This is a genomic window from Burkholderia sp. AU6039, from assembly GCF_002223365.1.
Classification (GTDB): domain Bacteria; phylum Pseudomonadota; class Gammaproteobacteria; order Burkholderiales; family Burkholderiaceae; genus Burkholderia.
On the sequence record NZ_NKFK01000007.1, the window covers coordinates 507,876 to 623,218 of the forward strand.

Annotated in this window: 55 protein-coding genes and 1 pseudogene (1 of these 56 only partly in view); 30 read left to right on the forward strand and 26 right to left on the reverse strand. The window is 68.9% G+C overall.

Annotated features, from left to right (window positions below):
• A protein-coding gene (locus tag CFB39_RS34515) for a glutathione S-transferase family protein (protein WP_089476324.1) crosses the window boundary here: on the reverse strand, positions 1-329 show its 5' end (the start). It extends 334 nt beyond the left edge of the window; only the first 329 of its 663 coding nucleotides appear in the window; it begins with the start codon at positions 327-329; its stop codon lies off the left edge, out of view.
• Between the two features lie 123 nt (positions 330-452).
• Here CFB39_RS34515 and CFB39_RS34520 point away from each other — a divergent pair, with 123 nt between their 5' ends.
• A complete protein-coding gene (locus tag CFB39_RS34520; protein ID WP_089476535.1) occupies positions 453-1,433 on the forward strand; it encodes a YafY family protein in 981 nt (326 codons plus the stop codon).
• 329 nt (positions 1,434-1,762) lie between these two features.
• Entirely contained in the window at positions 1,763-2,470 is a 708-nt protein-coding gene (locus CFB39_RS34525) for an Imm50 family immunity protein (protein ID WP_089476325.1), read from the forward strand.
• 17 nt (positions 2,471-2,487) lie between these two features.
• Here CFB39_RS34525 and CFB39_RS34530 read toward each other — a convergent pair whose 3' ends face one another.
• Positions 2,488-3,132 carry an HD domain-containing protein gene (locus tag CFB39_RS34530; RefSeq protein ID WP_089476326.1) on the reverse strand — a complete coding sequence of 215 codons (645 nt, stop codon included), beginning with the start codon at positions 3,130-3,132 and terminating at the stop codon, positions 2,488-2,490.
• Positions 3,133-3,300: 168 nt separating this feature from the next.
• On the opposite strand from CFB39_RS34530, the gene CFB39_RS34535 reads away from it, so the two are divergent.
• Positions 3,301-3,708 (forward strand): DUF3224 domain-containing protein, encoded by a 408-nt coding sequence (locus CFB39_RS34535; protein WP_089476327.1) that lies wholly within the window; start codon positions 3,301-3,303, stop codon positions 3,706-3,708.
• Between the two features lie 205 nt (positions 3,709-3,913).
• Here the strand turns inward: CFB39_RS34535 and CFB39_RS34545 are convergent, their stop codons facing one another.
• Positions 3,914-5,152, reverse strand: a complete 1,239-nt coding sequence (locus tag CFB39_RS34545) for an SfnB family sulfur acquisition oxidoreductase (RefSeq protein WP_089476329.1) — start codon at positions 5,150-5,152, stop codon at positions 3,914-3,916.
• Between the two features lie 292 nt (positions 5,153-5,444).
• Between CFB39_RS34545 and CFB39_RS34550 the strand changes: the two genes are divergently transcribed.
• Together CFB39_RS34550 and CFB39_RS34555 are read left to right on the forward strand one after the other, a co-directional pair.
• Positions 5,445-6,722 carry an acyl-CoA dehydrogenase family protein gene (locus CFB39_RS34550; protein WP_089476330.1) on the forward strand — a complete coding sequence of 426 codons (1,278 nt, stop codon included), beginning with the start codon at positions 5,445-5,447 and terminating at the stop codon, positions 6,720-6,722.
• Positions 6,719-8,113: an LLM class flavin-dependent oxidoreductase gene (locus CFB39_RS34555; protein WP_089476331.1), complete on the forward strand. Its 1,395-nt coding sequence runs from the start codon at positions 6,719-6,721 to the stop codon at positions 8,111-8,113. Before CFB39_RS34550 ends, CFB39_RS34555 begins: the two co-directional genes overlap by 4 nt.
• 262 nt (positions 8,114-8,375) lie before the next feature.
• On the opposite strand, the gene CFB39_RS34560 is transcribed toward CFB39_RS34555, so the two are convergent.
• Positions 8,376-9,803: an MFS transporter gene (locus tag CFB39_RS34560; protein ID WP_089476332.1), complete on the reverse strand. Its 1,428-nt coding sequence runs from the start codon at positions 9,801-9,803 to the stop codon at positions 8,376-8,378.
• A gap of 347 nt (positions 9,804-10,150) precedes the next feature.
• On the opposite strand from CFB39_RS34560, the gene CFB39_RS34565 reads away from it, so the two are divergent.
• From CFB39_RS34565 to CFB39_RS34575, 3 genes are read left to right on the forward strand one after another with little or no spacing between them, the layout of a single operon-like run.
• Complete coding sequence (locus tag CFB39_RS34565) at positions 10,151-11,143, forward strand: aliphatic sulfonate ABC transporter substrate-binding protein (protein WP_089476333.1); 993 nt, start codon at positions 10,151-10,153, stop codon at positions 11,141-11,143.
• Between the two features lie 11 nt (positions 11,144-11,154).
• A complete protein-coding gene (locus CFB39_RS34570; RefSeq protein WP_175238964.1) occupies positions 11,155-12,009 on the forward strand; it encodes an ABC transporter permease in 855 nt (284 codons plus the stop codon).
• Positions 12,006-12,827, forward strand: coding sequence for an ABC transporter ATP-binding protein (locus CFB39_RS34575; RefSeq protein WP_089476334.1), 822 nt, complete (start codon positions 12,006-12,008; stop codon positions 12,825-12,827). The genes CFB39_RS34570 and CFB39_RS34575 overlap by 4 nt, the downstream gene beginning before the upstream one ends.
• Positions 12,828-13,023: 196 nt before the next feature.
• Here CFB39_RS34575 and CFB39_RS34580 read toward each other — a convergent pair whose 3' ends face one another.
• From CFB39_RS34580 to CFB39_RS34590, 3 genes are all read right to left on the reverse strand, one after another.
• Complete coding sequence (locus tag CFB39_RS34580) at positions 13,024-13,554, reverse strand: OsmC family protein (protein WP_089429879.1); 531 nt, start codon at positions 13,552-13,554, stop codon at positions 13,024-13,026.
• A gap of 477 nt (positions 13,555-14,031) precedes the next feature.
• Positions 14,032-15,597: a methyl-accepting chemotaxis protein gene (locus CFB39_RS34585; protein WP_089476335.1), complete on the reverse strand. Its 1,566-nt coding sequence runs from the start codon at positions 15,595-15,597 to the stop codon at positions 14,032-14,034.
• A gap of 273 nt (positions 15,598-15,870) precedes the next feature.
• On the reverse strand, positions 15,871-16,374 hold the full coding sequence (locus CFB39_RS34590; protein WP_256991524.1) for a VOC family protein: 504 nt from the start codon (positions 16,372-16,374) through the stop codon (positions 15,871-15,873).
• Positions 16,375-16,661: 287 nt separating this feature from the next.
• Between CFB39_RS34590 and CFB39_RS34595 the strand changes: the two genes are divergently transcribed.
• The 15 genes from CFB39_RS34595 to CFB39_RS34665 all read left to right on the forward strand — a co-directional run bounded on the left by CFB39_RS34595 (position 16,662) and on the right by CFB39_RS34665 (position 70,777).
• Positions 16,662-17,507, forward strand: coding sequence for a thioesterase II family protein (locus tag CFB39_RS34595; protein WP_256991525.1), 846 nt, complete (start codon positions 16,662-16,664; stop codon positions 17,505-17,507).
• A gap of 155 nt (positions 17,508-17,662) precedes the next feature.
• Positions 17,663-18,613: a UDP-glucuronic acid decarboxylase family protein gene (locus CFB39_RS34600; RefSeq protein ID WP_089476337.1), complete on the forward strand. Its 951-nt coding sequence runs from the start codon at positions 17,663-17,665 to the stop codon at positions 18,611-18,613.
• A 207-nt stretch (positions 18,614-18,820) separates the two neighbouring features.
• Complete coding sequence (locus CFB39_RS34605; protein ID WP_089476338.1) at positions 18,821-20,131, forward strand: diaminobutyrate--2-oxoglutarate transaminase family protein; 1,311 nt, start codon at positions 18,821-18,823, stop codon at positions 20,129-20,131.
• A gap of 76 nt (positions 20,132-20,207) precedes the next feature.
• On the forward strand, positions 20,208-21,194 hold the full coding sequence (locus CFB39_RS34610) for a TauD/TfdA family dioxygenase (protein WP_089476538.1): 987 nt from the start codon (positions 20,208-20,210) through the stop codon (positions 21,192-21,194).
• A 192-nt stretch (positions 21,195-21,386) separates the two neighbouring features.
• Positions 21,387-25,802 carry a beta-ketoacyl synthase N-terminal-like domain-containing protein gene (locus CFB39_RS34615; protein WP_089476339.1) on the forward strand — a complete coding sequence of 1,472 codons (4,416 nt, stop codon included), beginning with the start codon at positions 21,387-21,389 and terminating at the stop codon, positions 25,800-25,802.
• The gene (locus tag CFB39_RS34620) at positions 25,799-29,122 is read left to right on the forward strand and encodes a bifunctional LLM class flavin-dependent oxidoreductase/SDR family oxidoreductase (RefSeq protein WP_089476340.1); all 3,324 of its coding nucleotides are present in this window, start codon (positions 25,799-25,801) and stop codon (positions 29,120-29,122) included. The genes CFB39_RS34615 and CFB39_RS34620 overlap by 4 nt, the downstream gene beginning before the upstream one ends.
• Positions 29,119-42,552, forward strand: coding sequence for a hybrid non-ribosomal peptide synthetase/type I polyketide synthase (locus CFB39_RS34625; protein WP_089476341.1), 13,434 nt, complete (start codon positions 29,119-29,121; stop codon positions 42,550-42,552). Before CFB39_RS34620 ends, CFB39_RS34625 begins: the two co-directional genes overlap by 4 nt.
• A 10-nt stretch (positions 42,553-42,562) precedes the next feature.
• Entirely contained in the window at positions 42,563-44,179 is a 1,617-nt protein-coding gene (locus CFB39_RS34630; protein WP_089476342.1) for an MBL fold metallo-hydrolase, read from the forward strand.
• Positions 44,167-48,087 (forward strand): non-ribosomal peptide synthetase, encoded by a 3,921-nt coding sequence (locus CFB39_RS34635; protein WP_089476343.1) that lies wholly within the window; start codon positions 44,167-44,169, stop codon positions 48,085-48,087. The genes CFB39_RS34630 and CFB39_RS34635 overlap by 13 nt, the downstream gene beginning before the upstream one ends.
• Positions 48,084-57,173, forward strand: coding sequence for a non-ribosomal peptide synthetase (locus CFB39_RS34640; protein WP_089476344.1), 9,090 nt, complete (start codon positions 48,084-48,086; stop codon positions 57,171-57,173). Before CFB39_RS34635 ends, CFB39_RS34640 begins: the two co-directional genes overlap by 4 nt.
• Before the next feature lie 87 nt (positions 57,174-57,260).
• Complete coding sequence (locus CFB39_RS34645) at positions 57,261-66,770, forward strand: non-ribosomal peptide synthetase (RefSeq protein WP_089476345.1); 9,510 nt, start codon at positions 57,261-57,263, stop codon at positions 66,768-66,770.
• On the forward strand, positions 66,767-67,429 hold the full coding sequence (locus tag CFB39_RS34650) for a glycosyltransferase family 25 protein (protein WP_244115297.1): 663 nt from the start codon (positions 66,767-66,769) through the stop codon (positions 67,427-67,429). Before CFB39_RS34645 ends, CFB39_RS34650 begins: the two co-directional genes overlap by 4 nt.
• Positions 67,430-67,483: 54 nt before the next feature.
• Positions 67,484-67,966: a hypothetical protein gene (locus CFB39_RS34655; RefSeq protein ID WP_089476346.1), complete on the forward strand. Its 483-nt coding sequence runs from the start codon at positions 67,484-67,486 to the stop codon at positions 67,964-67,966.
• 16 nt (positions 67,967-67,982) lie between these two features.
• A complete protein-coding gene (locus tag CFB39_RS34660) occupies positions 67,983-69,686 on the forward strand; it encodes a cyclic peptide export ABC transporter (RefSeq protein WP_089476347.1) in 1,704 nt (567 codons plus the stop codon).
• Between the two features lie 200 nt (positions 69,687-69,886).
• Entirely contained in the window at positions 69,887-70,777 is an 891-nt protein-coding gene (locus tag CFB39_RS34665; protein WP_089476348.1) for a LuxR C-terminal-related transcriptional regulator, read from the forward strand.
• Between the two features lie 304 nt (positions 70,778-71,081).
• On the opposite strand, the gene CFB39_RS34670 is transcribed toward CFB39_RS34665, so the two are convergent.
• Positions 71,082-71,903: a helix-turn-helix transcriptional regulator gene (locus CFB39_RS34670; protein ID WP_089476349.1), complete on the reverse strand. Its 822-nt coding sequence runs from the start codon at positions 71,901-71,903 to the stop codon at positions 71,082-71,084.
• Between the two features lie 217 nt (positions 71,904-72,120).
• On the opposite strand from CFB39_RS34670, the gene CFB39_RS39855 reads away from it, so the two are divergent.
• Positions 72,121-72,420 (forward strand): hypothetical protein, encoded by a 300-nt coding sequence (locus CFB39_RS39855; protein WP_144030363.1) that lies wholly within the window; start codon positions 72,121-72,123, stop codon positions 72,418-72,420.
• Between the two features lie 864 nt (positions 72,421-73,284).
• The gene (locus CFB39_RS34675; protein WP_089476350.1) at positions 73,285-75,033 is read left to right on the forward strand and encodes a cholesterol oxidase substrate-binding domain-containing protein; all 1,749 of its coding nucleotides are present in this window, start codon (positions 73,285-73,287) and stop codon (positions 75,031-75,033) included.
• 351 nt (positions 75,034-75,384) lie between these two features.
• Here CFB39_RS34675 and CFB39_RS34680 read toward each other — a convergent pair whose 3' ends face one another.
• The 11 genes from CFB39_RS34680 to CFB39_RS34730 form a co-directional block, all read right to left on the reverse strand.
• Positions 75,385-76,203, reverse strand: coding sequence for an aspartyl/asparaginyl beta-hydroxylase domain-containing protein (locus tag CFB39_RS34680; protein WP_089476351.1), 819 nt, complete (start codon positions 76,201-76,203; stop codon positions 75,385-75,387).
• Positions 76,204-76,295: 92 nt separating this feature from the next.
• Positions 76,296-77,543, reverse strand: a complete 1,248-nt coding sequence (locus CFB39_RS34685) for an MFS transporter (RefSeq protein ID WP_089476352.1) — start codon at positions 77,541-77,543, stop codon at positions 76,296-76,298.
• Positions 77,540-77,983, reverse strand: a complete 444-nt coding sequence (locus tag CFB39_RS34690) for a GNAT family N-acetyltransferase (RefSeq protein WP_089476353.1) — start codon at positions 77,981-77,983, stop codon at positions 77,540-77,542. Before CFB39_RS34690 ends, CFB39_RS34685 begins: the two co-directional genes overlap by 4 nt.
• A 7-nt stretch (positions 77,984-77,990) precedes the next feature.
• The gene (locus CFB39_RS34695) at positions 77,991-79,436 is read right to left on the reverse strand and encodes a serine hydrolase (RefSeq protein WP_089476354.1); all 1,446 of its coding nucleotides are present in this window, start codon (positions 79,434-79,436) and stop codon (positions 77,991-77,993) included.
• A gap of 79 nt (positions 79,437-79,515) precedes the next feature.
• Entirely contained in the window at positions 79,516-81,111 is a 1,596-nt protein-coding gene (locus CFB39_RS34700; RefSeq protein WP_256991527.1) for an MBL fold metallo-hydrolase, read from the reverse strand.
• 1 nt (position 81,112) lies between these two features.
• The gene (locus CFB39_RS34705) at positions 81,113-95,137 is read right to left on the reverse strand and encodes a hybrid non-ribosomal peptide synthetase/type I polyketide synthase (RefSeq protein ID WP_089476356.1); all 14,025 of its coding nucleotides are present in this window, start codon (positions 95,135-95,137) and stop codon (positions 81,113-81,115) included.
• Positions 95,137-98,397 (reverse strand): non-ribosomal peptide synthetase, encoded by a 3,261-nt coding sequence (locus CFB39_RS34710; protein ID WP_089476357.1) that lies wholly within the window; start codon positions 98,395-98,397, stop codon positions 95,137-95,139. The genes CFB39_RS34705 and CFB39_RS34710 overlap by 1 nt, the downstream gene beginning before the upstream one ends.
• Positions 98,398-98,485: 88 nt before the next feature.
• Entirely contained in the window at positions 98,486-99,895 is a 1,410-nt protein-coding gene (locus tag CFB39_RS34715) for a hypothetical protein (RefSeq protein WP_089476358.1), read from the reverse strand.
• 70 nt (positions 99,896-99,965) lie between these two features.
• Positions 99,966-100,856: a cupin-like domain-containing protein gene (locus tag CFB39_RS34720; protein WP_089476359.1), complete on the reverse strand. Its 891-nt coding sequence runs from the start codon at positions 100,854-100,856 to the stop codon at positions 99,966-99,968.
• A 28-nt stretch (positions 100,857-100,884) separates the two neighbouring features.
• Positions 100,885-102,312 carry an MBL fold metallo-hydrolase gene (locus CFB39_RS34725; RefSeq protein ID WP_089476360.1) on the reverse strand — a complete coding sequence of 476 codons (1,428 nt, stop codon included), beginning with the start codon at positions 102,310-102,312 and terminating at the stop codon, positions 100,885-100,887.
• 128 nt (positions 102,313-102,440) lie between these two features.
• A complete protein-coding gene (locus CFB39_RS34730) occupies positions 102,441-102,650 on the reverse strand; it encodes an MbtH family NRPS accessory protein (protein ID WP_089476361.1) in 210 nt (69 codons plus the stop codon).
• A 330-nt stretch (positions 102,651-102,980) separates the two neighbouring features.
• Between CFB39_RS34730 and CFB39_RS34735 the strand changes: the two genes are divergently transcribed.
• On the forward strand, positions 102,981-103,781 hold the full coding sequence (locus tag CFB39_RS34735; RefSeq protein WP_089476362.1) for a thioesterase II family protein: 801 nt from the start codon (positions 102,981-102,983) through the stop codon (positions 103,779-103,781).
• 84 nt (positions 103,782-103,865) lie between these two features.
• Here CFB39_RS34735 and CFB39_RS34740 read toward each other — a convergent pair whose 3' ends face one another.
• Positions 103,866-104,567, reverse strand: a complete 702-nt coding sequence (locus tag CFB39_RS34740; RefSeq protein ID WP_089476363.1) for a TetR/AcrR family transcriptional regulator — start codon at positions 104,565-104,567, stop codon at positions 103,866-103,868.
• Positions 104,568-104,619: 52 nt separating this feature from the next.
• On the opposite strand from CFB39_RS34740, the gene shc reads away from it, so the two are divergent.
• On the forward strand, positions 104,620-106,674 hold the full coding sequence (gene shc, locus CFB39_RS34745; RefSeq protein WP_089476364.1) for a squalene--hopene cyclase: 2,055 nt from the start codon (positions 104,620-104,622) through the stop codon (positions 106,672-106,674).
• Positions 106,675-106,699: 25 nt separating this feature from the next.
• Here shc and CFB39_RS34750 read toward each other — a convergent pair whose 3' ends face one another.
• Positions 106,700-107,362, reverse strand: coding sequence for an ankyrin repeat domain-containing protein (locus tag CFB39_RS34750; RefSeq protein WP_089476365.1), 663 nt, complete (start codon positions 107,360-107,362; stop codon positions 106,700-106,702).
• A 199-nt stretch (positions 107,363-107,561) separates the two neighbouring features.
• On the opposite strand from CFB39_RS34750, the gene CFB39_RS34755 reads away from it, so the two are divergent.
• A complete protein-coding gene (locus tag CFB39_RS34755) occupies positions 107,562-107,933 on the forward strand; it encodes a cupin domain-containing protein (RefSeq protein WP_244115299.1) in 372 nt (123 codons plus the stop codon).
• Positions 107,934-107,960: 27 nt separating this feature from the next.
• On the opposite strand, the gene ampC is transcribed toward CFB39_RS34755, so the two are convergent.
• The 4 genes and pseudogenes from ampC to CFB39_RS34775 all read right to left on the reverse strand — a co-directional run bounded on the left by ampC (position 107,961) and on the right by CFB39_RS34775 (position 110,902).
• Positions 107,961-109,130, reverse strand: coding sequence for a class C beta-lactamase (ampC, locus tag CFB39_RS34760; RefSeq protein WP_089476541.1), 1,170 nt, complete (start codon positions 109,128-109,130; stop codon positions 107,961-107,963).
• A gap of 177 nt (positions 109,131-109,307) precedes the next feature.
• A pseudogene (locus CFB39_RS41030) lies at positions 109,308-109,508 on the reverse strand (RNA-guided endonuclease TnpB family protein); the annotation flags it as partial.
• Between the two features lie 52 nt (positions 109,509-109,560).
• Positions 109,561-110,373 (reverse strand): alpha/beta fold hydrolase, encoded by an 813-nt coding sequence (locus CFB39_RS34770; protein ID WP_089476366.1) that lies wholly within the window; start codon positions 110,371-110,373, stop codon positions 109,561-109,563.
• Between the two features lie 70 nt (positions 110,374-110,443).
• Positions 110,444-110,902, reverse strand: a complete 459-nt coding sequence (locus CFB39_RS34775) for a hypothetical protein (protein ID WP_089476367.1) — start codon at positions 110,900-110,902, stop codon at positions 110,444-110,446.
• A 402-nt stretch (positions 110,903-111,304) separates the two neighbouring features.
• Between CFB39_RS34775 and CFB39_RS41035 the strand changes: the two genes are divergently transcribed.
• Both CFB39_RS41035 and CFB39_RS34785 read left to right on the forward strand, forming a co-directional pair.
• Positions 111,305-111,439, forward strand: a complete 135-nt coding sequence (locus tag CFB39_RS41035) for a hypothetical protein (RefSeq protein WP_006767081.1) — start codon at positions 111,305-111,307, stop codon at positions 111,437-111,439.
• Positions 111,440-111,552: 113 nt separating this feature from the next.
• The gene (locus CFB39_RS34785) at positions 111,553-112,329 is read left to right on the forward strand and encodes a class I SAM-dependent methyltransferase (RefSeq protein WP_089476368.1); all 777 of its coding nucleotides are present in this window, start codon (positions 111,553-111,555) and stop codon (positions 112,327-112,329) included.
• 103 nt (positions 112,330-112,432) lie between these two features.
• Here CFB39_RS34785 and CFB39_RS34790 read toward each other — a convergent pair whose 3' ends face one another.
• Entirely contained in the window at positions 112,433-115,321 is a 2,889-nt protein-coding gene (locus CFB39_RS34790) for a sugar-binding domain-containing protein (RefSeq protein WP_089476369.1), read from the reverse strand.
• Positions 115,322-115,343: the final 22 nt, after the last annotated feature.

The window sequence follows — 115,343 nt, forward strand, 5'->3', positions numbered from 1 at the left end:
ACATGCGGAAAATAGATTTCGTCGCTGCAGTGCTCGAGCTGACGCGCGATCGCGCGCGCCGCCGGATGCGCCGGCCATAGCGCGGGATCGGGCTGCAGATCCTCGAGATACTCGAAGATTTGCGTGGAATCGAAGAGTTCCAGATCGCCGTCGATCAGCACCGGCACCTGCCGCTTCGGGTTGATCCGCAACACGTCCGGATGCCAGGGATCGTAGCCGCGACGCTGGCTGAACGGCACCATCACCAGCTCGAAGTCGATGCCCTTCTCGTGCGCGGCAATCTCGACCTTCGCGCCAAACATGCTCAGCGGCCCGGAAATGATCTTCATTGTTTGATCCCTCGTGATGTCATGCTGCGTCACCCGCGTCGATGAAACGGATCGGGAATGCGCGAAAGCATAAGCCCGATAACATGACACCTCATGTCAGGTATTTGAGGTAACGTGTCGTTCATGAAAGCGAGCCGCCTGTTGTCGATCATGATGATGCTGCAAGCGCGCGGCCGGATGACCGCACCGGCGCTCGCCGAAGCATTGGAAGTATCCGAGCGCACGATCCTGCGCGACATCGACCAGCTCTCCACGGCCGGCGTGCCGATCTGGGGCGATCGCGGCCGCAACGGCGGCTTTCAGTTGAGCGACGGTTGGCGTACCGATCTCACCGGGCTCACCGAGCACGAAGCGCACGCGCTGATTCTGGCGGGCCTGCCCGGGCCGGCGAGAGAACTGGGCCTCGACGGCATGGCGACTTCCGCGCGGCTGAAGATGATCGCGAGCCTGCCGCCCGGCTCGCGCGAGCATGCCGATCGCGTCGCCAGCCGGCTGCACGTCGACACCGTCGACTGGTACCGCGCGCAGGAAACGCCGGCATGCCTGCGTGACGTGGCCGATGCAGTGTGGGGTTCGTATCGTATCGACGTGAAATACCAGAGCTGGCGCGGCGTGTCCCGCCGCGAACTCGAACCGCTCGGCCTGGTGCTCAAGGGCGGCGCGTGGTACCTGGTTGCCAGGGTGGTCGGCAAGCCCGGCGCACTCACGTTCCGGCTCGCGAATATCCTCGAACTCGATGCATCGCGCCGCCGCTTCAAACGGCCCGCGCGATTCGACCTCGCGACGCACTGGCGCGACGCGATGAGCCGGTACGAAGCCGACCTCAATCGGCTGACCGCCCATATCGCCGTGTCGCCGCGCGGCGAAACCTGGCTGGCCAACGCGCGGATCAAGGCCGAGCCTGTCGCGCCGGAACAAGGCAGCACGGAGGTGCCGCCGGGATGGACGGCGTTCCTGATGCCGATCGAATCGATCGAGCACGGCGCGCGGAAATTGCTGGGGTTCGGCGCACACGTGAAGATCCTCGGGCCGCAGGCGCTCAAGGATCAGTTCATCAACGAGTTGGCGCAGGTGCAGGCGCTTTATCAGGTCGGTGACGATTGAAGCATCGCGTTGCGCGCCGACGTGGTCGCCGCGATTCGAAACAATGGAGCCGTTGAGTCTTCGTCAAGTTTGACGTCGGGCTTTTCAAGGTGGTACTGCCGGCCACGCCGGTCGATCATCGCGCTTCCCCTCAACCCCGACCTGTTCCGCCACCGGCCCTCGATGGACGATTGACAGCCGCCGGCAGAGCGCCGACAGTTCCGGCATCGCCGCTCGATCGTGCGGGCCGGCATACCGGGGATCGGCCACCGCGAGCGCAAGCGCACGTGCCGCGCCTGTCGCAAGCAAGGCGCCCATGGACTGCTAGCCAACCATACCGAGAGAACAGCATGCCGCTTCAGTCGAACTACCCCAACACGCTCCACTACGTTCGGCAGAATGCGCGCCGGCTGACCTATGACATCGGCTACTACCTGAGCCCGCACAGCGACGGAGCGATCACCGTCGGCTACGAGATCGTGCAGGCGGCGCACCACGGCCGCATCGGCTGCGCGGCGACCACGCTCGATTTCCGGGGCTCGCTCGAAGAAGCGGAACGGTATCTGGTCAAGCAGCTCGAAGCGATGGTCGAGGACTTGCCCGAGTCGTGGGAATCGGATCAATACAGAAACCGCAAGGAGACGGACGAGAGCGCGGTCGAGCATGCGTGGCTGATACGCAGCGTCTATGGCTACTGGCCGAAATTTCATGACGCCGGGGTACTGGCCATCGCACTGCGCCGGGTCAACGTGAACGGTGGATGGCAAACGGATATGGAACTCACGATCCGTCATGCCGGGCAAGACAATCCGGCATGGAAGGGGCCGCAAACGCCTTGTCGGATTACGTTCCTGTTCGAGGACGTAGAGGGAACCGAGTTCGCGACGGAAAATGTCGCGCTCCCGTCGTGGATTTACGATCTGCGGTTTTCTCATTGCGACGATGGCCGCATCCAGATCGACCTGTATCCGTCGACCGGCTTCGGGATCCTGCTCTACTGTCGTGCCGCGACCGTCATCCGCATCGAGCCCTGCGCTGCAGACGACGTCGGCACCTGAAAGCCACATCGGCACAGTCAGATTTCGTCGGAGAACTCGTCGAGAAAGCGCTGCAATCGATCGCGGCGAACGATCGCCATACGCGTACCGGTGACGGTCTGAAAACCGGTTGAAAGCCTCAGCAGTTTCGTGCGGAAGTGATCGATCGCGAATCGCGTGTCGTCGAGCGCCCGTGCCGATGCGTGCGGATCCGCCGGGTCGTACAACGCGCTGCCCATCCGGCCCGCGACATAAAAGCACCGCGCGACGCCCACCATGCCGATCGCATCGAGCCGGTCGGCGTCCTGCAGCACCTTGGCTTCGATCGTCTTCGGCGCGACACCGGCCGAAAAACTGTGCGCCTCGACCGCGTGTGCAACCGCGTCGATCTTCGCATCCGGCCAGTCCAGCGACTTCAGCACCTGCCGGGCCTTTTCCGCCGACAGCCGCGATGCCTGCGCGCGAAGTGGCGAATCCTTCTCCACCGCCACGCAGTCGTGCAGCAGCGTCGCCGCCAACAGCACCTCCGCGTCGCCACCCTCCTGCGCGTGGATCGCAGCCGCGTTCTTCCACACGCGTTGCAGATGCGACGTGTCGTGCGAGCCGTCGCCATTGGCATCCCGCCAGTGCGCCAGCAACGCGTTGGCCAGATCCTGAAAGGGTGTGAACGCTGGGAAAGTCATCGGGGAAAGCGGTCGAGATCGGGACGCCGATTATCGCCGCAAGCGCCGCGCGGCATACGATCCGCAATCCGATCCGCCCTTGATTCCGGTATATCAAGCGAACTACAACCTCCAGCAGAACCCGGTTGGCTTATAGTGCGGGTTGCCAATTCGACGAGGAGTGCTGCAATGACACTGCTGGCCAATGGTCCGTTTGAAGTGAAGCTGAATCCGGAATCCCTGAGTGCCGTCGCGGAACAGACCGGGCTCGGCCGCATGTCGCTGGACAAGCAGTATCACGGCGACCTGGAAGCCGTCAGCCAGGGAGAGATGCTAGCGTTTCGAAGCAGCATCCCGGGCTCCGCCGGCTATGTGGCAATGGAAACCGTGCAAGGCGCGCTGGGCGGCCGCCACGGCAGTTTCGTCCTGCAGCACAGCTCCACCATGGCTCGCGGGCAGCCGCAGCAGTCGATCATCGTCGTGCCCGATTCCGGCACGGGAGAATTGCTGGGGCTCGCCGGCTCGATGATCATCACCATCGACAACGGCCTGCATTCGTACCGCTTCGACTACACGTTGCCGGAATCGCCTCGGTAAGCCGGCTCATGCAGCCGATACGGCTGCTTCGTGTGGTCGCCGCGCCGGGGCAATGACGCCCTCCATGCAGCATTCATCTGCCCGATACCCGGCAATTGCGCTTCGACGAACGCATTGCCGGTTTCGCACGTGAACACGCGGATGCGTTCGACCGCGATGACGCACTCATCCGTCACCGAGCCATGACACCACGATCGCCACGCGTTCAATTCCACGCATGGCGCGCCGGTCGCACGCCGTTCAGGTAGTAGTTGCCGACGAGGTGATATTTCCAGCGCACCGGATCGTGCAGCGTATGCGTGCGTGCATTGCGCCAGTGCCGGTCGAGGTTGTGCTCGGCCAGCGTCGACTGCGTCCCCGCCAGCTCGAACAGCTTCTCGCCCGCCAGCAGCGCGATTTCCGTCGTCAGCACCTTCGCCTCGCCCACCGCCACCGATGCGCGTGCGACGTCGTCCTCGGTCACGTCGCCGCGCGCCGCGATCTCGTCGAGCGTACGCGCCGCGCGCTCGAGCAGCGCCTCCGCCGCATGCAGCTGGATGTGCAGATGGCCGACCTCGCGAATCGTCAACGGATCGTCGGCCGCCCGCTCGACGCCGCTGTCGACCCACGGCCGCGTGCGCGAGCGCACGAACGCCAGCGTATCGTCGAGCGCGGCCTTTGCGATGCCCGCGTCGATCGCGGCCTGGATGATCTGCGACAGCGGGCCGTTCAGCGTCGGCAGATCCGACACGCGCTGCGCCGGCAGCACGTGCGACGCCGGCACGCGCACGTTGTCGAGCACGACGGTGCCGCTCGCGGTGGTCCGTTGCCCGAACCCCGACCAGTCGTCGATCACGGTCAGCCCCGGCGCGGGCTGGCGAATGTATGCGAGCCACGCGTGGCCCGTGTCGTCGAGGCCGAGCACCGGCACGTAATGCGCGAACAGCGCGCCGGTCGAATAGAACTTGGTGCCGTCGACGACGTAATCGTCGCCGTCCCGCCGCACGCGCGTCTTCAGGTCGAGCACGTGCTTCGTGCCTTTCTCCGAAAAGCCGTTGCCGAACCGCTTGCCGCTCAGCACTTCCGAGAACAGGTGGCGCTTCTGCGCGTCGGTGCCGGTCAGCGCGATCACGTCGACCAGCCCGAAATGATTCTGCGGCAACTGCCCGAGCGACGGATCGGCCGCCGCGACGATCTTCACCACCTCGGTCAGCGTCACGTGCGACACGCCCGCGCCGCCGTACGCCTTCGGCACGGTGATGGCCCACAGCCCCGACTGCGAGAACCATTCGATCTCGTCACGCGGCAGCCGGCGCTCCCGGTCGCGCTCGGCCGCGCCTTCCGCGAGCCGCTGCGCAAGCGCGTGCGCGGCCGCGATGGCCTGCGCGTCGTCGGCGATCACGCGGGCCGCTTGCGGTTGCGGATCGGCCGGCCGTTCCTGGATCGTGGCGCTCGTCTCTGACATCGGGCTCTCCTGCTGATTGACGGAAACATTCAATCTAGCAGCACGCCGTACGCCGGCAAACCGAGCGATTCGCACAACGATATTCCTTCGCATGACAAACGATGCAGCGCGCGGCCCGCAATGAACCGCGCGTCAGCGACGATATCGACGCCCCGGCATCGACGCCACGCCGCCTCGCCCGCGTAATGCCCGGTGACGATAACGATGTACGAATCCGTTATTGGATCGTCAGCAGCGTGCTTCCTATACTGGCCTGCCGGCATCGACGGCCCCGCCTTTCAAGGACCTCCGCATGACTTCTTCTCCCGCAGCAACCGAACTTTCCACCGGCACTGACTATGACGCGCTTGCCAGCCGCTTCAGGCCGATCTTCGAACGCATCGCGGCCGGCACCGCGGAACGCGAACGGCGCCGCGAGCTGCCGCACGAGGCGATCGGCTGGCTGAAGGCCGCAGGCTTCGGCGCCGTGCGGCTGCCGGTGCGCGATGGCGGTGCCGGCGCGTCGCTGCCGCAGCTGTTCCGGCTGCTGACCGAGCTCGCTACCGCCGATTCCAATCTGCCGCAGGCATTGCGCGGGCACTTCGCGTTCGTCGAGGACTGGCTGAACGCGCCGCCCGGCGCCGATCGCCAGACCTGGTTCGACCGCTTCGCGAGCGGCCAGCTCGTCGGCAATGCATGGACGGAAACCGGCGACGTGGCGCTCGGCCAGACCATCACGAAGGTATCCGAAAAGAATGGCCGGCTCGTGCTGAACGGCCGGAAGTTCTACAGCACCGGCAGCCTGTTCGCCGACTGGATCGACGTGTTCGCGCAGCGCGCGGACGACGGCCGTGACGTGATCGTCGCCGTCTCGACCGCGCAACCCGGCGTGATTCGCGAAGACGACTGGGACGGCTTCGGCCAGACGACGACCGGCAGCGGCACCACGCGCTTCGAGGACGCGACGGTCGACGCGCGGGACGTGATCGACTTCGCGCGCCGCTTCAAGTACCAGACGGCGTTCTACCAGCTCTTCCACGTCGCGACGCTGGCCGGCATCGGCCACGCGATCGTGCGCGACGCGGGCGACCTGGTGCGCCGCCGCACCCGTGTGTACAGCCACGGCAACGCCCCGCGCGCGGCCGACGACGCGCAGCTGCAGCAGGTGATCGGCGAGATCGCGTCGTGGGCCTATGCGGCCGACGCGCTCGCGCTGCGCGCCGCGCAGCCGCTGCAACGGGCCTACGAGGCGCACTTCGGCGGCGACGAGGCGGCCGAGCACGATGCGAACGTCGCGGCCGAGATCGAATCCGCGCAAAGTCAGCTCGTCGTGTCGGACCTCGTGCTGCGCGCGGCGACGCGCCTGTTCGACGCGCTCGGCGCGTCGGCGACCCGCAGCACGACGGCGCTCGATCGTCACTGGCGCAACGCGCGCACCGTGTCGTCGCACAATCCGCTCGTCTACAAGGCGCGGATCGTCGGCGACTGGGTCATCAACGGGCGCACGCCGCCGTTCGTCTGGCAGATCGGCAACGGCCCGGGTGCGAGTTCAAACACGAGCACGCACGCAGAAACAGGAGCCGCCCAATGAGCAAGACCATCCGCTTCAATGCCTTCGAGATGAACTGCGTCGGCCATCAGTCGCCCGGGCTGTGGGCCCATCCGCGCGACCGGTCGTGGCAATACAAGGATCTCGACTACTGGACCGACCTCGCGCGCGTGCTCGAACGCGGGATTTTCGATGCGATCTTCATCGCGGACGTGATCGGCTACTACGACGTCTACAAGGGCAGCAATTACCACGCGCTGCACCAGGCCGCGCAGATCCCCGTCAACGATCCGCTGCAGCTCGCCGCGCCGATCGCGATGGCGACCGAGCATCTCGGCATCGGCATCACCGCATCGACGACGTTCGAGCACCCGTACACGTTCGCACGCCGGCTGTCGACGGCGGACCATCACACGAAGGGCCGGCTCGCGTGGAACATCGTCACGTCCTACCTCGAAAGCGGCGCGAAGAACGTCGGCGATCACGGCCTGCGCACGCACGACGACCGCTATGCGGTCGCGGCCGAATACGTCGAGGTGCTGTACAAGCTGTTCGAGGGCAGCTGGGAAGACGGCGCGGTCGTGCGCGATCGCGACGGCCGCGTGTTCACGCATCCGGAGAAGGTGCACGAGATCGGCCACAAGGGCCGTTTCTTCGACGTGCCCGGCTACCACCTGTGCGAGCCGTCGCCGCAGCGCACGCCTGTGCTGTTCCAGGCCGGCGCGTCCGGTCCCGGCAAGGCGTTCGCCGCGCAGCACGCGGAATGCGTGTTCGTCGCCGCGCCGACCCGCCCGCAGCTCGCGCGCTACGTGGCCGACGTGCGCGCGCAGGCCACGGCCGCCGGGCGCGACGCGAGCAAGGTCCTGATCTACAACCTCGTCACCGTGATCGTCGACGAAACCGACGAGAAGGCGCAGGCCAAGTTCGACGAGTATCGCAAGTACGTGTCGTATGACGGCTCGCTGGTGTTCATGTCCGGCTGGACCGGCATCGACTTCGGCCAGTACGCGCCGAACGATCCCGTCCGGCGCGTCGAAACGAATGCGATCGTGTCGGCGGTCGAGCACCTGGCGGGCGGTGACACCGCGTGGACGATCGAGGAGCTGGCGGCCTGGGGCGGCATCGGCGGCCTGGGGCCGGTGTTCGTCGGGTCGGCGGAAACCGTCGCGGACATTCTGCAGGAATGGGTCGCCGCCACCGACGTGGACGGCTTCAACCTCGCGTATGCGGTGGCGCACGAAACCTTCGAGGACGTCGTGCGTTATCTCGTGCCCGAATTGCAGCGGCGTGGCGTGTATCCGACCGGCTATGCGCCGGGCACGCTGCGCGAGAAACTGTTCGGCGGGTCGGCGCGGTTGCCGGACGAGCATCCGGCCGCGCAGTATCGCGACATCGAGCAGGTCAAGCGCGATGCCGAGCGGGTGGCCGCCTGAGCGTGACGACCATTCGGCGGCTGGTCGACCTGCTGTGTGCGGGCCGGCCGGCTTCACGATGAGCAACAACTGGTGCGTCGGGCCACCACGCGCCCGGCACGCCATCACCTGATCACCCCTCTCCCCTCATTCGACACCCGATGCGGGCTGTGCTTCCGCGCTCGTCCATCGAGCGGGCGAAACGTGCGGCTGCGGCAACCCACGACGACGCGCGCACCCACCGTGCGCGCGTTTCCCTGAGGAAGACTAACCTCGACCGCGTTCAAACACCGCCGTCATCATCGATATCACGCGCCGTCGGCTCATAACGCACGATCAACAGGAACACGATCGGCGTGGCGGCGCTGATCGCGACGACCCAGAACATGTCCGTGCCGAGCCGCGCCTGCAGGATCGGCAGCACGAACAGCGCGAGCGCCTGGCCGTTGCCGCACAGCGAACGCCCGAAGCCGACGCCGGTGCCGCGGATCGCCGCCGGATACGACAGCGTCGGATAGATCATCATCTGCGCGCCGGGCCCGAACCCTTCCGCGAACAGCCAGGTGCCGAGCATCAACAGCACGAAGCCGATCGCGAGCGCGCCATGCGGATGCCCTGCCAGCGCGAGCGCCACGAGCGCGACGAACTGCAGCGCGAAGCCCGCGATCGCGACATGCCGCGACGCATGGCGATGGGCAAGGCGCATGCCCAGCAAGCCGCCGGTGAATGCAAACAGCACGTTCAGCGCCAGCGAAGCCGCGATCGTTTCGAACACGCCCGCGCCGAGAAACTGCGACAGGATCGACGGCAGGAAGAACGCGATCGCCGTGTATTCGAACGGGATGCACAGGTTCATCACGCTGGCGACGATCGTGCGCCCCAGGTATGGGCGCTGGAACAGCACGCGAATACGCACGGGCGGCTGGCTCGGCGCGCGTCGGGCGTCCTCTGCTTCGTGCGCATGAATCCCATACGACTCGCGCAGAATCCGCGCGGCGTTGGCCAGGTCACCCTGGTTCGCAGCCCACAGCGGCGACTCGTTCATGAACCGGTTCCGGAACAGAATGATGACGAGCGCCGGCACCGCACCGAAGATCAGCGATGCACGCCACAGCCATCCCGCATGCTCGGCGGGCAACAGGAAATACAGCCCGAAGATCAGCAGGAAGCAGGCCGACGACGCCACGTACCACATCGGGCACCACGCCGCGAGCCGCGACGCCTTGTTGCCGCGGCCGTTGAACTTCGAGAATTCCGCGAGAAACGCCATCGCGACCGGCAGGTCGATGCCGACCCCGAGCCCCATCACGAAGCGCGCGCCGATCAGCACCCAGACGTTCGGCGCCAGCCCGGCCGCGATTGCCGCGACCACGAAAAACAGCATGTCGGCCATGAACACCTGGTAGCGGCCGATCTTGTCGGTCAGCCATCCGCCGATCAGGCTGCCGAAGATCGTGCCGATCATGATCGCCGACCCGACCAGCCCGGTCAGCGCGGGTGTCAGGCCGAACTCGCGCGCCACGTCGTCGATCCCGTAGGACAGCGTCGTCAGGTCGTACGCATCGAGAAACACGCCGCCCAGCGCCAGCAGCACGATCATCCGGGCATGGCTGACCGAGCTGTCCACCGTGTTGATCAGGCGCGCGACGTCGCTTGCCGAGCGAATGGGCGAGGAAACCGGTGTAACGGCGTTCAGATCGATCGAACTCATCGCATTCCTTAGTTTTTCGCCGAATGATCGGCGATGTCCGCATGGAGCCGGAAGTCGGGCATATTCATTCGCGATCGACAGCGACCATGCGCGGCCAGACGCCGCTCGACACGCGACGCCATCACGTTCCGGCAGCACGCATTCTGTTCTCCCGGTTCCGTTATCCCAAGCGATATAAATCGATAAATTAATCGGCCCGCGTCATAAAGTTGCTCGTCATCCACGCTTAGCAGCAGCGTGCATGTTCAATCGCGAATTGCTTCGTTCACGGCGCGCCGATGCTTCGTTACATTGTCCGGTCACCCTGCCTGTTCGCGGCATCTTGCCGCCCTTCCGGAGAATCCCCGATGAAGCTGTCCTGGTCCCGCGCGTGGCAATCCGCGGCCCTCGTCGTTGCCGCGTTCGCCAGCCTCGTTTCGGTGCATGCACGCGCCGCGACGCCCGCGGAGATCCGCGTCGACTACGCGTACTACTCACCGGAGAGCCTGGTGATCCGCCACTTCGGCTGGCTCGAAGACGAATTCAAGGCCGACCGCACGTCGATTCGCTGGGTGCTGAGCCTCGGCAGCAATCGTGCGCTCGAATACCTGAACAGCGGTGCGGTCGATTTCGGGTCCGCCGCGGGCCTCGCGTCGGTGCTCGCGCGCGCGAACGGCAACCCGATTCATACGGTCTACGTGTTCTCCCGACCCGAGTGGACCGCGCTGGTGGTCCGCAAGGATTCGCCGATCCGCTCGCTCGCCGACCTGAAGGGCAAGAAAATCGCTGCGACGCGCGGCACCGATCCGTTCCTGTTCACGCTACGCGCGCTGCACACGGTCGGCCTGACCCGAGACGACGTCGAAATCGTCAACCTGCAGCATCCGGACGGGCGCACCGCGCTCGCGAACGGCCAGGTCGATGCGTGGGCCGGCCTCGATCCGCACATGGCCGCGGCACAGCTCGACGACGGCGCGCGCCTGCTCTATCGCAATGTCACGTTCAACACCTATGGTTTCCTGAACGTCCGCGACGCGTTCGCCAGCCAGTACCCGCAGGCGGTCACGCGCGTGCTGAAGGTCTACGATCGCGCGCGCCAGTGGATCGTCGCGCATCCGGCCGACACCGCGCAGATCGTCGCCGACGAATCGAAGGTGTCGCTGCCGGTGGCGAAACTGCAGCTGCAGCGCAACGACTTCAGCGATCCCGTTCCGGGCGACACCCAGCGCGCGGCGCTGAAGGCCGCCGCCCCCGTATTGACGGCCGAACAGCTGACCAAGCCCGGCGTCGATCCCGCGAAGATCGTCGATACGCTGATCGATCCGTCGTTCGCACGGCCGGTCGTCGACGCATCGCGCTGAGGCTGCCGCCCATGACCGACACCGCCGCCCGCGACGACACGCTCGCGCCCCGCCGCCCCGCTTCGCCAGCCGCCGGCGGGCGCGATCCGCTTCGCCGATGGCGGATCGCGGGCCTCGCGCTGCCGTTCGCGGCGCTCGCGTTGCTGGAGGTCGTCGTGCGGCAGGGCTGGCTGCCGAATCATCTCGTCCCGGCGCCGAGCGAGATTCTCGACACGCTCGCCCGCCTCGGCGTCACGCGCGTGGCGCGTCATGTCGGCGCGAGTACGCTGCGGGTCGCGGCGGGGTTTGCGGCGGGCGCCGGACTCGCGCTCGTCGTTGGCGCGGCGATGGGCCTGAGCCGCCGGATCGACGCGCTGTTCGAACCGACATTCCAGGCGCTGCGCGCGATTCCGTCGCTCGCATGGGTGCCGGTGTTGCTGCTGTGGCTCGGCATCGACGAAGCACCGAAGATCACGCTGATCGCCATCGGCGCGTTCTTCCCGGTCCACCTCGCGGTGGTCGCCGGCATACGCGACGTCGACCGCAAGCTCGTCGAACTCGGCGCGGTGTACCGGCTCGGCCCGTTCGCGCTGTTCCGCCGCATCCTGCTGCCGGCCGCGCTGCCGCAGATCGTCACCGGCTTGCGCACCGGCCTCAGCCTCGCGTGGATGTTCATGGTCGCCGCGGAACTGATCGCGGCCACGCGCGGGCTCGGCTTCCTGTTGAGCGACGGCCGCGAAACCGGGCGCCCCGATCTCGTGTTCGGGGCGATCCTGCTGCTGGCGTTGCTCGGCAAGCTGACCGACGGCGCGATGGCGCGCATCGAGTCGCGCTGGCTCGGCTGGCGCGATGCATTCGACCCCACGCCCCGTAAGAGGTCGCAATGAGCACACGTTCTTCGGCACACACGGCGGCGCGCACCGCGACACCGCTGCTCGACGTGCGCATCACCCGCAAGCTTTACGGCGATCGCACGATCCTCGCCGATGTCCCGCTGCAGGTCGCGCGCGGCGAGATCGTCTGCGTGGTCGGCCCGAGCGGTTGCGGCAAGAGCACGCTGCTGCGGATCGTCGCCGGCCTCGACACCGATTACCGCGGCAGCGTGAAGCTGGGCGGCGTCGCGCTCGACGGCCCGTCCCCGCGCGCCGGCGTGATCTTCCAGGAGCCGCGGCTGCTGCCGTGGCTATCGATCGCGGACAACGTCGGCTTTGCGGCCGGCCCGCGCGGCGGGCGCGAGCCGGCCGTCGCACGGCTGCTCGACGAAGTCGGCCTGGCCGGGGTCGCGCGGCAACTGCCGGCCACGTTGTCGGGGGGAATGGCGCAGCGTGCGGCGATCGCGCGCGGGCTGTTCGGCGAGCCCGACCTGCTGCTGCTCGACGAACCGTTCAGCGCGGTCGATGCGATCACCCGGATGCGGTTGCAGACGCTGCTGCTCGATGTCGTCGCGCGGCACCGGACGGCCGCGATCGTCGTCACGCACGATCTGGACGAAGCGCTGTATCTCGGCGATCGCGTGCTGATGCTCGCGCCCAACCCGGGCCGCATCGACGACGAGATCCACGTCGGGGTCGCCCGGCCGCGCGATCGACGCGACCCGACGCAGGCCGTGCTGCGCGCGCGGCTGCTGGACGCATTCCAGCAGCTCCAGGATCGTGCCGACGAGACGACGCGCCGAACGCGCGACCTTCAGGCCTCCGAAGCCTGACTTCGCGCCGGCCGGTTCACGACCGGCGTCGCCCGGCCACGATTCGGCACGCGTTCAGCGCCGGGGCGACGCATCCGTCATCGAATACCGGTGCTGCAGGAATCGCAGCCGTATCGGAGCGCCGCCACGGTGCGCGAGGTGTCGCGCGCCTGCTCACCGCTCAGCGAGGTGACATGCTGCAACCCACCGGCGCACTTCAACCGTGCGTATGCCGCAACTCGCCGTCGATCGTCTGCGGCAGTCTCAGCAGGTTGAAGATCGGGCAGATGGCCTCGACCGCCTGATGCAGTGCCCGGATCGTCTCCGGCGGTTCGGGCGACACGATATCGAGCGTGTAGCGGAGGTTGTGCGGGAACACCGGCACATGCTCGAACCCCGGTTGCTGCGCGAGCGGATGCTGGTCGCCGGTCACCTCGACCTCGATCGAGTCGATTTTCAGGCCGCGCTCCGCGGCCTGGATCAGCGTGATGTGCGTCAGGCAACTGCCGAGCACGCCGAGCTGCAGCTCCGGCGATGCCGGCCCGAGGTTGTAGCCCGCGAAATCGGGTGGGCTGTCGCTGATCACCTGGAAGTCGCGAATGCGGATCTCCCGCACGCCGCTGCGGCCCAGCGCGCGCACGGTCGCTTTCAGCGGGGTCGCCTTGAGTTCGGGATTGCTGCGGGCGGCTTCTTTTTTCGCGAGCCACGCGTCGCGCTTTTGTTCGAGATAGTCGTTCAGTGTCGTCATGTCGGGCCGATACGGTCGCAATGACTGGCCGCGCATACGGCGGTCAATCGAGAGGGAGCTTCATGCTATTCCCTTCGCTGACCGCCACGAAACGATCATTCCAGCAAAGCAATTCGCAGGATGTGATGTCGCATTGCGACACGCGCGCTCGGAAATTTTCGGCTGTCGTTCATCTCCTCGAGTTATCCACAATTTCCGTGCATAACCCTGTGGAGAACGTTGGAGAAATTGTCCGTCCGCCTTGACCGGCAAGGATCGCGGCGACGCCGTGCTGCCTCGCGGCCCCTGAACGCAGACCGCGTCGCATCGCGTTCGGCGATCGGCCGATCGTCGTGCTTCATCGCGCCGGTGCAGGGATCGCGTCGACATCGGCATGTCAGGAAGTCCGCACCAGAAATGTGCCGCTTCGACGCCGGCGCACCGCGTTGGCGGCAAGCCGGCCCGTCGATCCCGCTCCCGGTCGCCCGTCTCGGTGCATCAGGCGAGCGCCTCGTCACGCAGACGGAACTGCGCAACCGCCGCACTCAGTCGCGAGCCCTGTTCGTCGAGCGACAGCGCCGCGGCCGCGGCCTCCTCGACCAGCGCGGCATTGCGCTGCATCGTCTGCTCCATCTGGATGACCGCGGCGTTCACCTGCTCGATGCCCGACGCTTGCTCCTCGAACGCCTGGCCGGTTTCGCTCATGATCATATTGACGCGCTCGACCGCCGCGACGAGCTCGGCCATCGCCGAACCGGCCAGTGCGACGAGGCCGCTGCCGTCCTCGACACGCTGCGCGGAATGGCCGATCAGTTCGCGGATCTCCTTCGCCGCCGACGCGCAGCGCTGCGCGAGCCCGCGCACCTCGGTCGCGACGACGGCGAAGCCACGCCCCTGCTCGCCTGCACGCGCGGCTTCGACGGCAGCGTTCAATGCAAGGATGTTGGTCTGGAATGCGATGCTTTCGATCACGCCGACGATCCCGGAGATCCGCGTGGAACTGAGCGAAATCGCCGACATCGTCTCGACCACGCGCTGCATCGCCTCGCCGCCGCGCGACGCGATGCCGGCCGCGCCTTCGACATAGGTGCGCGCATCGCGCGCGTTGTCCGCGTTCTGGCGCACGGCCGCCGTCAGCTGCTCGACGCTCGCCGCCGCCTGTTGCAGCGAGACGGCCTGCTGCTCGGTGCGCGCCGACAGGTCGACGTTGCCGCTCGCGATCGTGCGGACGTCGCCGACGATCGTCTCCGTGCTCGTGCGCACCTGGTTCACGGTGTCGACGAGGCCGTCCTGCATCCGCTTCAGCGCATGCAGCAGATAGGCCATCTCGTTCTCGCCGGGCACGACGACCGTTCCGGTCAGGTCGCCTGTCGAGATCTTCTCGAACTGGTCGACCGCGAGCTTGATCGGCTCGATGATCGCCTTCGCGAGCACGCGCTGCGCAAGGAAGCCGACGACGAGTGCGAAGGCCGCGACCGCCGCCATCCCCCACACGATCCGGTGGAACTGCACGCCGGCCGCCTCGTAGCGCGCCTTTTCGCGCGCGACCTGGAACGCCTCGAGCGCATCGATCGCCTCCTGGTAGGCGGCGAACAGCTCGGGCGGTGCGGTACGTTGCGTGTCGAGGAAGCCGAAACCGTCGTCGCCGTCGAGTTGCGAGAGCGCCTTCAGGAACACGCGGTCGAGCAACGACCGACGGCGATTCTGCAGCGTGTCGAACAGCGCCTGCTCGTCGGCGTTGCGCGCGTGCAGCCCCGCATAGGCATCCAGTTCGTCGTTGCTCTGCTTGAGGAGCGTGCGGAGTTTCGCGATCTCTTCCTTGCCCGAGCGGCCGGCGCTGATGATCTGCGCGACGTCGCTCATGCGCTCGCGCAGCACGAGCATCCGCTCGGAACTGGTCTTCAGGTGCAGCAGCGACGCGGTGTCGTCGCGGTACATCGCCTCGAGCGAACCGTTGCCCATATAGAGGGCCGCGATGCTCGCGCCGACCACCAGCACGAGCAGCACGGTATAGCCGGCGATGGTCGCGACGAGGCCACCACGGATAGTGAGTTGTTTTCGCATGACGTTCCCTTGCGCGGGCCGGGCGCGGCCAGCGGCGGATGTGGATTCCGGATCACGAAAGACGCGCGCCGTGTCGCAACACGGGGCGCATGGGCTGCGAACGGGTTAACGGCGGCGGGAACGGGGAGGTTTTACCGATACGCGACGTGAATCTTGACGATTGCGACAGGGGCAGGGGTAAAGCGGTACGTGACGAGTGCGCGAAGCCGTGCCGACGATCATCTGGGAGTGAAGAAAGGCATCCTGATCACTTCGACGCACCCGGACGGGTATCTAGCCGCCGTTCGTCAGCCTCGAACGAATCTCGTCCACCGACAGGTCGCGCTGATGCGTCGCGATCTGCCATCGATTCCCCCACGGATCCTGCACCATCGCCCGCCTGTCGCCGTATGGCATGTCGGCGGGGGCTTCGAGCGTGGTCGCACCCGCTGCAAGCGCCCGCCGGTAGGTCAGGTCGGCATCCTCGACATACACGTACAGGAATGCCGGCATCGGCTCACGCAGGCCATCTTCCCCGCTGATCATCAAGACGGAATCACCGATCCTGATTTCCGCGGGCAACCCCGGGCGGTACTCGCCCTGTGCGTGAAATACCGTTCGGATGAATTCGATCAGATTGTGCGGATCCGGCACGACGATCCGGGGCGTGACGGTGTGCCATCCATCGGGCTGGAACCTGGCCATGTCGGGCAGCCTCCGAAGAGATTTCCGACGGGTATTGTGCGCCGGGCGGCCTCTGTCGGCAAAGGGGGCGACGCTGCACTCCGCGGTGTCCACGCCGCCCTCCATTCAGATAGGGACGGATTCGACATGTCCGACGACGCGCGTCCCCTCTTCCTACGACATACATCCGCGCGGCCTCATGTTTAACTCATGCCCAACCGGATCGGGCGCACGCCGAATCCGGGCGGCGCACGCACCTTGAAGGTTCATGAAGCCCGTCAATGCTTCGATGAATTCCGATGTGCTTGACGCACTGCTTGTACACAGCGACGACGAATCGGCTATCGACGCGTAAACCAACACGTCCGTCGCTGCCGCACCCGTTGCGCTCCAAGCGAGGCTTGCCGACGCATCGCCATGCCAACAACGACTGGAACCTGAATGGTGACAAACGCCGAACACGTGAATTTCCACAGCGCGATCGCCTGTGCGCCAGCAGCCAATGCACCACTCGAGTACCCGCCCGCATGCGTCTGATCTGTTTTCCGTATGCGGGCGGCTCGGCCGCCGTCTACCGCGCGCTGCAAACCTTGTTGCCCGGCATCGACGTGCGCCGTCATGAACTTGCCGGCCGAGGCGGCCGCCTGTCCGAGCCTGCCATCCGAGACATGTCGACGCTGGTCGACACGTTGCTGCGCGACCTGGACGACTGCTTCGATCGTCCCTTCGCGCTGCTCGGGCACAGCATGGGCGCGGCGATTGCGGCCGAACTGGCCCTGCGGCTTCCCGCCCACGCACGACCGAACCTGCGGCATCTGTTCGTGAGCGCGCGTGCCGCACCGGGCCAGGAGCGCCACGATCGGCGCATGCAGGCGCTGGACGATCGCGCCTTCATCGATGCGCTGCGCGAGATGGGCGGCACACCGAAAGCGGTGCTGGACAACAGCGAACTGATGGCGCTGCTGATGCCGGCGCTGCGTGCGGATTTCACGCTGATCGAAAACCACCGGCCCGTGCCCGGGCCCCGGCTGGCAGTGGATATCACCGCATTCGCGGGCCGGGGGGACAACGAGGTCCCCGTCGATGCCGTTGCCGGCTGGGGCGCCGCGACGACCGGGCGCTTCGATTTTCACGTCATCGAAGGAGATCATTTCTTTCTGAGAGACGAAATGCGGACGATGGCCGGCATCATCGCGGCCCGCATGCGGCGCGCGGAACACGCCGCGTCGAGCGCACTGCAGGCATGACGGGCCGATCCTCGCGATCGGCGTGCCGGCCGGTGCCGTGATCGTCGAATGAAAAGGCCCGCGCGCCTGATCCGCTCCCCTGCCGGAGCCGCGGGCCGGTCAAGCAAGCCGGGAGGCCGCGTCGCGTCCCGGCGCGCGATACTTGGAGTGCCATTGTGCAACGTAATCGAAAGCGAATCCTCGTAACAGGTGGCGCGGGTTTCCTCGGTTCGCATCTTTGCGAGCGCCTGGTCGAACTCGGTCACGACGTCTTGTGCGTCGACAACTATTTCACCGGCACGAAGCAGAACGTCGCGGCGCTGCTCGGCAACCCGAGCTTCGAGGCGCTGCGCCACGACGTCACCTTTCCGTTGTACGTGGAGGTGGACGAGATCTACAACCTCGCCTGCCCGGCTTCGCCGATCCACTATCAATTCGATCCCGTGCAGACCACCAAGACCAGCGTGATGGGCGCGATCAACATGCTGGGGCTCGCCAAGCGCACGCATGCGCGCGTTCTGCAAACCTCGACGAGCGAGGTATACGGCGACCCCGATGTGCATCCGCAACCGGAAAGTTACCGGGGCAACGTCAACCCGCTCGGGCCGCGCGCCTGCTACGACGAAGGCAAACGTTGCGCGGAGACGCTGTTCTTCGACTATCACCGCCAGCAGAACGTGCGAATCAAGGTGGTACGCATCTTCAACACGTACGGGCCGCGCATGCATCCCAACGACGGCCGCGTGGTGTCCAACTTCATCGTGCAGGCGCTGCGCGGCGACGACATCACGCTGTATGGCGACGGCAGCCAGACCCGGGCATTCTGCTATGTCGACGACATGGTAGACGGTTTGATCCGGATGATGGCCACGCCCGCAGAGCTCACCGGCCCGATCAACCTTGGCAATCCGCACGAGATCGCGGTCAGCGAACTGGCGCAGATCATCTTGCGCCTGACCGGCTCGAAGTCGCGGCTCGTGTTCCGTCCGCTGCCGAAGGACGATCCGACCCAACGTTGCCCCGACATCAGCCTCGCACGCGCCCACCTCGACTGGGAGCCGACGATCGGGCTCGAAACGGGGCTGCGGCGGACCATCGATTATTTCTGCTCGACCCTCGCTGCCTGACGTCGCACCTGGAAGCCCCGCTTCGACGATCGGAAGGCAATGGCATGACGGGGTGACGTCGCCTGGCCGATGTCCCATTTTTACGTGACAGACGGGACACGGCGACCATGCTCCAATCCGGTCGTACCGTTAACACCATTGGCCGGGATGAAGCGATTCTCGTGCGCCAGTGTCCATCAATCCGCCTCGCAAGCCGGATCTTCGCGCATGGAAAAACTCGAGTATCTTAAGCAGGTCGAATCGAACGCGCGAACCTACGCAACCTCTTTCCCGCGGCTGTTTACCCATGCCAAGGGCATGCGCGTACGCGACGCCGACGGGCAGGAATACATCGACTGCCTGTCGAATGCGGGCACGCTCGCGCTCGGACACAATCACCCGGAAGTCAATGAAGCCGTGATGCGGTTTCTGTCGTCCGATCAGATGCAACAGGCACTCGACCTGGCGACGCCGGCCAAGCATGCGTTCGTCGAGCAGCTTTTCTCGCTCCTGCCCGGGAAGATCGCCGAATCCGGCAAGATCCAGTTTTGTAGCCCGAGTGGGGCAGACGGCGTCGAAGCGGCGATCAAGCTGACCCGGCACTATACGGGCCGCCCGACGATCATGGCGTTCCACGGCGCCTACCACGGCATGACGGCCGGCGCACTCGCCGTGTCGGGAAACCTCACACCGAAATCGGCCGGCGGCAACGGACGCGACGTTCATTTCCTGCCCTATCCCTATGCCTTTCGCTGCCCGTTCGGCACCGACGGCTCGGCGACCGATCAACTCAGCATCAACTACATCCGGACCGTCCTGTCCGATCCCGAGAGCGGGATCACCAAACCGGCGGCCATCATCGTCGAAGTCGTGCAAGGCGAAGGGGGCTGCATCCCCGCCCCCGACACCTGGCTGATCGAGTTGCGTGAGCTGACGCTGCGGCATGAAATCCCGTTGATCGTCGATGAAGTGCAGACCGGACTCGGTCGAACCGGCGCGCTGTTCGCTGTCGAACATTCCGGCATCCGGCCGGACGTCCTGGTGCTGTCGAAGGCGTTCGGCGGCGGCTATCCGTTATCGGTGGTGGTCTATGACGAGCGCCTGGACACCTGGCCGCCCGGCGCGCATGCCGGTACCTTTCGAGGCAACCAGATTGCGATGGTGGCCGGCTTGTCGACCATGCGCATCGTCGAACGGGAGAATCTGTCGGCGCACGCGGACAGAGTCGGCAAGCTGCTCGTTGCCGGCCTCGAGGGGCTTGCCGAACGCTTTCCGTGCCTCGGCCAGATTCGCGGCCGCGGCCTGATGATCGGCGCTGAAGTCGTCGTGCCCGGCACCCATGGACGAACCGGCCCGCCCCACACGGAACGGGCAAAAGCCATCAAGCGGAACTGCCTGCAAAACGGGCTCATCGTCGAAACCGGCGGCCGCAACGGCGCGGTGCTCCGGTTCCTGCCGCCGCTGATCGTTTCGGAAGCGGATATCCACGAAATCCTCAATCGCTTCGAGCATGCCGTGGAAACGGCCTGCCGTGCATAGCCGCATCGCGGCGCGACCACGCAGGCCGACCCGTTCGGTTTCGCCGTGATCCACGAACAGGAAAGGACTATTGACGATGCTGGGCATGACGGAACGCAAGCTGCTTGCCGAGGGTAGCTCGCCGTGGCTGCTGGAACCCGTGTCGAACGGGCGTGATCTCGCGCAGGCGGTGAACGACAACCGGGTGGCACTCGAATCCCGGCTGGTGGAACATGGCGCACTGCTGTTTCGCGGCTTCGACGTTTCATCCGTGGGCGGCTTCGAAGCGTTTGCTCACGCGATGTCGGCCCATCAGTCCGACTACGTCTATCGTTCCACGCCGCGCACCTCGATCGGCAACGGCATCTTCACCGCGACCGAGTATCCGCCGAGCGAGACGATCGCCCTTCATTGCGAAAACGCCTATCAACGAAGCTGGCCGCTGAGAGTCGCATTCTGTTGCCTGACGCCGGCCGCGACCGGCGGCGAAACGCCGATTGCCGACATGCGGGAGGTGAGCCGCCGGATCGGGCCGCGCCTCCTGGATCACTTCGAGGCGAAACAGGTCCGCTATGTCAGGCACTACCGGCGGCACGTCGACATTCCGTGGGAAACCGTGTTCCAGACCCGCGACCGCAGCCAGGTTGCCGCCTTCTGCGCGGACAACGGCATCGAGCACGAATGGCTCGACGACGACACGTTGCGCACCGCCCAGGTCAACCAGGGCGTGGCCTACCATCCGGTCACCGGCGACCGCGTGTTCTTCAATCAGGCCCATCTGTTCCATCTGTCGAACCTGGAAGCCTCGCTCGCCCGTTCGATCGTCAGCCTGTTCGGCGAGGATCGCATTCCGCGCAATGCCAGCCATGGCGACGGGAGTCCATTCGATCTCGCCGACCTCGAGCAGATCCGCACCGCGTTCCGCGCATGCGCGATCACGTTCCCATGGCAGCGAGGCGACGTCCTGCTGGTCGACAACATGCGCTTCGCGCATGGCCGCAACCCGTTCGAAGGCGAGCGCAAGGTTGTCGTGTCACTGCTGGACCCGTACGCGCCCGACCTCGCAGGAAGCGCCGATCGTTAGCAAGCGCGAGCGCGCACCTCAATAACAAGCCGTATTGATCCGGTGCGCGAAACGCCGTGTCCTTGGATTACGGGGCAGACGTCGGATTAGAGCGATGCTCTAATTTCAATACCGTCCAACGAAGCACGCTTGGCGGGATCGCCACGACCGGTCCTGAGATATTCAACGTTTAGAAGACAACGAAGGTTGAGCATGCTTCCCGATACAAAATTCAGGACTGTTACAGAAATTCTGTTGTTTCGCGGCAAGGTCGAACCGGAAAAAACCGCATTCATTTTTCTCGAGAACGGCGAAGCGGAACTGACCCGGCTCACGTTCGGCGACCTCGACAAGCGGGCGCGCGGCATCGCCGCCAGGCTGCAGGACATCGCGCAACCGGGTGATCGCGTCCTGCTGGTTTATCCGCCCGGGCTGGAATTCATCTGCGCATGGGTGGGGTGCCTGTACGCCGGCCTGATCGGCGTACCTGCGTATCCACCGCGCAGGCATCGCCCCGCCGATCGTCTCAAGGCGATCGTCGCCGACGCCGGGCCGGTCGTCGCGCTGACCGATGCAGCCACGCTCGACGGCATCGCGCATCACGCGGACGGTTACTCCGACACGCTGGAACTGAAGATCCTCGCGACGGACCAGCGCTTCGACGCGCCGGCCGAACACTGGCGCGCACCGGACATCACGCCTCAGACGCTGGCGCTTCTGCAATACACGTCAGGCTCCACCGGTACGCCGAAAGGCGTGATGATCAGTCATGCGAACATCCTGAGCAACATGGCGGTCATCGCCGAGGCGAGCGATGCCGATGCGTCGACGGTGTTCGTCAGCTGGCTCCCGGTGTTTCACGACATGGGGTTCTTCGGGAAGGTGCTGCTGCCGATCTATCTCGGCGTGCTGTCGGTGCTGATGGCGCCCGCGGCGTTCGTGCAGAAGCCCCTCCGCTGGCTGCAGGCCATCACGAAGTATCGCGGCACGCATTGCGCCGCGCCGGATTTCGCGTATGACCTGTGCGCGCGCAAAGTCTCCGATGACGCGCGCGCGCAGCTCGATCTGAGCAGCTGGCGTGTCGCGTTCAACGGCGCGGAACCGGTGCGCGCGGAGTCGGTGGCGCGTTTTTCGCACGCCTTCGCCGCATGCGGCTTCCACGCGCACACCATGCGCCCGGTCTACGGGATGGCCGAGGCGACCTTGTTCATCTCCGGTCAGCCCGCACGCTCGCTGCCGCGCGTGGCGGACTACGACGCCGACGGCCTCGCGCAAGGCGTGGCGACGAGAAGCGACTCCGGCAAGCGCCACGCGCTGGTCTCATGCGGCCGGCCCTGGGCGGAGCACCGCCTGCGGATCGTGAATCCGGATACCGGTGAGCGCTGCGCGCCCGGCCGGATCGGCGAAATCTGGCTGACCGGCCCGAGCGTCGGCGTCGGCTACTGGAACCGTATCGAGGAAACGGAACGCACCTTTCGCGCGAAGCTGGATGGCGATGACGCACGGTACCTGCGCACGGGCGATCTCGGCTTCGTCGATGGCGAGGACCTGTTCGTCACCGGCCGTTTGAAAGACCTCATCATCGTGGCCGGCCGCAATCACTACCCGCAGGATCTCGAACAAACCGCGGAGGGAAGCCACCCCGCGCTGGCGCCGAATGCATCGGCGGCCTTCTCGATCAACGTCGACAACGTGGAGCGGATCGTCGTCACCTGTGAAGTGCGCCGTGAAGCGCTCAACACGCTGAACGCGGAAGCCGTCGCCGCGGAGATCCGGCGCACGCTCGCCGAAGTGCATGACGTCGACCTGTATGCGGCTGTGCTGTTGAAGCCCGCCACGATCCTGCGCACGTCCAGCGGAAAAATCCAGCGGAGCCGGATCCGGCAGGCATTCATCGATGAACAGGGGCTCGCGATCGCGGGCGAGTGGCGCCGTGCGTTCTCCGCGCCGCCGGCCGCCCCGCAAACGGCCACGCCACGCGACACGCAAGCGCTGGTGCAGTGGTGCGTCGAGCGTGTCTCGCGTCTGTCGGGAATCGACGTCGGCAAGATCGACCCCGACGCACCGTTCAGCATCCACGGGCTCGATTCGAAGGACGCCATCCAGCTCTCGGGCGAGTTGCAGGACTGGCTCGGGCGGCCGGTTTCCCCGACCGTCGTCTACGACTTTCCGAGTATTTCCCTGCTGGCGCGCCATTTGAGCGGCACCGGGCATGCCACGCCGGACCCGGCGCCCGGCTCGGCCGCAGCACGCGCGGATATCGCGATCGTCGGCATGGGATGCCGTTTCCCCGGCGCCGGCAATCCCGACGCATTCTGGCAGCTGCTGCTGGAGGGCCGGGACGCGGTCGGCGCGTCGACGCAGCGCGGCGCCGACCTTCCGCCCGCCGGACTGCTGGAACAGGTCGATCAGTTCGATGCGGCTTTCTTCGGCATCAGCGCCCGCGAAGCCGAATCGATGGATCCGCAACAGCGTCTGCTGCTGGAGGTGGCCTGGGAGACGCTCGAGCATGCGGGGATCGCACCCGGCAGTCTCGCCGGCGGCCGCACCGCGGTCATCGTCGGCATCAGCAATTCGGACTACATCCGGCTGGCGCAGGACGAAGTCGCGGACGTCGGCCCTTACGTCGCGACGGGCAACGCGCTCAGCGTCGCCGCCAACCGCATTTCCTACGCGCTCGATTTGCGTGGCCCGAGCTGGGCGGTCGATACCGCGTGTTCGTCGTCGCTCGTCGCCGTGCATCAGGCGTGCCGCGCACTGCAGCGCGGCGAGTCCGATGCGGCGCTGGCCGGCGGGGTCAACCTGATTCTGGCGCCGCAATTGAGCGCCTCTTTCACGCAAGCTGGCATGCTGTCGCCGGATGGTCGATGCAAGGCGTTCGATGCGGCAGCGAACGGCTATGTGCGCGGCGAAGGCGTGGGCATGGTGCTGCTCAAGCGGCTCGACGATGCGCTCGCGAACGGCGACACCGTGTTCGCCGTGATCCGCGGCTCCGCGGTGAACCAGGATGGACGCAGCCATGGCCTGACCGCGCCCAACGGCCCGGCGCAGCAGGCCGTGATTCACAGTGCGCTGCGCGATGCCGGCGTACGCGCGCAGGACATCGGCTTCGTCGAGGCGCACGGGACGGGCACGCCGCTCGGCGACCCGATCGAATTGAACGCGCTGGCGGCCGTGCTGAACGACTCCCGCCGGCCGGACGAGCACTGCTGGATCGGCTCGGTCAAGACCAACATCGGCCACCTGGAATCGGCGGCAGGCATCGCCAGCCTGATCAAGACCGCCCTTGCGCTACACCATCGCGCCATTCCGCCGAACCTCCATTTCCGGTCGATCAATCCGCAAATCGCGCTCGACGGCACGCCCTTCCGCATGCCGCAGCAGGTCACGCCGTGGCATGCGGAACACGGGCCGCGCGTGGCCGGCGTCAGTTCGTTCGGCTTCGGCGGCACCAACGCGCACCTGATCCTGTCCGAAGCGCCCCGGCCCGCGGAGATCGAAGCCGACCCGGCAGCGCCCGCGGCGCGCGTCGTGACGCTCTCCGCGCGCACGCCGGAAGCGTTGCACGCGCTGGCTGCATCCTATGCGGCCTATCTCGACACCCATCCCGAGGCCAGTGTTCGGGATGTCGCATTCACGACCAATACCGGGCGCACCCACTTCACGCGGCGCGCGGCCATCGTCGCATCGAGTCTCGATTCGTTGCGTTCGCAACTTGACGCCGTTTCGGCCGGCGAGCCTGCGGAAACACCGCCTGCGGTGACATTCCACTTTTGCGCCGACGACGGCGGCAGCGCCGACGCGGTTCGGCAATTGCGCTCGGACTGCCCCGCTTTCGACGCGCTGATGCAGCGGCAATCCGAGACGCCCGGGCTCGCCCTCGCCGAAGCCGGGTTCACGGCATTCCAGCGCGCGCTCGCGCAACTGTGGATGTCGTTCGGCATCACGCCGAATGCCGTCAGCAGCACCGGCGACGGGCATCGCGCCGCAGCCTCGTGGGCGGACGTGCCGCAGACGCCGGACGGCGGTGCGGCGGAAAACCGCGTCGTGATCGACATCGGCACGCACACGGCCGCGTGGGACGCGATCCTGCACACGCTCGCCGCGCTGTACGTACGCGGCGCGTCGATCGACTGGGATGCCGTGGAGCGGGGCGCACCGCACCGCCGGCTCGCGCTGCCGACCTACCCGTTCGAGCGTCGCGGCTTCTGGATCACGCCACGTGCGCCGCGGCATCCGTTGCTCGGCCGCCTCATGGAGCAGCACGCGCATGCGCCGGCCACGTGGATCTGGCAATCGCGTCTCGATGCGCCGGCCACCACCTTTCTCGACGGTCATCGCGTCAAGGGCTCGCCCGTCCTGCCCTATTCCGCGTTCGTGGAAATGGCGCTGTCGGCCACGTCGGAAATCGGCGCTGCCGGCCATACGACGTTGAAGGACCTCGCGCTGCATGCGCCGTTGCCGCTGCATCCGCATGCATCGCGCACCGTGCAGACCGTGCTGAGCCGCCGGTCCTGGGGACCGTTTTCGTTTGCCGTCTATCACCGGATCGACGACACCCGCGCCGCCGCGACGTGGCAGATGTGCGCGAGTGCCGAAATTCACGAATCGGATCGGAGCCACGCATGAAATTCGGCCTGATGTTCTTCGCCAGCAGTGAAGAGGCGCTGTCCGGCAACAAGTACCAGCTCGTGATGGAAAGCGCGCGCTTCGCCGATGCGAACGGGTTTTCCAGCGTCTGGGTGCCGGAGCGCCATTTCACCGAATTCGGCTCGCTGTACCCGAATCCCGCCGTCCTGCACGCCGCGCTCGCGGCGGCCACCCAACGCGTGAAGCTGGTCGCGGGCAGCGTGGTCGCGGCGCTGCACAACCCGATCCGGATCGCGGAAGAATGGTCGATGGTGGACAACCTGTCGAACGGCCGCGTGGGCGTGTCGTTCGCGTCCGGATGGAATCCGGACGACTTCGTGTTCGCCCCGGACAAATATGCGAGCCGGCAGGACGACATGCTGGCGACGATGCGCACGGTCCAGCATCTGTGGCGCGGCGGCCTGCTGGATGCGACGAACGGCGTCGGCAAGCCGATGCAGTTGCGCATCTATCCGACGCCGGTGCAGCCGGAGCTGCCCGTGTGGGTGACCGCCGCGAGCAATCCGCAGACGTTCGTGCGCGCCGGCGAAACCGGCGCCAACCTGCTGACCCACGTGCTCGACCAGGATCGCGACCAGCTCGCGCACAAGATCGCCCTCTACCGCGACGCGCGCGCGAAGCACGGCTTCGATCCGGCGGCCGGCACCGTGTCCGTGATGCTGCACACGTTCGTCGGCGACGATGCGGCGCAGGCGCGCGAACAGGCGCGCGTGCCGTTCTGCAACTACATCCGCGGCAATATCGGGCTGTTGAACGGGCTGGCGCAGAGTCGCGGCCAGTCGGTCGACGTGCGCGCGATGGGCGCGCGCGAACTGGACGAGTTCGTCGAGTTTCTCTATGAACGCTTCGCGCAATCGCGCGGGCTCATCGGCACGCCGGAAACCTGCGTCGACCTGGTGCGGGATCTCGCGTCGATCGGCGTGGATGAGGTGGCCTGCCTGCTCGATTTCGGTCCGCCGGTCGAGCGGATCCTCGGCAATCTTCCGCAGTTGCGCCGACTGCGGGAGATGTGCGCCCCCAGGCCATCCGCCGCGCCGACGCGATTCGATGCCGCCGAGGTGCAGGCGCGCTGCCCGGAAACGACGTCGGGCGCGGACTTCAACGGCGAAATCCGGCAGCACGGCGTGCAGATCGACGGCGTGTTCGACGCGATCCGGCAGATCTGGCGCACGACCGGCGAGGCGCTGGGGAAAATCAGCCTGCCGGCTGACGCGCTGGCGTCGTCGCCCTATCAGATCCATCCCGCCTTTCTCGACGCGTGCAGCCGCGTGCTCGCCGCCGCCATCGACCCGGACGCGCTGGAGGCCGGCGACCTGTACCTGCCCAGCTCGATCGGTGCGGTGCGGATTCATCAGCCGCCGTCGTCGGCCGACGCATGGAGTCACGCCACGCTGCGCAAGCCGGTCGGGCACGGCGCGCTGGAGGGCGACATCCGCGTCCATGACCTCGCCGGGCGACTGCTGATCGAGATCGATGCGCTGCGGTTGCAGCAGGTGCGCGCGGGGCGCGCCGCCGAGCGGCACGACTTCGCCGCGCTGCTTTATCAACGCGTCTGGAGACCGTCGAACGTCGACGCGGCCACCGGCGGTTCGGCGCACGGCGAGTGGCTGATTCTCGCGGACCGTGGCGGCGTGGGCGCGCAACTGTCGGCGCTGCTGGAAAGCGCGGGCGATACGTGCACGCTGCGCTTCGCCGACGCGACGCCGGAACTGCCCGCGCCCGACCGCCCGCTGAAGGGCGTCATCCACCTGTGGAGTCTCGATCTCGCGCCCGCCGACATCGCGGCGAGACGGCGTGCCAGCACGAGCGTGCTGCACTTGGTGAGGGCGCTTGCGTCACGCGCGCCGTCGGCCCGGCAGGCGCGTCTGTGGCTGGTGACGTCGGGCGCGATGAATGTTCTGGAGGGCGAATCGATCGCCGTCGCGCAGGCGCCCCTGTGGGGATTGGGCCGCGCGATCGCGGTCGAGCATGCGGCGCTGTGGGGCGGGCTCGTCGACCTCGATCCCGCGCAGCCGTCGGCGGCGCACATCGTGCAAGCGGTACAGACGGGCGGCCGGGAAGACATGATCGCGTTTCGCCGCGACCAGCGCTACGTCGCGCGCATCGCCCGCGACAATCGCGAATTCGTCAGCCACCGGCCGATCCGGTTCCACGATGACGCAACGTATCTCGTGACCGGCGGGCTCGGCGGGCTCGGCTTGCGGCTCGCGTCCTGGCTCGCCGACCACGGCGCCGGGAAAATCGTGCTGCTGGGGCGCGGCGAGCCTTCCGCCGCGCACGAGAAAATCCTGCGCACGCTCGACGCGCGGTTCATTCGCGCCGACCTGTCGCGTCGCGAGGACGTCGAGCAGGCGCTCGGTGAAATCGCGCAATCGATGCCGCCGCTCAAAGGGGTCTTTCACCTCGCCGGCGCGCTCGACGATGCGCTGCTGACGCGCCAGGACGACGACGCCTTCCATCGCGCCGGCAGCGGCAAGGCCGACGGCGCCTGGTATCTGCACGAGCTGACGGCCGGCTTGCCGCTCGACCATTTCGTGCTGTTCTCGTCGATGGCCGCGCTGATCACCATGCCGGGCCAGGGCAACTACGCGGCGGCGAACAGCTTCCTCGACGCGCTCGCCCAGCATCGGCGCGCGCAGGGGCAACCGGGGCTCAGCGTCAATTGGGGGCCGTGGGCCGAGATCGGCCATGCCGCCACCGACTACGGACGGCGCGCGCACGAACAACTCGGCGCGCTCGGCGTCGGCACGCTGCCGCCCGAACTGGCCATCGCGACGCTGGAACGGCTGATGGCGTCCGGCGTCGCCCAGTCCGGGGTCGCGCAAATCGACTGGCCGACCCTGTTCCGGGTCGATGCGCCGGCTGCCGGGTCCGCGCTGTTTTCCGAGCTGGCGCAACCGGCCGCGCAGCCCGTGCAGCAGGACACGGCGTTGCTGCGCCAGCTGCATGCGTGCGCGCCGCGCGAGCGGGTCGAGCTCGTCACCGACACGCTCGCGGCGATGCTCGCCGAGACCTTGCGTCTGTCCGGCCCCGACGCCATCGCGCCCGAGCAATCGCTGCTCGATCTCGGCCTGGATTCGCTGGTCGCGCTCGAACTGACCGATCGCCTCACCAAGGTGTTCGGCCGGCCGTTTCGCGCGACGCTGTTCTTTTCCTATCCGAACCTGCGGGCGCTCGCCCGGTACGTGCTCAACGAACTGTCGCCGTCGCTCCCCGCGCCGGCCGTCGACGAAGCATCCGACGACCTCGACGAGGACGACCTTTCCGAACTGATCGCCCAGGAGATCGGCGCCCAATGAACGCCAAGGCCACGCATGCACTGAAAGCCGCGCTCGACGAATTGCGCCTGCGGCGCGCGGAAATCGCGGCGCTGCGTTCGGACCGCAACGAGCCGATCGCCGTCATCGGCATGGCTTGCCGCTTCCCCGGCCGCAGCGATACGCCGGACGCGTTCTGGCAACTGCTCGACGGCGCGCGCGATGCCGTCACCGAAGTGCCGGGCGAACGCTGGGACATCGATCGCTACTACGACCCCGATCCGTCCGCGCCCGGCAAGATGGCGACCCGCCACGGCGCCTTTCTCGAACGCGTGGATCAATTCGACGCGGCGTTCTTCGGGATCGCGCCGCGCGAAGCGACCTACCTCGATCCGCAACAACGGCTCCTGCTCGAAGTGGCGTGGGAGGCGCTCGAGAACGCCCATCTCGCGCCCGAGCGCTTCCGGCAGTCCGCCACGGGCGTGTACGTCGGCATCACCTGCTTCGACCACGCGATCCAGGTGTCCAATGCGTCGATGCCGTCGAGCAGCTACGCGGGCACGGGCAGCGCGCTGAACATGGCCGCGGGCCGGCTGTCGTTCGTGCTGGGCCTCACCGGCCCGAGCATGGCGATCGACACCGCCTGCTCGTCGTCGCTGGTGTGCCTGCACCTGGCCTGCGAAAGCCTGCGCTCACGCGAAACCGGCATGGCACTCGCGGGCGGCGTCAACCTGATGCTGTCGCCCGAGGTCATGGTCAGTTTCTCGCAGGCGCGCATGCTGTCGCCGGACGGACGCTGCAAGACCTTCGACGCGGCGGCGGACGGCTACGTGCGCGGCGAAGGGTGCGGCATGGTGGTGCTCAAGCGCCTCGCCGACGCGCTCGCCGACGGCGACCGGGTGCTCGGCATCGTGCGCGGCACGGCGGTCGACCAGGGCGGCGCGGGCGGCGGGCTGACCGTGCCGAGCCGCGATTCGCAGGAACGGGTGATCCGCCGCGCACTGAACCAGGCCGGCCTCGCGCCCGGCGACGTCTCCTATGTCGAGGCCCACGGTACCGGGACGTCCCTCGGCGACCCGATCGAGGTCGAAGCGCTGGCCGGCGTCTACGGCCCCGGGCGCGCGGCGGACGAGCCGCTCGTGATCGGTTCGGTCAAGACCAATATCGGGCATCTGGAGTCGGCTTCCGGCATCGCCGGCCTGATCAAGGTCCTGCTGTCGTTCGAGCACGACCGGATTCCGCCGCACCTGCATTTCACCCGACCCAATCCGCATACGCCGTGGCAGGACATCCCGATCCGCGTCGCCGCCGATCCGGTCGCGTGGCAGCGCGGGGAACGCAAGCGCATCGCCGGGGTGAGCGCGTTCGGATTCAGCGGCACCAATGCCCACGCGATCGTCGAGGAACCGCCCGTCGCGCCGGCGCACGCCGCGCAGCGCGCGCTGCTGCTGCTGTCGGCACGATCCGAAGCGGCGCTGGCGGCGCTCGCGCAGCGCTACGAGCGCGCGATCGCCGGCGCGACGCCGCAGGAGCTGGCCGCCATCTGCCGCGCCGCCGCCACCGGACGAAGTCACTATCCGTTTCGCGCGGCCTATGTAGCGGGTGTGAGGGAAATGTCGGCGGCAGCGGCGCGCACGGGCAAGGCATTGCGCGTGGGCTTCATGTTCGGCGCGCCGGACACCGGCGCCGCGCGCGCGCTCCACGCGTCGGAACCGCTGTTCCGCGATGCGTTCGCGCGTTGCGCGGTGCCGCTGGAAGCAGTCGATACCGACGCGGGCCGCTTCGCGATCCAGTTCGCGTGGGCCGAACTGTGGAAGGAATGGGGCATCCGCCCAGCCGTCGTGTCGGGCCACGGTATCGGCGAATATGTCGCGGCCTGCGTGGCGGGCGTCTTGAGCGCCGCCGACGCGCTGCGCGTCGTGGCCGCCCGTTCGGATGCCGAAGCGTTGCGCGCCGTGCTTCAGGACATCTCGCTCGCACGGCCGTCGGTCCGCCTGATTTCCGGCTGTCTCGGCGCCGAAGTGACCGACGAGGTGACCCACCCGTCGTACTGGTTGCAACTGGCCCGCGCATCGGATCAAGCCGACGCGCCGCACCCGCCGGAAGGGCTCGCCGACGGCTGGCTGCCGCCGCCCTGCGCGGGCGATGCACTGGAACACGCACTCGCGGCGCTGTACGTGCAGGGCGCGCAGTTCGACTGGCGCGCGCTGTTCCCGGCGCCCGCCCAGCCCGCCACGACCCTGCCGAACTACCCGTTCGAGCGGCAGCGCTTCAGCCTGGAGAAGATCCCGTCGCCCGTCGTCGGCATGGATGCGGGCAGCATCGACGCCGCGGTGCGGCACCTCAAGTCGTCCGGCAAGTACCCCGAGGACATGCTGAACGCGCTGCCGGACCTGCTCAGGACGGCATTCGCCTCCGCCGAAACCACCGCGTCGAACGAAAGCCCGCTCTATCACGTGGTGTGGGAGCCGCAGGCCGCGTTGCCGGCGGCACCGGTCGCCGCCGACGCGTCGCCGTGGCTGATCTTCGCGGACGCGAGCGGTGCCGGCGAGCGACTTGCGGCGCTGCTGCGCGCGCGCGGCGCAGCCTGCTCGCTGGTGCGCCCCGGCCTCGACTATGTCGCCGACGTGGAAGCGGGCTGGCAGGTCGCGCCCGAACGGCCGGACGACTTCGTCCGCCTGCTGAACGAGACCGCCGCCCCCGGCCAGCGCATCGTCTTTCTGTGGGCGCTGGACGAGGCCGTCGGCGAGACGCGCATGTCCACGGCGCTGCTGCATCTCGTGCATGCACTGGTCGGCGGCGAGCGCGAGTGGACGCCATCGACCCGGCCCAGGATCTCGGTGGTCACTCGCGACGCGGTGGAAGCCGGCGCAGCGCCGCAGGTATCCGGGCTCGCGCAGGCTGCGCTGTCGGGCCTGGCACGCGGGGCGATGATCGAGCATCCGGAATGGTTCGGCACCGCGATCGATCTCGACCCGGCCGCGCCGGAAGACGAGACGCAGGCGCTGCTCCAGGAACTACTCGGCGAGAGCCGCGAGGAACAGGTGGCATTGCGGCACGGCGCGCGCCATGCCGCGCGCCTGAGCCCGCTCGCGCCAGCCGAAACCGCCGCGCTGCCGGTCGACCCGGACGCGGCCTACCTGATCACCGGCGGGTTCGGCGCGCTCGGGCTGCACACCGCCCGGTGGCTGGCGGCGCGCGGCGCACGCACGCTGATCCTGGTTGGCCGGCAAGGGGCCGCGAGCGACGAGAGCCGGTGGGCAATCGCCGAGCTGCGCGAGCGGAACGTATCGCTGCGCTGCGAGCGCGTCGATATCGCCGACCCCGCGGCGGTCGCCGATTTCTTCGCCGCGCTCCGGCGCGACGGCGTGCCGCTGCGGGGCATCGTGCACGCGGCCGGCATCGTCGGCTACAAGCCGATCATGCAGGTCGGGCGCGAGGAGCTGGACGCGGTGCTGCAACCGAAGGTCGCCGGCGCGTGGCTGCTCCATCAGCACAGCGGGCACTTCCCGCTCGATTTCTTCATCCTGTTTTCGTCGATCGCGTCCGCGTGGGGTTCGCGCGAGCAGGCGCACTACAGCGCCGCGAACCGCTTCCTCGACGCGCTCGCGCATCATCGCCGCGGCCAGGGCCTGCCGGCGCTGAGCGTGAACTGGGGGCCGTGGGCGGATGGCGGCATGACGTTCCCCGAGGCGGAAGCGCTGCTGCGGCGGGTCGGCATCCGGTCGCTGGCGGCGGATCGCGCGCTCGACGTGCTGAATCGCCTCCCCGACGTGCCCCAGGTCGCGGTCGTCGATATCGACCTGGCGCTGTTCCAGGGCTCCTACGAGGCGCGCGGACCCAGGCCGTTCCTCGACCGCGTGCGAGTGGCCAAAAGCGCGCCCGGCGCGACGGCGATGCCGGCGTTGAGCGACGCGTCGCCGCGCGAGCGCAAGCGCCTGCTGGCGGACAGCATCGATCGCGCGGTGGCCCAGGTGCTCGGCTACGACGCGGGGACGCTGGATCGCGATCTCGGCTTCTTCGAGATGGGCATGGATTCGCTGATGGCGCTGGACGTGCGCACGCAGCTCGAAACCGCGCTGGGCATTCCGTTGTCGGTCGCGCTGTTGTTCGATCATCCGACGGTCAACGCCCTCGCGGATTTCCTCGCGGAGCAGGCGTCCGGCACGGCGGCGGACGCGCATGCGGCACCGGCGCAGACGCAGGCCGTGCCGCAGCAGCAGCCGCGACCGATCGCGCCGGCCATCGAGGCCCGCGAGGCCGGCACGCCGGAGCCGATCGCGATCGTCGGCATGAGCTGCCGGTTTCCGGGCGCCGCGCAGAATCTCGACGCCTACTGGAACTTGCTGAACGACGGGGTGGATGCGATCTCCGGAGTGCCGCGCGAGCGCTGGGATGTCGACGCGTACTACGATCCCGATCCGGAAGCGCCGGGGCGCATGTATTGCCGCTTCGGCGGTTTTCTCGACGACGTCGACCAGTTCGATCCGGCGTTTTTCCGCATCACGCCGCGCGAAGCGAACGCGATGGATCCGCAGCAGCGCCTGTTGCTCGAAGTCAGTCACGAAGCGCTGGAACACGCCGGCATTCCGGTCGACAGTCTCAAGGGTAGCCGGACCGGCGTGTTCGTCGGCATCACCACCAACGATTACGCGAACCTGCAGCTTCGCAACGGCGGCGGCGCCGGCATCGACGGCTATTTCTTCACCGGCAATCCGCTGAACACGGCGGCCGGCCGCATCTCCTACGGACTGGGCGTGCAGGGGCCGAGCATGGCGATCGATACCGCGTGCTCGTCGTCGCTCACCGCGATCCATACCGCCAGCCAGAACCTGCGCAGCGGCGAGTGCGATCTCGCCATCGCGGGTGGCGTCAACCTGATCCTGTCGCCGGACAACTCCATCGCCGTCTCGCGCACGCGGGCGCTGGCGCCGGACGGCCGCTGCAAGACCTTCGACGCGTCCGCGGACGGCTTCGTGCGCAGCGAAGGCTGCGGCGCGCTGGTGCTCAAGCGCCTGTCCGACGCGCTCGCCGCCGGCGATCGCGTGCTGGCCGTGCTGCGGGGTTCGGCCGTCAACCACGACGGCGCGTCGAGCGGCTTTACCGCGCCGAACGGACGGGCGCAGGAAGCCGTGATCCGCCAGGCACTGGGCGGGCTGCCCGCCGCGTCCATCGATTACGTGGAAGCGCACGGCACCGGCACCCCGCTCGGCGATCCGGTCGAATTGCAGGCGCTGGCGACGGTATTCGGCGATGGCCGTGATGAAGGTCGGCGGCTGCGCGTCGGCTCGGTGAAAACCAACATCGGCCACACGGAGTCCGCCGCCGGCATCGCGGGCGTCATCAAGGTCGTGCTGTCGCTGAACCACGACCGCCTGCCCGCCCACCTGCATTTCCGCCAGCCGAGCCCGCTGGTGCAGTGGGACGCGCTGCCCCTCGAGATCTGCGCCGAGGCGAGCGCGTGGCCGCGCGGCGAACGGCCGCGGCGAGCCGGCGTCAGCGCGTTCGGCGCGAGCGGCACCAACGCTCACCTGGTGCTCGAAGAAGCGCCCGCGCCGGCGCGGCCGGTGACACCGTCGAGACACAAGGTGCATCCGCTGGTGCTGTCGGCCAAGACCCCTGCGGCGTTGCGCGAGCTTGCCGGGCGCTATCAGCGGCGGCTCGAAGCCGAACCCGGTCTCGACATCGCGGCCGTGGCCTTTTCGGCGGCGACCGGCCGCTCGCATTTCGCGCATCGGCTCGCGTGGCCGGTGACGTCGCTCGACGACGCCCTCGACAAGCTGCGCGCCTTCCACGCGAAGGAACCCGCCGGCACGACGCAGCCCGCGCCCCGCGTGAAGATGGCCTTCCTGTTCACCGGCCAGGGTTCGCAATACGCCGGCATGGGCCGCCGCCTGTACGACGCGTATCCGGTGTTCCGCGACGCCATCGACCGCTGCCGCGCGGTGGCCGATCCACTGCTCGACAAGCCGTTGCTCGACGTGCTGTCGGCCGCGGGCGACGACATCCACCAGACCGGCTACAGCCAGCCGGCCCTGTTCTCGCTGCAGTACGCGCTCACCACGTTGCTGGCGTCGTTCGGCGTGGTGCCCGACGCCGTGATGGGCCACAGCGTCGGCGAGTACGCGGCGGCGTGCACGGCCGGCGTCTTCTCGCCGGAAGACGGCCTGCGGCTGATCGCCGAACGCGGCCGGCTGATGCAGGCGTTGCCCCGCGACGGCGAGATGGCGGCGATTTTCACCGACCTCGCCACCGTCGAGCGCGCGATCGAAGCGTGGCCGCACGAGGTCGCGGTGGCGGCCGTCAACGGCCCGGCGAGCATCGTGATCTCCGGCAAGCGCGAACGCATCGCGACGCTGGTCGACGCGTTCGCCGCGCAGGACATCCGGTCCGTGCCGCTCAATACGTCGCACGCGTTTCACTCGCCGCTGCTCGAGCCGATGCTGGACCGCTTCCAGGCGGCGGCGAAAGCCGTGCCCGTCGCGCGCCCGGCGATCCCGTTCTATTCGAATCTCACGGGCGCCGTGATGGACGACGCGCCCACCGACCTGTACTGGCGCCGGCACTGCCGGGAGCCGGTGCAGTTCGCGCGCAGCGTCGAGCGCCTCGCCGAAGCCGGTTTCAACGTGCTGGTCGAAATCGGCCCCAAGCCGGTGCTCGTCAACCTGGCCCGCGCGTGCTGTGCGCCGGACGCCGGGATCCAGTTCCTTGCCCTGCAGCGGCCGCAAGTCGAGCAGCAAGCGCTGATCGAAACGCTGTCGACCCTGTATGCCCGCGGCGTCGATGTCGACTGGGCCCCGACCGAAACACCCGCACCCGCACGCATCGCATTGCCGTCCTATCCCTTCCAACGCAGCCGTACCTGGTTCCAGAAAGCGGACACGTCCATGACTCAGACAAGCGCATCACCCCTCGCCACCGCACCGACGCACAATCGCAGCGGCGAGGTGCTCGAATGGCTTCGCGGCAAGATCGGCGAATTGATCCAGGCCGACCCCGCCACCATCAACATCGAACTGCCCTTCCTGGAGATGGGCGCCGACTCGATCGTGCTGATCGAGGCCATCCGGCACATCGAGGCGGAGTACGGCGTGAAGCTGGCCATGCGCCGCTTCTTCGAAGACCTGGCGACGGTGCAGGCGCTCGCCGAATATGTCGCGGACAACCTGCCGGCGGCCGCCGCGCCGACCGGGGCCGAGGTCGTGGGCGCTTCCGAGGCTGTGGCGGAACCGTCCACGGCGGCGGTGGCGGTCGCGGTCGCGCCGTCCGCGCAGGCGCTTGCGCCGCTCGCCGCCGCCCCGGTGGAATGGGTGGCGGCCGAAGGCGGCTCCACGGTCGAGCGCGTGCTGCGGGAGCAGAATCAGTTGCTGTCCCACGTGATGAGCCAGCAGATGGAACTGCTGCGCACGTCGCTGACCGGGCAGGCCGGCGTCCGGCCGGCGACGGCCGCCGCGCAAGCCGTCGCGAGCACGGCGAGCGTCGCCCCCAAGGCGGCGATCGCGGCCCCGGCCGCCGCGCCCGCGGCGAAGCCCGCGCCAGCCGCCGCCGCGGCCGCGGCCGACAATGCGCCGCCCAAGCCGATGATGCCGTGGGGCAGCCCGGTCCAGCAGCGGGCGCGCGGCTTGTCCGCCGCGCAGCAGGAGCATCTCGAGGCGCTGATCGTGCGCTACACGACGCGCACCCGGAAATCGAAGGACTCGGTGCAGGCGTCGCGCCCGGTGCTGGCCGACAGCCGCGCCACGGTCGGCTTCCGCTTTTCGACCAAGGAGATGCTGTATCCGATCGTCGGCGATCGCGCGGCCGGTTCGCGGCTGTGGGACATCGACGGCAACGAGTACATCGATTTCACGATGGGCTTCGGCGTGCATCTGTTCGGCCACACGCCGGATTTCATCCAGCAGCAGGTCACCCGCGAATGGCAGCGCCCGCTCGAACTGGGCGCGCGCTCCAGCCTCGTCGGCGAAGTCGCCGCGCGCTTTGCCCGCGTGACCGGCCTCGATCGCGTGGCGTTCTCGAACACCGGCACCGAGGCCGTCATGACCGCGATGCGGCTCGCACGCGCCGTGACCGGGCGCGACAAGATCGTGATGTTCACGCATTCGTATCACGGCCATGCCGACGGCACGCTCGCCGCGGCGAACGCGGACGGCGTGACGGAAACCATCGCCCCCGGCGTGCCGTTCGGCTCGGTCGAGAACATGATCCTGCTCGACTACGGCAGCGACGCCGCGCTCGACGCCATTCGCGGGATGGCGTCGACGCTCGCCGCCGTGATGGTGGAGCCGGTGCAGAGCCGCAACCCGTCGCTGCAGCCCGTCGCCTTCCTGAAGGAACTGCGTCGTATCACCGAAGAGGCCGGCGTCGCCCTGATCTTCGACGAAATGATCACCGGCTTTCGCGTCCATCCGGGCGGCTCGCAAGCGATGTTCGGCGTCAGGGCCGATCTCGCGACGTACGGCAAGATCATCGGCGGCGGCCTGCCGCTGGGCGTGATCGCCGGCACCAGCCGCTTCATGGATGCGATCGACGGCGGCATGTGGACCTACGGCGACCACTCGTTCCCCGCCGCGGACCGCACCGCGTTCGGCGGCACCTTCTGCCAGTATCCGCTCGCGATGGCGGCCGCGCTGGCCGTGCTGGAGAAGATCGAACAGGAAGGCCCGGCGCTGCAGGCCGCGCTCAACGAACGCACCGCGCGGATCGCCGCCACGTTGAATGCGTTCTTCGTGGAGGCCGAGGCGCCGATCAAGGTCACGTGGTTCGGCTCGATGTTCCGCTTCGAATTCACCGAGAACCTCGACCTGTTCTTCTATCACATGCTCGAAAAGGGCATCTATATCTGGGAATGGCGCACCTGCTTCCTGTCCACCGCGCATACGGACGAGGATATCGACCGCTTCATCCGCGCGGTGAAGGACAGCGTCGCCGACCTGCGCCGGGGCGGCTTCATCCGGCCGCACTCGAAACACGGCACGGTGGCCGCGCTGAGCGAAGCGCAACGCCAGCTGTGGGTGCTGTCGGAAATCGATCCCGAAGGGTCGCTCGCGTACAACGTCAACACCACGCTCGAACTGAACGGCCGGCTCGACGAAGCCGCGATGCGCGCGGCCGTCCAGAGCCTGGTCGACCGGCACGAGGCGCTGCGCACCACGGTGATGGCGGACGGGTCGGGCCAGATCGTGCATCCGTCGCTGACACTAGACATTCCGCTGATCGACACGGAGCAGGACGCATGGCGGGAGCAGGAAAGCCGCCAGCCGTTCGATCTGGTGAACGGCCCGCTCTTTCGGGCCGCGCTCGTGCGCGTGGGCAGCGAGCGTCACCTGCTGGTGATGACGGCCCATCACATCATCTGCGACGGCTCGACGTTCGGGGTCCTGCTCGAGGACCTGGCCCGCGCGTATGCCGGTGCGGCGCCGGCCGACGCGCCGCTGCAGTTTCGCGCATACCTGAAGCAGCTCGACGGCCAGCGCCACAGCCCGGAAATGAAGGCGAATCGCGAGTACTGGCTCGCGCAATGCGCGCACCAGGCCGCCCCGCTGAATCTCCCGGTGGACTACCCGCGGCCCGCGGTGAAGACGTTTCACGGCGGGCGCGTGTCGCTGCATCTCGACGCGGCGGCGGCCGCGACGCTGCGCACCGCGGCCCGTCAGAACGGCTGCACGCTCTACATGGTGCTGCTCGCCGGTTTCAACCTGTTCCTGCACCGCGTCGCCGGCCAGCAAGCGATCGTCACCGGCATCCCGGTGACCGGCCGCTCCGTGGCCGGCAGCGACCGCCTCGCCGGCTACTGCACGCATCTGCTGCCGCTGCGCTCGACGCTGCCGGAGCAGGCCACCGTGGCCAGCTTCCTGGCCGGCACCCGGCAGAACCTGCTCGACGCGCTCGAGCACCAGGATTATCCGTTCGCCGAGCTGGTCCGCGAAATCGGCGCGCAGCGCGATCTCAACGCCGCGCCGCTGGTATCGGCGGTCTTCAACCTCGAACCCGTGTCGGCGCTGCCCGAACTGCCGGGCCTGACGGTCGGCCTCGTGGCGCCGCTGATTCGCCATACCGCGTTCGACCTGAACGTCAACGTGCTCGACGCGGGGCAGGCACTCCTGATCGATTGCGACTACAACACCGATCTGTTCGACGCGAGCACGGTGCAGCGTTTCCTCGACATCTACCGGACCCTGCTGACGCATCTCGCGGACGATGCGTCGGCCGCCATCGCCAAGCTGCCGTTGACGAGCGATGCGGAGCGGAACCTGATGACGGTCGAGTGGAACCGCACCGACACGGATTTCGGCGACGCCGCCGCGCAACCGCTGCATCGGCTGTTCGAACAGCAGGTCGAGCGCACGCCGGATGCTGTCGCGGCCGTCTTCGATGACCAGACGCTCACCTACGCCGAACTCAACCTGCGCGCCAACCGCCTCGCTCACCGCCTCATCGACCTCGGCGTCGGCCCCGATGCACTCGTCGGCGTCGCGATGGAGCGCTCCCTCGACATGAGCGTCGCATTGCTCGCGATCCTCAAGGCCGGCGGCGCCTACGTCCCCGTCGACCCCGACTACCCCGCCGAGCGCGTGCGCTACATGATCGACCACGCGCAGTTGCGCTGGCTCCTCACCCAGCAGCATCTGCGCGACGCGCTGCCCGAGACCGACGCACACGTGATCGTCGTCGATAGCGACTCGCTCGACCTCGATGCCGCGGCGACGTCCAACCCCGCGCCCGCGCTCAACGGCGACAACCTCGCCTACATGATCTACACGTCCGGCTCGACCGGCCGGCCCAAGGGCGCGCTCAACACCCATCGCGCGATCACCAACCGCATCCTCTGGATGCAGCACGCCTACGCGCTCGGCGCCGACGATACGGTGCTGCAGAAAACCCCGTTCAGCTTCGACGTCTCGGTCTGGGAACTCTTCTGGCCGCTCGTCACCGGTGCGCGCCTCGTGTTCGCGCGCCCCGGCGGCCAGCGCGAGACCGACTATCTGGTCGAGCTCATCGAGCGCGAACGCATCACCACGCTCCATTTCGTGCCGTCGATGCTGCGTGCGTTCCTCGACCATCCCGACCTCGACGCGCACTGCGCATCGCTGCGCCGCGTCGTGTGCAGCGGCGAGGCGTTGCCCCACGACCTGCAGCAGCGTTGCCTCGAGCGCCTGGACGTCAAGCTGTACAACCTCTACGGCCCGACCGAGGCCGCTGTCGACGTGACCGCGTGGGAATGCCGCCGTGACGATCCGCACCGCATCGTCCCGATCGGCCGGCCGATCGCCAACACCCGCCTCTACATCGTCGATGCGCAGATGCAGCCCACGCCGATCGGTGTGCCCGGAGAACTGCTGATCGGCGGCACGCCGGTCGGGCGCGGCTACCACGGCGAACCTGAACTGAGCGCCGAGAAGTTCGTCGCCGATCCGTTCTCCACCGACCCGCTCGCGCGCCTCTACAGTACCGGCGATCTCGCGCGCTACCGCGCCGACGGCAACATCGAGTTCCTCGGCCGCATCGATCACCAGATCAAGCTGCGCGGCCTGCGCATCGAACCCGGTGAAATCGAGGCCGCGCTGACTTCGCACCCGCTGGTCGACGCCGCCGTCGTGGCGCTGCGCGGCGTGGACGACGGCGCGAGACTGGTCGCATGGCTGTGCTCGTCGCACCCCGAAGCCGAACTGGTCGACGCGGTGCGTGGCCACCTGCGGCAGCGGCTGCCGGATTACATGGTGCCCGCCGCGTTCGTCGTCGTGAGCGCGTTCGAGCAGCTGCCCAACGGCAAGCTCGATCGCGCCAGACTGCCCGAACCCGGCGACGGCCTGGATTATGTGGCGCCCGTCAACGCGCTCGAAGCGCAGTTGACGGCGATCTGGCAGGAAGTGCTCGGCAAGGTTCGGATCAGCACGACCGCCAATTTCTTCGAGCTGGGCGGCAATTCGCTGCTGGCGACGAAGGTCGTCGCGCGCATCCGTCGCGATCTGCATGCAAAGCTGGAAATCCGCAGCCTGTTCGCACTCCCCACCATCTCGAGCCTCGCGAAGCGCATCGCCGATACGCAGCCGATCGATTACGCGCCGGTGACGCCGCTGCCGGCGCAGGCAAGCTACGCGCTCTCCCCGGCCCAGACGCGGCTGTGGGTCCAGGATCGTCTCCATGCGGCGCAAGCCGGCGGGCCGCTGCCCACGTCGCTGCTGTTCGAGGGCGTGCTGGACGTGGACGCGCTCGTGCGAGCGTTCCGCGCGTTGAGCGAGCGTCACGAGATCCTGCGCACGCGTTTCGTGCTGGAAGACAACCAGCCGGTCCAGCAAGTCCTGCCGCCCGGCGAAGCCGCGTTCCCGGTCGAGGTCGTGGATCTGCAGGAGGCCGAGGACCGCGATGCCCAGGCCGCGTCGATCCAGGCAAGCGAACGGCTCGCGCCGATGGATCTCGCCGCCGGCCCGCTGTTCCGCGTCAAGCTGCTCAGGCTTTCCGAAGTCCGTCACGTCTGCATCTGCACGATGCATCACATCGTGAGCGACGGCTGGTCCACGGAGGTCCTGCTCGACGACCTGTCGGCGCTCTATGACGCATTCGTCCAGCGTCGCGACGATCCGCTGCCCGCCCTCCCGATCCAGTACAAGGACTACGCCGGCTGGCTGAACCGCCTGCTCGCCGGGCCGGACGGCGCGCGCATGAAGGACTACTGGCTGACCAAGCTGGGCGGCGGCCTGCGCGCGCTGGACCTGCCGGGCGACGTCGCGCAGCCGGCCGCGCCGAGCTGGAAATCCTGGCGATTCGAGCTGCCCGCCGCCGAGACGACGGCGCTGGAATCGCTCGGCAAGCGCCACGGCGCGACCTTGTTCATCGCGCTGCTGTCCGCGATCAAGGCGCTGTTCTACCGCCGTTCCGGCCAGGAGGACATCGTCGTCGGCACGCCGGTCGCGGGCCGCGAGCTGCCCGAACTCGAGTCGCAGGTCGGCCCCTACCTGAACGTGCTGGCGCTGCGCGATCGCGTCGCGGGCGACGACCGGTTCGACACGCTGCTTGCCCGCGTGCGGGACACCACCCTCGAAGCGTTCTCGCACCCGCTGTATCCGCTGGACCGCCTGCTCGACGAGCTGCACGTCAAACGCGTGGCGGGACGCAATCCGCTCTTCGACATCGGCCTGACGCTGCAGAACCAGCGGCACGGCCCCGTCGATCGCTATGCGGGACAAGTGCATATCGCGGAGCTGCCGGACCACGACCCGCAGGGCGCGGACACCGAAGCCGCGACGGACTTCTGGTTCCTGGCCGAACCGCGCGCCGAGGGCCTCGCGATCCGCGTCGTCTATCACGCGGGGCGGTTCAGCGAAGCGCTGGTGCAAGGCCTCGCCAACGAGCTGACGTCCGTCATCGGCGAAGTGCTGGCCAATCCGGGCGTTCGCATCCGGAACCTGACCCTGGGGCAACGCGCGCTGCACGCCGACGCCCGCCAGCCCACCGTCGAACTCAGCGCATTCTAAGGAGCCTTCGTTGACCATTTCGTCGAGCACGCAGGTCTACCTGCGACACAACATCCAGTTCGAACCGCTGATCAACAGCTGGTACGCGTGGTATCACACGCTGCCGCCGTTGACCGCCGCCCTCAACGTGGCCGAACGGTTCCTGCCGCTGCTGAAGTCCTATGCGGCATCGCCGATGATGCATGCGGCGGCCTGCAAGGATCCCGCGATGCGCGGCGGCCCGTTCCTCGACCTGGGCGGCCAGCGCGTCGACGAAATCCGCGCGCTGATCGAGCAGACCACCCAGCGCGCGACCCGGCAACTGGAACTGGCGAAGGCCTACAAGGCGTTCTCCACGCTGCTGCTGGAACAGGCCACGGGGATGGCGTCGGACCCGCTCTACCCCGAGATTCCGGAGGTGTTGAAGGGCTATGTCGAGATCTACTACGACCTGAACCACAACCCGTCCTTCCGGGTGTTCGAAAGCCTGCTGTACGCGAGTCCGTTCTATGCGCGCGATGCGCAGAGCATCGCGCTGTCGGCGATCGAGGAGCACACGCCGCGGCCGTTCATCCTCAGCACGCCCCGGCTCCGCGACGATCGCACGGTGTTCTGCAACATGGCGTTCGACGACCGCGCGCTCGACACGCTGTTCCGCATGCGCGACACGCCCGGCAGCTACGCGAAGATCGTCGACCTGATGCGCGTGGCGGAGCAGGACGAGCCGCTGTTCCGCACGTTCTTCACCGAGGAGGCGCCGGCGCCGAAACCGGATCGTTCGTTCGACGGCGACGACATCCGCATCCGCTACTACGGCCACGCGTGCGTGCTGATCCAGAGCCGCGGCGTGAGCATCCTGATCGATCCGGTGATCAGCTACGGCTACGACACCGCGCTGCCGCGCTACACGTTCGCCGACCTGCCGGACCAGATCGACTACGTGCTGATCACGCACAGCCATCACGATCACATCGTCCTCGAGACGCTGCTGCAGCTTCGCCACAAAGTCAAGACCGTGGTGGTCGGCCGCAATCTCGACGGCTTTCCGCAAGATCCGTCGATGGAACTGGCGTTGCGCAAGCTCGGCTTCGACGACGTGCTGGAAGTTCGGGATGCCCAGGAAATCAAGCTGCCCGGCGGCGCCATCACCGCCATTCCGTTCCTGGGCGAACACAACGACCTGGCGATCCACAGCAAGCAGAGCTTCATGATCCGCTTCGGCTCGCGCTCGGTGCTGTGCATCGCCGATTCGTGCAACCTGGACCCGCGCCTCTACGAGCATGTCTTCCGCCTTGCCGGCAAGCCGGACACGCTGTTCGTCGGGATGGAAACCGAGGGCGCGCCGCCGTCATGGGTCTACGGCCCGCTGTTTCCGAAGGCGCTGCCGCGCGACATCGACCAGTCGCGCCGGGCGCGCGGCTGCCAGTTCGGCGAAGCCGCCGCGCTGGTGGACGATTTCGCGTTCAACGCGGCGTATGTCTATGCGATGGGTCAGGAGCCGTGGCTGAACCACCTGCTCGACAACACCTTCGACGAAAACTCGCCCAGCCACATCCAGTCCACCCAGTTCGTCGCGCACTGCCGGGCCAAGGGCATCGCGTCCGAAATCCTGTACGCGACGAGGGAGATCGTGCTTTGTCAGAACTGAATCTCAACGCGCTCTCGACGAGCGGGCAATACCAGGAACACGTGGCGTTCTGGACCGACGCGCTCGGCCGCCTCGACGAGGACTTCCGCCTTCAGCAGGCGTGGCAGGCGTATGCGCTGCCGCTCGGCCCCGAGCCGACCCTGACGTTCGCGCTCGACGGCGACGCGGCGCCGGTGCTGGAGAAGCTCGCCGCCGGCAACGCGCTGGGCGCGTTCGTCGTGCTGCTGGCCGCGCTGTTCCGCGTGCTGGGGCGCTACAACGGCGCGGCCGGCCTGTTCGTGGCGTCGCCGCCGCTGATCGCCGGACCCGCGAGCGGCGCCGCCGAGCCCGTCTCGCTGCTCGACGCCGGCGCGCCCGGCCCGACGGTTCGCGCGTACCTGAACCAGTTGCGCGACGCGGTGCAGCGCAGCTATTCGTACCAGGATTTCCCGGTCGCCGCCCTCGCGCACAAGCTGCATGGCGAACGGCGCGCGACCAACGTCGGCGTGCGCTTCGACGGCCTTCACGAAGCCTGGACATCGGCCGACTACGACCTGTCGATCGAGATCCGCCATCGCGAGCGCTACGAGATCGTGCTGACGGGCCGGCCGACGGTGTTCACGCTGCATTATCTGCGGCATCTCGCGCGGCACCTGCGCAACGTCGTGGCCGGCTTCGGCGCACTGGATGCGCCGCTCGACACCGTCTCGCTGCTCGACGACGACGAGCGCGCGCGCCTGCGCTCGCAGGCGGCGCCCGTCGCGGTCGACGGCACCTTCCTGGAACAGTTCGCGCAACGGGTCGCGGCCGCGCCGGACAGCGTCGCGGTGGTGACCGCCGACGCGTCGCTGACCTATGCCGAACTCGACGACCAGGCGTCCCGGCTGGCGAGCTTCCTGCTCGCGGAATACGCGATCGAACGCGGCGACGTGGTGGGCGTGGTGGCCGACCGGTCCGAGCGCTGGATCGTCGGCCTGCTCGGCGCGCTCAAGGCGGGCGCGGTATATCTGCCGCTCGACCCGGAGTTTCCGCGGGAGCGGCTGCGCTTCATGATCGAGGATGCGAAGGTCAAGGCGCTGCTGACGCACTCGGAACACCTGCCGTTGCTCGCCGACTTCTGGGCGATCCCGATGTTCGCCCTCGACTTCCAGCTCGACACGCTGGCACCCGCGTCGGCATCGGCGCCGGTCGAGGTCCGGCCGGACGATGCGGCGTACATCATCTACACGTCCGGCTCCACGGGCGTGCCCAAGGGCGTCGTGCTCGAACACGCAGGGCTCCTGAACATGGCGCAATACCATGTGGACGCGTTCGGTTTCGATGCCGCCGACCGGTTCGTCCAGTTCTACTCCCCGGGCTTCGACGGCTCGATCATGGAGATCTTCGTCACGCTGCTCGCGGGCGCGCGCCTGGTGCTGGCAAAGCCCGCCGTGATCCGGGACGTGCCGCGTTTCGTCGACTACCTCGCGCAGCAGGGCGTCACCACCGTCAACGCGACGCCGGCCTATCTCGCCGCGCTCGACTGGCCCGCGCTCGGCGCCGTGACCCGGGTCATCAGCGCGGGCGACAACGCCCGCGTGGCGGATCTGCGCGAGCTGGCCCGGACCCGCACGTGCCACAACTCGTACGGCCCGACCGAGGCAACCGTGTGCATCACGGACTACGTGGTCGACCCGGCCGTCACCTACGGCGCCCGTCTGCCGGTGGGCCGCCCGATCCGCAATACGCACCTGTACCTGCTCGACGAGCACGGGGCGCCGGCCCCCGAGGGCTGCACGGGCGAGATCTGCGTGTCCGGCATCGCACTGGCGCGCGGCTATGTCGGCCGGGACGACCTGACGGCCGCCGCGTTCGTCGATCACCCGTTCGACGCGGGCGCGCGCCTCTATCGCACCGGCGACCTCGGCGTCTGGCTGCCGGACGGCAACCTGGAAGTCACCGGGCGGCGCGACACGCAAGTGAAAATTCGCGGCTACCGGATCGAAACGGGCGAGATCGAGGCGGCGCTGAGGCAGCACGCCGGCGTCGCCGATGCGATCGTGTTCGTGCGCGAAGACACGCCGCAGCACCGGCAGCTGGTGGCCTGCGTCGCGACGGCTGCGGCCAGCGTCGCCAGCCTGCGGGAACACCTGAAGGAGCGTCTGCCCGAGTTCATGGTGCCGGCGTCGATCGTGACGCTCGAGCGCCTGCCGCTGACGCCGAACGGCAAGCCCGACCGCAACGCGCTCGCCGCGCTGGAACTGGCGCCCGTGCCGAGCGAAGCCGCGTACGTCGCCCCGGCCAATGACGTCGAGGCGCGCCTGGGCAGGATCTGGTCCGACGTGCTGGGCCGCGAGCCGATCGGCGTGCACGACAACTTCTTCGAACTGGGCGGCGACTCGATCCTGATCATCCAGGTGATGTCGCTGGCCCAGCAGGTCGGGCTCAAGTTCACCGCCGACCAGTTCTTCGCGCATCCGACCATCGCCGAGCTCGCCCGGGTAGCGGTGGAAGCGCCGTCGATCCGGATCGCGCAGGAGCCGGTGGTCGGCCCCGCCCCGCTGACGCCGATCCAGCACTGGTTCTTCGCGCAGGACGTAGCCGATCCGCATCACTACAACCAGTCGACGATGATCGAGGTGCCCGCGTCGCTGCGGCCGGACACGATCGAGCGCGCGCTCGCGGCCGTCACGACGCATCACGACGCGCTGCGGCTGAGTTTCGAGCGCGTCGCCGGTGCGTGGCAGCAAGCGCATGCGGCGCCGCCGCTGGCCATTGCGCTCGGCGTCACGTCGCTGGCGGACGCGGCGCCTGCCGCACGGCAGGCCGCGATGCTCGCGACCGCCACCGCCATGCAGGAGAACTTCACGCTGTCGGCGCCGCCGCTGCTGCGCGCGCACCTGTTCCAGTTCGGCCCCGACGCGCCGCAGCGCCTGCTCGTGGTCGCGCATCACCTGGTGATCGACGGCGTCTCGTGGCGCATCCTGTTCGAAGACCTGTACACCGCGTGCCGCCAGCTCGAAGCGGGCCACGCGGTGCAGCTCCCGGCCAGGACGACGGCGTGGCGCGACTGGTCGACGCGCCTGTCCGAACTCGGCGCGACCGCGCTCGACGGTCTGGGGCTCGACTACTGGATCGACGGGAACGCCGGCGAGCCGGCGTGCTTCGACGACATGCCGGTCGGCACCCGCGCCGAAGCCGGCTTGACGCTCGTCGAGTTCGACGCCCAGCAGACGCTCGCGCTGTTGCAGGACGTGCCGCGTGCGTTCAACACGCAGATCAACGAAGTCCTGCTGACGGCCCTGCTGCTCGCATTCGGCGACTGGACCGGCAATGCGTCGCTGGTCGTCGATCTCGAAGGCCACGGCCGCGAGGACCTGTTCGACGGCGTCGATACGTCGCGCACGATCGGCTGGTTCACCACCCACTATCCGGTGTTCCTGAACGCCGGCGACGCCACCGTGGCGGTCGACGCGCTGCGCCACGTCAAGGAGCAACTGCGCGCGGTGCCGATGCGCGGGCTCGGCTACGGCATCGCCCGCTACCTCGGCAGCGACGCCGGCATCACGGCCGCGCTGGAACGGCAGCCGCCGGCGCCGGTGCGCTTCAACTATCTCGGCCAGGTCGATCGCGTGCTGGCCGACGACACGGGCTGGAAGCCGGTGCTCGACTTCCAGAGCCCCGAGCACAGCCCGCGCGCACGTCGCGGCCATCTGTTCGAGATCGACGGGATGGTGTTCGACGGCCGCCTGCGCCTGACCTGGCACTACAACCGCGAGGCCTGCGCACCCGGCGTCATCGAGCAGCTGACGCAGTGTTACCGCAGCCGTCTGCTGTCGATCGTCGCGGCCAGCGGCGACGGCCCGCGCGCGCTGAGCCCGTCGGATTTTCCGGCCGCGCGCATCAGCCAGGCAGCGCTGGACGCCCTCGTCTCAAGGATCAAATCGTGACATCCCCGACCATCGCCGATATCTACGCGCTCTCCCCGATGCAGGAGGGGATGCTCTTTCATGCCGTGCACGAGCCCGGCGCGAGAAGCAGCTTCAACCAGCTCAGTTGCCGGATCACCGGCAGCCTCGACACCGCGCTGTTTCATGCCGCATGGCAGCAGCTCATCGATCGGCATCCGGTGATGCGCACGTCGTTCCATTGGGAGGAATTCGACAAGCCCATGCAGGTCGTGCACGCGCACGCCACGCTGCCGTGGGTGCAGGACGACTGGCGCGACCTGCCGGAACACGAGCAGCGCACGCGGTGGCAAGCGCACCTCGAAAGCGACCTGGCCGAGGGTTTCGCGCTCGATCGCGCGCCGCTCGTGCGCTGTCGCCTGGCGCGCGTCGCCGCCGACGCGTACCTGTTCAGCTGGAGCCACCATCACATCCTGGCCGACGGCTGGTGCCTGTCGCTCGTCATCGAGGAGATCTTCCAGGTGTATGGCGCGCTCGCGCGCGGCGTGCCGCCGGCGCTGCCGCCGGTGCGCCCCTATCGCGACTACATCCAGTGGCTGCAGCAGCACGAGCCGCAAGCCGCGCAGCAATACTGGACGCGCTATCTCGAAGGGTTCCGCTCGCCGACCCCGCTGCCCACGGCCGCGCGCGCAGGCGCTGACGAGCGCTTCGGCCAGGGCCTCGCGCAAGTGCAGGCCGACCTGTCGGCCGACCTGAGCGCGCGCCTGCGGCAATTCGCGGCCCGCCATCACGTCACCCTCAACACCCTCGCGCAAGCGGCCTGGGCGCTCGTGCTGTCGCGTTACAGCGGGGAGACCGACGTGGTGTTCGGCGCGGTCGTGTCCGGGCGGGGCGCCAATCTGCCGGGGATCGAAACCATGCTCGGCCTGTTCATCAACACGGTGCCGGTGCGGGTGCGGGTCGACCCGAGGCAGCCGCTGGTGCCGTGGCTGAAGATGATCCAGGCGCGCGTGGCCGCCCGTGCGCCGTTCGAGCACACCCCGTTGCCCGACATTCAGCGCTGCAGCGAAGTGCCGCCGTCGACGCCGCTGTTCGAAAGCAACATCACGTTCATGAATTACCCGCTCGACGCGTCGCTCACGCATGGCGCGCACGGGCTGGCGGTCGACGAGGTGCAGCTCTACAACCGCGCCGACATTCCGCTCGAATTCGTGGTGACGGCGCGCGACGACTGGAAGATGGAACTGTCGTTCGACCCGCGGCGCTTCGATGAAGACACGATGCAGCGGATGCTGGGCCACGTGGCCGCGACGCTCGACGCGTTCGCGGCCGAGCCGAACCGGCTGCTCGGCCGCGTGCCGATCTTGCCCGAGGCCGAACGCCGGCAGTTGCTGGAGACCTTCAACGACACCGCCGTGCCGTTCGACGCCGCGCTCACCGTGGTGCATCGCCTGGAGCAGGCCGCCGCGGAGCACCCCGAGCGGCCGGCGGTCGAGTACCGCGATGACGTCCTGAGCGCGGGCGAGCTGAATGCGCGCGCCAACCGCATCGCGCACCGCCTGCTGGCCGCCGCCGAGCTGGGGCCGGATGCGCTGGTCGCGATCTGCATGCGCCGGTCGGCGCGCCTGATGGAGGCGATCCTCGCCGTCTGGAAATGCGGCGCGGCCTATATTCCGATCGACCCCGACTATCCGGTGGCGCGCATCCGCACCATCCTCGAGGATTCCGGCGCCGCCCTCGTGATCACCAGCGACGGGCTCCTGCCTGCGGAGCTGGCCGGGATCGCGCCGGTCGTGTCGCTCGACGCCGCCACCGGGATCGACAACGACACCAATCCGGGCCGCCCCGTGTCGCCCGACAGCCTCGCGTACGTGATCTACACGTCCGGCTCCACCGGCAAGCCCAAAGGGGCGATGGTCGAGCACGCCGGCATGCTGAATCACATGCTCGCCGAGATCGACGAGTTCTCGATCTCGGCGCATTCGGTGATCGCGCAAACCGCGCCGCATTGCTTCGATATTTCGGTCTGGCAATTTTTCACGGCGCCGCTCGTCGGCGGCAAGACCGTGATCGTCGACGACGACTGCATTCGCGATCCCGCGCGTTTCGTCGCGTACCTGGACGCCACGCGGATCAGCATCCTCGAACTGGTGCCGTCCTATCTGTCCGCCGTGCTCGACCGTGCATCGGAACAGCCGGCGCTGCTGCGGCACCTGCGGCACCTGCTCGTCACCGGCGAGATGGTCAGCCCGGCCCTGGTGAAACAGTGGTTCGACGTGTTCCCGGACATTCCGCTGGTGAACGCGTACGGCCCGGCCGAAGCGTCCGACGACGTCGCGCAGCACCGCATGACGTGCGCGCCAACCACGCCTTACGTACCGGTCGGCAAGCCGATCCGCAACGTGCGCCTCTACGTCGTCGACCTGCAGATGAACCTGTGCCCGATCGGGATTCCCGGCGAGCTGTGCGTGTCCGGCGTCGCCGTCGGCCGCGGCTATCTGAACGACGAGGCCGCCACGCGGGAGGCGTTCGTCGAAGATCCGTTCCATCCGGCGCGCGGGGTCCGCCTGTACCGCACCCGCGACATCGGCTGCTATCTGCCCGATGGAACGATCGTGCTCCACGGCCGCCAGGACCACCAGCTGAAGATCCGCGGCTACCGCATCGAGCTCGGGGAGATCGACAACGCGCTGGCCGCCATTCCGGAAATCCGCCAGGCGGCCGCGCTCGACTATCGCGACGAGGCCGGCCGCGCCGCGCTGTGCGCGTATGTCGCGTTCCGCGACGGCGCGTCGCTGAGCGACGCCGCGATCGCCGCCGCGTTGTCCGCGACGCTGCCGGACTACATGGTGCCCGGCATCTACGTGGTGCTCGACGCGCTGCCGCTGAGCGGCAACGGCAAGATCGACCGCAAGGCGCTGCCGCCGCTGGACCGCGCGCGACTGGCCGCCACCGCGCACGCGCCGACGCCGCCGCGCACGCCCACCGAGACGCTGCTGTGCCGCATCTGGGGCGAGGCGCTGGGCATTCCGTCGCCCGGCATCCACGACAACCTCTTCGCGCTGGGCGGCGATTCGATCCTGAGCATGCGCATCGTGTCGCTGGCCGCGAAGGCGGGCCTGAAGCTCACCACCCGGCTCATCTTCCAGCATCCGACGGTGGCCGAACTCGCCGCCGTGGCGACGCGCGGCACGGTCGGCGCGGCGGAGTTCGTCGCGTCGTCCGGCCCGCTGCCGCTGACGCCCATCCAGAAGCGTTTCTTCGCGCAGCACCAGGACGACCCGAACCAGTACAACCAAGGGGTCCTGCTCGACGTGCCGGCGGATGTCGATCCGGTCCTGCTACGCCAGGCGCTGCGGCACGCGGCCAAATGGCATGACGCGCTGCGGCTGCGCTTTCGCGCGGGCGAGTCCGGCTGGATCCAGGAAGTCGTCGACGATCCGGAAGTCCCCGTCGTCGTGTCCGACGTGCTGCGCGATCAGCTCGCGCAGCACGTCGCGCAAGCGCATGCGAGCCTGAATCTCGCGGACGGCCCCGTCGTGCGCGCCGACCTGTTCCGTGTCGACACAGGCCGTTCGCTCCGCCTGCTGCTGGTCGCCCATCATCTGGTGGTCGACGGCGTGTCATGGGGCGCGCTGCTCGAAACCGTGTACGACGCCTATACGCGCCTACGCCACGGCAAGGCGCCCGAATTCGCGGGCGGCAGCGCCACCTGGACCGCCTGGACCCGGGCGATCTCGACCTGGGCCGGCTCCGGCGCCGCCGACGCCGACCTCGCCCATTGGCAGGCGCTCGCGCGTGCCGCGCTGCCCGGCCTGCCGCTCGATCGCGATGCGCCTGCCGACGCCAATACCGTGTCGTCCGCCGAAACGATCGTGGTCGAGCTCGGCGAAGCCGCGACGACGGCGTTGCTGGGCGCCGCGCCCCGCGCCTACGACGCGCAGATCAACGACGTGCTGCTGGCCGCGCTCGCGCGGGCCGTCAGCGACTGGAGCGGATGCGCCGACGTCCTGCTGGATCTCGAAGCGCACGGGCGCGAGGAGCTGATCGACGACCTCGACATCTCGCACACGGTGGGCTGGTTCACGTCGGTGTTCCCGGTCGTGCTGACGGTCGATGCCGGTTCGCACGATCCGGCCGGCCTGGTCGCGTCGGTCAAGGCGCGACTGCGCGCGGTGCCGAACGCGGGCATCACCTGCGGCCTGCTGCAAGACCGGCTCGACGGCCCGCTTCCGCAGCCGCGCCTGCAGTTCAACTACCTGGGTCAGACCGACCAGCTGTTCACCGCCGCACGCGACTGGAAACAGGCCGCGGAGCCGAGCGGGGACGGCCGCCACGCGACCCAGCGGCGCGAGCACCTGCTCGACATCAACGCGTACGTGACCGGCAACCGCCTGCACGTGGCGTGGGAATTCAGCCGGGCCTGCCACGACGCGGACACCATCCTGCGCGTCGCGCAAGCCTACATCGCGGCGCTCGAATCCCTGGTCGCCGGCCATGCCGTCCCGTCCGCATCGACCGTGCCCGCGACCGGCTTGCCGCAGGCGCCGGCGTCGGTGCGGCCGGACGAGGTCGCCGACGTCTACCCGCTGACACCGACCCAGCAGGGCATGCTGTTCCACAGCCTGTACGCACCCGCGTCGGATGCGTACTTCAGCAGCCTGAATTTCCGGATCGACGGGGCGCTCGACGTCGAACGGTTCCGCCGCGCGTGGGAGACCGTCGCGCACCGGCACGACATCCTGCGCACCGCGTTTCACTGGGAAGACATCGAAAGCCCCGTGCAGGTCGTGCATCGCCGTATCGACTTGCCGTGGCACGACGAGGATCTGCGCGCGGCGTCCGCCGTGGAGGCCGAACAGCGCTGGGAAGCCTACGTGGCGCAAGACCGGGCGCGCGGCTTCGACTTTACCCGCGCGCCGCTGATGCGGCTCGCGCTGTTCCGCGTGGGCGAGCACGCCTGGCGCTTCCATTGGAGCCATCACCACATCCTGCTCGACGGGTGGAGCTCCGCCCGCCTCCTGAGCGAAGTGGCCGCCGCCTATCAGACGCCGCCGGCCGACGGCGCGCCGCAGCGGGACGCGCCGCCCGCCTTCGCCGATTACGTGCGCTGGCTGGCGCGCCAGGACGCCGCCGCCGCGGAACGTTTCTGGAAAACGAAGCTCGCCGATTTCCCGGCGACGACGCCGCTCGTGCTGGGCCGCCCCGAACTCGACGGCACGGCCGCGCCGGGCGCCTACGTGGAAGAGGCGCTGCTGCTCTCCGAACGCGACACGCAACGGCTCGTCGCGTTCGCGCAAACCCGCCGCCTCACCCTGAACACGCTCGCGCAGGGCGCGTGGGCGCAGCTGCTGAGCCGCTACAGCGGCGAATCGGACGTCGTGTTCGGCACGATCGTGTCCGGTCGCCCCGCGTCGCTGCCGGCGTCGGACGAAATGGTCGGGCTGTTCATCAACACGCTGCCGGTGCGGGTGCGCATCGACGCGCGCCCGACGTCCGCGTGGCTGGCGCAATTGCAGCTGGATCTCGCGCAGCAGGAGGACTATGCGCACTATCCGCTGGCCGACCTCCAGAAATTCGCCGGCCTGCCGCCCGGCGTGCCGCTCTTCGACAGCCTGCTCATCTTCCAGAACTATCCGGTGGAAGAAGCGCTGGCCGATGCGCTGCCCGGCCTGCGGATCGGCGCATTCCAGGTGTCCGATCCGAACAACTACCCGCTGACGCTGGTCGTGACGCCGGGCAAGCGCCTGTCGCTGCAGGTGCTGTACGACGACGGCCGGTTCGATCGCGACACGATCGTCCGCCTGCTGCGCCATGTCGAGACCCTGCTCACCGGCCTGGCCGGCGCGGAAGATCGCCCGAACCGCGATGTTCCGCTTCTCACTGCCGCCGAGCGGGACGCCATCCTGCTCGGCTGGAACGACACGTGCGCGCCGGTTCCGTCCGACCGGACGCTGCCCGAACTGATCGAGGCCGTCGCCGCCGCGCATCCAGAGCGCATCGCGGTGCGCTGCGGCACGGAGGTTCGCACCTATCGGGCGCTCGTCGAAGGCGCGAACCGGATCGCCGCGCAGCTTCTGCACACGGCGCCGCTGCAGCCGGACGACCGGATCGCCGTCTGGATGCCGCGCTCGCCGCTGATGCTGGAAACGATCCTGGCGATCTGGAAGTGCGGCGCGGCGTACGTTCCGGTCGATCCGGCCTATCCGGCCCAGCGGGTCGAGACCCTGCTGACGCTGGCCCGGCCGGCCGTCATCGTCGGCACGGACTGCCAACCGCCGCCGGCGCTGGCGTCGATCCCGCTGGTCGATCCCGCCCGCCTGCCCGCCCATCAGGATGCCGAAGCGCCGACGCCGCGCTGCCGGCCCGCGGACCTCGCCTACGTGATCTTCACGTCGGGTTCGACCGGCCAGCCGAAGGGCGCGATGGTCGAACATCGCGGCATGCTCAATCACGTGCTCGCGATGGCGCGCCGGGTCGGGCTCGACGCGCGGAGCGCGGTCGCCCAGACCGCTTCGCACTGCTCCGATATTTCGGTCTGGCAGTGCTTCGCGGCGCTGGCGTCGGGCGGCACGACGGTGATCTACCCCGATGCCGTGATCCTCGAGCCCGCGCGCCTGATCGACAGCCTGCACCGCGACCGCGTCACGGCGATGCAATTCGTGCCGTCCTATCTCGCGACCTTTCTCGGCGAACTGGAACGGCACGCGGCACCGGCCTTCCCGCACCTCGAAACATTACTGACGATCGGCGAAACGCTGCAGCCCGCCACCGCGCAAGCGTGGTTCCGCCTGAATCCGGCGGTCCGGCTCATCAACGCGTACGGGCCGACCGAAGCGTCGGACTCCGTCGCGCATTACAGCCTGACGCGCGCGCCGGATCGGCCGGCGATTCCGATCGGCCGGCCGATCGAGAACCTGCGCCTCTACGTCGTGGATGCCGACATGAATCCGTGCCCGGCCGGCGTCAAGGGCGAGATCTGCATCGGCGGCGTCGGCGTCGGGCGCGGCTACCTGTTCGACGAAGCCCGCACCCGGGCGGTGTTCCGCGACGATCCGTTCAGTCCGGAACCGGGCGCGCGCCTGTATCGCACCGGCGACGTCGGCTGCTTCGACGCGGACGGCAATCTCCACTTCTTCGGCCGCCGCGACTTCCAGGTCAAGATCCGTGGCTATCGCATCGAGCTCGGGGAAATCGAGGCCGCGCTGACCGGTCTCGCGGGCATCTCCCACGCCGTCGTGGTCGCCCGGGAAACGTCGGATGCCGAAATGACCCTGTGCGCCTACGCGTCGGGAACCGGCTGGACGCCCCCACGCGTGCGCGACGCACTGCGCGACACGCTGCCGGCGCATATGGTGCCCGACACCGTGATGCTGCTGCCGGCGCTGCCCGTCATGCCGAACGGCAAGATCAACCGCGCCGCGCTGCCGCTCCCCGATGCCGCGTCGGTACCCGACGGCGTGCCGGCCGAACCGCGCACGCCGGTCGAAGCGGCGCTGCTGCGCCTCTTCGCCGAGGTGCTCGGCCGCCGGCCGAACGGCGTCGACGCCGATTTCTTCGAGCAGGGCGGCCAAAGCCTCAAGGCGATCCAGCTGGTCAGCCGGATCCGGCGCGAACTGAAGCTGGACGTCACGGTCGCCGACATCTTCCATGCGCCGACGCCGCGCGCGCTCGCGCGCAAGCTGGCTGCCATGCCCGCCGACGGCGCCGCCGCCGACGACGCGTTCATCCCGGCGCTGGCCGCGCAACCGTCCTACGCGGTGTCCCGCGCACAGAAGCGGATCTGGCTCGCCAGCCGCGGCGCGGATCCGTCCACGTACAACATGGCGGGCGCGCTGCAGCTGGACGGCGCCATCGACACGGCGCGCCTCGTCCGTGCGTTCGACCTGCTGGTCGATCGCCACGAGAGCCTGCGCACCGTATTCGCGATGATCGAAGGCGAGTTGCGGCAACGCATCCTCAGCCGCGAAGCCTCCGGCTTCCGGGTCGAGCAGCACGATCTCGCGGACGATGCCGGGCCGCAGGCGATCGACGCGCTGATTCGCGCGGCAAGCGAGCAGCCGTTCGATCTCGCGTCGGGGCCGCTGTTTCGCGTCACGCTGGTGCGGCTCTCGCCGGTGAAGCACCTGCTGCTGCTGAACATGCACCACGTGATCTCGGATGCGTGGTCGATCCGCGTGCTGACCGACGACCTGCATGCGCTGTATGCGGGACACGACCTGCCGCCGCTGCCGATCCAGTATCGCGACTACGCCGCGTGGCACAACGCGAGCCTCGCGGGTCCGCGTGCCGCCGCGCATCGCGCGTACTGGCTCGCGCAACTGGCGGCGCCGCTGCCCCGCCTGCAACTGGCAACCGACTTCCCGCGTCCCGAGCGGCCCGGTCATGCCGGGCAGACGCTCGAAGTCGAATTGCCGGCGCCGCACGCGGCGGAACTCGCGACGCTGGCCCGCGCGCACCATACGTCGCTCTACGCGGTGCTGCTCGCGTCGTTCTGCGTGCTGATGCACCGCTATACCGGGCGTGAGGACATCGTCATCGGCAGCGTGTCGGCCGGGCGCGACAGCGAACAGCTCGAATCGCAGATCGGCGTGTATCTCAACACCGTCGTGCTGCGCGTGCCGGTGCGTGCATCCTCGACCGTCGCCGACGTGATCGACGGCGTGGCGACGGCCTCCACGCAAGCGCTGGAACACGCGTCCTATCCGTTCGACGTGTTGCTGGAAGACCTGAAGATCCGCACCCCGGCGGGCCATTTTCCGATCTTCGACATTCAGGTGAACCACGTGTCGATGCCGGCGCCGCAGCCCGGCCTGCGCATCACGGACCTCTCGCCGGCGGACACGACGGCCAAGTTCGACCTGTCCTTCCAGGTCGTGGAAAGCGAAGGCCGGCACCTGATCCAGTTCATCTACAACACCCACCTGTTCCGCCCGTCGACCATCGCCGCGATGCGCGATCGACTGCTCGCGATCCACGACGTCTTCCGCCGCGATCCGGCCACGCCGGTCGATCGCATCCCGCTCTCCGGCGAGGCCCCCGCCGCCGGCCCACGGGCCCGCGTCGGCCTGCGCCTGAAGCGCGCGCCCGAGGTCACGGCCGACGACGCGCTCGAGGAGAAGACGTGATGCGGATCGTCCGGAGTTCGAGCGGCGCGCGCCGTGCGCGCCGCTTCGGGTTGTTTCAGGTGAACAAAACGTTTCAAGGAGTGTCCTGTGCAAGACAATAACGTGCTGGTCACCGACCATCGCTATGCCTCCACCGCGCGTTTCTGGCGCGAAAGCCTTTCCCGGGTCGCCGGCGTCTACCGGATCGCGGCGTACGCCCCGAATCAGCAACCGGGTCGCCCGCTGTCCCGCACGGTGCGGCTCACGCCCGCGTCGCTCGACCTGTTGCGGCGCATCGGCGACGGCGAGCTTGCCGAGTTCGCCGTCACGGCGGCGGGCATTGCGTTCCTGCTCTGGAAATACTTCCGGATTCCGGTCACGGTGCTCGGCACGCCGGCGCTGGCCGCGCATCCGTCGGCCCGGGCCGCCACCGTGCCGCTGATCATCGAGGTCCGTCCCGACGAGCGCGTCGAGGACTACCTGTCGCGCGTGGCCGCGATCGTGGAAGACAGCTACGCCGAGCCTCACTTCCCGCTTGAAACGCTCGTGCGCAACGAAAAGGACATGGCGCTCGCGCAGCTCACGAAAGTCGCGCTGGCGGACGATCGGGTGCACCACGCACCGACCGGCCGGGACGACGACCTGCAGTTGCATCTGCGGCTCGCGCGCGGCGAAATCGAGCTTCGTTACAGCGCCGCCATCGAGCCTTTCATCATCGACGGTTTCGCCGGCAGCCTCGGCGCGGTGCTGGAGGCATTCGAACACCTCGACAAGGCCGTCGGCGACATCGACTCGGCCCCGCCGGAAGAGGGCCCGCTGCTGGCCGCCTTCAACGAAACCGCGACGACCGGCCCCAGCCACCCGACGGTCGTCGACATGTTCGAAGCGCAGGTCGCCCGCACGCCCACGGCGCCGGCCCTGGTCACCGACAGTTCGCTGATGACCTACGCCGACCTGAACGCCCGGGCCAACAGCCTCGCGCATCACTTGCGCGAACACCACGGCGTCGGGCCGGAATCGCTGGTCGGCATCATGCTCGACCGTTCCGAATGGATGATCGTCGCGATTCTCGGCATCCTGAAGGCGGGGGCGGCGTTCGTTCCGCTGGACCCGGCGTATCCGGCCGAGCGGATCAATCACATCCTCGGCGACACCGGCCTGTCGCTGCTGGTGACCCAATCGAATCAGCTCGCGCAGTGGTATGAATTCTCCGGCGTGACGCTGCTGCTGGACCAGGAACTCCCCGGCTGGACGCCGCGGCCGGACAACCCGCCGTACCGTGCCGAACCGGCGCACCTGGCCTACGTGCTCTACACGTCCGGCTCGACCGGGAAACCCAAGGGCTGCCTGCTCGAACACCGGAACCTGGCCCACTACATCGCATGGGCCGCCGCGTATTACTTTCCGGAAAGCACGACCGGCAGTTTCGGCCTGTACAGCTCGCTCTGCTTCGATTTCACGCTCACCAACCTCTTCTGCCCGCTGGTGCGCGGCAAGACGCTGCGCATCTATCCGCAGTCGGAGAGCATCGACACCATCCTGGCCCGGATGTTCCAGCCCGGCAGCGGCGTCGACACCCTCAAGCTCACGCCCACCCACATTCACCTGCTGGAGTACATGAACCTGGCACGCTCCGGCGTGCGCAAGGTGATCGTCGGCGGCGAGGAACTGACGCCCCAGCACATCGCCACGCTGCGCAAGATCGATCCCGCGATCGAGATCTACAACGAGTACGGTCCCACCGAGGCGACGGTCGGCTGCATCGTCGAGCGCGTCGAGGACGCGCCGTCGACGGTGCTGATCGGCCGGCCCATCGCCGACACCCGCGTGTACATGCTCGACGACGCGCTGCGGCCGGTTCCGCTCGGCGTGCCCGGGGAAATCTGCCTCGCCGGCGCCGGCCTCGCGCGCGGCTACCACCAGCGGCCCGACGTCACCGCCGCGAAATTCGTCGAGCATCCGTTCCCCGGCGAAGCGCGCATCTATCGCACCGGCGACATCGGCCGGTGGCTGCCCGACGGACGTATCCAGTGCTACGGGCGCGTCGACCACCAGGTCAAGATCCGCGGGCACCGTGTCGAACTCGGCGAGATCGAGGCCGCGATCGCCGCGCACGAGGATGTCGTCGGCGCGGCGGTCATGCTGCGCGAATCCGCCCACGGGGTGCGCAAGCTGGCGGCCTACGTCAAGGGCGCGCCGAGCCTGAACGTGCCGGACCTGCGGGCCTATCTGGCCGGGAAGCTGCCGGACTACATGGTCCCGTCCGACATCATCCCGATCGCCGAATTTCCGCTCAACGCCAACGGCAAGCTGGATCGCCCGGCGCTGCTGGCGCTGGAGCCCAACGCCGCGCTCGACGACGCCCGTCTCGATGCCACGCCGCTCGACGCCACGCCGATTCAGCTCGAGCTGGTGCGCATCTGGCGCGACGTGCTCGACAATCCGGCCGTCGATCTCACCGGCCGCTTCTTCGACTACGGCGGCGATTCGCTGCAAGCCATGCAGCTGGTCTCGCGGATCTGGAGCAGCTTCTCCGTCGAGATCGGCATCGACGCGATCTTCGAACTCCAGACCATCAGCGCGGTGTCCGACCTGATCGAAGCGTCGTCGCCGCACGCCGGTTCGACGGCCGGCGCCATCCTGCCCCGCTCGCGCGCGAACGACCTGCCGCTGTCCTTCCCGCAGCAGCGGCTGTGGTTCCTCGCGCAACTGGAAGGCCCGTCGGCCACCTACAACATCTCGAGCGCGCTGCGCTTCGACGGCGAACTCGACATCGCGCGCCTGCAGGCCGCCGTGTCCGAGATCAGCCGGCGTCACGAGATCCTGCGCACGACGTTTCCCGCCGTCGACGGCCGCGGGGTTCAACGCATCGCGCCGCCGGCGCCGGTCGCGCTCGACGTCGTCGACGCAGCCAGCGAATCCGACACGCTCGCGCGGCTCGCGGAGGAAGCCGACCGCCCGTTCGATCTCGCCTCCGGACCGCTCTATCGCGTCGTGCTGTATCGCGTCCATGAGCGCCTGCACGTCTTCGGCATCGTGATGCATCACATCGTCTCCGATGCATGGTCGTCAGGCATCCTGATCGGCGAGCTGGCCGCGCTCTATGCCGGCGAGTCGCTGCCGGAACTGGCTGTCCAGTACGCGGACTACGCGGTGTGGCAGCACGAACGCCTGGCGTCCGCCGACACGCATCGGGAACTGGCGCTCCTGAGCGCCGCGCTGGCGGATGCGCCGGACCTGATCGAACTGCCCACCGACCGCCCGCGGCCCGCCGTCCAGCAGTTCCGCGGCGCGGTGCTGCCGTTCCAGCTGGACGGCGAACGCGCCGACGGCCTGCGTGCGATCGCGCGCGCGTCCGGCACCAGCACGTTCATGGTCGTGCTCGCCGCGTATGCGCTGCTCCTGTCGCGATACAGCAACCAGCAGGACCTCGTCATCGGCTCCCCGATCGCCAACCGGCGTTCGAGCATGACCGAGCCGCTGATCGGCTTCTTCGCGAACATGCTCGCGCTACGCGTGGACCTGTCGGGCAATCCGACCTTCGGCGAACTGCTGGCGCGCGTGAAGCGCGTCGCGCTGGATGGCTACAGCCGCCAGGAGATTCCGTTCGAGCAGGTGGTGGATTCGCTCGCGCTCGAACGCAACCTGAGCCGCACGCCGGTGTTCCAGGTCGTGTTCGCGTACGAGAAAGCGCCGTCCCAGGCGGTGAGCTTCCCCGGTCTCGTGGCCACGCCGGTGTCGGTCGAGACCCACACCGCGAAGTTCGACCTCACGCTGCACGTGCAGGATGACGACGACGGCCTCGCGGGCTCGCTGGAATACAACCTCGACCTGTTCGACGCCACCACGATCGATCGCATGGCGGAGCACTTCCGCACGCTCGTCGATGCCGTGATCGCCGATCCGGATGCGCCGCTCGGCGCACTGCCGCTGACGAGCGATGCCGAGCGGAACCTGCTGACGGTCGAGTGGAACCGCACCGACACGGATTTCGGCGACGCCGCCGCGCAACCGCTGCATCGCCTGTTCGAACAGCAGGTCGAATGCACGCCGGATGCCGTCGCGGTTGTCTTCGACGACGCCGCGCTCACCTACGCCGAACTCAACCTGCGCGCCAACCGCCTCGCCCATCGCCTCATTGACCTCGGCGTCGGCCCCGATGCGCTCGTCGGCGTCGCCATGGAGCGCTCCCTCGACATGAGCGTCGCATTGCTCGCGATCCTCAAGGCCGGCGGCGCCTACGTCCCCGTCGACCCCGACTACCCCGCCGAGCGCGTGCGCTTCATGATCGACCACGCGCAGTTGCGCTGGCTTCTCATCCAGCAGCATCTGCGCGACGCGCTGCCCGACACCGACGCACACGTGATCGTCGTCGATACCGACTCGCTCGACCTCGATGCCGCGGCGACGTCCAACCCCGCGCCCGCGCTGAACGGCGACAACCTCGCCTACATGATCTACACGTCCGGCTCGACCGGCCGGCCCAAGGGCGCGCTCAACACTCATCGCGCGATCACCAACCGCATCCTCTGGATGCAGCACGCCTACGCGCTCGGTGCCGACGATGCCGTGCTGCAGAAGACACCCTTCAGCTTCGACGTCTCGGTCTGGGAACTCTTCTGGCCGCTCGTCACCGGCGCGCGCCTCGTGTTCGCCCGACCCGGCGGCCAGCGCGAGACCGACTACCTGGTCGAGCTCATCGAACGCGAACGCATCACCACGCTCCATTTCGTGCCGTCGATGCTGCGTGCGTTCCTCGACCACCCCGACCTCGACGCGCACTGCGCATCGCTGCGCCGCGTCGTGTGCAGCGGCGAGGCGTTGCCCCACGACCTGCAGCAGCGTTGCCTCGAGCGCCTGGACGTCAGGCTGTACAACCTCTACGGCCCGACCGAGGCCGCTGTCGACGTGACCGCGTGGGAATGCCGGCGCGACGATCCGCACCGCATCGTCCCGATCGGCCGGCCGATCGCCAACACCCGCCTCTACATCGTCGACGCGCAGATGCAGCCCACGCCGATCGGTGTGCCCGGAGAACTGCTGATCGGCGGCACGCCGGTCGGGCGCGGCTACCACGGCGAACCTGAACTGAGCGCCGAGAAGTTCGTCGCCGATCCGTTCTCCGCCGACCCGCTCGCGCGCCTCTACCGCACCGGCGATCTCGCGCGCTACCGCCCCGACGGCAACATCGAGTTCCTCGGCCGCATCGATCACCAGATCAAGCTGCGCGGCCTGCGCATCGAACCCGGTGAAATCGAGGCCGCGCTGCGCACGCATCCGTCGGTCGACGACTGCGTCGTGATCGCGAAAACCGCAGGAGCCCGAACGTTCCTGATCGCCTATGTCGCGACCGCCGCGCCGGACATCGCCGATCTGCGCGGATATCTCGGCGGCAAGCTCGCCGACTACATGGTGCCGGCGCAGTTCGTCGCGCTGGCATCGTTGCCGATGCTGCCCAACGGCAAGATCAACCGCAAGGCGCTGCCCGCCCCAGCCGACGTCGCCGACGCGGCCCAGCCGCACGCGCCCGCCGTCACGCCCCGGGAAATCCTGCTGGCGTCGATCTGGCAAGACGTGCTGCAGCTGCCTGCCGTCGGCATCCACGACAATTTCTTCGAACTCGGCGGCGACTCCATCCTGAGCATCCAGGTAATCGCGCGCGCCAATCAGGCCGGGCTGCGCGTGACGGCGAAGCAGCTGTTCCAGCATCAGACGATCGCGCAGCTGGCCGCCGCGCCCGAGGAGCGGGCAGCCTGCGTGCCGACCCTGAGCCCGCTGGGCGATGCGCCGCTCACGCCGGTGCAGCACTGGTTCTTCGAACAGGAAATCGACGCGCCGTCGCACTTCAATCAAACGGTCCTGATCCAGGTGCCGGCGGATCTCGACGCGTCGCGGCTGGCCGACGCGTTCCGGCAAGTCCACGAACATCACGACGCGTTGCGACTGCGTTTCTCGCACGATGCGGGCCGCTGGACCCAGCATGTCGTCGCCGGCGGCGAGATGCCGGCGCTCTTTGCGAAACAGGTGATCGCCGGCGACGCCGGCGAGCGCCTGGCGGCGATGCGCGCCGCCGCCGCTGACGCGGAGCGCGGCATCGACATCACGCATGGCCCGTTGCTGGCGGCCCGGCTCTTCTGCGTGGCCGGCGAGCCGCTCGCCCGCCTGTTCGTGTCGATCCATCACCTGGCGGTGGACGGCGTGTCGTGGCGCGTGCTCTTCGAGGACCTGCATGCCGCCTACCACGGCCAGCCGTTACCCGCGAAGACGACGTCGTTCCGTGAATGGGCGCTGCATCTGCAGCAATTGGCCCGGTCGCCCGCCATCGGCGACGAAGCGCGACTGTGGCAAGCGCTCCTCGCGCAACCCGTCGAGCCGATCCCGGTCGACTATCCGGCCGCGGGCGCGCCCAACAACGCGGTCGGCGACGCGTCATCCGTTTCATTCGAGCTGGACGAAGCCGACACCACCGCGTTGCTGCGCCAGCTGCCACGGGCCTACGACACCCGCATCAACGACGTGCTGCTCATCGCGCTCGCGCAAGCCTGCAGCATGGTCACCGGCAACGCCCGCACGCGGATCGATCTCGAGAGTCACGGCCGCCACGTGGCGGATGCGCCGCTCGACCTCACCCGGACGGTGGGCTGGTTCACGTCCATCTACCCCGTCGTGCTCGACGCCGACGCGATGCACACGCCGGAGCAAGCGCTGCGCGCCGCGCGGCAGCAGCTGCGCCGGATTCCGGCCGACGGTCTCGGTTATGCGCTGCTGCGCTACCTGAGCCCCGACGCCGCCGTGCGCGACAGTCTCGCCGCGTTGCCGCGGGCCGATATCCTCTTCAACTATCACGGGCAGCTCGATACCGTGTTGCAGCAATCCGACGGCTGGCGCCCGGCGACCGAAGACCTCGGTTCGCTGCGTGCCGGGCGGTCGCAGCGCACGCACGCGTTCGAGATCGTCGCCGCCGTCGTCGACGGCAAGCTTCAGGTGGACTGGCGCTACGGCGAGCGGCTCCACCGGCGGCAGACGGTCGAGAACCTGGCCGCGCACTTCAGGGACCGGTTGCTCGACTTCGCGGCGTCGGTCTCCGACACCGCAGCCGACGACATCGACGACAGCTATCCGCTCTCGTCGCTGCAGCAGGGCATCCTGTTCCATTCGCTGTACGACCTGGATCCTGCCGCCTATTTCCAGCAGTTCAGCTTCGTCGTCAGCGGCCCGCTCCAGGTGCCGGCGCTCCGGCAGGCGTGGGCCCATGCGCTCGCGCGCCATGCCGTGCTGCGCACCGCGTTCGCGTGGGCCGATCGCGAGCAGCCCGTCCAGACCGTGCTGCACACGGTCGACCTGCCGTGGACGTTCCTTGACTGGCGGCACCGCGATGCGTCCCGCCGCGCGCAGGACTTCGATGCATTCCTCGCCGACGACCGGAAGCGCGGCTTCGATCTGCAGCGGGCACCGCTGTTCCGCTGCACGCTGATCCAGGAAACCGACACGCGCCATCGCTTCTGCTGGAGCGCGCACCACATCATCCTCGACGGCTGGAGCACCGCGACCCTGATGAAGGAGGTGTTCGACGACTACCTGTCGCTCGCGCGCGCCGGCACGCCCGCGGTCGCGGCGTCGGCGCCCGGATACCGCGCGTACATCGACTGGCTCGCGCGTCATCCGCGCGCCGCCGACGAAGCCTGGTGGCGCGCCGAGCTGGCCGGCTTCCGTGCCGCCACGCCGATCGCGGCCAGCCCGGCCCGGCAGACGACCGGCGACGCCGCGCGGCAGGACAAGCGCCGGACCCAGCAATTCCTGCTGGACGCGGCGCTGACCGCGCGGCTGCACGCGCTCACGCGTGCGCATCGCGTCACCCTCAACGTGCTGATCCGCGCGGTCTGGGCGTTGGTGCTGCGACGCCACGCCGGAACGGACGACGTCGTCTTCGGCGTCACCGTGTCCGGCCGGCCGCCGCTGCTCGACGGCGTCGAGTCGATCGTGGGGCTGTTCATCAACACGCTGCCGCTGCGCCTGCGTATCGCGCCCGAACGGCCCTTCACCGAATGGCTGGCAGAGGTTCACGCGGCCCAAACGGCGATGGAGCCGCACTCGTACAGCTCGCTGGTCGACATCCAGTCGTGGAGCGAAGTGCCCGCCCGCGACAGCCTGTTCGACAGCCTGCTGGTCTTCGAGAACTTCCCGGTTGCCGCCGCCCCCGAGCTCGGGCCGGACGACATCGAGATCCTCGACACCCGCGCGTTCGCGGAATCGAACTACCCGCTGACCCTGACCGTGCACCCGGACGCGCGCATCGGCTTCCATATTTCGCACGATGCGCACCGCGTCGCGCCGGATGTCGTGCGGCAGATGCTCGACACCCTCCGCACGTTGCTCGAGCGATTCGCCGAGCACCCGGACCAGCCGACCGGCCAGCTCGCCGACCCGCCGGCCGCCGACGGCCAGCCGGGCGCGCCGCGCGATGCGGCCGGGCCGGCAACCGAAGCCGCCGCCGGTGCGGCCACGGCGGCACGCGCCGTCGCGCCTACCACGGACGAACGCACGTTGCTGGAGATCTGGCAGCGGATCTTCAAACGAGACGACATCGCGGTCAGCGACAACTATTTCGACCTCGGCGGCCACTCGATCATCGCGATCCAGTTGATGGCCCATGTCGAGAAGGCGTTCGATCGCCGGCTGCCGATTTCCTGCCTCTTCGAGAATCCGACGATCGAGAAACTGGCGGCGGCGCTCGCCACGAAGGCGCCGTCCGCGCCTGCCGGCGGACTCGTGCCGATTCGCGACGGCGGGCCCGCCGCGCCGCTCTTCCTCCTGCCGGGCGCCGGCGGGAACGTGGTCTACTTCCACCCGCTCGCGCACCACCTGAGCGGCGCCCACGCGATTCACGGGCTGGAAGCGCTCGGCCTCGACGGCGCGTGCGAGCCGCTCACCCGCGTGGAAGACATCGCGGCCCGTCACGTCGAACGCATCTGGCCGCTGGTGGGCGCGGGTCCGTACTACCTCGCGGGCCACTCGTTCGGCGCGCACGTGGCGCTCGAGATGAGCCGGCAACTGGTCGCCAAGGGCGCCGACGTGAAGCTGCTGGCGATCCTCGACGCGTCCGCGCCCATCGACAGCCCGGCCGCCACGTACTGGCAGGACTGGGACGACACCGAATGGCTGGTCGCGATCGCCCACGAAATCGGCACCTTCCTCGGCGCCGACCTCCAGGTGACGCGAGCCGACCTCGTCCCGCTCGATCCCGACGGCCAGGCCGACTTGATCCTCGCGCGGATCGGCGACCGCGGCAGCTGGTTCGCGGACGCCGGGCCCGACCGGCTGCGCGCGTACCTGCGCGTCTATCAGGCCAACTTCAAGTCGCACTACGCGCCGCACGCCACGCCGCTGCCCGTGCCGATCGCGTTGTTCCGCAGCACCGAGCACGATCCCGACGACTACGCGCCGTCGCCCGAGATCGCGCAGCTTCGCCTGGACCCGGCCTGGGGATGGTCCCGCTTCTCGACGCTCCCCGTCGCGGTGACGGACGTCCCCGGCGACCACCTGACCATGCTGCTCGATCCGCATGCCGGCGCCCTCGCCGCCCATGTCAACTCGTTCCTGGAAAAACAACCCTCATGAAACTGAAATCAACGCCGACGATCGACAACACTTTCGCCCGCAAGGTCTGCATCAACCTGGACCGGCGCCCCGACCGCTGGGAAGCGATGCAACGAAAATTCGCAGAGCAGAACATCGTCACGGTGGAACGGCTGTCCGCCGTCGATGCAAAACAGGTGAGCGTGCCGGAATCGTTGAGCCACATGCGTCCGCAGGACTACGGCTGCACGATGAGCCATCTCGCGGCCGTGAAACAGGCGAAGGCCGCCGGTGCGAGCGAAGTCCTGATCTTCGAGGACGACGCGTTCTTCGACGCCGAGTTCGCCGCGCGCTTCCCCGAGTTCATCGCGCAAGTGCCGGACGACTGGCACATGCTGTTCCTGGGCGCGTATCACTTCACGCCGCCCATTCCCGTCGCGCCGAACATCGTCAAGGCCGTGGAGACGCTCACCGCGCACGCGTACGTCGTCAGGGACTCGCTTTACGACGCGTTCATCGCGATCAACGAAAACCCGCCGGCGATCAACGACCGCAACAACCTCGTGCTGCAGCAGACGTTCAATTGCTACTGCTTCGAGCCGAACCTGGTCGGACAGGAGTCCGGCTACTCCGACATCATGGACGAAGTGATGCCGGAGAAGCCGCTGACCTATTCGATGCCCATTCCGGACGGCTGGTAACGCCTGCCGCCCCGTGCTCGCCGCGCCCCCTCACTCGACAGCCCATTGAACCTCATGCAAACCACCACCGTTGACCTCGAAGCGGCGTTCGTACAGGCCGCGCTGGATGCGCTTCACCGGGACTGCAAGCTCGGCGACGCGATTTCACTGGCTTACGGGAAATGCGAATCGACTGCCGGCGTGATCGACCTGATTTTTCCGTTGATCACGAAGAAACTGCGGATCGACTACATCCTCATGTACAGCATCGAAAGCAATCCGCGCACGCTCCTGCATTTTCTTCGGCAGGTCGAATCGCGGCTGGCACGGAACGAAAACTGGACGGCCGCGTCGGTCGAGGCCGCGTTGCGGAGCGTGGCCGATTCGACGGACAGCGTCGGCTGGGCGCGTGCGCAGCGCCTGCTGAAGTGCTGCATCCTGTTTTCCGATTCGCCGCTGGGCATCGTGGAAAGCATCACGTTCCTGGGCCAGCACGAAACCTCGTCGAGGTTGAGATCAGCGGCAAGCAATGTCGAACTCAGCCACCTGATCAACTGAGACCTATTGGCCATTCATGGATTCCGCTCAAAGCAAATCGCCGCCCTGGCATTCCGCCGTCACGCTGATGTGGCGCAGTCATCCCTGGCTGACGCTGGGCACGGTCCTGACGGGCCTCGTCAGCGGCATCGCGTCGATCGTGGGCGTCGGGTTGATCGGCACCGTGCTGCGCGACCCGTCTGATCGACAGACGCTGCTGCTGATGTTCATCGCGGTGAACGTCATCGCGGTGGTCTGCAGGAGCGGCGCGGCCGTGATGCCGTCCTATGCGTGCATGAAGGTCATGACGAGATTGCGCGTCAACCTGTGCAAAAGGATCCTGGCGACCCCGCTCGATGAAATCGACCGACGCGGCGCCCCCCATGTGCTGACCCTGCTGACACAGGACATTCCGCAGCTGAGCCAGACGCTGCTCACCATCCCGACGATCATCGTTCAATCCGTCGTGCTGATCTGCAGCATCGTCTATCTCGCCTATCTCTCGTGGATCGTTTTCGCGTCGACGATGATCCTGACCCTCGTCGGCCTGGTGCTTTACCTGTTCTTCTATCGGAAGGCGGTCAATTTCACCGAGCGGGTTCGCGATGAATTCGTCCAGTTCAACGAATACACGCATGGCCTCGTGTTCGGCATCAAGGAGCTCAAGCTCAACCGGGCGAGGCGTCGGTGGTTCACCCGGGCCGCGATCGAACTGTCATCGAAGCGCGTGGCGGGATTCAACTACATCGAACGCTTCTGGTTCATGAGCGGCGACAGCATCGGCCAGATCACCGTCGCGGTCCTGCTCGGCTTCCTGCTGTTCGGCGTGCCTTCGCTCGGCGTCGTGGATCCATCCGTCCTCACGGCGAGCATCCTGGCCGTGCTCTACATGATGGGGCCCTTGACCATGCTGATCAATATCCTGCCGGTGGTGGCCGAAGGCAAGACCGCGCTCGCCCGGCTGGCGGAATTCGGTTTCCTGATCGATGACACGCAGGACGCACGCAATGAGCCGCCCGTTCCGGGCACCGTGTCATCCCCATCGCCGAAGTCATGGAAGGTCATCGAGTTGAACGAGGTGACGATGAACTACCGCGACAATGAATCGTCGGCCGACTTCGTGCTCGGCCCCATCAACATGACGATTCATGCCGGAGAACTCGTCTATGTGATCGGCGGCAACGGCAGCGGCAAGAGCACGTTGGGCAAGGTCCTCAGCGGCCTCTATGCGCCGACCGGCGGCACCATTTCGCTCGACGGGAAAGTCATCGACGACGATGCCCGGGAACGCTACCGCAACCTGTTTTCCGCCGTCTTCACCGATTTCCATTTGTTCAATCGCATCATCGGGCCGGATCGGGGCAATGACAGCATCGAGCTTGCCCGGAAGTACCTCGACACCCTGAAGCTGGCGGACAAGATCGAGATTTCCGGCCGCACCTACTCGACCACCCGGGCGCTATCGACCGGGCAACGCAAGCGCCTGGCGCTGCTTTGCGCGTACATCGAGGATCGTCCGATTTACATCCTGGACGAATGGGCCGCCGATCAGGATCCGGTCTTCAAGCGATTCTTCTATGAAGTGCTGGTTCCCGACCTGAAATCCCGCGGGAAATGCGTCGTCATCATTACCCACGACGATCAGTACTTCAAGCTGGCGGACCGGGTCATTCGCCTCGATAGCGGCCGTATCTTCTCCGATACGGCCGTGTGCGCCGTCCCGGCCGAAGCCGCCGGATGAGCCGCGATCCTGATGGGGACACGATGCGCGCCGTCCGTCGCCAACGGGCGGAACGCTCGCCGTGCGCCGTACCGGATTCGACGACCGGCGATGCGTCTGTCCCGGCAAACCGTTACAGACGCATTCGCACGCGGGTGTTTAAATCATGTCGGCATCCATGCGCACACGCGCAGCTTCAACGTCTCATCAGGAATCCTTTCATGGAGTTCAGCAGATTGTTCGCACACGTCGGCGAAGCGATCTCGAGCAGCGGGAGCCGACGTTTCCCCCGAATGATGTACAACCTGATCGCCGCGGCGGTCCCCGTCGACGAGATCCGCATTTCGGAGCTGGCGGTCGACGACTCACCTGACGGCCATCCCGCGGTGCGCAGCCTCGGCGCGGTCGGCGCGGCGCTCGCGAAGGCCGGCGTGGCCGCCGCCTGTTGCGGGCCGCAGATGCCGTCGCGCCCGGGGGCGAGCCCTCTGCACGTCGACGACACGCTCGCCGGCCACGGCGCGATTCACGCGCAGCTCGACCGCTTCATCGTCATGCAGGCGGCGGTCGTGTCGCCGCGTTACGCGCAATTCCACCTCGTGACCCGCAAGCGGGGCCACTGTTACGTGATCTCGTTGTATCGCACGTGTACGTTCGACGATTTCTCGCCGCAGGAGCGAACCTTCCTCAAGGAACTCTCGCACGTGCTGTTTCCGATCGTCGAGAGCCATGTCGCGGCGCTCGATGCGACGCCACCGGCCGCCCATGTGACTATCGCCGCGCCGCCGGCGACGCAATCGGGCCGGGAGCGCGTGGCGCGGCGGTTCGCCGAGCGTCTGCGGCAAGCGGGCGTCAAGCTGTCGACGCGCGAGATCGAGGCGTGCACGGCGCTGCTGGCCGGCGACACGGTGCCCGCCATCGCCATGCGTTTCGCGCTGCGCGAAAGCACCGTCGAGACCTACCTGAAGCGGGCCGCCGTCAAGCTGGGCTTCAGCGGGCGTCATGGCCTGACGCGCTGGATGCTCGACGAGACGGCCGGGGCCGCGACGGAAGCGGGCGGGGACGGCATGCGAAGCGTGCGGCGCGACTACGCGTCGCCGCGCATCGGAACCTGAGGGCCCGCGGCCCGAACGGGCCCATACGGCGGCACGGCGTGCGTCCGGTGCGGCCCGCCAGGCACTTCAGCGCGCGCGACGCCGACGCAGGCGACGCGCGAAACACCATGGGACGACTGCCGCCGGTTTCCATCTCGCGTCGCACGTCGGCAATCTAGCCGGCACCGCAACCCGCGCTGCTGCACCCGGTGACACCGTCGTCATCGCCCGCAACGACGCGCGTCGGCGCGGGCGCGTGCGCGTGCGGCAGCCATCCAGGCTAGTCGGCCGGCAGCATGCGTCGCACGTCGGCGGCGTGTCGGCGTCACGCCGCCGACGCGCACGGTACGGAATCGTCGATCATCCATTTCGTGAGCCCGTGCCGGCCGCTGATGCCGAGCTTCACCGCGGCGCGCTTGATGTACGTCTCGATCGTGCTCTCCTTCACACCGAGCTCGCCGGCCATTTCGCGCAGCATCTTGCCCGCGAGCAGGCCGAGGCACACTTCGTTTTCACGCGCCGACAGCACGACCCGCGCGCGCGCGAGCCGCGATTCGAACTCGTGGCGCAGCGCGTCGACGCCGGGCAAGCCTGCCGTCGCACCGGGCGCCGTCGCGCATTCGAGCGTGCCGTGCCGACGCGTCGACGCATGCCACTCGACGAGCGGCAACAGCGTATCGGCGAAATTCTTCAGGAACGACATCTCCTGCAACGAGAAGTCGCGATGCGATGCCGTGCGATGCAGCGAGATCACGTAGCGCCGATTCGCCTTGCCCGACACGAGATGGCACTGGAATCCGCCGCCCGGCCCGCGCGGCGGCGCGACTTCGCCGCCATTGCCACGCCGCAACAGCGGATTGATGTGAATGAGCTGCCGGTCGCAGGCCGCCAGGATCCGGTTCAATGGCGGATGCGCGGCCGGTTCCCGCTCGCCGTGCGCGGCCGGCGCACCGCGCCCGTCGCCGCCCGGCGCGCCGAACGCGCCGAGCGATTGCACGCGGACGACTTCGCCCGCCGGCTCGTCGAGCGTCCATTCAGTCATCCGGGTGATCGCGAGCGGAATCGATTCGACCAGCAATGCATGCATGTCGGATGCGAACCGCTCACTGCCGGCGCTCGAAATCACCTTCCCGAGCTTCGCGAACATCTGACTCTCCTTGTTGTGCGTGCTTGAGGACCTGGCGCAACGCCGGCGCGCGCGAGCCGGCACGGTTGGCGCGGCGCGCGTCGGGTCGCGCTGTGTCGCACGCGTTCTCAGGCGGGCAACGCGCGCCGCCGGCGCGCGATCCGGAACACGCCATGCGCGTGCGAATGATCGTCAGGCGCGGCGAACGCCGCCGCGTCACCGACGATCGAACAGACCGATGACGAGCGAGAAACAGGCACGATGTTTCCTCCGTATCGGACAGCGCGATGCGGCGGGCGTCGCATCGATGGACGTTCACGACGGGCAACGCTGCCAGCAGCCGAAACGTCCATTTCGGTCGATGCGCGTGGCGGGACGAAAACGCGCCGCCGACGGACGTGCTGAAGACCTGAATCGGACAACCCGGCGCCGGCTCGAAGCAGGCGCGCTCCCAGCGAATTCAACGAAAAATGTCGATCAAAAAGCGAAACGATTCTTTCCATTGAATTTGATCCATGTATATCCCAGCCGCGTATGATAGCTATGATTTAAGACATTTGCAGTTAACCCGAAATTTATTTTTAAAACGACATCGCCCGATAACCGGAAATCGGCATTATTATCAACGCACGAATAAATCAACATTCGTTTACCACGAACTTTGGTAATAATCGGCCGAGCGACGCTTACCACGAATTTTCATCCGGGAGCGCTATTCGAGAGAGGAATTGTCGGATTTCACCAGCCCCCCCGCTCATCGAGCTGGCTTCAAGGCATATCTTCCGGACGTTATTTCGATTCGCTCAACAATCGATTCAATATGCGCGACGGCAAAGCATAGTTTCCGCCCCAAGCCCACGGCTGCCGGCCTCCGAGACCGGCGTTGCAAAAACACCCACAAAGGGCGAAGCCATTTCCCGTCATAAAATTTCCATATTAAATCAGTCGGAATTCGTCAATTCCACCGCTTGTCTCCCGATAGATAAATTGTTACGCTTTCGACCGAAATATACGACGCATCATCAATCAACCTTGAACTGCGGTCGGGTTTATTTAAAAAATCGAAACATGACGATTAATATTCACGTGAAATCATCTTTTATCGATTGCCGCGGCTAGCGCTTCGCCGCACGCGATTCCGTCGAATTTCCCTATCCGCTTGTCGACAGAACAGGCCGACGGCCAATTGCAGCAATCTCCCGACGGTTTTTCGATTTCCTTTTAGACGCCCGTGGTGATGCGCGGCCACGCATTGCCGGACGCATCGTTCTTTTTCAATCCTGCCGTACCCGAGCGCAACGCTTCCCGAGCGTCACGCCTGCATCGATTGCCACACCAGTCTCAACGCGTCATTTGTCGTCTTTCCAATCTTCAAAACAATGCCGAAAAATTGGAGCACACCATGAGTCACGACTTCCGAGACGAACCCGCGCCGCGTCGCGCCTTCCTGGCCGACATGGCAAAACTCGCGGCGGCCGGCATCGTCACCGGCTGGACACCGCTCTACCAGATCGCGGCACACGCGCGGACGGCCGGCGACACGCCGCCCGGCTTCCCGGCCGACATCCCGCTTTACAAGCAGGCGTTCCAGAACTGGAGCGGCGAGATCGCCGTGCAGGACGTATGGACCGCCGCGCCGCGCTCCGCCGACGACGTCGTCGCGACCGTCAACTGGGCGCGCGCGAACGGCTACCGGATACGCCCGCGCGGCTACATGCACAACTGGTCGCCGCTGACGCTGGACCCGGGCGCCGGCGCCGCGAACCTCGTGCTGCTCGATACGACGAAGTCGCTGACGGCCGTCTCCGTCGACACGTCGGCACGTCCGGCGCGCGTCACCGCCCAGACGGGCGTCTCGCTGGAGTCGTTGCTCGCGACGCTCGAGCCATATGGCCTCGGCGTGATTGCCGCGCCGGCACCGGGCGACATCACGCTCGGCGGCGCGCTCGCGATCGATGCACACGGCACCGCCGTGCCGGCGGCCGGTGAAACCTTGCAGCCGGGCCATACCTGGGGCTCGCTGAGCAATCTCGTGGTCGCGCTCACCGCGGTCTTGTTCGATCCGGCCCGGCAGCAATACGTGCTGCGCCGCTTCGAGCGCGGCGATCCCGAGATCGGCGCGTTCCTCGCGCACATCGGGCGGGCGTTCGTCGTCGAAGTCACGCTGACGGCCGGCCCGAACCAGCGGCTGCGCTGCCAGAGCTACGTCGATATTCCGGCATCCGAACTGTTTGCCCCGGCCGGCTCGACGGGCCGCACGATCGCGTCGTTTCTCGATCGCTCGGGCCGGGTGGAAGCCATCTGGTTCCCGTTTACGACCAAGCCGTGGCTCAAGGTCTGGACGCCGACGCCCAGCAAGCCGTTCCTGTCGCGCGCCGTCACGCAGCCGTACAACTACCCGTTCTCCGATTCGATCTCGCAGACCCTCTCGGATCTCGTCAAGCGGATCGTGATCGGTGGCGAAGGTGCCTTGACGCCGCTGTTCGGCCAGACGCAGCTGGCCATCACGACGGCCGGTCTCGCACTCACGCTCAGCGGGGACATCTGGGGCTGGTCGCGCACCGTGCTGCAGTACATCCGGCCGACGACGCTGCGCGTCACCGCGAACGGCTACGCGGTGCTGGCGCGGCGCGCCGACGTGCAGCGCGTGATCAGCGAATTCGTGCAGTTCTATCAGAACCGCGTCGACGCGTACAAGGCGCGCAACGAGTATCCGATGAACGGTCCCGTCGAGATCCGCGTCACCGGTCTCGACAAGCCGGCCGATGCCGGCGCGGGCGCGGCCGTGCCCGCGTTGTCCGCGCTCAAGCCGCGCCCCGACCGGCCGGAATGGGATACCGCCGTGTGGTTCGACATCCTGACGTTGCCGGGCACGCCGGCCGCCGATCGCTTCTATCGCGAGATCGAGCAATGGATGCTCGCGAACTACACCGGCTCGTATGCGACGGTGCGCCCGGAATGGTCGAAGGGCTGGGCCTATACCGACACGGCCGCCTGGCAGGACGACACGATGCTCACCACCACGATTCCGAACCTGCATCGTGAAGGCCAGCCGCCGGCCAGCAGCTGGGATACGGCGCGCGCGACCCTCGAACGCTACGACCCGCACCGGATCTTCCGGTCGCCGCTGCTCGACCGGATGATGCCGTAGCGAGCCCGGCGGAAGCCGGCTGCCATGGCCGCCACGGAACGGATGACGATGCGCGAACCGTGCAGGTTCGCAAGGTCATTCAGGATGTGGCGGCCGGCAGGCTGGAACCGTGGCGAGCGGCGGCACGGCTGAATCGACGACCCGGCAGGCTCGCCTGCGGGACGCCAGGCCGCGGCGGGAGCACGGCCTCGAAGCGCTCCGGCCCATGCACGACTGTCGAAGCGATTGCCGGATGCGGCGCGTGATTCGACAACAGCGCCGCGCAAAACCGCACCGGCCCCACTGCCGTCGGTCGATCGTCAAAAGGCGACCGCCTGCCGCCGGTCGCCCGCAGCCGGTCGCCCCCCCGCCTTACGCCGCGGCCGCTTCCGCCCACGGCGGCCGGAAATCCAGCCCGAGATGCTGGCTGATCGCGGCGTCGAGCCGCTCCACCGCGTCCCGCTCGATACGCGTGATGCCCGGATGCCAGATGTCGACGAGCAGGCAAACCCGCGGCTCGTTGCTGTCGTTCCAGCTCTCATGCTCGAACGTATCGTCGAAAATGATCGCGCGCCCGTCCGGCCACTCGCGAATCTCGTCGCCGACGCGCAGCCGCGAGCCGCGCGGCACGATCAGCGGAAGCTGGCAGGTCAGCTTGAGATTCGTCGTGTCCGTATGCGGCGGAATCCGCGTGCCGCCCTGGATCACCGAGAAGATGAACGCGCCGCTCGGGCTGAGGAAGTCCTGCACCTGCCGCATCAGCGCCGCGGTGCGCGGGCAGCGGCGGCAATTCTCCTCGACCTCGGGCTCGCCCTTGCGCCTGAAATAGAACGACCCCCAGTCGTTGCGCCGGATCGACTCGAAACGCCCGGCCACCTGCTCTTCGTACGGCAGCAGCATCGGCGTGGTCACCTGGGCGAGAAACTCCTCGCGCAGCACGTCGACCGACGCCTCGAGCGTCGACGTGAACGCCTCGAGCGCCGGATAGTCGGACGCCTCGTACCACGGCTTGCCGTCCAGCCCCGGGAAATAGAACAGCAGCGGCCGCTGATGTTTCGGCAACGCGGGCAGCGGAACCCGCCCCGTGTTGATGTCGACGAACTCGATCACGCGTTCGAGCTCCGCTGTCCCGTACTGCGACACGAGCGCCTCCAGCGTCTCGTGAATCGCGATGCGCATCTCCTGTTTCAAAGTCGATCTCCTTGGCTATCGTGGGGTGACAAACAACAAAATTGCCGCGTCCGCATGACGCATCACACATGCATCGAAACGGTGCGCCCGGCCTACGCGCGCGCCGTCGTCTTCGCCTCCTCCATCGGGTCGGCGGCCCAGCCGCCGATCGACGCGCCGTACCCGGCCGCCGACGCGACCAGCACGCCGACGCCGCACCACACCGCCTGCACGCCCCACTGGCTGACCAGGTAGCCGAGCAGGATCGACGCGATCATGCTGCCGAGCTGGAACACCAGCGAAAAGAACGAGACGGCGCGCGATCGCAACGCATCGGGCGTCCGGTGATGCAGCACCGCGTTGACCACCGCGCCGGCGATGCCGAGGAACAGCGCGACCCCGCTCAGCACGGCGCCGAACGCGACCACGTGATTCGCCCAGCGCGTCAGCACGAGGCTCGCGGCGAGCCCGGCGAACGGCAGCGACACGGCGAGCGCCGGCCGTGCGGCGCAATGCTTCATCACGCGATACGAAACCCAGCCGCCCGCGCCCTTGACGACCAGCATCAGCGTGAGGAACAGGCCGAACGCCCAGGTCGCGCCATGCATCGGCACGAGCGTCTTCAGCACCACCGGCCAGTAGCTCTCCAGCACCGACACGACGCCGCCGAGCAGCATGCAGAGCAGGATCAGCGGCCGCACCGCGCCGCCGTGCCACGCGAAGCGCACCAGTTCGCGCAGATCGTCGCGCATCCTGCCGGCCGGCGCGGGCTCGGGCGGCGCCTGCTCCGCCTCGGCGAAAAACCACGACGTCAGGCCCAGCAGCACGATGAACAGGCCGCATGCGAGCGCCAGGCCGATCCGGTACGGGTTGTCGAACAGCCGGCTGCCGATCAGGTCCGGGAGCACACCGCCGACCAGCGACATGCTCGCCAGCCCGAGCGCGGAGGCCAGCTCCGCACGGCCGAGAAAATAAGGAATCCGGTTCGTCTCGCCATGCTCGCGCAGCAGGCCGACGTACCACGCGTCGACGGTGCCGGAACTCATCGCGCGCGCGACGCCGAAGCTCGCCGCGGCGAGGTACAGCACCGGCTTCTGGCTGAAGCACAGCATCAGCGCGCAGCCGATGCTGTTCATCAGCAGCGAGACGCGATAGGTCCGGATCCGGCCCACGCGGTCGGCCATCGCGCCGAACGGCAGTTCCAGCGCGATGGTCGACAGGCTGAACACCGCCGCGTAAAGCCCGATCTCGAACAGCGTGAAATGGCTGTGCAGCAGGAACAACGTGACGACCGGCAGCACGAGGCCGAAGGTGCCCCACAACGCCGCCTGCTGCAGGCAGTACCGCAGGTGGACGGTCATCGGCCGTCCTTGCCGCCGGACTCGAGCAGCAGGTACTCGCCGTCTTCCGAGCTGCCGGCGCCGATCTCGACGAAACCGCACGCGGCATAGAACGCCTGCGCCGGCACGTTGGCGCGCAGGCACTTGAGCCGGTAACGCGTGGCCGGCCAGCCCGGCAACGCGCGCAGCAGCGCCCGGCCGATGCCGCTCCGGTGGTGCGACCGGTGCACGTGCAGGTGATGGATGAAATGGTCGGGCTCCCAGACCGACACGAAGCCGGCGAGTCGCCCGCGGTCGTCCTCGGCGACCCTCAGTCGCTCGCCTTCCGTCTGGGCCTCGAAATCGGCCAGCTGGAACGCGCTGGCCGGCAGCCAGACGAAGGTCTCGCGGCGCGAACGCAGGAACAGTTCGCACAGGGCCGGCGTATCGGCGGCCACGGCGTCACGTACGATGATCTTCATGATGCGCTTACCTCGCGGCAGTCGTGGTTGCCGGGCCCGCACAGCCCGGCAGGCTCGCCATCACGTCGGCGACGAAACGTTCGGTATCCCAACTGTGGTCCACCGTCGCGCCCAGCCGCGTGATGACCGCGCGGCACGACGGCACGATCACCACCAGCTGGTGATTGAAGCCGTCCATCATCATCAGGTCCGCCGGCAGCGACGGAAACCGGCGCGCGCCGCCGACGCCGGCGTTCAGCCACAGATGCGCGCCGAGCCGGCCGTCGTGCCGCGCCGCCTGGGGCGTCGCCATGAAGCGCACCCAGTCCGGCTCGACGATGCGCGTGCCGCGCCACACGCCTTGCTGCAGGATCAACTGGCCGAGCTTCGACCAGTCCCGCGCCGACGCCAGCATGTAGCTGCCGCCGACCAGCGTGCCCGACGCGTCGGGCTCCATCATCGCGGTGCGGATGCCGAGCGGCTCGAACAGCCGCGCCCGCGCGAACGGCACGATGTCGAGCGGCCGCGGCGAGATCGCGCGCGCGACGATCTTCGCGACCAGCACGCTGCCGCCGCTCTGGTAGTCCACCTCGCGGCCGGGCGCGACCTTCAGCGGCCGGCTCGCGACGAAGCGCGCCATGTCGGTCGACTGGTACAGCATCTTCGTCGTGTCCGAGCCGGGCAGATAGCCTTCCTGGTAATCCAGCCCGCTCGTCCATTGCAGCAGGTTGCGCAACTGGATCGCCTGGCGCGGGTCGCCGGGTTGCGCCCAGTCGTCCAGCAGGTGATCCTGCGTGAGCGTCAGCTTGCCGTCGCGGGCCAGCACGCCCGCCAGCAACGCGGTGACGCTTTTCGTCATCGACCAGCCGAGCAACGGGGTGTCGGCCGTGACGCCCGGCGCGTACCGCTCGCCGACGAGCTTGCCGTCCTGCCGCACGACCACGGCCAGCGTGTTGCGCAGCGACGCGGGCGACGGCTCCGCCATCGCGCGATCCAGCACGGCGCTCAGCGCCGGCAGCGGATCGGCCGGCGCGACATCGTCGGCGTTGCCGTAGTGGTCGACGTAGCCGGCATCGGCCGCGGCGGGCGGCAGCGCGAGGCCGCGGCCCGCCGCGCGCAATGCGTCGATCGCGGCGGCCGGCGCGATCGTGCAGCCGAGGCCCGGCCGGTACAGCGCGACCGTCGAACGCAGCACGCCGAGCCCGGCGGCCTCGACGGTCTGTCGCGCACGGTCGATCCGGTACGTGACGAAGTTGAACAACGGATTGATCGGCTTGACTTCGCGCGCGAACAGCGCACGTGCATCGCCGTCGCCGCCGGCGAGCGCGCGCACGCACAGGTAATGCGACGCGTAGCCGGTGGCGGCGGGCAGCGCCCAATACAGCAGGCCCGCGACGATCACCAGCAACAGCACGGCCGTGGCGGCGAGCATCTTGAAGGCGGCAGCGACACGGGACGGATGACGATCCGGCATGGGAGTGGTTTCCTGGTTCGACGATTCGACGAGACGAGACGACACGACACGATGCGGACGGCCGCGTGGCCGCCCGCGCTCAGAGGATGATTTCCTTCTTCAGGTACAGCCGCTCGGACTGGATGTCGTGCGCGTGACAGCGGGCGATCAGCTTGTCCGATTCGACGATCGGCAGCGACGTCGGCGCGTATTCGATGCTGGAGATGAACTTGAGCCACGGCTCCGCGCCCATCGCATAGACGAACACCTGGCGCGGCGCGAAGCACTCGACCAGCGGCCACGCGCGCTCGCAGTCGGAGCCGTTCAACCGGCGGTTCTGGTCGAACTGGCGCCCGAGCGGCTCGTTCAGGAGCGCGCCGTACAGCCACGACATCGGCGCACCTTCGCATTCCATGCCGATGAACAGCGTGCCGATCCGGCCGATGCGCTGCGCGATACGCTGGTACAGCTCCGGCTGCAGGTTGTTCGAGTCGGCCGCGAACAGCATGCTCTTGCCGTCCACCTTCAGCGCGAACGCCATCTTCGCGGCGATATGCAGATCGCCGTGCTCGCCGAGGAACGGCAGCGCCACGATCTCGCCGCCCGGCACGGGCATGCTGTCCAGCTCGCCGACTTCGACCACCCGCTCGAACCCGCACGCCTCGAGCGCGAGCCGGATCGACGGGTCCTGCAGGAACCCGCCATGGCTGCGCGGCACCACCAGCGTGCCGATCCGGTGCCGCAGCTGCAGCAGGCTCTCGAGCACGATGTGATCCTGGTGGTTGTGGGTGAGCAGCACGTAGTCGATGCGCTCGGGCAGATCCGCGAACGTGAACGGATCGTCGCCCTGGCCGAGCGGATAGCCGACGATCGGATCGGTCAGCAGCGAAAATTCCGCGGTTTCGACCAGCACCGTTGCATGGTTGAAGTAGCGCACCCGCACCGGCTGCCCCGCGCGCGCCGGCGCCGACGGCGGGCGCGGCGGCGGCGCGTCGGTGAACCAGGTTTCGAGCGCCGCGCGCCGCTCGGCACCGCCCTCCGCGTGAACCAGCAGGCGATCGATCAGATCCGGCGCGGCGCCCGCGCGGCGGGCCGCGAACAGTTCGTCGTACAGCGCGTCGCGGAACGGCAGGCGGATCTGCACCATGTGCTCGTCGGGAAAGCGCGGCGTGCTGAGCATGAAGCTCCGGTCGTCGCTGGTCGCGAGGAAGCCGTTCACGCTCTGCAGCGCGTCGAGATAGCCGGCGCTGTCGTACAGCAGCCGCTCGAACAGCCGGTACGACGCGTGGCCGCGCAGGTCGTAGCCCAGCTCGACGAAGCCCTTCAACGGCTCGGGCACCCGCGCATACAGCGGCGACAGCGTGTCGCCGCCCCCTTCCCGCGCGAGCAGCTCGTCGAGCTCGCGCAGCGCGTCCGCCAGCGCCAGCAGCGGCGCGGCGCGCGTACGGGTGTCGCGGATCAGCGCGTCGACCGCCGGCACGAGCTCCCGGCCGCCGTTGAGGAACGGCCCGCCGGCCATCTTCGCGGCGGAACGCCGGTGCAGTTCGGGCGCGCGAATGAAGGATTCCATGATGCGCAGGTGCACCTGCTTCATCACCAGCGCGCAGGTCGCCGGCTGCAGCAGGAACGTCCACGCATACCACTGATTGACCAGCGGTTCGAAGACGACGTTCGGTTTCAGGTAGATCTGGGTCATGTCAGGAATGATCGTGTTCGACTACGGGAACGGCGGCGTCGGCGACAAGCGCGAGCGCGGCCTCCATGTGTTCGCGCCACCGGCGCAGCAACCGTTCGGCGGTGGCGCGCGTGTGCACGGTGTCGCTGTAACGGCACTCGAACGTGAGTTCGCCGTCGCCCGCGACGCAGACGAGGTTCAGCAGGTGCGAACGTTGGTCGGTCGCCGCGCGGTCCGCGCCCACCGCCTCGGGCGCGGCGGAGAACCACGCGGAAGGGCGCGCGGCGGCCGCCGAGACGAAATCGACGCTGACCTGCGGCTGCACGCAGCGCCGCCACGCGTCGGCATCGACGCCGGCCGGCGGCGGCACGTCCGCGCCGCCCAGCGCGGCCGGCGGCAGCGCGGCGAGCGCCGCCTCCCATGCGCGCAGCGCGGCGACGCCCGGCGCGCCGGCGTGCTGCGGCAACAGCAGCGGCACGTCGCAGACGAAGCAGCCGAGCGCGCGCTCGACCGCCGGCCCGTCGTCGAGCCAGTCGCGTCCATGCCGGCCGAGATCGGCGACCACCGCGCCGCCCGCCCACTCGGTCAGCGCGCGCGCGGCCGCCGCGATGGCGACGGTGGCGGCTTTCACGCGCAGGCGCTGCGGCACGACGGTGAACATCCGTCGCGCCGCGTCGCCCGTCAGCCGGTCGCGCACGACCTGCTGGCTGGCCTCCGCGTTGTCGCCGGGTGCCGCGTGCCGATCCCGCGGCAGCGCGACGTTGGCCGCCATCGGCGCGAAGTACGCGGCGCTCTCGCCCGCCGCCCGCGCGGCGGCAATGCGCGCGTCCAGCGCACGCAGATAGGCCGGGTACGCCAGCGTCGGCGCGGCCAGTGCCGGCGTCCGGCCGTTCGCATGCGCCGCATATGCGTGGGCCAGGTCGTCCAGCAGCACCGCCCAGCCATGGCTGTCCGCCACCAGCCCGTGCACGACGAGCAGCAGCCGGTCGCCGGCCGCCCCGCACCGGTAGTGCGCGATCCGGACCAGCGGCCCGTGCGCGAGATCGAAGCCCTGCTGCAGCGTCGCGCCGTGCGCGGCGATGAAGCGAGCCGCGTCGTCCGCCGTGCCGAGGTCGTGACTGCTGAAGCAGCGCTGCACGGCGTCCGCGTCCGCCGGCGCGATGCGGCCGGCCAGCGCGTGGGTATCGAATACGCAGCGCAGCCCCGGGTGCGCGTCGAGCAGCGAGCGGAACGCCGCCCGCAGCGCGTCGGCGTCGAGCGGCTGCGCCGCCTGAACGAGCAGCGAGCGGTTCCAGTGGTGCGCGTGCGGGCGCTGCAACACGCGCCGCTGATACGGCGTCAGCGGGAACCCGGACGCGTCGTCCGCCTCCGGCCGCACCGTCAGCGGTCGCAGGCATTCGGCCAGGTCCGCGAGGGTCGAGGTCGAGAAGAAGTCCTGAGGATCGACCGTCCAGCCCGCCCGGTTCAGTTGCGCGACGGCGCGCAACACCAGGATGGAGTCGCCGCCCAGCCCGAAGTAGTTGTCGTCCCGGCCGATCCGGTCCAGCCGCAGCACGTCGCGCAGCACCGCCAGCAGCGCGCGCAGCGGCGGCGCTTCGTCGCCGTCCGCGGCTTCGTCGGGCAGCACCGCCGTCGACACCCACTGGCGGTCGATCTTGTCACCGGACGTCTTGGGCAGCGACGGCACGATGGCCAGCGCATGCGGCACCAGGTGCGCCGGCGCCACGCGGCGCAACGCACGCAGCCGCGCGCGCGCCGCATCGCGTGGCGTGGCCGGCGCATCCGACGCGTCGGGACCCACGACGATGAACGCCTCCAGGCGCGGCGCCGGCGCATCGGGCCCGCTCGACAGCCGCACCGCCGCCTCGCGCACGCCGTCCTGGTCGAGCAGCAGCGCCTCCACCTCGGCCAGGTCGACGCGAATCCCGCGCACCTTGATCTGGCGATCGCTGCGGCCGAGGTAGACCAGTGCGCCGTCCGCGTCGCGACGCACGAGGTCGCCGGTGCGATACATGCGCGCGCCCGGCTGGCCGGCGAACGGATCGGGCAGGAAGGCGGCGGCCGTCTGCCCGGGCCGGCCCGGATAGCCGCTCGCGAGCGCACTGCCGCCCAGGTAGAGCTCGCCCCGGCACAGCGGCGGCACCGGTTGCAGGTGCGCGTCGAGCACATAGGCGGTGGTGCCCGGCAGCGGCGCGCCGATCGGCACGTCGCGTTCGTCCGGGCGCGCGGCGGCCGGCACGTCATGCACGACGGACGTGATCACGCTTTCCGTCAGCCCGTACGCGTTCATCAGCGCCACGCGGCCGCCCGTCACGGCACGCCATGCCTGCACCGCCGCGAGCGGCACCGTCTCGCTGCCCGTCACGACCAGGCGCAGCCGCGCCGGCAGCGCGGCCTCGCCGAGCCGGATCGCACGCACCCATTCTCGCCAGAACGACGCGGGCAGGTTGAGCACGGTCGCGCGCCGCGCATCGAGCAGGCCGCTGAACGCACCGAGCGTCGGCCATGCCGCGCGGTCGAGCAACAGCAGGCAGGCGCCGGTGGACAGCGTCGTGAAAATCTCCTCGATCGACACGTCGAACACGAGCGACGAGAACTGCACGACGCGGTCGTCGGCGGTCATCCGGTACGCGGCGCACAGCGCCTGGATCTTGTGCGCGACGGCCCGATGACTGACGTCGACGCCCTTCGGCACGCCGGTCGAGCCGGACGTGAACAGCGTATAGGCGGCCTGCTGCGGATCGATGCACGCGGGCAGCGCGCCGGCGGGCGCGTCGCCCAGCGCGGCGAACGCGATCGCCGCGCATCCGGGCCATGCCGGCGCCGCCGCCGTGGCGTCGTGCACGAGTAGCACCGGCGCCGCCTGCGACAGGATCGCGTGCTGCCGCGCGGCCGGCGCGGCGGGGTCGAGCGGCAGGTAGGTCGCCCCGGCGCGCAGTACGCCGAGCAGCGCCACCAGTGCGTCGAGCCCCGTCGGCAAGCACAGCGCGACGCGGTCGCCGGTGCGCACGCCGCGCGCGAGCAGTGCGCCCGCGACCTGATCCACCCGGGCCCGCAGCGCCCCGTAGCTGAGCGTCTCGTGCGCGGTGGCGACCGCGGGCGCGGCGTTGCCGGCCGTCAGCGTGTCCGACAGCAGCGACACGAGGTCGGACGCCGCCCGCGCAGGCGCGTCGACGGTCCCGGACGCCGCCTGCCATGCCTGCCGCTGCGCGGCCGACAGCACGCCCGCGTCGCCCAGCGGCGCATCGTCCGGCAGCGTCAGCAGCAGGTCCAGCGCCGCGTGGAACTGTTCGACCACTTCGTCCGCCTCGCCCCGCTCCAGCACGCCGTCGCGGGTCAGCAGCACGCCGCCGTAGCCCGCGCCGTCGCGATGCAGGTTCATCGTCAGGTCGTATTCGGTTTCCGTTTCCGGCGTGTCCTCGAACGCGACGTCCAGCGCGCCGATCCGCACATGGCGAACCGGCGCCTCCTGCATCGAGAACACCACCTGGAACAGCGGCGTCAGCGACGCGTCACGCGGGCCGGCGAAACGCTCGACCAGCTTTTCGAACGGATAGTCCTGATGCGCGTGCGCGGCCATCACGCAGTCGCGCACCCGTTCGATCCATGCGCGCGTGCTGCTGGCCGCCGGGAACGCCACGCGCAATGCGAGCAGGTTGACGAAAAAGCCGACGAGCTCTTCGGTGCGGCTCGACGCGCGGTTGGCGACCGGCGAGCCGACCACGAGGTCGCGCTGCCCGGTGCGCCGCGACAGCATCAGCAGGAACGCGGACAGGAACACGACGTACGGCGTCGTCCGCAAGCGCCGCGCCAGCGCGTCGACCTGCGCGGCGCGCCCGGCGTCCACCGCGACGCGGCCGCTGTGCGCGAGACGTCCGGGCGTGCGTGCGCGGCGCCGGTCGCCGCCGAGGTCGAGCACCGGCGCGCCGTCCAGGTGCGCCCAGAACGCCTCGTGCGCCGCGTCGTGCCCGGCGGCGAATCGCGCCGCCTGCTCCTCGCTGTAGTCCGCGTAGTCCCACGCGGGCGCCGCGGTATCCGGCGCGCGCCCCTGGCTCGCCGCGCCGTACAGCGACGCGAGATCCTGCGCGATCAGCCGGAACGACCAGCCATCGACGACGATGTGATGGAACGACATCAACAGGCACGCGCGGCGCGGCCCGAGTTCGAGCAGCCGCGCGCGGAACAGCGGCGGCCGCGCGAGATCGAACGGCTCCGCCCGCAGCGCGTCGCGATGCTGCGCGATGAACGCGCGCAGCGCGTCGTCCGTGTCGTCCGTGTCGCGTGCGTACGCATGGATCGACAGCGCGACCGCCGCGTCGGCATGCACGTGCTGCTCGCCGCCGCCGTCCGGCCCTTCGTGGAACGACGTGCGCAGCACCGGATGGCGCGCGACCAGCCCGCCGAGCGCCGCGTGCAGCGCCGCGCGGTCGACGTCGCCGTGCAGATGCAGGCATTGCGGCAGGTGGAAGACCGAACCGCCCATGCCGAGCCGTTCGAGCGTCCACAGCCGGCGCTGCTGGAACGACATCGGCGCGCGGCGCGGCCCGGCGGCCGGCCGGCCATCCGGCGTCGTTGCCGCCCGCTCGGCGGGCTGCGCGGGTTCGGCCTGCATGCGAATCGCGCAGGCCAGCCCGTCGATCGTCGGCGCACTGAAGAACGCCTCGAGCGTCAGCTCCGCATTCAGCCGCTCGTGAATCCGCGCGAGCACGCGCCCGGCCAGCAGCGAATCGCCGCCCAGCGCGAAGAAATCGTCGGTCGGCGTGATCCGCTCATGGCCGAGGCATTCCGTCCAGATGCGCGTCAGCGCATGCCGCACGTCGTCGGTTTCGACCGCCGCGGCGCGCGGGGTGTCGACCGCAACCGGCGCGGCAACCGGCGCAACGGCCGGCGCCTGCGGCTGCGCGCGCTCGATGGGGCCGCCCTGCTGGGCCGGCAGCCAGTGGCGCGTGCGCTCGAACGGATAGCCCGGCAACGGCAGCCGCTTGCGGCGCTCGCCCGCGTACGCGTCGCGGCGCGTCAGTCGCGCGCCCTTCGCCCACAGGCGGCCGTAGCCGGCGAGCAAGGTCGCCATCGTGCGCGGCGCGCGCTCCGTGAAGCTTGCCAGCACCGCGTCGGCCGGCGCGCAGCGATGCGCGCGCACCAGCGCCGCCAGCACGTCGCGCGGGCCGATCTCGACCCACAGCGCGTCGCCCAGCGCCGCCAGCGTCCGCACGCCCGCCGAGAACCGCACGGTGCCGAGCACGTGCGCGGCCCAGTACGCGGGATCGGTGGCGCGCTGCGCATCCAGCAGCGTGCCGTCGAGGTTGGAGATCATCGGGATGCGCGGCGCGCGCAGCGTCATCGTCGCGGCATGCGCCTGCACGCGCGCGGCCGCGTCGGCCATCATCGGCGAATGGAACGCGTGCGACGACGCGAGCGGCGCATGCGCGACCCCCGCGTTGCGCAGGTGCGCCGCGAACGCGTCGACCGCGTCCACCGGGCCGGACACCACGCACTGCAGCGGCCCGTTGACCGCCGCGACGGCGAGCGTCGGCGGCAGCTGCGCGGCCAGTTCGTCCTCCGCGATCGATACCGACAGCATCGCGCCGGCCGGCTGCGCCTGCATCGCCGCCGCGCGCGCCGCCACGAGGCCGACCGCGTCGTCGAGCGAGAACACGCCCGCGCAGCACGCGGCGACCAGTTCGCCGAGGCTGTGGCCGATCAGGTAGTCCGGCGTCACCCCCAGCGCCGCCCACGCCTGATACAGCGCGTACTCGTACGCGAACAGCAGCGGCTGGACCAGCGCCGTGTCGGTGGTGCTCGCGTCGCCCAGCAGGTACGGTTCGAGCGCCAGCCCGGCCGCCCCCGCGAACCGCCCGCACACGTCGTCGAGCGCGGCGCGGAACACCGGGTGCTCGCGATGCAGGTCGCGCGCCATCCCGGCGGCCTGCGCGCCCTGCCCGGTGAACAGGAAAATCACCGGACGCGCGGGCGGCGCGTCGCCGGTGGCCGGCCACCCGCCCGCGGCCAGCGCGTCGAGCGCCGTGTCGCGCGACTCGGCGACCACGAACGCACGGCACGCGTGGTCCTGCCGGGCGGCCTGCAGCGTATGCGCGACGTCGGCGAGCGCCCATTCCGGGTGGCGGCGCCACGCGGCGGCGAGGCGGTCCGCCGCGCGCCGCAGCCCGTCCGGCGTGGCGGCCGACAGCCGCAGGCAATGCGCGGCGGCGGCCGTCGGCGCATCCGCCTCGGGCGGTGCGGCTTCCAGGATCACGTGCGCATTGGTCCCGCCGATGCCGAACGAGCTGACGGCGGCGCGGCGCGGCGTGCCGCCGTCCGGCCAGTCGGCCGCTTCCGCGGTGAGGCGGAAGGCCGCGTCGTCGAGTTCGAGCAGCGGGTTGGGCGTGTCGAAATGCAGCGTGCCCGGCACCTTGCCGCGTTCGAGCGCGAGCGCCGCCTTGATCACGCCCGCGAGCCCCGCCGCGCTGTCCAGGTGCCCGACGCTCGTCTTGACCGCGCCGAGCAGGCGCGGGGCGCGTGCCGGGTGCTGGCCGTAGGTCGCCTTCAGCGCGGCCATTTCGATCGGATCGCCGAGCAGCGTGCCGGTGCCGTGCGTCTCGACATAGCCGACCGACGCGGCGTCCACGCCCGCGTCCGCCAGCGCGGCGCGGATCACCCGTGCCTGGCCCGCGGGGCTCGGCGCGGTGTAGCCGGCCTTGTCGTGGCCGTCGTTGTTGATCGCGGAGCCCTTGACGACCGCATACACGTGATCGCCGTCGCGGCGCGCAAGATCGAGCCGCTTCAGCACCACCGCACCCGCGCCGCTGCCCTCGACGGTGCCGCTCGCGGCCGCGTCGAACGCGCGGCAATAGCCGTCCGCGGAAAAGATCCCGCCGGTGCGGTGCAGGTAGCCCGGCACGCCGTCGACGCCGATCGACGCCGCGCCCGCGAGCGCGAGTTCGCAGTCGCCCTGCGCGACCGCGCGCGCGGCCATGTGCAGCGCGACCAGCGACGTCGAGCACGCGGTGTTCAACGTGACCGCGGGGCCGGTGAGGTTCAGCCGGTAGGCGATCTGCGTCGCGGGCTGGTTCAGTACGTTGATCTGGTACAAGCCGAGCGCGTCGACCGCGTCGCGATTGCCGAGCACGTGGTTCGCGAGGTACTGGCTCGCGCCCACGCCCACGTAGACGCCCACGTCGCGCGCGAGCCCGGGCCCGGCATAACCGGCGTCCTCGAGCGCGCGGTAGCTTTCCTCCATCAGCTTGCGCTGCTGCGGATCCATGATCTCGGCTTCGCGCGGCGTATAGCCGAAGAACGCGGCGTCGAAACAGTCCGGATCACGAATCAACCCGCGCGCGGCGACGAAGCGGGGATTGCCGAGCAGGTCGTCCGGCACGCCGAGCGCGCGCAGCCGCGCGTCGTCGAGCCGGGTGATGCCGTCCTCGCCCGCGAGCAGCATGCGCCAGAACTGCTCGACGTCGTCCGCTCCCGACACGGCCGCGCTCATCCCGATGATCGCGACGTCGCGGCTGTCGACGGGCGATGCGCTCGCGGCCGCGACCGCGCCGTCGGCATCCGCATCGGCCGACGACGTGCCGGACGCGGACAGCCAGCCGGCCAGCGTGCGAATCGTCGTGTAGCGGAACAGGTGATCGATGTCGACATCGCGGCCGAATGCGCGACTCAGCCGCGCCTGGCACTGGATCAACGCGAGCGAGTGGCCGCCGGCGTCGAAGAAGTTGGTGTCCGGATCGATCTCGGCAAGGCCGAGCACGTCGCGCCAGATCGCCGCGACCGCGCCCTCGGCGTCGCCGGGCGTGCGGTGTGCGGGGCTGGCGGGGCCGGCGGAATCGGTGGCGCCCGCCGCGTCGAGCGGCCAGTCGGCCAGCCGGAGACGATCGATCTTGCCGCTGCCGGTCATCGGCATCGCGTCGAGCACGACGATCCGGTCGGGCACCATGTACGGCGGCAGCGCCTGTTGCGCATGCGCCTTCAGCACGCCGTCCGGCAGCGCGCCCGCCGCCTGCACGAACGCGCAGAGCACGGCGCCCGCGCTCCCCGAACGTGCGAGCACCGCGACCTTGGCGACCCCCGGATGGCGGCCCAGCACGGATTCGACTTCGCCCGTCTCGATGCGGAAACCGCGCACCTTGACCTGCTGATCGTCGCGGCCCACGAATTCGATGTCGCCGTGCCGATCGAAGCGGGCCAGGTCGCCGGTGCGATACAGCACGCGATCCGCATCGCCGGTCGCGTACGGATTCGGCACGAAGCGCTCCGCGCTCAGCTCGGGCCGGTTCAGGTAGCCCGACGCCAGCGCGCGCCCGGACAGGTAAAGCTCGCCGGTCACGCCGATCGGCAGCCGTGCGAGATCGGGCGCGAGGATATGCGTGCCGACGTCGCCCACCGCGCGGCCGATCAACACGGGGCCGCTCGCGCAGCGCCATACGGTCGCGTAGATGCTGGCCTCGGTCGGGCCGTAGGCGTTGAACAGCGGCGCATGCGGCAGCACGCGCGCCGCCAGCTCGACGGTCGCCGGCAGCAGCGGCTCGCCGGCGGCGAATACCGCGCGCAGCGGGCTCGCCGCGCCGGCGTCGAGCGACTGCAGGAACAGGTGCAGCATCGACGGCACGAAATTGACCACCGTCACGCGATGCTGCTCGATCGCGCGCTGCAGGTAGCGCGGATCGTACTGGCCGTCCGGCCGCGCGATCACGATCGCGGCGCCCTTCATCAACGGCCACAGCATTTCGGTGAGCGAAACGTCGAACGATTGCGCGGTCTTCCACAGCACGCGGTCGCCCGCGCCCAGCGGATACGTGCGGGCGAGCGCGTCGAACAGCGCGAGGATGCCCTCCTGGCGGCACAGCACGCCCTTCGGCGTACCAGTCGAGCCGGACGTATAGAGAATGTAGGCCGGGTCGCCGGGGCTGACGCGCGGCGCGGCGGCCAACGCAGCCGGGCCCGCTTCCGCCAGCGCCACCTGCTCGACGAAGCGCACGCCGCACGCGCGCAGGCAGGCGGGCGCGGCGGCATCGCCGACGATCGCCACCGGACGCGCGTCATCCACCATGAAGCGATGGCGCGCTTCCGGCAATGCGGGATCGAGCGGCAGATACACGGCGCCGATCCGGAACAGCGCGAGCACGGTCCGCAGCGTCGCCGCCGTGCGGCCCGCGCACACCGCCACGACGTCGCCCTGCCGCACGCCCAGCGCGACGAGCGCAGCGGCGTGCCGGTCGCACTGCTCGAGCAGCGCCGCATAGGTCGTCTCGCCCGCGTCGTCGATCAGCGCGACGGCGTCCGGCGCGGCGGCCGCGCACGCGGCGAGGCGCTCGCCGACGCTCGCGCCGGCCGGCAGCCCCGGCTTCGGCGCCGCCCAGTCGTCGAGCCGCGCGAGCGTGGCAGGCAGCAACCACGCTGCGGCGGGTGCGCCGGCAAGCCGCCGCAGCGCTTCGTGCTGCGCGTGCGCGATGTCTTCCGCGTCGGCGCGCCGCAGGCTGTCGGCCCGGTAGCCGACGATGCAGCGCAGCCGCTGGTCGCTCGCGGAGACGGAGAAATCGACCTGCACCGGAAAGCTGTTGACCGCATGGCCGTCGCGGCCCGCGAGCATCCGCACGTCCGCGTCGTCCAGCTCGCGCAGCACGTGGAAGCTCGTGAAATTGAACAGCACCTCACCCAGCTCGATCCCGCCGTTGTCCTGCCGGATCTGCTGCGACGGATAGAAGCGGTGCCGGAAAATGCCCGACTCGATCTCGAACACCTGCCGCACCTGCGCGACGGGCGATGCCGCGCCGTCGAGCGCCGCGCGCACCGGCACCGAATTCAGGAACAGCCCGACCGCGCGCTCCGCATGCTCGGTCTCGGGCCGCACGTGCGTCACCATCGACGTCAGCACGTCGCGCCGCCCGCTCAACGCCTGCAGCGCGCGCAGGTGGGCAGCGAGCAGCACGCTCTTGAGCGGCACGTTCGCGTCGCGCGCGAGCGCGCGCAGCGCCGCCTCCAGTTCGACGGAGACCTCGACCTCCAGATAATCCACCCGTTCGTCCGCCGCGTCGCCCGGCAGCGGCGCGCGGCGCAGCGACAGCGCCTGCGCGCCGTCGAGCTGGCCGCGCCAGAAATCGCGCTGGGCCGGATCGGCGAGCGCGGCCTGTTCCAGTTCGATGAAATCCCGGTAACCGGCCTGCACCGGCTCGTCGTCCTGCGGGTTCCGCGCGCCCGTCAGGCCCGCCGTGTAGAGCCGGATGAATTCGGCGGTCAGCGCGGCCTCGCTCCAGCCGTCGAGCATCGCGTGATGGAAGCTCCACACCAGCTTGAAGCGCTGCGCCGCCAGTTTGAACACGAAGCAGCGAAACAGCGGCGCGGCGGCGATGTCGAACGCGGCGAACCGCTCGCCGTCCATGAACGCGGCGATCCGGGCGGCCTGCGCCGTCGCGTCGAGCGCGGTCAGGTCGGTGACCGTCAGCGGAATGCGCGCCGTGTCGAACACGAGCTGCAGCGGCACGCTGAACCCCTCCATCCGCAGCGCGGTGCGCAACGCCGGATGGCGGGCCGACAGCCGGTCGAGCGCATGGGCGAGGCACGCTTCGTCGTACGCATACGCGACCTCGTAGCCGATCACATCGTGGTACACGCTCGAACGCTCGTGGCGCAGGCCGTGATAGAGCATCCCCAGTTGCAGGCGGCTGAGCGGATACGCGTCGACGACGCCGGCCGGCAGCCGCGCGCGGTCCGCTTCGCTCGTCAGCGGCGCCCGGGCCACCGCGGCCTCGGCCGGCGCAACTGCAACTGCGCCTGCCCCCGCGCCGCGCTGCCGCTCGATGTGCTCGCCCAGCGTCCGCACGCTCTGGTGGACGAACAGGTCCTGGATCTCGAATTCGAGCCCGTGGCGCTGCGCCTGCGCCTTCAGCCGGATCGCCAGCAGCGAATCGCCGCCGAGATCGAAGAAGCCGTCGTCGAGGCCGAACCCGCCGCGGCCGAGCACGTCTTCCCACAGCGTGCGCAGCATGCGCTGCGTGTCCGTCAGCGTCTCGGGCGCCGCGTCGGCGGGCGCTTCGGCCGGCGTGAGCCGCGCAAGCGCGGCCCGGTCCACCTTGCCGTTCGCCGTCAGCGGAATGTGCGGGATCGCGTGGAAGCGCGCCGGCACCAGATGATCCGGCAGCGACGCCCGCAGCTGCGCGCGCAGGCCGGCTTCGTCCGGCACGTCCGCGCCCGTGCCCGGGCTTGCGGTCCAGTACGCGACGAGCTGCTTGTCGCCCTGCGGCGTCGCATCGACCGTCACGACGGCGGCCTGCACGCCGCGGCACGCGGCCAGCGCCGCCTCGATTTCCGCCGGCTCGATCCGGTAGCCGCGCAGCTTCACCTGCCGGTCGCGCCGGCCGAGGTAATGCAGCGCGCCGTCATGCGCCCAGTAGCCGACGTCGCCGCTGCGGTACATGCGGGCGCCCGGCTCGCCGCCATGTGGATCGGGCACGAACGCGGCCGCGGTCAGGTCCGGCCGGTTCGCGTAGCCGTGCGCGACGCCGGGCCCCGCGATGTAGAGGTCGCCCGCCGCGCCGGCCGGCAGCGGATTCAGGTCGTCGTCGAGCACATACACCGACGTGCCCTGGATCGGCATGCCGATCGGCACCGTGCGCCCGGCCGCCAGCGCGCCGCGCACCGGGTACGCGGTGGCGAAGGTCGTGGTCTCGGTCGGCCCGTAGCCGTTGACCACCTGGCCGCGTTCCAGCAGCGCGCGGGCGCGCGCCACGTGCGGCAGCGACAGCACGTCGCCGCCGCAGACGAGGTAGCGCAGCTGCCGCAGCGCGTCCGGCGCGTGATCGACCATCGCCGCGAACAGGCCGCTCGTCAGCCACAGGATCGTCACGCCCGCGTCGACCAGCAACGGCCCGAGCTGGTCGAGCGACGCGTCGCGCCCGACCGGCACGACGAGCGACGCGCCGTTCAGGAGCGCGGTCCAGATCTCGAACGTCGACGCGTCGAATGCCGTCGGCGCGAACTGGAGGAACACGTCGTCCGGCGTCGCGTCGAGATAGGCCGGCCGGTAGGCGAGCCGCAGGATCGCCTGTTGCGGCACGATGACGCCCTTCGGACGATCGGTGGTGCCCGACGTGTACATCAGGTACGCCGGCATCTGCGCCGGCAGCCCGCTCGCGACGAACGCGCCGTCGCGCGCGGCGATCTCGTCGTCGTGGTCCTCGAGGACGATCAGGTTCAGATAGCCGTCGCGCAGCGCATCGGTGCGCGCCACCACGTCGTCGCGCGTGACGATCACGCTCGCCTGGCTGTCGTCGATCAGGAATCGCAGCCGCTCCGCCGGATAGCGGCTGTCGAGCGGCACATACGCGCAGCCCGCGTTGAGCACCGCCAGCATCGCGACGATCAGCTCCGCGCCCGGCTCGAGGCACAGGCCGACGGTCGAGCCCGGCGACACGCCGAGATCGCGCAAGTGGTCCGCCAGCCGGTTCGCGCGCAGGTTCAGCGCGTGGTAGTCGAGCGTCGCGTCGCCGTGGCGGATCGCCGTGCGGCCCGGATGCTGCCGCGCGAGCGCGTCGATCACCACGCCGATCGAGTCGGGCAGCGGCTGCCCGAGCGGCCGGCTCTGCCAGCCGCGCAGCGCGTCGAGCGTGGCCGCGTCGCCGCGCGCGAGCGTGCCGAACGGCGCGTCCGGCTGTGCGGTCAGCGCGTCGAGGTACTGCGCATAGGTGCGCGACAGCCGCTCGATATCGGCGGCCTCGAACAGATCGGTGCGGAACACCGTGCAGCAGCGCACGCCGTCGGACGTCAGCTCGGCGAACAGCGTCAGGTCGAACTGCGCGTAGCGGTACAGGTCGTCGCGCACCGTCATCGCCGGCATCCCGGCCGGCGTCGCCGGCTCGGCGGCGCCGGGCACCGCGCCTTTCGTGTCCTGCAGCACGAAGTTGACCTGGAACAGCGGGCTGCGCGCGGCATCGCGCGCGACGCCGACCTGCTCGACCACCTGGTCGAACGACACCGCCTGATGCCGCAGCGCGTCGGCGACGGTGTCGCGCTCGCGCTCGACCAGCGCGGCGAACGTGGCGCAGCCTTGCCGCGCGGTGCGCAACGCGAGCAGGTTCGCGAAGAAGCCGACGATGCGCTCGCTGCCCGGATGCACGCGGTTCGACGCGGTCGTGCCGATGCAGAAGTCGTCCTGGCCGGCGTAGTCGCCGAGCAGGCACCGCCACGCGGCCAGCATCACGGTGAACAGCGTGCCGCCCTGCCGGCGCGCCAGCGCCTCGGCCCGCGCGCGCACGGCAGCGGGAATCGTGAAGAACACCAGTTCGCCGTCGTGCGCGCGCCGCGGCGGGCGCGGCAGCGCGAACGGCAATTCGAGCGTCGTCGCGCCGGCCAGCCGGCCCTGCCAGTAGGCAAGGCTCGGCGCGCTGTCCGCGGCGCCGCGCGCCTGCTGCCACAGCGCATAGTCCGCATAGTGCGGCTCGTCGTCGGCCGGCGGCTCGAGCTCGCGGCCCGCCAGCCGCGCCGCGTAGGCCCGCCACCAGTCGGCCAGCATCAGTTCCAGCGACCACCCGTCGACGATCAGGTGATGGGCGGTCAGCACGAGAATCTGCCGCGCGTCGCCGACACGATGCAGCGACACGCGCAGCAGCGGCCCGTGCGCCAGGTCGAACGGCTGCGCGATTTCGGCGGTGATCGCGCGGGCGATGTCCGCGTCGGTCGCGCCCGCCGCGTGACGATGGACGGGCAGCGACGGATCGAGCTCGGGGTGCACACGCTGGTACAAGGCGCCGTCGCGCGCGTCGAACGTCGTGCGCAGCGCCTCGTGCCGCGCGACCACGTCGCACAGCGCCGCCCGCAATGCCGCTTCGTCGAGCGTGCCCGCGATCTCCAGCACGTGCGGCACGTGGAAATGGCCAGCGCCGCCGCTGATCGCCATCTGCACCCACATCCGCACCTGTTCCGCCGACGCGGGCAGGTCCGCCGGCCGCGCCTGGCGGGTAATCGCGTCGCGGCTGCCCGCGCCACGCTGCCTGCCGAACGCTTCGAGCAATTGGCGACGCTTGTTTTCGGTGGAATCGTTATGCGACATCAAACCAGCTCTCCCGACGATGAAAACAGTGTGAGTAGTTCGTCCATGTCGTCCGGCGCGAGGCGATCGAGCAGCGCTTCGAGGCGGTCCTCCCGCTGGGCCTTCTGGCCGAGCGCGACCAGCACCTGGGCGCTGAACCGGTCGAGCTGCGGTGCACCGAACAGCAGCGGCGGCGACAGCAGCAGCCCGTAGCGGCCATTCAGACGCGCGATCAGCTGGATCGCCTGCACGGAGCTGCCGCCGAGCATGAAGAAGTGATCGTCCGGCCCGATGTCGGCGACGTCGAGCACGGCCGACCACTCGGCGGCGACCTCGGCCTGGAACGGTGTCCTGGCGCGCACCTCGGCACCGCGCGCGCGCGTCTCGAGCGCCGCGTCGGCGAGCTGGGCCAGGCGCTTGCGGTCGATCTTGCCGGCCGGCAGCAGCGCGATGCGCTCCACCACGTCGATGCGCGCCGGACGCATCGATTCGGGCAGCCGCGCGGCCAGCTCCGTGTGCAGCGCGTCCACCGGCCAGCTGTCCCACCCCGCGGCCGGCTCGACGAAGGCATGCAGCAGCCGCACGCGCCCGTGCACCCGCACCGGCACCACCGCGCACTGCGCGATGCCCGGCAGCGCCAGCAGGCACGCCTCGATCTCGCGCAGTTCGATCCGGTTGCCGTTGAGCTTGACCTGCTCGTCGCGCCGGCCGAGGTAATGCAGTTCACCGTGCTCGCCGAACATCGCGATGTCGCCGGTGCGGTACATGCGCGCGCCCGCCCGACCCGCGTACGGATCGGGCACGAAGCTCGCCGCGGTGAGATCCGGGCGGCCGACATACCCTTGCGCGAGCCCCGCGCCGCCGATGTACAGCTCGCCCGCGCGGCCGGGCGCGCAGGGCTCGAGGCCCGCGTCCAGCACGTACAGCGACACGTTGTCGATCGGCCGGCCGATCGGCACGCCGGCGCGCGCGTAAGCCTCGCCCGGCGCGCAATGCCACACGCTCACGTCGATCGCCGCCTCGGTCGGCCCGTACAGGTTGGCGAGCCGCACGCCCGGCAGCAGCCGGTGGAAGCGCTCGGCCTGCTCGGCGAGCAGCGCCTCGCCGCTGCAGACGACCAGCGCGAGATCCGGGAAGCGCTGCCCGGGCACCGCGTCCAGGAACGCGTTCAGCATCGACGGCACGAAGTGCGCGACCGCGATGCGCGCGTGGCGCAGCAGCGCCGCCAGCCCGGCCGGGTCCTTGTGCAGCTCCGGCGGCGCGATCACCAGCGCATGCCCGCTCTGCAGCGTCCACAGGAATTCCCAGACCGACACGTCGAAAAAGTACGGCGTCTTCTGCAGCACGCGCACCGGCGCGGCGTCGGCGAGCAGCGAGCCGTGCCAGTCGAGCCGGTTGACCAGCGCGCGATGCGTGTTGGCGACGCCCTTCGGCGCGCCGGTGGAGCCGGACGTGTAGATCACGTAAGCGATCCCGTCCGGGTGCAGGCGCCGCGCCGGCAGCGGCTCGGCGGCGAGCCACGCCGCCCGGTCGTCCAGCGCATGCCGCGCGGCCGGCCCGGCGGGCAGGCGCGCCAGCAGATGCCGCTGCGTGAGCAGCAGCGCGAGCCCGGCATCGTCGACGATGCGCCGCAGCCGCTCCGGCGGCGCGGCGGGATCGAGCGGCACGTAGGCCGCGCCCGCGCGCAGCACCGCGACGATCGCCAGCACCATTTCCGTCGAGCGCTCGCAGCACAGCCCGACGAGGGCCCCCGGCGTCACGCCGCGCGCCGCGAGAAAACCCGCGAGCCGGGCCGACAGCGCATCCAGTTCGCGATAGGTCAGCTGCTCCGCGCCGAACTGGACGGCCGGCGCATCCGGCGTCGCGGCGCACTGCGCGGCGAAGCGGGCCGGCCAGTCCGTCGCGTCGAGCGGGCGCGCGGGGCCGTGCCAGTAACGCGCGAGCCGCGCGCGCTGCTCGGGCGCCAGCAGGTCGACCGCGAGCGCGGGCTGCGCGTCGTCGTCCAGGTACGCGCGCAGCAGCCGGCCGAAGGACGCGGCGAACTCGCCGATCCGGGCGGCCGGCACGCGGCCCGTGTCGTATTCGAGATTCACGTGCAGGCCGTCGGGCGTCAGCTGATACGCGAAGTTCAGGTCGAACGGCCGCTCGGCGGCGACCGCCGGCAGCAATTCCGCTTGCACGCCGTGGAAGGCGAGCGGTGCGTCCTGCACGAAGAACGCTTCCGTCACGCCGACGTTGAAGACGGGCGCATCGGCCAGCGAGCGCGTGCGCCGCAGCGCCGTCACGAGATCGGTCAGCGACAGCTGCTGATGGCACTTGGCCTGCGCACGCTGGGCGGTGGTGCGCGCGACGATGTCGATGAACGTATCGCCCTGCCGCAGCGAAAAGATCATCGGCAGGTTGTTCACGAAGCATCCGCTCGCATCGCGAAAACCCGGCGAGCGCATGTTGACGGGATAGGTCACGACCAGCTCGCGCACGTCCTGCCAGCGGGCCAGCGCGATCGCGAACAGGCTCGACAGCACGAGAAACGGTGTCGAGCGGCTCGCGCGGGCACGCGCGCGCAGCCGGCGCGTGATGTCCGCATCGAAGCGCAGCCGGTGGATGCGCCCCTCGCCCGGAGCGGCCGACGCCGCTGCCGCTGCCGCCGCCTCGAACTCGAGCCCGAGCGGCGCGTGCGCCAGCGCGCCGAGCCAATAGGCGAGGTCTTCGTCGTAGCGCGGCGACGCGCGGTACGCGGCTTCGAACGCGAGCTGCTCGCCGAGACCGCGCAACGTGCGGGCGGGCGCCGGGCCCACGCCGAGCGCGTGGTTGTACAGCGCCGTCAGCCGCTGGTTGATGTACACCGCCGAAAACGCATCGGAGATGATGTGCGGAAAGCTGAGCACGAGCCGGTGTACCTCGGCCTCCTCGCGCAGCAGCGCGAAGCGAAACAGCGGCGCGTCGTCGAGCGCGAACACGTGCGCCGCGCGCGCGGCGATCCATGCGTCGGCCTCGGCGGCGTCCAGCGCCGGCGCCGCCCGCGCGTCGCGGTAGTCGAGCGCGACCGTCACGCGGTCGTGCACGTCCCGCACCACGCCGGCGTCGCCCATCCGGAACGTGCTGCGGCATCCTTCGTCATGCTCGTGGACGAACGCATCCAGCGCGCGCCGCAGCGCGTCGCGATCCAGCGGACCCGACAGGCGGTAGACGAGCGCGGTCGTGTAGGCCGACGAGTGCGGATTGAGCTGCCACTCGAGCCAGAAGCGGTACTGATAGGCTGAAAGCGAAGTGGTACGCATGGTAGCCCCTGTCTGGATGCATGAAGGACGTGAAGGACGTGAAGGACATGGAGGACGGCGCGGCGGGTCGCGCCCGGCGCGCCGCGCGTCAACGGACCGCGTGGTCCGCGACGTCCGGTGCCGCGAAGTGTTCGGCGATGCAGTGGCGCAGCCGCGGCCCGAACACGGCGGCGATGTCGTCGGCCGAGTACGGCGCGATGGCGTCGTCGATGCCGAGCGTGCGATCCACTTCCTGCTGGAGCCGCGTGAAGATCCGCTGCGCGGCGCGCTCGTCGTGCAGGTACGTATTGAGCGCGTCCGCCGTCGCCCGCGCCGCCGCCGCGTCGAGCCCATGCGCCGCGAACGCGTCGGCCGACCATGCGCCAGCGTCGCGCGGCGCATCGCGCATCGCGTCGATCTCCGCCAGCAGCGCCGGCCCGTGCGCGCCGAGCGTGGCCACGCACATCCGGTCCGCCGCGGCGACGAGCTGGTTCAGCCCGGCCGTCATCTGGCGCAGCACCGTCCCCGCCGGCCATTGCCGCGCACGCGCGATCTCGGCCTCGTCGCCCTGCAGCAGCATCGTCAGATCCTCGCGGGCGATTTCGTGCGCGAGCGGGCTCGTGTGTTCGGTGGACCAGTCCTCGAAGCGCGCCAGCGCGTCGCGGAACGCGTGCGTGCGCGCCTGCCCGGGCACCGCGTCGAGCGCGACGATCAGCGCGCGCAACTGCTGCGCCGCACGCACCGCGAACAGGTATTTTTCGGCTTCGAGCTTCAGGAACGCCGCCGCGTAGCGGTAGAAGCCGGGCTCGGCCGCGCTCGCTTCGGCGCCCGCCAGCGGCGCCGGCTCGATCATCGCGCGATAGGCCTGCTCGACCATCGTCTGCGGCCCCGCGCACACCGAGTTGCGGCCGACGAGCAGGCCCGCCGCCTCGGCGACCAGGTAATACGCGTCGCTGGCGAGGCACGGCGCGGCCGGATCGCCGCCCGACGCCATCCGCTTGATCAGCGAGATATGCACGATCCGGTGCATGCCGAGCGAGATCCGGTAGATGATCGACGGCACGACGGGAATGGCATCCGGGTCGGCCGGCTGCTCGCGCCGGCGGATCAGGTACGCGGGCAGCAGCTGGCACAGCTTGCTGATGAACCACAGGTCGAGCATCGACACCGCGCCGTCGTGGCCGCGCAGGCGGCAATACCCGTCGCGCAGCGTCGAGATGGTCGGCAGCACCAGATGCCAGTGGTTCGCGAACTGCCGCAGCGACGAGATGTTCATCGGCAGCGCGTGATGAAACCGGCTGCCCTCGTACTCGCAGCGCGCGGCTTCGATCTCGATGCCGTCGCGCGCGTCGGCCGGCGCGATCTCCTCGCCGAGCGGGCGAAAGAAGCTGTCGCGATACGCGACCATCGAGCCCAGCATCGAGCGCCAGTAGAACTCCGGTTTGTCGAGCGCGCGCGGCCCGTGATAGCCGGTCGCGTACAGCGCGTCGATGACGGTGAAATCAAACTCGTTCTGCATCATGGCTTCCTGAAGAGACACGGCCGCCGGCACGGCGGCCCGATAGAACGAACGGCGTGGCGCCGGCGCGTCAGCGCGGCATCGACATCGGCTTGCCGGCCGTGCCCGCCGCGCGGCCCCACCGGCGCGCGAGCGCCTGCCACAGGCTCGCGAGCTCGACCCGGCAGAAGGTCCGCACGGCGCGGGGCGACCACCACCAGTAATTCACGTTGATCGAATCGCTCAGCGATTCCACGTAGTGCCACCAGCCGGGCGGCAGGTACAGCACCTCGCCCGCCTCCAGCACGAAGTCGTGGCGCGGCGCCGACTGCACGCGTGGAAACCGCACCGGGTCCGGATCGCTCATGTCCACCGGGCTGAAGATCACCGGCAGGTCGCGGCGCTGCCGGTAATAGACGTTGGCCGACTGCCCGGGCGCGAACAGCACCCAGCGCTTGCGGCCGTATACCTGCACGTTCAGGTTCTCGTGCCGGTCGAAATGCATCGGCGACGAGATCCCGGCGGGGCCGAGCCAGAAGCCCGGCCGCAACACCAGCCTGCGCCGCAGCCAGTGCGGCATCCAGCCGGGAAAGCCGTGCTGCTCGTGCAGCGGCGCGATGTCGTCCTTCAACGCCGGCGCCGTCGAATAGATCGCCGCGTAGGTGATGTACGCCGTGCGGGCGCTGCCCTGCGCCTGCATCGCCCGGATCGTTGCGCCGAGGCGTGCGGTCTCGTAGCGGCGCGCGCCCAGGTACAGGTCCGGCTGCGTCGGCGTCGGCGACAGCTGCGAGGTCTCCACCGTGATCTCGTGCTCGCCGTAGCGCTCGACGAAGAAATCCGGCGTCCAGCGCGTGCGCGCGGGCCAGGCTTCGATGAAGCCTTCCAGCACGGCCGGATGCTTCAGTCCGGCCAGAACGTCGCGCATGCTGCGGCTGCCGTCGTAGCGAATCCGCGGCATCGGCACAATCTTGCTGCCAGTCATCGTGGGGCTCCTGTCGACGGGAAGAAAATCAGGACACCTGCCAGTCGCCGTGGTGACGCAGCACGTCTCCGGGCAGCCAGCGAATCACGCGGGTGGCGCCGCCGAGTGCGCCGATGCGCGCGTCGATCTGGTCGAGCGTGTCGGCTTCCGCCGGCTCGCCGTTGATCCAGCCGATGTCGCCGATCTCGGTGGCGATGCCGCAGAACCCGTTCGCATACGGCGCGAACGCACGCGCGCCGGCGCGTGCGCAGAGCTCGCCGATGCCGTCCGGGCCGAGCGTGATGGACGGGCCGTCGCCCGCCTCCGCGATGCGCGGCAGGCGTTGCAGCTCGGTCATCGGCAGCACCATCCAGAACGTGAACAGGCCCTGCCAGAACGGCGCCTTGCGCAGTTCGCGGCAGCAGCTCAGGACCAGGTCGGGCCGGCCGCGACGGGCGACCGACAGGTCGATCACGTCCATCACCGAACCCTTCGCATCCTCGCCGCTGTCGACGAGCAGGATCACCGAGAACTGCGGCGTCGTGACCCGGTAGCAATTGCCCCAGTTGCGCACGTCGTGCGGCGGCACGGCCGCGCCGATGGTCGGCTGCTCGCCGTAGAACGGCAGGATGTCGATCTCGATGTCGCCGATCCGCACCGTCTCGCCCCAGCCGGGCGCGAGCACCGTCTGCCCGACGTCACGCAGCGACTGCTGCATGTCGTCCTGCGCCAGCAGCGACGCGACCGGGATGCGCGGCACGATGACGGGCACCGATCCGTCGCCACCGTGCCGCAGGATCGTCGGGACATGCCAGTGGTCGAGATGGCCATGCGTGACGAGCATGCCGTCGATCCGCTGGCCCAGGTTGGACGGCGCGCGATCGAGATCGGGCAGGCCGACATTGCCGCCGATCGCGAGGCTGATCGGGTCGGTCAACAGGCGGGTGGTGTCGGAGGCGATCAGCAGCGACGCGTGTTCGAGCCGCTGGATGCCCGGGCCGTCGAACGCCGGCCATGCCAGCGCCGCGTCGCCCGCGGGCCGTTCGCAGCCGAGCAGGCGGGGATCCGCGTACAGCGCGGACAGCGGCTGCCAATGATTGCGCTGCAGCGCGTCGCGCAGCGCGTTCGCGAGTTGCGGTACGTCGCCGGCGGCAGTGTCGAGCACGATCGGCTCGCCGTGCCGCGGCGCGAGCGCGAGCGTCCAGCGGTCGCGCTGCTGATGCAGATCGTAGAGCAGCGCGCGGCTCGCGATGCAGCCGCCGGCCGCCACCGAATCCGGATCGAACAGCTCCTCCAGGAACGGATAGCGCGCAATCGCGTCGCGCAACAGCGCGGCGCAGGCGGCCGGCTCGAATTTCGCTGCCATGAATTGCTGCATGAGCGCGTCCTGCTGCTCGATCAGCCGGCCCAGGTCATGCGCGCGCGAAGCCAGAATGCCTGTATTGAGGAAGACCCCCAGGCGATCATCGACAGACATGGTGTGTTTACCCTCGGATTCTCTCGGCGAAACGCTGCATGCGCCCGCGCGCCCCGTCACCGGGCCGCGAGAGGCCGCATCGTTCCTTTATCTTTTATTGCGCCGTGCGTGGCGCGACGCGTCGACCGTCAGGCCGACAGCGCGACCCGGACGCTCAATGGCCGCATGTCGGTCCAGTTGGCGTTGATCCATTCGAGACAGGCGTCCCGGGTTCCCGACGGGCCCGCCGCCCGCCAGCCGTCCGGCACGAGCTTGTCGTCCGGCCAGATCGCGTATTGTTCCTCGTGATTGACGACCACCTTGAAAATGGTGTCGTGGTTCGGCATTTCGGCTTCCATGTCTCTCTCGTTTCAATAATCGATCAAGCGTGTCACACGCATAACATGATTCGATATTTCTATAAAAACAGCACGCCCAGCCATGCCGGGTAACGATGCAAGCACTTTGAAATCGAAGCGAGCAGACTTTACCATAAGCCATCCAAAAACAATTACATTTCTATTGAATAAAAACAAAGTAAATCATAAGCGGCGCCGGCCAATAATCCAGCCCATTGTTTATAAATATGTGAATTGATGACAAACAATCTGTCCTTTCGATTAAATCGATAATCGGCTTAATTGTTTGAATATTTTGTATGGTGCGTTTTTAAAGCGGAGTCCCGACGCATGGCCTTGCTACCCAGTACCCTCACCATCCCGCGCGAGCGCCCGACGGCTCGGCACCGGCTGCTGGTGTTCCATCACGCGTGCGGCGCGGCGGCCAATTACTACCGGTGGGCGGCGTCCTTCCCGGACGATATCGAGGTCTGGCTGATCGAACTGCCCGGTCGCGGCAAAAGCCTGGGCACGCGCGCGATCGATACGTTGTCCGAACTGATCGACTTCCTGCGGGCCCTCCGGCCGCTGCTGCCGCGCGACTACTCGGTGTTCGGCCACAGCATGGGGGCGCTGATCGCGTACTGTTTCGCGCGCGACATGGCGCAACTGGGGCATCCGCCCGTCTGGCTCGGTGCGTCCGGCACGGATGCGCCGTTCTACCCGCATCGCCACGCGCCGCTTGATGGCGCGCCGGTGCACCGGCGCAATGACGCGGACATCGTCGACTATGTCGTGTCGCTCGGCGGCACGCCGCGCGAAGTGGCCGAGCACGACGCGCTGCGGGCGATGCTGCTGAAGCTGGCCAAGGCGGATTTCCGCGTGATCGAGGCGTGCTTCCCGCTGCCGTCCGCAACGGCGCTGCCCTGCCCCGTCACGGTCTTCTCGGGCCGCGACGACACGTTGCTGAGCCCCGCCGGGCAGCGTGACTGGTCGCGCGCATCACGACACACGGTCACCTTCCGCGCGTTCGACGGCGGGCACTTCTATCTATTGGAAAACCCGGCCGCCGTTCAGCACGCGATCGGCGAGGCATTGGCCGATGCGGTGCGATGCGACACCGCCGAGGCGTCTGCCGGCCCGTGCCGCTGACGTCGACGCGCGCGGTGATGCCGGCCGTCGCGCGGGCGCCCGGGCGCCCGGGCGCGCGGTCGGCCATACGCCGCGACGCGTGCATCACGCGGCGCCGTCGCGCCCCTTCGGAAACACGCCGCGGCTCATCGCGTCGAGCTGCCGGCCGATCTCCGCGCGCAATTCGGCGGAGATCTCGAGGCTGTCGAGCAGTTTCGAAATCCACAGCCCGTCGGCGGCGAGCCGGCAGATCATCAGCGTCGCGGCCTGCTCGAGCGGCACGGGGTCCGGCCGCGTCCATTCCCGCATCGGCACCGACCAGCGCGCGCGCGTGTCCTGGTCGGTAATCATCGACGCGACCAGCACGCGCAGCACGTCGGTGCTCGCGACCGAATGCGACTCGTCGAGCACCGCGTGCATGTAGGCCCGCGCCACCGCGCCGGCGCCTTCGGCATCCGCCGCCACCCGCGCGGCCATCTGCGCGGCGAACCGCTCGGTCGCCTGGCCGAACAGCGCATCCAGCAGCCCCTGCTTGTTCGCGAAGTGATACTGCAGCGCGCCTTTCGTCACGCCGGCCCGCTCGGCCACCGCATCGAGCGTCAACGCGGCCACGCCGTGATGTGTCGCGATTTCCGATGCAGCCGCCAGCAACTGCGCACGCACCTGATCCGGCGCTTTTTTCCGACGCACGCCGGCGGTGGGAACAGCCGGCGCCGGGGCTGCTTCAGGCGCCCGCGCGCCGGCCGTTCCAGCCGGTTCGACGGGCGCGGACGCATCGTGCGGCGCGGGTTCGAGGTGTTTTTTCATGGTGCGGATGGTAGCACCCGGCGTCTCGATATAAACATTCCGGCCGGATGGTATGATCCGCCGCATGACTACACCGACCTCCTCCCCCTGGTCCGCGCTCGACACCGCCATCGCCCGTGGACGCGACGCCCTGGTGCGTCTCCAGCAGCCTGACGGCAGCTGGTGTTTCGAACTCGAATCCGACGCGACGATCACCGCGGAATACATCCTGATGATGCATTTCATGGACAAGATCGACGACATCCGCCAGGAGAAGATGGCGCGCTACCTGCGCGCGAACCAGCGGCTCGACACGCATGGCGGCTGGGCGCTGTACGTCGACGGCGATCCGGACGTGTCGTGCAGCGTGAAGGCGTACTTCGCGCTGAAGGCGGCCGGCGACAGCGAACATGCGCCGCACATGGTCCGCGCGCGCGACGCGATCCTCAAGCTCGGCGGCGCGGCCCGCGCGAACGTGTTCACGCGCATCCTGCTCGCGACGTTCGGCCAGGTGCCGTGGCGCGCGACGCCGTTCATGCCGATCGAATTCGTGCTGTTCCCGAAGTGGGTGCCGATCTCGATGTACAAGGTCGCGTACTGGGCGCGCACGACGATGGTGCCGCTGCTGGTGCTGTGCTCGCTGAAGGCGCGCGCGCGCAATCCGCGCAACGTCTCGATCCGCGAGCTGTTCGTCACGCCGCCGGACGAGGAACGCCGGTACTTCCCGCCCGCGCGCGGCATGCGCCGGCTGTTCCTCGCGCTCGACCGCACGGTGCGCCACGTCGAACCGCTGATGCCGAAGGGCCTGCGGCAGCGCGCGATCCGCCATGCCGAGGCGTGGTGCGCGGAGCGCATGAACGGCGAGGACGGGCTCGGCGGCATTTTCCCGCCGATCGTGTATGCCAACCAGATGATGCAGGTGCTCGGCTACCCGGACGACCATCCGCTGCGGCGCGATTGCGACAACGCGCTGGAGAAGCTGCTGGTCACGCGGCCGGACGGCAGCATGTATTGCCAGCCGTGCCTGTCGCCGGTGTGGGATACCGCGTGGAGCACGATGGCGCTCGAGCAGGCGCGCGGCGTGGCGGTGGCGGAAGACGGCGAGCCGGGCGACGCACGGCGCGCGCTCGACGAACGCATCGCACGCGCGTACGACTGGCTGGCCGAACGCCAGGTGAACGACCTGCGCGGCGACTGGATCGAGAACGCGCCGGCCGAGGTCCAGCCGGGCGGATGGGCGTTCCAGTACGCGAACCCGTACTACCCCGACATCGACGATACGGCGGTCGTCACCGCGATGCTCGATCGCCGCGGCCGCACGCATGCCAACGCGGACGGCACGAACCCGTATGCGCCGCGCGTCGCGCGCGCGCTCGACTGGATGCGCGGGCTGCAGTCGCGCAACGGCGGCTTCGCGGCATTCGACGCCGACTGCGACCGCATGTACCTGAACGCGATCCCGTTCGCCGACCACGGCGCGCTGCTCGATCCGCCGACCGAGGACGTGTCGGGCCGCGTGCTGCTGTGCTTCGGCGTGACGAAACGCGCGGACGAACGCGAGTCGGTCGCGCGCTGCATCGACTACGTGAAGCGCACGCAGCAGCCCGACGGCAGCTGGTGGGGCCGCTGGGGCACGAACTACATCTACGGGACGTGGAGCGTGCTGGCCGGCCTCGCGCTCGCCGGCGAGGACAAGTCGCAGCCGTATATCGCGCGCGCGATCGAATGGCTGCGCTCACGGCAGCACGCGGACGGCGGCTGGGGCGAGACGAACGACAGCTACATCGACCCGAAGCTGGGCGGCACCAATGGCGGCGAGAGCACGTCGAACTTCACCGCGTGGGCGCTGCTCGCGCAGATGGCATTCGGCGATTGCGAATCCGATTCGGTGAAGCGCGGCATCGCGTATCTGCTGTCGGTCCAGCAGGAAGACGGCTTCTGGTGGCACCGCTCGCACAATGCGCCGGGCTTTCCGCGCATCTTCTACCTGAAGTATCACGGCTATACCGCGTACTTCCCGCTGTGGGCGCTCGCGCGCTATCGGCGGCTGGCGGGCGCGGCGGCCGCGCGGGCGTCGGCCGCGCACGGTGCGACGGCGGTCAAGGCAGCGGCCACGGTTCTCGCCTGAGCGGTAACGTGACGGCGCAAGGCCGTCACACGAAGCCCTCTTCGACCAGCGTGCAGCCGTGCGCCGTGATCTCGTGCCGCTGGCCCGAGCCGCCGACCACGCGGCTCCAGCTCTTCGACACGAGCACGGCCGCGGCGCCGTCGGCGTGCAGCGCATAGCCGAAGCCGCCATACATGCCCGGCACGCCGAACCATACGCTGTCGGCCTGCGCGTCGAGTTCCAGCAGCGGTTCGAGTTCGGGCAGGCGTAGCGCGTCGACGCGCAGGTGTGCGATGCGGCCGAGCATCATCGCGTGGAAGTGGCGCTGGATGCCGCGCAGCGTTTCGTCGGGCACGAAGCGTCGCGGCTGCGGCGTCAGCAGATCGATCAGGTGCCGATGCCCGCGCTGCGCGGCGATATCGACCGGGCGCGCGCCGTCTGCATCGCGCAGCATGCGCCACGCGCCGAGCTGCAACAGTTCGACGACGACCTCCTGCGGCGCGCCGCCATAGGCAGCCTGGTGCAGCGGGGTATAAAGCGACTTCCCGCCAAGCCGTGTCGCGTTGACGAGCTTGTACTCTTTTGCAATGCAGTCGAGCATCGTCGCCCAGTCGCCGTTGCGCGCCGCATCGGCCAACGCGTGCCGGCTCGCGACCTGCGCGTCGTCGAGCACCTCGGCGCCCGTGATTCCATCCCATGTGATGCCCAACCGTTTTCTCCTTTCGCCTCTCGCGCATCCGGCCGGCGCGTCGTCCGCTCATCATAAGCGTTCGTCACGGCCGTGCGTTCGCGACACGAGACGCGGCGCCGGCAACCGCCAAACCCGCCCGCAAGTATGGAATCATGCGAACGCGCCGTCGGCGCGTTCATTTCACAACGACTCAGCACAACGACTCAGGAGGCCAGCCGTGCTCGACATTACCGCCATCACCGATGCCCTCACCCCGAACGGCGAACCCGTGCAATACCGCGTCGCGCCCGAGAAGCTGCTGGCGGGCGACCCGCTGCAGACGCTCACGCCCGGCTTCACGAGCCCGTGCGGCCGCTTCTCGACCGGCATCTGGGAAAGCACGCCGGGCTGCTGGCGGGTCGCGTATACCGAAGCGGAATACTGCGAGATCCTGGCAGGCACGTCGGTGATCACCGACGAGGAAGGCAACGCGAAAACCCTGCGCGCCGGCCATCGCTTCGTCATTCCGCCCGGCTTTCGCGGCACGTGGGAAGTCGTCGAGCGCACGCGGAAGATCTTCGTCGCGTACGAAGCGCAGCCGACGGCATGAGCCGCACCGGCCCCGGCGTCGGAAACGTTACCGCCGGCCGTCGAGCGCCCCGAGGATCCCGTACGCGGCCTTCACGCGATCCTCGTTCGGATAGCTGCGGTTCGCGAGCATCACGATCGCGATCCGCTTCGACGGGACGAACGCGACATAGGTACTGAAGCCGTTGGTCGAGCCCGTCTTGTTGATCCACGTGTCCGCGCTCGGCGCGAGCGGCGGCTTGATCGCGGCGGCCGGTAGCCCGTCACGCAGCATCTTCATCGAGTTGCCTTCGAGCAGCGTCGGCAGCGCGACCGGATACGGATACTGTTCCCAGATCAGGTCCTGCGTCAGCGGCCCCGAGCGGAAATAGCCGGTGTGCGTACGTTCGAGCGCGCGCTGCAGGCGCGGCGCGGTTTCGATCAGCCCCATGTTCGCCTGCACGAAGCGCAGCAGGTCGGCCGCCGTGGTCCGCACGCCGTAGGCCGGCTGCCACAGCATGCCGCCCGTCATCCGGATCGGCTTGCCGTCCTGCGTATAGCCCTGCGCATAGTCGGCCTGGCGCGCATCGGGCACGTTGATGTACGTGTGCGTCATGCCGAGCGCGGGAAAGAGCCGCTGCTCCATCAGCACCGCGAAATCCTTGTGCATCGCCTTCGCGGTGAGCCACCCGAGCATGCCGACCGACACGTTCGAATACGTACGGTACGTACCCGGCGCGTGCGCGGGCCGCCACGCGCCGAGATAGCGGATCAGGCCCGCGTCGTCGCGGATGCTGTCCGGCACCTGCACGGGCATGCCGCCGGACGTGTGCGTGCCGAGATCGCGCAGCGTCACGACACCGAACGGCTTGCCCTGCAGCGCGGGCAGGTACTTGCCCACCGGGTCGGCCAGCGACAGTTCGCCGCCCTCCTGCGCATCGGCCGCGAGGGTCGCGGTCAGCGTCTTGCTGACGGAGCCGATTTCGAACAGCGTATCGCCGGTGACGGGCTTGCCCGATTGCGTCGACATCACGCCGTAGTCGAACACGTAGGGCTTGCCATCGGCGATGACGCCGATCGCCATGCCGGGAATCGCGTACTGCTTCATCAGCGGCGCGATGTGGCGGGTGACGGTGTCGTGGAGCGCGTCCTGGGTGACGGCGGCCGCGCGGCCGGCCGTGGCGGTGGCGCACGCGGCGACGAGCAGGGTCGCGGCGAAGCGTGTCGCGTTGAATCGCATGGTGGCGGTTCCTTCGAGTTCTGATGGTTGCGTTGACAACGGTCCGGCCACGCCATGCGGAAATCGCAGTGGCCGGCCGGCCGAAGCAGGACTATCCCCTGTCGATCCGCCGCCAACAATCGACGATATGTTGCGCGAGACGAAAGAAAATCTTTTGGCGCTGTCCCCTTCCGAACGGCAGGGGATTCCCATGCCTGGCGATGCACGTCCGCATCGGAGCATGTCCGACGCGGCGTTGGTATCTCGATCATGCGAGACACCGCATTCACTTCAGGCCCACGCTCTTGTTCGCAGCCCGGCGAACCTTTTCGGCCGCGTCGTGCCGTCTTTCGACCCGTACGCCGAACAGGGCCGGGTAGAACCGCTTTCGTCGAACGGATGAAATCGGCACAGCGATGGATAACGCGGCCGCCGGCGGGCCGCGCGACCATCACCCCGGCAGTCGCCCGAGAAACGCCAGCATCGCCGCGTTGAAGCGCTCGGGCCGCTGCAGCGGCGCGAAATGGCTCACGCCGGGCAGGGTCGTCAGCGTAGCGCCCGGAATCGTGCGCGCCAGGTACGCCGCATGCTCGGGCCGGATGAATTCGTCGTGCTCGCCCAGCACGATCGTCACCGGCACGGCGATCGCCGCGAGATCCTGCGCGCGGTAATCCGGTTGCGTGCGCATCATTTCGCTGACCGCCGCGACGAAGGCGTCGAACTGGTCCGGCGTCGCGGACAGTGCCGCGTAGTCCTTGCGGTGCCGCGCGAAGCAGCGGTCGAGCAGCGGGCTCGGCACGATCTCCTTCGTGCCGCTCGGGTCCATGTTGCACGCGAAGAAGAACACGCCGGCCGCCCGTTCCGGCGCGCGATCGGCCAGCACAAGCGCGATGCACGCGCCGTCGCTCCAGCCGACGAAGCGTGCACGGTCGACGTGCAGCGCGTCGAGGACCGCCAGCACGTCCGACGCCATGCGTTCGTAGGAATAGGGTTCGTCGTCGCGCGTGCTGCGGCCGTGGCCGCGGCTGTCGATCACGATCGCGCGGTAGCCGGCCGCGAGCAGCGCCGGCACCTGGTTGCCCCAGTTGCCGCTGTGGCCGAGGCCGCCGTGCAGCAGCACGACCGGCGGGCCATGGCCGAACGACGCGTGCCAGATGCGCGCGCCGTCGTGTTCCAGCCATCCTTGCTCATCGGCCGCCGGCAGCGGCGTGCCGCCTTGCGACTCGAAGCGGGCGAGGTCGTCGTCGTTGAATTCCGCATTCATCGTTCAGCCGTCCTGTCGAGGGAGACGTGCTCGCGATTGTAATGCGTGCGGCCGACACGGCCGCGACCGGTCAGGCCTGCGTCGACACCAGCCCGCCCGCCTGCGAGCCGCCCGATTTCTGGATCGCCGCCGCGAGTTGCGAGATCGCGGTCGAAAGCGCCCCCGAGATCGCGCTGGCTTGCGCGCTCAGCGACTGCTGTTCGATCGCCGCGGCCGGGTCGTCCTTCGCGCGCTGGCTCGCGCTCGCGATCTGCTGCTCCAGTGCCGCGAGCTGCTTCTGCAGCCGCTCGATCAGCGCCTTCAACTGGCTGACCGCCGGGTCGTCCGACGACGCGCCCGATGCGCCGAGCGTTTCGCCGGTGGCGCCGGTCGACGCCTTCGTGCCGGAGGTGGCGGTCGTACTCGCAGCACCCGAGGTACGCGTCGCGCCATCGGTGGATGACGTCGCCGCAGCGCCGGACGAAGCGTTCGCGTTCAGGTTGCCGTCCGCCAGCGGCGAGCGTGTGGTCGTGGAGAAATCGATCTGCATCGTGTCGGTCCGTATGTCGGTAAGCGAATCGTGACTGGGATAAAACTGCCTTCCAGAATGTTTACGGCATTCGTCACACGAAACTTGAGTATCGGGGACGGACTGATTTAGCCGAAGATCGACCGGGTTAGCCGCGAAAGGGCCAGATTGACGGCCCGGCGGCGCTGGTAAAATCGCGGCTTCGCCAGCGGGATTCGCGCGCCGATCGCCTCCGGGCATGACCGCGCAACGCCGCCGGCTTCGACTCCCGCCCTTCCGGGCGCGGCACGCGGCACGTGCCGGCGCCGCGGTCGCGGCTGCGCGGGTCGCCTTTTTCGTGCGCCGGTGTGCCCCGCTCGCCCTGTCGAGCGGCGAGCGCCATGCGGCACGCACGCACTTCATCACGTATTCGAGGAACCCACGATGGCCCGCATCGGCGCCTTCTGCATCACGACGTGGCTTGCCGCCGCGATTCTCTACTTCGGCCAGCACTCCGTCGCGATGATCGTATTGAGTGGTGTCGTCGTATTCGGCGGGTTCGATTTGCTGCGCCCGTAGGCACGCCTGGCGACGCCACCGCGCACGGCCGCGATGGCCGATGCGATTGTGATAGCCTCTCCCGCACCATCCGTCAGATGCACGCGCCGCTGGCGAGAACAGGAGAACGGGAATTGAATCACGACCTGAATCGCCACCCGGCGGCCCTTGCCTGCAAAGTGTGTGCTGCCCACGCGCCCATCTGCGGCCTGGTCGATTTTTCGCGCTGCGGCGCCGACTTCATTGCCGGGAAAAAGGTCGACCCGTATGCGGGGGTGCCGGTCTACTACCATGCATGCGAGCAATGCGGCTTCACGTGGGCCCCGATGTTCGACAGCTGGACCCACGACGATTTCGCGCAGCATGTCTATAACGCCGACTACCCGCGCCACGACCCCGAGTATCTCGAGATCCGTCCGCAACAGCATGCCGACCTGATCTGCACCAGCTTTCCGGAAATGCGGGAAGGCCGGGTGCTCGATTTCGGCTCGGGGCTGGGCTTGCTGGAACGGAAGCTGGCATCGCGCGGCTTCGCGGACGTGACGTCGTACGATCCGTTCTCGCACCCGGTTCCGCCCGAAGGCAGCTTCGATACGATCCTGTCATTCGAGGTGTTCGAGCATCATCAGGCGCCGGTCGACCTCTTCGACCAGATCATGCGCCACCGGAAGCCCGACGGCGCGCTGCTGTTCCAGACGTCGCTGATCACCCGGGACATCCTCGATCAAGGCATCGATCAGTGGTGGTACTGCGTGCCGCGCAACGGGCACATCTCGTTTCACACCGCCCAGTCCCTGACGCTGCTTGCCCAACGCCACGGGCTCGAATATGGCGCATTCGGTTCGTCGCTGCACGTCGTCTTCGATCGCGCGGCGACACCGCGCTGGCTCGACAAATTCCTCAAGCAGTAGCGGCCCGGCGGCTATCCGGCAGGCAACGAACACCGCGCGCATTCACGCGGCGCGTCACCGGCCCGCTCCCGCTTGGCGCGCCCTCATGCAGCACGCACCTGCGTCAGCAGGCCGCGAACGTCGGCACCGCCGGCGCGACCGCCAGCGCGCGCTCGTTGAACACGACCGGCACGCCGCCGAGCCCCAGCCGGCAGTTCGGGCGATCGAGCCGCCACCCGTCGACGCGCAGCGCGACGCGCGACACCGGCGCGCCCTCCGCATGCGGCAGGTCGATCGTGATCTGCCGCTTCCCGCCGGGTATCAGGTTCAGGTAGTTGTCGCTGTAGAACGCCGGCAGCACACGCGCGCCGGTCGACGGATCGAACACCTGCAGGTGCGTCATCAGCGCGACGGCGGCGCCGAGGTTCGCGACGTCGACCGTGATGCGCGTCGTCACGTCGTCGGCCTCGGCCGACGATGCGTGGACGGACACGGCCGCACCCGGCATCGTATCGAGCGACGTGTATGCGTCGTCGCCCCCGTCGCGCTGCCGCCAGTAGACGTTCTCGGCCAGCGCATTGCCGCCCGCATCGGTCAGCGCGAGCGCGACGATGCACACGTCCGACTTCGCGGCGGCCAGCGCCGACGCGAGGTTCGCCACCACGCGGTACGACGCCTTCGCGACGCCGCCGACATCCGCGCTCGTCCGGCTGCTCAGCGTGCCATCCAGGTTGTACACGCGCATCTCGACGCGGCCGGTGACGGCCGCCGCCGTGTGATTCGCGATCGTCACGTCGGCCGTGCTCGCATCGAGAATCGCATTGACGCGACGGCACCCGTGCCGCACTGCGAAGAACGACGCGTGCGCCTCGAGATCGTGGCTGTACATCTGCCACACGAAGCTCGGCTGCGCGGGGTTCGTCATCCACATGATCACGCCGGTGGCCGGCGACGTGATCTTCCCGGCCACCGGGCCGATCATCACGGCCGCGTTCGCCTCGTAGATCGAGCGGATGCATTCGTAGTTCATCATCTGCGCCTTGCGCACGAAATCCGCGAGATTCCGGATCGCGCCGTAGCGCAGCGCCGTCATCGCGATGTAGCCGGCGCCGCCCTGCTTGCCGACCGCCGGGTAGTACGCGCCGTTGCCGTTCATGTCGCGATCGGCCCAGAAGTCGTCGGGGCATTCGTACGAGGCGGGCGGCAGCATCGCTTCGACGCATTCGAGCGTCGGGATCGAGTGCGAACCGACTTCGTTGTGAAACGCGACCGACGTCGTGCCGTAGCCGCGGCTGAACGCGGCCTGCGGCGACGCCCAGTTGTACGGGCCGCCTGACGAATAGCCGTTCACCGCGCCGGCGCCCGTATCGCCGGCCGAACTCGTGAGGCACAGGCGCTGCGGGTCCAGCTCGGCGACGAGCGCGTCGAGCCCCTTGACGAGTGCCGGCGGCGGCGCACCTTCGTTGCCGCCGCACCAGAGCAGGATCGACGGTCGATGACGGTGGCGTGCGATCACGTCGCGGATGTCGTCGAGATCGCGCGGCACGTTGGCCGGGCCCGACCCGTCTCCTTCGGTCGAGAAGAAGAAATCCTGCCAGACGAGGATCCCGTAGCGGTCGCATGCGTCGAAGAAATCGTCGCTCGTGCTCTGCCCGTTCCAGTTGCGGATCAGGTTGAGGTTCGCGTCGCGATGGAGCCGCACCTGGTGGAACAACCGCGCGCGCGGAATGCGCTTCAGCGCTTCGTCGAGCCCCCAGTTGCCGCCCATTACAAGGATCGGCAGGCCGTTGACCGTGATGCTCAACTGCTTGCCCATGCCGATGTCGCGCGCATGGTCGATGCGACGCAGGCCGATGTTCAGCGTGCGCTCGTCCGACAGCAGGCGCCCGACCTTGACGCCGACCGTCACCGCATGAAGAGTCGGATCGCCGTACCCGTTCGGCCACCACAGGCGCGGTTGCTTGATCGACAACGCCGCGATCTCCGACGACGTGAGCGACACCTTCGTCGTCGTGCCCGACGCGGGAATCGCGATGTCGTGGCTGAACGGCGCGCCGTTGCCGATCGTGCCGACGAGCGTCGCGACGAGATCGGCGCCCGAGCCATTGTCCAGTTCGAGATCGAGCCGCAGCTCGGCGCGCGACAGGTCGGCGGACAGCGTGTGCGCGACGTGGATCGCCGCGATGCGCACCGCGCCGGTCGTGAACCAGGTCACCGGCTGCCAGATGCCGAGCTCGCGATCGGGGATCGTCGGCAGCCAGTCCCAGCCCGCCGAGCAGAAGAACGTCGGCCCGTTCTTCAGCGTGACGCCGGTCGGGCCGCCGTTGCGCCCGCCACGCGTGACGCCGCTCTGGTAGCTCGGCAGCAGCGGCCCTTCGGAGAAATCCAGCTTGACCACGCGCACCGCGAGATTGGCCGCGCCACCCGCCTGCGGCACGAGCCGCGAGACGTCGAACGCGCCCTGCTTGAACGCGCCTTCCAGCCGGCCGACGAGCGCGCCGTTCAGCCAGACCTCGGCGCAGTAGTTGACGCCGCCGAAACGCAGCCACAGCCGCTGCCCCGGCTGCCGCGCCGGCGCCGCGAAGGTCGTCCGGTACCAGTAGTCGGTGTCTTTCAGCGTATCGGGAATGGTGTCGGTGACGATGCGGCCGTAGAACGGATCGGGATACTTGCCGTTGACGATCATGCTGTTCAGCACGGTGCCGGGCACCGTTGCCGGCGCCATGCCCGCCACGCCAGCGGCGCCCGACAGTTGCGCCCCGCCGGCGCCCGGCAGGCTGCTCGCCGATGCGAACGTCCAGTTCGTGGCAAGTTCCTGCGTGGCCAGCAGGCTGCGCGCCGGGTCGTTCGGCACGCCCGGCACGGTCGGTGTGACCGTCGCGGGACCGTCGGCGCCCGGCGTGCCGGCGGTGCCCGATGCCGGATCGATATCGCCGTTGCAGCCGGCGAGCCAGCTCGTACCGGCGAGTGCTGCGCTGTAAGACAGGAATTTCCGGCGCGATGTCGATTGCATGGTGTCGTTCTCCCGGATGGCG

Coding starts and splice junctions, on each gene's coding strand:
- CFB39_RS34725 (WP_089476360.1), bottom strand. CDS start 102,312: ATGTCTGTCGATGATCGCCTGGGGGTCTTCCTCAATACAGGCATTCTG.
- CFB39_RS34625 (WP_089476341.1), top strand. CDS start 29,119: ATGAACGCCAAGGCCACGCATGCACTGAAAGCCGCGCTCGACGAATTG.
- CFB39_RS34735 (WP_089476362.1), top strand. CDS start 102,981: ATGGCCTTGCTACCCAGTACCCTCACCATCCCGCGCGAGCGCCCGACG.
- CFB39_RS34660 (WP_089476347.1), top strand. CDS start 67,983: ATGGATTCCGCTCAAAGCAAATCGCCGCCCTGGCATTCCGCCGTCACG.
- CFB39_RS34555 (WP_089476331.1), top strand. CDS start 6,719: ATGAGCAAGACCATCCGCTTCAATGCCTTCGAGATGAACTGCGTCGGC.
- CFB39_RS34545 (WP_089476329.1), bottom strand. CDS start 5,152: ATGTCAGAGACGAGCGCCACGATCCAGGAACGGCCGGCCGATCCGCAA.
- CFB39_RS34770 (WP_089476366.1), bottom strand. CDS start 110,373: ATGAATGCGGAATTCAACGACGACGACCTCGCCCGCTTCGAGTCGCAA.
- CFB39_RS34550 (WP_089476330.1), top strand. CDS start 5,445: ATGACTTCTTCTCCCGCAGCAACCGAACTTTCCACCGGCACTGACTAT.
- CFB39_RS34520 (WP_089476535.1), top strand. CDS start 453: ATGAAAGCGAGCCGCCTGTTGTCGATCATGATGATGCTGCAAGCGCGC.
- CFB39_RS34695 (WP_089476354.1), bottom strand. CDS start 79,436: ATGCCGGATCGTCATCCGTCCCGTGTCGCTGCCGCCTTCAAGATGCTC.
- CFB39_RS34665 (WP_089476348.1), top strand. CDS start 69,887: ATGGAGTTCAGCAGATTGTTCGCACACGTCGGCGAAGCGATCTCGAGC.
- CFB39_RS34690 (WP_089476353.1), bottom strand. CDS start 77,983: ATGAAGATCATCGTACGTGACGCCGTGGCCGCCGATACGCCGGCCCTG.
- CFB39_RS34615 (WP_089476339.1), top strand. CDS start 21,387: ATGCTTCCCGATACAAAATTCAGGACTGTTACAGAAATTCTGTTGTTT.
- CFB39_RS34575 (WP_089476334.1), top strand. CDS start 12,006: ATGAGCACACGTTCTTCGGCACACACGGCGGCGCGCACCGCGACACCG.
- CFB39_RS34605 (WP_089476338.1), top strand. CDS start 18,821: ATGGAAAAACTCGAGTATCTTAAGCAGGTCGAATCGAACGCGCGAACC.
- CFB39_RS34535 (WP_089476327.1), top strand. CDS start 3,301: ATGACACTGCTGGCCAATGGTCCGTTTGAAGTGAAGCTGAATCCGGAA.
- CFB39_RS34705 (WP_089476356.1), bottom strand. CDS start 95,137: ATGTCGCATAACGATTCCACCGAAAACAAGCGTCGCCAATTGCTCGAA.
- CFB39_RS34790 (WP_089476369.1), bottom strand. CDS start 115,321: ATGCAATCGACATCGCGCCGGAAATTCCTGTCTTACAGCGCAGCACTC.
- CFB39_RS34650 (WP_244115297.1), top strand. CDS start 66,767: ATGAAACTGAAATCAACGCCGACGATCGACAACACTTTCGCCCGCAAG.
- CFB39_RS34700 (WP_256991527.1), bottom strand. CDS start 81,111: ATGACCCAGATCTACCTGAAACCGAACGTCGTCTTCGAACCGCTGGTC.
- CFB39_RS34775 (WP_089476367.1), bottom strand. CDS start 110,902: ATGCAGATCGATTTCTCCACGACCACACGCTCGCCGCTGGCGGACGGC.
- shc (WP_089476364.1), top strand. CDS start 104,620: ATGATCCGCCGCATGACTACACCGACCTCCTCCCCCTGGTCCGCGCTC.
- CFB39_RS41035 (WP_006767081.1), top strand. CDS start 111,305: ATGGCCCGCATCGGCGCCTTCTGCATCACGACGTGGCTTGCCGCCGCG.
- CFB39_RS34720 (WP_089476359.1), bottom strand. CDS start 100,856: ATGACTGGCAGCAAGATTGTGCCGATGCCGCGGATTCGCTACGACGGC.
- CFB39_RS34730 (WP_089476361.1), bottom strand. CDS start 102,650: ATGGAAGCCGAAATGCCGAACCACGACACCATTTTCAAGGTGGTCGTC.
- ampC (WP_089476541.1), bottom strand. CDS start 109,130: ATGCGATTCAACGCGACACGCTTCGCCGCGACCCTGCTCGTCGCCGCG.
- CFB39_RS34580 (WP_089429879.1), bottom strand. CDS start 13,554: ATGACGACACTGAACGACTATCTCGAACAAAAGCGCGACGCGTGGCTC.
- CFB39_RS34560 (WP_089476332.1), bottom strand. CDS start 9,803: ATGAGTTCGATCGATCTGAACGCCGTTACACCGGTTTCCTCGCCCATT.
- CFB39_RS34670 (WP_089476349.1), bottom strand. CDS start 71,903: ATGTTCGCGAAGCTCGGGAAGGTGATTTCGAGCGCCGGCAGTGAGCGG.
- CFB39_RS34655 (WP_089476346.1), top strand. CDS start 67,484: ATGCAAACCACCACCGTTGACCTCGAAGCGGCGTTCGTACAGGCCGCG.
- CFB39_RS34525 (WP_089476325.1), top strand. CDS start 1,763: ATGCCGCTTCAGTCGAACTACCCCAACACGCTCCACTACGTTCGGCAG.
- CFB39_RS34610 (WP_089476538.1), top strand. CDS start 20,208: ATGCTGGGCATGACGGAACGCAAGCTGCTTGCCGAGGGTAGCTCGCCG.
- CFB39_RS34685 (WP_089476352.1), bottom strand. CDS start 77,543: ATGACCGTCCACCTGCGGTACTGCCTGCAGCAGGCGGCGTTGTGGGGC.
- CFB39_RS34530 (WP_089476326.1), bottom strand. CDS start 3,132: ATGACTTTCCCAGCGTTCACACCCTTTCAGGATCTGGCCAACGCGTTG.
- CFB39_RS34675 (WP_089476350.1), top strand. CDS start 73,285: ATGAGTCACGACTTCCGAGACGAACCCGCGCCGCGTCGCGCCTTCCTG.
- CFB39_RS39855 (WP_144030363.1), top strand. CDS start 72,121: ATGACGAGCGAGAAACAGGCACGATGTTTCCTCCGTATCGGACAGCGC.
- CFB39_RS34710 (WP_089476357.1), bottom strand. CDS start 98,397: ATGCGTACCACTTCGCTTTCAGCCTATCAGTACCGCTTCTGGCTCGAG.
- CFB39_RS34565 (WP_089476333.1), top strand. CDS start 10,151: ATGAAGCTGTCCTGGTCCCGCGCGTGGCAATCCGCGGCCCTCGTCGTT.
- CFB39_RS34570 (WP_175238964.1), top strand. CDS start 11,155: ATGACCGACACCGCCGCCCGCGACGACACGCTCGCGCCCCGCCGCCCC.
- CFB39_RS34715 (WP_089476358.1), bottom strand. CDS start 99,895: ATGCAGAACGAGTTTGATTTCACCGTCATCGACGCGCTGTACGCGACC.
- CFB39_RS34740 (WP_089476363.1), bottom strand. CDS start 104,567: ATGAAAAAACACCTCGAACCCGCGCCGCACGATGCGTCCGCGCCCGTC.
- CFB39_RS34620 (WP_089476340.1), top strand. CDS start 25,799: ATGAAATTCGGCCTGATGTTCTTCGCCAGCAGTGAAGAGGCGCTGTCC.
- CFB39_RS34585 (WP_089476335.1), bottom strand. CDS start 15,597: ATGCGAAAACAACTCACTATCCGTGGTGGCCTCGTCGCGACCATCGCC.